Here is a 115,343-nt window from a genome sequence, read left to right on the forward strand (position 1 = left end):
TTTGAGCGAATACTACACGGATTCTGGTGTTCCGCCAGATGAGCTGAAAAAATTAGGTGTGCGTATAAATAGCAATATCCCAAGTAACTTTAACATTAACAATAAGGTTAGAAAAATACTCGATGGCAGAATAGACAGCATAAATTTTGGTAGTAATATAGACTGGGCAACTGCCGAAAGTCTTGCGTTTGCATCACTGCTCACAGAAAGAATAGGAGTGCGTTTATCAGGACAAGACTCTGGTCGTGGAACTTTCTCGCACCGTCATTCAAGGCTTGTTGATCAGGTAACAGAAGAAGCATTTATTCCGCTAAACAATATAAATGAAAAGCAAGCTCACTTTGAGGTCATAGATAGCGCACTATCTGAGTATGCTGTAATGGGCTTTGAATATGGATATAGTCTTGATTCTCCGTATTCACTGGTGCTCTGGGAAGGACAATTTGGTGATTTTGCAAACGGTGCGCAAATTATGATCGACCAGTTTATCGCATCTGCAGAAACAAAGTGGTTGCGATCAAGCGGTCTAGTTTTATTGCTGCCTCATGGTTATGAAGGACAGGGACCTGAGCATAGCTCCGCACGTATAGAGAGATTTTTGCAACTCTGCGCAGAGGATAATATGCAGGTAGTTAATTGTTCCACTCCGGCGAATTACTTCCATGTCTTACGCAGACAAATGCATAGAGACTTTCGTAAGCCTCTGGTAGTGTTTACACCTAAATCGCTACTGCGCCACAAAAGAGCAGTATCTAACCTATCTGATTTTGAAGGAAAATTCCTCACAGTAATTCCAGAATGTAGAACAGGTTTAGTTTCGAATGATAAAATACGTAAAGTTGTAATATGCAGTGGTAAAGTTTATTACGACATATGTGAAGCACAAAAAATAAACGATATAGCAGTAATACGTTTGGAGCAATTCTATCCTTTTCCTGCAGATAAACTAAGTAATGAACTTGAAAAGTACAAAAACGCTGAAATTATATGGTGTCAAGAAGAACCAAAAAATATGGGAGGATGGTTTTTTGTCAACCCATTGATAGAAGAAGTGTTATCTAATCTCGATATCCAAGCAAAAAGACCTAAGTGTATCGCAAGACCTGCTGCTGCATCTCCTGCATGTGGTTATGTTAGTGTTCACACTCAGCAGCAGGAGGAGATTTTAAAGCAGGTTATGCAGGGGATCTAGCACAATTGTGCAAATATTGAAGCGAAAGCTGGCAAGCGAACATTGTTCATCAGATCTTGACGCTGGGCACTGCAGCCAGGCGCGATAGAAAACGTATCACACCAATCAAACCCTTTTGGTACTCAAGCAAATATAAAAGATTTTTATTCTATTAAAAAAAATTTAATTTTTATTAAAATTTTCATTTATTTTTATTTAAAAAGTAAACATTATTAATATTTACTTTAATTAATATAGGATATATATGAATACAAAAATATTTGAGATGTTAATAAGGAGAACTGGTCTACGCAGAGATAGCAAAGCTGAGATCATACAGTTAAATAGAAATGAAAAAGCTTTTGTAGATGAGGATAAAGAATCTATCGAATTAGCTGAGGCCATTTTTGAAGAGAATAATATGTTTCATTTCCGCAAACCAGGTCCTGCTATGGATTACATTTTGCACAAATTAATAAATGATAGGAAGCTTTTCGAGGAAATGAAAGATAGAGGTACAAGTATAATACGTCTTTTTTCTTTGTTATCAATGTATCATGGTCGTCTCAATTGCTGTGTTATAAGAAAAGGAGGGTGTATTACTGAGTGTGGCATACTTGATTACGCTGGCACCTATCCAGAACTAGTGCCTTTAGAGGACTTTATACTTATTGAGCCTTCCTCGTACCTCGAGTACATTGTGTTTGACAATGAGAATATCAGAAATAGGTTAGCTGAAGACTTAACTGAAGATAAAACAAAATTAGATATCTTTTTGAATGGAATTTTAGCAACAAAGAATTCGGATTTAGTATTATCTTGTATTAACAAGATAGAGGTTCTTAATGAGGAAGATAGATATTTTGTTAATCGCTTACAGAAAAACAACATGCTAGACTACATCTTAAACAAAGATGATACAACACTTGAAAAATTAACTCTAAAGGAATTGTTGAAGCTTTCTATTTTGCAGGAAGAAAAAAGCACTGAGTTAGAATCTCCCCAAGCTTCAAGTGTAAATGTTAGCAAAGCTCAGCAACATTGTAGTATATAGCTGGTGATAAAGTTTAAAATAATTGCATATACTAAGGCTCATTTAAATATAGAGCCTCAGTGGTGCTTAATTTTTTCAATTGATGGTGACTAGTAGCCCTACTATGATGTGGATCTATGCTCGCTTATAACTAAAATTTCACTTCCACCAAGGGGATATTATTCCAGCTATTGCTTCCATAGTCATCAATAGAAGCGTTTAAGTAATCTGTATCAAAGCGCACGGGCACATCAAATTCAAAGCTCGCAGTGATTATCACATCTTTTACTGGTGGCTTCATAAATGTTATTTCTCCAGTTGAATAATTTACTGAATATTCACTCTCTTCTTTACCATTTAAATAAATCTTTACTGTCCCATGTACTGGCTTTTTGATCATACGTATATGCTTATCTTCCCCACTTACATAAGTTTTGATTAGCTGAAAAGTCGTTTTTTTGTTATCTCCTATACCAATCTCTTGATTAATGGCTATAAAATCCGACCAATCCTTAAAACGAAACCCTATTGCTTTACCTTTTCGTGCATGAAAAAATGTTATTAGTTCTAGTAGCTGCTCGTTTGATCTGACCCCGTAAGCTATGTTGTATCTAGTGCGTGCATGAGACCAATTGATGTTGCGCTGTTCACAACCATTGTGAGTTGTTACAACGTCAGTGGAAAATTCCGGTCCTCCAGTGGAACCATAAGATATATTTTCTGGAAATCTAATTTCTGTGAATGACATATACCCTCCTGTGAAAGTAAAATAGTTTGGTTGAAGAAAATGTTGTAATTTGAAAGCGTTTCACATAGTAAATGACGCTATGGAAAGTGGATGAGACTACTGAGTTAAACTGCTGTCACACCCACAGTTACTATACTCAGGTTCATTTGAGTTGTCAAGCAAAAAAATAAAATTTTATGGCAAACTGTAACTAGCCTTGCTTGTGACTTAATTCATCTACTTTTTTGCGTAATACATTCAAATCAGTTGCTCCTACAAACAGGCTATCTCCAATTATTAAAAAAGGTATACCACCTACTCCCAAATCTCTTACTAGAAGCCTACTGTTGTTTATCATTTGCTCAATTTTGTCCGCGTTATCTTTTATGGAATCATTAAAATCGTCCTCGTCAATCCCTATGTTTTTCACTATATCCAATATGCTTTCGTCTGAAAATTCTCCTTTGTGACTTAAAGCAGCATGGTGAAAATCGAAATATTTTTCTTTATCGAGAAAATAGACAGCTAAAGCACTTTTTGCTGCCTTTAAAGAAGCGTTACCAAGTATTGGAGCATCCCTAAAGATATACTTAATTTTGCCGTCGTTAATTAACTGCTTTATATCATTCTTTATAGCTTTGCAATGTCCACAAGAATAGTCAAGGAAGCCTACAGCTATAACACTACTATTTTCATTTCCGGAGTAAGGATAAGTAAGGTCAAATATTTGATCCTTGTATTGTGAAATTTTACTTTTGGTTACATTATCTCGAGCAGCGTAACTACTTTTAATCGACTCCTCTTTGAGAGTTTTTACGATCTTATCAAAATTTCTGCTTATATAATTATCTAATTTCTCACCTATATAATCATCGCTTAGCATTTGGCTGCGATTTGAAAGCCAATTGTTTATTATCGGCAAGCTTGCTATTGCTATTATTAAAATTAATAAAAACGATATTCTAGACATACAATTTATTTAAAAACCTACAACATAAAACTTTTAGTACACATTTATCTGTATATTAAAAGAAGCATCTAATGTTAATATATAAAAACATTTATATCAAGTGTATTTTATAGTCAGTTTTGCCTCGAATACAAACTTTACGTACAATGATTAGGTATATTGTCACAAAGTTCATCAGAAGACTTGATAATGTAGGTGACCAAACTACCCCCAGAATAGCCAATTATGAGATGCTCTATCTTTTACCGCCACGCTGTAAGTACGGCGGTAAAACAAAGTTGATAATTTTATTCCGCTGTGTATAATTTTCCGCGGAATAAACATATGAGTGAACCAATAATTGGCAGAGAAAAAGAAATAGCTATTCTACAAGACAAACTTCTTTCTCAATCAGCCGAATTTATTGCTGTTTATGGTCGGCGTCGTGTAAATGTTGTATTATCTGCATTTTATCAGCATAATATAGAAGTAATGTAATGCAGATATTATGCCGATGCCGAATTATACGATTACTTCTAAAATTGCTAGTTGTCTTATAAGGATTGAAGCAGCAAAAGAAAAAGTGTTACATTTGCCGCTCACTGTATCAATGCTTTTGTCTCTTCGTGAAACTGCACGGCTTTATACCACACACTATTCTACTATGATTGAAGGAAATCGACTTGAACCTAAACAGATTGAAGAGGTTTTAAGTGGTAAAAGCCACTTTCCAAAATATAGGAGAGATGAAAATGAGGTTAAAGGATATTATGCAGCTTTAACTCAAGTTGAACAATGGGCAGCAAGGAGAATACCCATTACTGAGAAAGCTGTTCAAACACTACATGCTCTAGTAATAGCAAGTGGAAAATCTAAAATAAAATCAACACCTTATCGTGATGGTCAAAATGTTATCCGCGATAGTCTTACACGTGCAATAATTTATATGCCACCTGAAGCAAAGGATGTACCAAAGCTCATGAGCAGTATGATTGATTGGATTCGTAACAGTGAGCAAGTGCCTTGCCCAATTATTGCAGGTATTGCGCATTATCAATTTGTAACAATTCACCCTTACTATGACGGTAATGGTCGTACTGCAAGATTGTTGACTACATTAATTTTACACCTTGGTGGGTATGACCTAAAAGGACTTTATTCATTGGAAGAATATTATGCTAAGAATCTAGGAGCGTATTATGAAGCAATCAGTATAGGTCCATCGCACAACTATTACATGGGACGAGCTGAAGCAGATATTACTAAGTGGGTGGAGTATTTCGTAGAAGGTATGGCAAATTCATTTGAGAACGTTTTACAACGTATAAATAAAGAAGAATACCACGCTGATCAGACTGATCTTATACGTAAGCTTGATCCTAAACAACGCAAAGCTCTTGAGCTCTTCCAGGAGTTTTCCGCTATTACAGCTAGTCAGGTTGGCGAACTATTTAATTTTAAGCCTCGTACCAGTGCGCAACTTTGTAAAAAGTGGGTGGAAATGGGGTTTATCAAGATTGTAGATTTTTCCAATAGAGGAAGGAAATACAAACTTAGTAAGCAATATGAGGATTTGATCTCAAATTAACTGAAAGCTCGCTAGGCAGGAAAGTAGTGCATAGGTCAAATTTCAATAAAGTGCTTGAAAACTAAATGTAAACTTAAAATTTTAAAAACTGGAATATGTACAACAACTTACGTGACTTCATCAAAGCCTTAGAAGAAAAAAAAGATCTGATTAGGATTAAGGAGGAAGTTTCAACAGTTCTTGAAATGACAGAAATTCATCGCAGAGTTTTGTCAAGCAAAGGGCCAGCGATCATTTTTGAAAATGTTATCACAGAAAATGGCAAAAATTCGATTCCAGTTTTGGTGAATTTATTTGGTACTATTAAGAGGATTGCATTGGGGTTGAACATAAACCCTGATGAACTAAGAGATCTTGGTAAACTTTTAGCATTTTTGCAATCACCTGAGCCGCCAAAAAACTTTAAGGATGCTATAAAAATGTTTCCTTTGTTGAAAGTCGTGTTATCGATGCGAAGTAAAGTCGTGAGCAAGGCTCCATGTCAAGAGGTAGTGCTAACCGGAGATGAAGTGGACCTAAGTCTACTGCCCATTCAAACATGCTGGCCAAATGAACCTGCACCACTTATCACCTGGCCAATTGTGGTAACGAAAGGACCCACGAAAGAAAAGCAAGATAATTTTAATCTTGGAATATATCGTATGCAGGTTATAGATAAAAAAACAACACTAATGCGTTGGCTTGCACACAGGGGTGGCGCAACTCACCATAAGCGTTGGAAGGAAGAAGGCAGAAATATGAAATTTCCTGCTGCTGCTGTGATCGGTAGTGATCCTGCAACGATTATTGCTGCGGTAACTCCAGTGCCAGAAACATTGTCAGAATACCAATTTGCTGGACTACTGCGAAAGAAGCCGCTTGAGCTGGTAAATTGTAAGACTATTCCACTTCAAGTACCAGCTCACGCGGAAATCGTTCTGGAAGGCTATGTGAGTTTGGATAGATATCAAGACGAAGGGCCATACGGAGATCACACCGGCTACTATAATTCTGTTGAGCAATTTCCTGAATTTAATATTACTGCAATTACTATGCGTAAAAACCCGATATATCTTAGCACTTTCACTGGCAAGCCACCTGATGAACCATCGATTCTTGGTGAAGCACTCAATGAAATTTTTGTGCCCATTCTTATCAATCAATTTCCAGAGATAGTGGACTTTTATCTGCCACCGGAAGGTTGCTCATATAGAATAGCGATAGTGTCGATAAAAAAATCCTATCCAGGGCAGGCAAAAAGAATTGTTATGGGCATACTTTCTTTTCTAAAGCAGTTTTTATACACGAAGTTTATTATCGTTGTTGATAATGATATAAATGTACGTGATTGGAAGGAAGTAATGTGGGCAATGTCAACGAGGATGGACCCTGTGCGTGATACAATCATGATAGAAAGTGTACCTATTGATTATTTAGACTTTGCTTCCCCTGAAAGTGGACTTGGAGGTAAAATGGGATTTGATGCGACAAATAAAATCCCGCCTGAAACCAAACGAGAGTGGGGAAAGAAAATTGAGATGAGTGAGGAAATAGTAAGGAAAGTCGCGGAGAAGTGGGAGGAATATATGGACTAGACTTCTTGCATAAAAGCAGAAAAAAGTTTGGCGTTTTTTATAATGCCGCGATTGGCATTAACTGATAATTGTGATTTAAGTCCGTCACAGTGCCCTTTTTTTTGTCATCCTATAGCTATACCGCCGCGGTATCTCTTAGCCGCTAACAAGTAGTGGGATGACGAGCTTATCGTCATCCTGCCGCGAACCGTCATACCGCGATTCATTCGCGGTATCTCAGCCGCTAACAAGCAGCGGGATACTTAGGGATGACGGTTGTTGTTTAGCTGTAAATATTAGGAAATTTACCAAATGAAAAAAAAGGCAAAAGAAGCCCTGGGGTTATTATCCGCTTTAAAATATTGGCGTTTTTTATGTTTTAAACGCTTGACAAGCGAGATTCAGCCGCTTTTAATTGCAACTAACTTACGCTGCAAATGTTTAAGAAATTTACTAAGCAGAAAAAAAGACAAAGAATCCCCGAGTTAGCTAGTCTTTTACTATCTCTGTCGAGTATTGGCATTTTTTGATGTCTTGTAACGCTTTATAAGCGCGTTCAGCTTATTTAGATAAAAATCTAGATGTAGATGAAGTTTTGTAAAGACATACAGTATCTATATACTGCAAAAAATTGAACATAAGACGCCGATACATTAAGTAATCCTTACCTTTTAATCTGCAGATTGGCGAAAGCAAATACAATAGCTTCAGTTTCATGATAAGAGGGCTGGCGGAGTTTGTCAAGCAAGTTTTTTTGTTTCTGCGGGCTACCTGAGTCTATTGATTTCATTAGAGCCGAAACTCTTGAGACCTAGGTGATAATTCTATCTAAAAGAATGCCGAAAAAGAGCAGCAACCCTACGTAGGAATTATTTTTAAATATGGACATGCATTGACTGGGATCGTCAGGATTGAAATTTTTGTATTGGCGGTGAAATATGAACCCTACAGCAAGTAGAGCAATATAAAAAATGTTATTTAATGATGATAAGATACCAGCATATAGCCACGTCATAAGAGATATTAAATAAAATCTTTTCAACCAAGATTTTGTTGTATCACCAAAATATAATGCGGTAGATTTCATCCCGAGTTTTTCATCATCTTTTTTATCTTGATGGGCGTATATGGTGTCATAGCTAAGTGTCCAAAAGACGCATCCTATATAAAACAGCAAGGATTCTATACTGATCTGGTTTGTTATTGCTGCTGAGCCCATGAGCGATCCCATATTGAAGGTAAACCCTAAGAACAATTGTGGCCACCAAACATACCGCTTTAATAAAGGGTAAGTAGCTATCATACACATTGAGATTATTCCAAGTATGAGTGTAGTTTTATTAGTTAATAATAAGATTACCAGGGCAATAAACAGTAGCAGTGAAAGTAAAGCTAAAGCCTGCTTTATGTTTAATGCACCACTTGCAAGTGGCCTATATTTTGTTCGTTCAACGTGCGCATCTATTTTTCTATCGAAGATATCATTGATTATGCACCCTGCGGGTCTCATTAAAAATGCACCTATAGTAAACAAAACAAGGAGAAAAAGAACCTGATACGATAGAGAAGTTGAGGCTAAAAGAATACCGCTCAAACTGGGAAATAGCACAAGCCACAAACCCGTTAAACTGTGCAACCTCATTAATGAAAAGTAACGATTGAAATGCATTAATTAAGTGTGATTATGTAATATTTTGCTTACATTAACAAAATTATCGAACGCTAAGTCAGGCTTGAAAACTAGTTCAGGTATAAATCGCAAATCAACATAACACAATATAGATTTACGTATTGACCATGCAGATTGGTTCATTTCATTAACAACAGTATTAATATCACAATTATTCTCAGAAGGATCTCCAGTGCGTCTTTTTTCTGGATCTAAGTAGTCAGCTACTTGAATATTCAATGAAGATAACACAATATATACATCTGCTTTTTTCAAATCTTTACTTAATTTTACGTCAGATACCGCTACATTTTTATTGAACACCTTACCTTCCATTAGAACTCTTGATATTGCTCTATGCAATACCGATGCTATCTTTAGGTTTCTAATTTCCTTTTTCATATCCAGCTACTATAACACCCTTTCTTCTTGCACTAATTGATAAGCTTCCAAAATATCTCCAACTTTAATATCGACATTACCCTCTAGTGATACTCCGCATTCAAAGTTTACACCTACTTCTTTAACATCATCTTTAAATCTACGTAGTGCTTTTAACTTTCCTTCATGCACCAATTTACTATTGCGCACTACCTTAATTAAAGAATCTTTTTTTATGACTCCATCACTTACATAACATCCAATGATATTACCAGCTTTAGATACATTAAATATTTGCCTTACAGATGCAGAACCAACACGAACCTCTCGTGTAACAGGCTTTAACATTTTAGTTAAATACATTCTCATGTCGTCAATGAGCTCGTATATTATGTTATAAGTATGTATTTCTATACCTTTTTGTTTTGCCAAGTCCCTTATTTTTGAGTCCACTTTTACATTAAAAGCTAAAATTACTGCACTTGATGCTTCTGCAAGCAGCACATCTGAATCTGTTATCCCTCCTACTGCTTTGTGTAGGATATTTAATTTCACTTGATCTTTACCGAGTTTATCAATTGAATTTGATATTGCTTCAATAGAACCAGTTACATCGCACTTTAAAACTACAGATAGTTCTTCTATTTCACTGTTATTACGGCTGAATATATCTAAATCATCCTCATCTAAATTTTCTTCTTTTTTCTTGATTAACTCTAACCTATGTTCAATAATTTCACGTGCCTGCTTTTCAGAATTTATAACAACAAATTTATCTCCAGCATTTGGCACACCATTTAGACCAGTAATTTCAATTGGAGCAGAGGGTAGTGCTGCTTTTTCTCTTTGACCAAGGTGATTAACCATACTACGTACTTTACTGTATGTTGTACCAACTACCAATATATCACCAACCTTTAACGTTCCTTCCTCAACTATCAATGTGGCTGATATTCCTTTCGCTTTATCTATTTTGGATTCTATTACCCATCCAAGTGCTCGACAATCTTCTATTGCTTCTAGCTTCATTAATTCAGCGATTAACAAAATCGTCTCTTCTAGTTTATCTAAATTAGTTTTCTTTTTTGCTGATACTGGCACAATCATAACATCACCACCAAGCTCTTCAGGAATGAGATCATATTGAGGTAAGCTACTCATTACTTTCTCCACATCACCAGGCTCAGATTTATCAATTTTATTAATAGCAACTATAATAGAAACATTTGCTGCTTTTGCATGATTTATTGCTTCAACTGTTTGTTTCATGATTCCATCGTCAGCTGCAACTACTATTACAACTATATTAGTAATATTGGCACCACGTGCACGCATCGCAGTGAACGCTTCATGTCCTGGTGTATCAATAAAGGTAATTTTTTGCTTATCTTTTGTCGTTATTTGATAAGCACCTATGTGTTGAGTTATGCCACCTGACTCTCTTTCTGCAACATTAGATTCACGAAATGCATCGAGCAATGAGGTTTTACCATGATCGACGTGTCCCATAAAAGTGACGATTGGTGGTTTAGGTTTTTTAGGCAGGCTTTCTCTGCCTTCTATAAAAAATAAATCTTTTTCTCTGTTGGTATCGCTCACTCGTTTAGCCGTATGATTAAATTTTTCCACTATTTCACATGCTATATCTGGATCCACCAGATCATCTACTCTATAACTCTCACCGACTTCTTCTTTGAACATTTTTAGCACACTCTTGCTATCTTCTGCCATGCGAATAGATAACTCCCTGATAGTTATTTTGTCTGGTATAATAACTTCTCTTGATATATTTTTACCCTTAGTAAACTTTGACTTTCTACCTCTTATACCAAACCTTTGCTTAAATACAGGGGGTTGTTCAGTTTTTTCATCTATTGCCTGTGCAATTACCAGTTTAGAATGCTTAGAATATATATCTTTGTTGACTTTAAAAGACTTTTTATCGTTGTCCTCATGGTCAATACTATCTTCTTTTGGTTCAACTAAGTGGGTATTACTTAAAACTTGCTTATTTATTTCCTTAGATAAAGCGTCCGCTTCATTTTTCTCGTCAATCTCTTTATTGCTGTCTTCTTTTGCTGTTTTCTCTTTTTCTTCTCTCTGATTTCTTTCTTTCAGCAAAGCAGCATTCTGCACAGCATTAATGCGAAAAATTTGTTCTTTCTCTGTTAAAGAACCTAATTTACTCTCTTCAAATAAATTATGTTCTTCTGCATCATGAGATTTTTTTCTTCTTTTTTTTACTACTGTAGCTCCAGTACTTGGGCTAGCTGAAGAGTTTAAATTGAGGTCTAATTTAAGCTTGCTTAAACCTTGGAGCGTTAATTTTTTATCACTGATATCTTCATTATTCATATTATTTTATTATATTAATCCAAGCTTTTTACGTGCTTCTATGATTATTGAATCTACTGTATCTTTTAGATCTTCTTTGCTATCGGATGAGGAAGAGAGTATGCTGCAAAACTCATAACTTGATAAATCTGCTATGTCCTCTAAAGTCTTAATATCATGCTTACTAAGAGCAATTTTATTGTCTATTGATAAAGTTAAATTGATTACATCATCCTCCATACCTAAACTTTTTAGCTCTTCTATTTTTCTATCATTTTCTGCTTTCAGGTACTTATTTGCTCTATTGTGAAGTTCGTTTGCAATATCTTCATTAAAGCCCTCTATTGAAGCAAGCTCTTTAATTGAAGCGCTAGATATGTCTTCTACACTTGAAAAACCTTCTGTTACCAATAGCTGACCCATAATCTCTTCTAAGTTTAAAGCTTCAGCAAATAAAGCTGAACATTGACTAAGTTCTTTACTTCGCCTTTCTGATTCTTGCTGAGTGCTTAATATCTCAATTTTCCATCCAACAAGCTCTGAAGCTAATCTTACATTCTGGCCCTTTTTTCCTATCGCTAAACTCAATTGATCTTCAGCAACTATTAACTCTATGCAATTTTCATTTTCATCAATAATAACCTTCGATACTTCTGCAGGAGTAATGGCTTTAATAACAAATTGACCCAAATCTGAGGAGTAATTTATAACGTCAATTTTTTCACCATTTAATTCGTGTATAATAGTTTTTATTCTATCTCCCTTAACTCCAACACAAGCACCTACTGGATCAATGTTCTTGTCGGGAGAGAAAACGGCAACCTTAGACCTTGAACCAGCATCTCTAGCTATACCTTTAATTGTCACTAATCCGTCAGCAATTTCTGGTATTTCTTGATTTAATAATGCCTCCAAAAAGCCTTCATGAGTCCTAGAAAGAATAATTTGACGTCCATCATCAGAGCGCTTAACAGTCTGTATGTAAGCTTTAACCTTATCACCTTCACGAAATGATTCACCACCAGTTAAATTTCGCAATGGAAGATATGCCCTAGTGCCATTTATGTCTATAATAAGATCTGAATATTCTACTTGTTTAACAATACCATACCTTATTTCTCCCACCTTATCTTTAAATTCCTCATATTGCTTTTTTGACTCTTCATCTTTAATTATTTGAGCAATCTTTTGCTGGGCAATTCTTGCTGAAGCAAGATCAGTGTTAAGAGAGAGTAATTCACTAACAGTATCTCCAACTTTTGCATCTCCTTTTATTAATTTAGCTTGTGTAAGCGTAATTGATTCACACTCGGTATTCTCTTTTTCATTTGATTCATCATCAATAACTTTTAGTTTTCTATATGAAGTAACTTTGCCTGTGTTTCTATCTATATCAACTACAATTTTACTTTTGCTACCATATTTTTGATGAGCCACTGCTTCTATAGCACTTTCTAGTGCCTTTATTACAACATCAAAATCTAAACCTTTTTGAAGTGAAAGCTCTCCTGCTGTTTTTATTACATCAAGGCTTCCAACTATGTTATTCTTGTTACTTTTCTGCTTAACACTGCTTTTACGATTAGCAATCATAATAAATAAATCCAATGTAATTAGTTATAATTATAGCTCCAACGGGCAAAGAACACTATCTTAAATGTTAAATGATTGCTAATTTAAGTCAAGTTTTTTCATGTCTTTGTATAACAAGCAACGCAGGAGTAAAGAATAAAGTTAAAACCGTTGCAGCCAATATTCCACTTGCTATGGTTGTTGAAATGTCAACCCACCACTGGCTTGATGGAGCATCATATGTGATTTGTAGCGTAAAAAAATTGATATTTAACCTGGTAATCATCGGTATTAAACCAAGAACTGTGGTTGCAACGGTAAGCAATATTGGCCTAACGCGAGAAATTGCAGCGTTTATTACACATCGCTTGATGTCATTTTTGTGTACCTTAATTTGGTGATGAAAGGCATCAAGTAATAGTATGTTATTATTCACTATAATTCCCGCCAAAGCAATTATCCCCACTCCACACATAACAACTACGAAAACTTGTTGGATAAGAAAGAAAACAAAAAACACACATGTTGTGGATAAAAACACTGCTGTCATTACGATAAATGTATGGTATACATTATTAAACTGTGTCACTAATACCAATATCATTAGTGTAATCGCTAATATAAAAGCCTTTAACAAAAATGCTCCTGATTTTTGTTGATCTTCTTTGTCGCCTTTAAAATCAATTTTTACTCCCTTGTCCCAATCCTGGGCAATAGAATTCTGAATGAACTTTACTCTTTCATCAACAAGATAGCCAGTATCAACGTCAGCAGAGATTGTCACTATGCGTAATCCATCAATCCTGTTTAGTTTGTTTACCTTTTTTTCGGGAGCATATTTTACTATATTGCTCATAGGATACGGGCCATTAACTGTATTGATAAAAAGATTGTCTATAGTCTTCATGTTGCGATCCTTTCCAGGGAAACGGAGTACAATATCGATTTCTTCATCCGTGTTATTTGGTCTATATTTTCCAATCAACACTCCATTTGTAACCATCTTTATAAAATCGCCAATGGTTGCAACACTTACTTCAGAGCTTGTAGCCTTATTCTTATCAACACTCATATTCCACTCTATTTCAGGTGCTGATCTGCTATCTTGAATATTTATAAACCCGGATGAAGGTTGGTTCATAATTTCTAGAATTTTCTCTGCTGCTAAATTCAAACTGGATACACTCCCGCTGAGGTTAATTTGTATTGGCTTGTCAGCCGACGGTCCTGGCTTTTCCTCTTGAACATTAATTATTATTCCTTTCATGTCTTGCACACTGCTCCTTATATCATTTAGTATGTGCTTAGCTTTGCGCCTGAAGCGCCAATCCATAAGTTCTAGTTGTATTCTGGCGATAACGTTGTCTGAAAATGCTCCTGATCTAGCATAAGAAACATGAATTTCTTTTTCAATGCTCAAAATGCGTTCTTCCACTTCTTTGAGTATCAGATCTCGTTCTTTGGCTGATAAGCTTTCTTTTGCTTTAACACTGATTAAAATATTATCTGAATCCACTTTCGGAAAAAACTTTACTCCAGGAGCAAAAGTAAAGTACAGCACACTAAATGAAAACAAAACGAATACAGTAGCACATACGAATTTTTTAGGATGATCCAAAACCTTCTCTAGCATGCGTACGTAAGCTCTTATTATAGGCCCAGCATTTTTTATTTCACCACTTTCTATAGCACTCATTTTTTTTATTTCTTTTTTTGAAGTTATCGAAGGCTTACCAAATATTGCACCAAGTGTTGGTATAAAAACCAAAGCCATAATGAGCGATCCAGTCAAAGTTAGAATTATTGTAATTGGTATGTACTGCATGAATTTACCAACAGTATCAGGCCAGAATAATAGAGGAAAAAACACTGCTAATTTAGTTAACGTTGATGATAGAACCGGATAAAACATATCACGAACTGAAGTGTAAAAAGCTTCTACTTTGTCCATTCCGCAGATCATCTTTCTATCGGCATATTCGCTGATCACAATTGCATCATCAACCAGCATGCCAACAGCCATAATTAAACTGAAGAGCACAACGATATTTAAGGTTATACCCATAAAGTAAAGAGCTATTATCCCAATGAGAAAGGAACCGGGTATCGAGAGTGCCACAAGAATAGCAATCCTTGTTCCCATAGAAAGCATCATTATGATCAATATTAACAACACAGCAAATATTATGCCGTTTTCCAAGTCATCAAGCACATCGCGGACGTTTTTTGACTGGTCGTTTAAGTACACCACTTTTAAATTTTCAGGTAATTGATCTTTTGCCTTATCCATTAAGTATTTTACTTGATTTACTGTGTCTATTATGTTTTTTCCGTTACGTTTTGAAATTTCTAGCACGACACTAGGTAATCCATTAATGCGAGCAAATCCTTGGTGATCCTCAAACCTAGGGTATACTTTTGCTATATCTTTGATTCTCAAAACTGCATCGCCTTGAGATCTAATAGGAATATTCATAATATCTTCTATATCTTTTAATAACCCTGATATTTTAATCGAATATTTACCGGCCAGTGACCCAGCTCCCACTAGTCTATTATTGCTTGATATAGCTTGGAATATTTCGTTTGATTGAATGTTATATTTTGTTAGAACTGTGGGCTCAATTATAACTTCCACTGTTTCTTTACGTATACCTGCCACTTCAACTTTGAGAACATTTGGCAGAGATTCTATTTCTTTCTTTAACTTGCGTGCTATTTCAGTTAAGGCTCTTTCTGGCAAATTACCAATTAAGCCGACATTGAGTATCGGAAATAAGCTTAAGTTTATTTCATTGATTATCGGAGATTCCGCTTCAACAGGTAACTTCGATTTTATGTTTGAAAGCTTTGAACGAACATTATCGAGCACTTCTTTATTATCATACTCTGTTCCAAATTCGAGTATCATGTGAGCACCATCATTAGTTGCAAAAGCTCTCAATTCTCTTATACCTTCGATGGATCTTAGTTCATTTTCTATAGGAAGCACTAATAGCTTTTCACTATCTTGAGCAGAAATCCCAGGAAGTCCAACAAACACGCTGATTATAGGAATCTGTATATCAGGATTGCTTTCCCTTGGCATTTTTACATAAACGTATGAACCGAAGATAAAAATTACTATAAGTAATAATACCACCGCCCTGTTTCGCTCTATGAGTAAGCTCTGCATGTTGAATGTTAGCTGAATATGTGTGTTTGTACAATATTATAGTCGAGATACATTGCATATTAATTAATCCTTGTGTAGCTTTAAAACTTTACGCAAATAATTAAAATTTTCGCAAAATTGCAAGTATAAGAAAATTCCTGTATAATAATTCTAGAACAGTATTTGAGAGGTTATTATGGTGGTAATTCTAAATGTAACAAAGGGCAAAAATAAAGTTATTGTGTCTGGATTAGCTGGAGCTTTATTAGCTTTAATATTTTTAACAGCAATCCACATTGCCGCAAAGATAGCCATTATCGTTTCTGCCGCTGCAGTTACTTACTTATTACTTTCGCTGGTTCATAAAATAAGAACTAAAGCTGAAATTACTCGTGTTTCAGGAGATAAAGTTTCAGAAGATGAAGGGTATAGCAGTGTTGATGAAGGTGAAGAAAAAGATACCGTAAAAGAACCAAAAAGAACTGAAACTGAGCTAGAAGAAGAAATAATAAGGAAAAGAGCACAAGAACGCATGGAGAAAGGATCACTTGGTGGTCCTATAAATGCGTTTGGCGAACCAATTCATGTGACTATAGATGCTGAAAATAGTAATCCTGTTGATTATACAAAAACTATGGTAGTGCCTGAGGAAATTATTCTTAGCATGCTAAATGATAAAACTCTTACACAAAATAACTCTAGCTCTATAAAGAATCAGATGAAACCTCTTCCTGAGCACATGGATGTGCCTGGTAATCCACTTCCTGGGCAAGTGTTAAGCAATCTAGAGCTTGAATCTAAAAGCACGCAGAAACTATCTGCTTTAGACTTGCTATTACAGTGCAAAAATGTAGATAATGATGTAAAAAAAATGCTAAAACAGCCAATTACCCAAAAGGGGTTTAACGGATTAGGATTTGATAGATAGTTGTTATATTAACCTCTCCATCTCATATTGAGGATCAGATGCAATGCCGTAGACCCTATTTGGCGGAGCAATTTTGTTCTCTATACCAAAAACCATACCTTCAATTATTGCTGTGAGTACTTTTTCAAGGTCACAATCTGCTCCGGGAACGCGGTGCTCTAGGCGGCATCTTTTGAAATCGTTGCCAAAATAGGGAATTCTTATCGCAGCAGTTCTGTTATTTACTCCCCAACTAATCGTAGTTGGAGTGTGAATATCCGGATACTGAAATCTTAAATATGAATCATCATTTGGAGCAAAAAACAACATATGTTTTTTCATCATTGCACATAATCCACCAATACTATGAATCAGATAGTCACTGTACTTTTGCTCATTGATATAAAATAAGTTACCGTTATTTGAATTCACGAGATTAACATGCACATTTAATGCACTGCCTGCTCTATCCAAATAAGGCTTTGCTTTAAAAGAAACATTCCCACCTAGTTTTTGTGCTGTTTCAGTAAGTGATTGTTTTGCTAACTCAAAATGCTTAATTAAATTGTAGGAGTTCGTATAACAACCACTTTTTATCTCATACTGATGTGTAGAATTCTCCTTCTCGCAAGAAAATTCAAGAGATGCTATTTTATTTTTGATGCTATTCAGAAATAAGTATTCTTTTTCTATTCCTTCAATGTAAAACTCTAGTTCAATACCGAATACAGCATAACAACTCAAATTACTTAATATAATCATAAATTTGCTTCAGTAAATCTATATTAGGTTAGCTATATTTATATGAATACTTTACTTATTTGCCAGTAAATTTAACATCTTATTTATACATAATGTATTACTGTTTTTAATAGCATGCTTCTAATCCTCGATACAAGCGACATTTACAAATTGATCATTTTTTTGAAATAAAAATGATCAATTTTAATGTTTTTATACCCTTTACAACCCATCAAAAAATCACCATAATTTTTAGTATGTATTAAGTAGTATTAGCTTTTCATTTTGCAGTAAGCTATTGATTATCTTATATTTTTCTAATTATTGCTTTTTTCTTGGTGTGGTATATGAACTTAACTAGCCCTAAGGTTTCTACTATGTTTTTTGATCAGATTATTACAGTAACGGATCACAATGTTACTTGGGAAAAAATCCAAAATTGTCTTTATAATCTTTATGGAGAAGCAACATATAATAGCTGGCTGAGTTCACTAAAATTTGTCAGTAGCAGAAATGGGGAAGTTCTTTTATCCGTGTCAACAAGGTTTATAAAAGAGTGGATTACAGTTCATTACATGAAAAAAATATTATCATTATGGCAAAGCGAAGATAAAAGTATACGTTCTATTGATATTCAAGTAATTGAGGAGAGGAATTCAAATTTTAATGTTATACTAAAAAACAGAGAGGAAAGTAATCATAATCTTGGTTCGCCGCTGGATCCAAGGTTCACCTTTGATAATTTTGTAGTGGGAAAGCCAAATGAATTAGCATTTACGGCGGCAAAGCGTGTGGCAGAATCTATAGATCCAATATTAGGCAGCAATCCTTTGTTTCTATATGGTGGAGTGGGACTTGGTAAAACACATCTAATGCATGCTATAGCTTGGCACATAGTCAATTCCCCATCAGCAAAAAGAAAAGTGGTGTATTTATCAGCAGAGAAATTCATGTACCAATATATTACAGCGCTGCGAAGCAAAGATATTATGTTATTTAAAGAGCAATTTAGATCAGTAGATGTATTGATGGTAGATGATGTGCAATTTATCAGTGGTAAAGATAGTACACAAGAAGAATTTTTTCACACTTTCAATGCATTGATAGACCAAAATAAACAATTGGTTATATCAGCTGATAGGTCTCCTAGTGATCTTGATGGAGTGGAAGAAAGAATAAAATCACGACTCGGTTGGGGGTTGGTGGCAGATATTAATGAAACAACTTTTGAATTAAGGCTTGGTATATTGCAGGCAAAAGTGGAGCAGATGAATATGTATGTTCCGAAAGATGTCCTAGAGTTTTTAGCAAGGAACATAAAATCTAATATAAGAGAATTAGAAGGAGCATTAAATAAGGTTACCCATACCTCATTAATTGGAAGAAGTATGACGGTAGAATCAGCTAGTGAAACCCTAATCGATCTTCTTAGGTCAAATCATAGGTCAGTCACAATAGAAGAAATACAAAAGAAAGTAGCTGAATTTTTCAATATAAAGGTTGCAGATATGCAATCCAATAGAAGGCTTCGCAGTCTTGCAAGGCCAAGACAAATAGCTATGTATTTTGCCAAAAAATTTACGCAAAAAAGCCTACCAGATATTGGGAGAAACTTTGGTGGCAGAGACCATGCTACTGTTATACATGCAGTAAAACAAGTAGAAAATTTTATAAAGACCGACTCAAAATTTGCTGATGAAATCAATCGATTAAAAAAAATGTTTAAGTAGCGTTTTTAAAATAGCTAATAACAAATCCTAAAATGAATCGACTATAGTTTTAATCCGTTTAAGTTTAAAATCTTCTGTTAGCTTCGCAGAATACATTTCCTTATTGTGTTGATTATAGAAGGTAAATTCGTGATCATCTAAATTTAGTATTGCAAAGCCAAAGCCAAAAAAGTTTCTAACCTCGTGTGCTAAGTAGTTTTTACCATTTAAATAGTCAAATTCTACATTTTGATAAACAGATTCTTGATCTTGAGCGTGTAATGATGCACCACCGTTTCCAACTATAATTTGGTCTGGAACATTATCCATTAATAAAATCTGGGCTATATGAATGTGGCCAGAAACTATGGTAGTAACATTGCTTGGAAATTTATCTCCAAAAGCTTCGATTTGTGTAAGATTACCATGGCTTTTTAATGTCAAAAATTCTTTTTTTGGAGATCTCCAAAGCGGTTTATGAGTTAAAAACCACATGGGCTTGTCAGAACTATTTTGTATCAATTTATCAAATTGCCTCTCAAAAGCATCAATTGTGCTTTGGGTTGTAAAAATATCCTCACCGGATGAAGAGTCGAAGATAAAAAATTTCATCGGTCCAGCATCTAAGGACCAACTAGAAACGAAGTTTCCACATTTTTCAGACGAAAAGGGGTATGAATCTAGATACCTGAACCATCCTTCATAAGCTCTATCACAACTCTCATGGTTTCCACGAACAAAAAGGAAAGGGGATTGTGATAAAATATCCTTTGCAGGCTCAAACCAATCAGCGTACCAAACTTCTTTATTATATCCATAAATATCGCCACACTTTTTTGTATTTCTACATTTTGTTTGTCTATAATGATAATCACCAACATGGATAATTAAATCTGGTTTATGAAGGGCGATTGAATCTAAATTTTTTTTTAAAGGCCAGCTATCTACCGAATTACATTCCTGCTGAAATAACATATTTATTCTACAGCCCGTGTCACCAATGAAAGCAATTTTATTAACCTTTTTTGGTAATATAGGAACCCGTAGATCCTCAATACTAATGTTTTTGGCACTTGTTTGTACTGTCAGTTCACAAACTGTTTCGTTATGATCACCATTGTTAATTGAGCTGCGATTCAGCATTTCTGTTTCCTCGCCATCAACATAAACAATGGGACACATGTCATTGTCCGTAATTGCGCGTATGCTTAGTTTATTTTCTGGGATAACTTGAGACCATGTGTATAATATTTGTGCATGGACGAAATGAAAGCTAGTTATAAGAGAGAGAGCTAAAAAAATAAAGATATTAGCTATATTCATTTGTATAAAAACCTAAGTTAAAAATTAGTAGTAAGGTTATCTTAAATGATTAAAATTTATAATCACAAAATTCATAATCAAATTATACAAACAATTTCTAAATTATTCTAGTATCAGATTGACACTCTAGATGAAAAATTCTAAAATGATTAAGTAATTTAAAATAATTATATAAAAACTAGAATATAGTGCGGCCGTGGTGGAATTGGTAGACACGCAGCGTTGAGGTCGCTGTGGCTCATAAGGCCTTGGAAGTTCAAGTCTTCTCGGCCGCACCAGTTTTTATCGCTGTTTAATATGGGTAAAAATGTTTATAGGAAATCAGAGTAGCAATAAGGTAGAAAGAGCTATCAGCGAAATCAGGCGCGGTCGGCCAATTGTAATATATGATGAAAGTAATTACCTATTGTTTGCTGCTGCTGAGGCTTTAGAAAGAGATTTATTTAATCAATACAAGCTTACATCAAGTAATGTATATGTTACTTTAACTTCAAGTAAGGTAAAATACATATCTCAGAATAAAGAACATAACAGCAAACGTCTGTTGGTGAATAATTTTGATGAACTGCTCTATTTAATAAACTGTTCAAAGGAAGATTGCATAAAAGAGTTGCGATGCTCAAAGACAATAGATGAATGTGCTATTGCCTTGCTTAAGTTCTCAGAATTATTGCCATACGCGTTAGTGGCTGATATGACTTTTGAGAATAACCATGAAATGCGAAATTGGTGCGAGAAAAATGACGTTATTGCACTGGACACGTCATTCATAAATAATTTTCAAGAAAATCAGGATGTATATGAAGTGTGCAAAACATCATTATTTTTAAAACAGACTCAAGAAGTAAATATCATATCTTATAGAACCGAAAGTGGTGGAAGAGAACATCATGCAATTATCATTGGCAATCCAGATAAAGATGACGAACCATTAGTGAGAATTCATTCTTCGTGCTATACGGGTGACTTGTTAGATAGCTTGTCATGCGATTGCAGAAGTCAGTTACATCAAGCAATTCAAATGATAGCTGACTCTGGAAGTGGTATTATATTGTATTTGATGCAAGATGGAAGAGGCATTGGTTTAACTAATAAGTTAAGAGCGTACAGTATGCAAAGAGGACATAATCTTGATACTGTTGATGCAAATAGAATATTGGGTTTTGAAGATGATGAAAGGAGTTTTGCTGTTGCAGCTAAAATGCTTAAGAAATTGAACATTAACAAAATCCAATTACTTACAAACAATGATAGGAAATTGTCAGAATTGGAAAGTAGTGGTATAGGAGTTACAAAGTGTCTACCACTTATTGTGGAACGTAATAAATATAACGATTCATATATGGAGACAAAGTTTGGTAAATTAGGCCATAGATTAAGAGTTTTTTAGCTTTTTTGCTGTAACTACTTTGTTAATTTGCTATGTTTATTAACATAAGTTAAGATTTTTAGGAATACTAAAATGCTAAGATTTTTTAAGCAAGAAAAAAATACTGAATCCTTAGATAAGGATATAAATTGGAATTCAAACCGCTACAGCACAGTTATTGCTCAAAGGAATATTCTACTTTTATTTGCATTAATATTATTAGCAACGATCTCTATCAGCATATTAGTCATATTTAAAATTAGCACAAGTAGCACTATTGAGCCATTTGTTATAGAAATTGACAAGAAATCAGGAATAGTGCAATTGGTTGATCCTGTCACAGTAAAACAGTATTCTGCAGATGAAGCGCTAAACGATTATTTTATTTCAGAGTATATAAAAGCAAGGGAGGTTTTTGATCCATATCATTATAATTATAACTATTATACAAAGGTGAGGTTGTTTTCCTCACCTAATGTGTATAATGAATTTAGAAATTATGTAGGATCGCAGAATATGGATGATCTTTTTAATTTATATTCAGATACCAAAAGTGAATTTAAAATTCGCTCAATTCAAAAGTTGGGTAACGATGCTCTTCAGGTGAGATTTTTTGTGGAATTTACACGGAAAGATGGAAGTTCTACGAGAAAAAATAAGATAGTTATTATGTCATATAGATATGCATCGCTTGAAATGGATGATCAGCAAAGATATATTAACCCATTAGGATTTCAAGTTATTTCATATAGAGTAGATGATGAATATGTATAGGATATTATTAGTTTTAGCTTTACTTGTAGGTGGCAATTTAAACGCATCCATTAATTATAATGAGCCTATTTCTATAGATAGTAGAATAAAGACTTTTGTGTATAGCCCTAATGAAGTATTTACGGTGGTTTTTAGTCAGGGTTACTATTCTTATATTGAATTTGCGGAAGGAGAAAAAGTTAAAAATATCGCTGTTGGTGATGCATCAAGTTGGAAAATTAATCCTTATGACAATAAATTGCTTATCATGCCATTTGAAGTTAGTAGTCGCACTAACATGATTATTACGACAACTAAAAAAAGAAATTACATTTTTGATTTAATCTCAAGGCCAAACTACGATAAATACCCGGATACTGATGCTAAGAAAGTAGATCACGATTATTCTGCTGAAAAGGATATATCTTACGTAGTACGTTTTTATTATCCTCAAGAAGAAGGTGAATTTGATGTTGATTTAGATGAGGTTTCTTTACCTACTCAAATGCAATATACTACAGACAAGCTAGAAAAAATAATACAAGAAAATGATACGAAGTACAATTATACATATATTGATGAAGGTGGTAATGCGGATATAGTTCCGATCGAGTTATTTGATGATGGTTATTTAACCTATTTAAAATTTAGAAATAATAATAAAATACCTCAGGTTTTTGTAGAAGGGGAGGATAAACCTTGTAAAAGGCTGTTATTTGATGATTATGTTATAATAAAAGGAGTACATAAAAAGCTATTTATGCGTTATGAAGATGGTGAAGTTGAAATTATAAATAGGTCACTTTAGCTGTGGTACATGCAATATGAATAAAGAAAGGCGTAACAATTCAGAAGATGAATCAGAAATAGAGAATAAGGTAGTAACAGTTGGCTCTAATCAAGGTCATAGGGCATTGATGGTCATTATTTTAGTGCTTCTGGCTGGTGGAGTGTATTATCTCTATTTTAGTCCTTCTCCTAAAGAGGGTTCAGAAGTTATTAAAAAAGAGGAAACAAAGCAAAACGTTCAAGAATTGAAAGGAAAGTTGGAACAAGTTCCAGATAATGTAATGGTTCCTGAAAGAATAATAACTGATCCCTTACCACCCTTACCTCCTCTTCCTACACCACTAATCATACCAGAAATAAAACAAATTAGAAAAGAAGAAGTGATGAAAAAAGAAGAAGAGAAACCAAAAGAAACTCCTGTGTCAAATATACCTATTTTGCCAAAGCAAAATTTTCCTTCTAGTAATGTTATGGGCAATTTACCTACCTCGTTTCCTACAATAGGGGGTGGCGGTTATCCTAGAGACAGACGTAGTGCACAGATGTTGACAATTTCAGGTGGTAGTGGAGAGAACAAGGCTGCTGATGCTATTTTATCCGACACTTCAGCACAATCGAGCAAAGCTACCAGAGTAGGAAAGCTTGGTTTAATGATTACTCAAGGTAAAATTATTGATGCTGTTCTTGAAACTGCAATAAACTCTGATCTGCAAGGAATGCTGCGTGCTATGGTGAGTAGAGATGTTTATGCAGAAACTGGTGATACAGTTTTAATACCTAAAGGCTCAAGATTGATAGGCAGTTATTCATTTGACTCGAATGTTGCTAAATCTCGTGTAAATATAAACTGGAATAGAGTGATTCTGCCACATGGAATAGATATTGCAATCTCATCGCTTAGTACTGACGAGCTTGGTAGAGCAGGAATAGCAGGAATAGTTGATAACAAAATAGTAAGTGCGTTATTCTCTTCAGTGACACTTGCTGGTGTTTCGATTGGTTCTGCTGTTATAGGGCAAAAGGCTTCTAATCTTGTTGATACGCTAACTATCAGAGATGCAGTAAAGTCTATCACTGCAACCGAAATAGATTTTTCTTCTCTCCAACTCATTATTGACCCAGAAAAGAAGATATCTAGTGACAAATGGAAATTAGGCCTTGGGGCTATCGGAAGAATTCGGAGTGCCAAAAGCAGACAAGATTTACTAAAAATAATGAAAGAGGAAATAGCAAAAGCACTAGGAATTGAAGAAGACGAGGTAAATATAAGCCTGGAAATTGTAAATCAACTGTTAGAACAAATTCAAAGAAAAAGCAAGTCTGTTTATGATGAAGCAATCGGGAAATCAATCGAGGATTTTTCTAAAGATATGCGGGATGTAGTGGGCAGATATACAGATAAAAAACCAACTATTTATGTTGATCAAGGCATTGCATTGAAAGTATTTGTTAACCAAGATATAGTATTTCCTCCACAGGCAATATTAAATCAATGAAATGAACTATGCTGCACTTGATACATATTTGGAGCCATTACAAGGCATATTTCAAGAAGAAGGCGTAAATGAAATATCAATAAATAAGCCAAAGGAAGTATGGATTGAAAATCGCGGTGAAATAAGGTGTGAAAAATTAGAAGTATTCGATCTTAACCATTTGAAATCTCTTGGCAGACTGATTGCTCAAGCTACAGAACAAAAACTTAGCGAAGAAGCGCCGTTACTTTCGGCAACATTACCAAATGGTTATCGTATACAGATAGTATTTCCGCCAGCATGTGAACCTGATAAAGTAGTCATGTCGATTCGTAAGCCTTCTAGCATGCAGTTAGCACTCGATGATTACGAAAAAATGGGGGCTTTTTCTGAAACTGTTACAGAAGCAACTGATAATCCAGTTGACCGTCATTTGGATTTATTGTTAAGGCAAAAAAAAATAAAAGAGTTTTTAGAATACGCTGTAATAAGTAAGAAAAATATTATAATTAGTGGTGGAACTTCCACTGGTAAGACTACTTTTACTAATGCTACTTTGCGTGCTATTCCAGCTGAGGAAAGAATTATTACTGTTGAGGATGCAAGGGAAATCGTTTTGAACGATCATCCCAATAAAGTCCATCTAATTGCCTCTAAAGGAGGGCAGGGCAGAGCAAAAGTAACCACTCAAGATTTGATAGAAGCGTGCTTACGTTTAAGGCCAGACAGAATAATAGTTGGTGAGCTCCGTGGAGCGGAAGCTTTTAGTTTTCTCAGGGCGATAAATACTGGTCACCCTGGATCAATATCAACCCTTCATGCAGATAGTCCAACAATGGCCCTTGAGCAAATAAAATTGATGGTTATGCAGGCAAATCTTGGCATTCCTCCAGACCAAATTATACCATACATTAGAAATGTGATTGATATTGTTATTCAGCTAAAAAGAACCGGTGGGGGCAAAAGAAGCATTTCTGAGATATTATTTACTAGATCTGCGAGCGAAAATGCTTAAATTTATACATAAGTTAAGGAAGAGTAGTTTATGAGTAATGGAAATCACCTACGTAATATTCTCATAGGAGGTGTAGTAGCTTTTAGCGTACTTGAGTTTTGCTTCTATCTATCTGGTATATTGTTTGTTCTGTTTGCTGATGGTCCGGATGCTGTGGATTTTAAGGCAATTAATCCTAGTTTGACGCCTTTCCCTCAAGCTCTTTGGCCAACGATTTTTGATCATATACAATATTGTTGGCATCATCCAGAGTTATATAGCCTTGAGCTCAAAATCACATTAATTATATCTTCTGCACTGCCTATCATTGTTTTAATGATTATCTTATGGAATTTAAGAGAAAGGATAATTGAGTGGCGACCATTTAAAAAGAAGGAATCACTTCATGGAGATTCGCAGTGGGCATCAGAGAAAGACATACGAAAAGCAGGATTAAGAAGCAAAAAGGGATTATTGCTTGGTAAAGATAAAAGAGGATACTTCATTTCTGATGGGTTTCAGCATGCATTGTTATTTGCACCTACAGGTTCTGGTAAGGGTGTTGGCTTTGTAATTCCTAATTTATTATTTTGGACTGACTCGGTAATTGTACACGACATAAAATTAGAAAACTATGAAATAACAAGTGGTTGGCGAGAACGACAAGGACAAAAAGTATACGTATGGAATCCAGCGCAGCCAGATGGAATAAGTCACTGTTACAATCCATTACAATGGATTAGTGAAAAACCTGGGCAGATGGTTGACGATGTGCAGAAAATAGCTAACCTAATCATGCCTGAACAAGACTTTTGGCAGAATGAAGCAAGAAGCTTATTTGTTGGAGTGGTATTATACTTACTTGCTGCACCAGAGAAAGTTAAATCTTTTGGTGAAGTTGTGCGTACGATGCGTAGTGATGACGTGGTTTATAATCTTGCTGTTGCTCTTGATACAATGGGTAAAATACTACACCCTGTAGCATATATGAATATTGCAGCTTTTTTACAAAAAGCTGATAAAGAAAGGTCAGGTGTTGTATCAACCATGAACTCATCACTTGAATTGTGGGCAAACCCATTGATTGATACTGCAACTGCGTCAAGTGATTTTAATATTCTAGATTTTAAAAAGAAGAAAATTACAGTTTATGTTGGTTTAACTCCTGACAACTTGACTAGGCTCAGGCCTTTAATGCAGGTTTTTTACCAACAGGCAACTGAGTTTTTATGTAGAAAATTGCCATCGGATGACGAGCCTTATGGCGTATTGTTTTTAATGGATGAGTTTCCTACACTTGGAAAAATGGAGCAATTTCAAACAGGTATTGCATATTTTCGTGGTTATCGAGTTAGGTTATTCTTAATTGTTCAAGATACTGAGCAGCTCAAAGGAATATACGAAGAAGCAGGGATGAACTCCTTTTTGTCAAACTCGACTTACAGAATAACTTTTGCAGCCAATAATATTGAAACAGCTAATTTAATATCGCAACTTATAGGAAACAAAACTGTACAACAAGAATCGTTGAATAAGCCTAAATTTTTAGATTTAAATCCTGCTTCAAGGTCATTACATATCTCTGAAATACAGAGAGCATTGCTACTGCCTCAAGAAGTTATTATGTTGCCACGTGACGATCAGATAATTTTAATAGAGTCGACTTACCCAATTAAATCAAAGAAAATTTTGTACTACAGTGATACCACCTTCACAAGAAGGCTGCTCAAACAAACTCGTGTGCCTACACAAGAACCATATGACCCAAACAAAGTTCTTTCTGCCGCTGCGAGCAAAGATAAGGTTAATAACGAGGGGAATAATGTTCTTGAGCGACCTAATTCAGTTGATTATCCTGCTGAAACTAAAACCGAAGATGCAGTATATGATGAATCAGATGAATTTGCAGACGAAGATATTGATGATGAAGATATCGACGATAAGTTTGAAGATGATGACGAGGAAGATGAGGATAGGAGCGATGATGGGTTTGATGACGAAGAAGAGGAGGATGAATTTGAAGATGAGGATAAATTAAAAAATGACGAGAAGTAAGGTTAACTTTGCCTATTTTTAGCTCAGAAAAGTGCAAGTTATGCAAATAATTAGGTTTTTCATATTAAGCCATTTTTAATTAATTAGTATTAGATTAGCTATTTTAACTAGGGGAGTAGTAATGATTAGTAAAAAAACATTAGCGGTTACAGCATTTGCTTTATTGTTGTCACAACAATCTTTTGCAAGTGAAACAGAAGGGTTTTACTTTGGTAGTGGGTATTACGGTCAATATTTAAATAACACAAGCGTACTAAAAACAAGCACTACAGGTATCAAAAATTTGTCTATAAATGACAGGGGTGCTCAGAACACAGAAGGTCAGTCACTAAGTGAGTATAAAGGAGATTATAATCCACCTTTTGCTGCAAATGTGGCATTTGGTTACACAGGAGAATTGGGTAACAACAGCTATAGGGCTGAATTGGAAGGGATGTATTCTTCTGTAAAAGTGGATAATATTGGTTTAACAAGTAGCCAAATAACTGTTTCATACCTAAAGGAGACTGGTGAGGATCCTAATAAAGAAACTTATCTCTATAGTGCTGCAGTTAGTCATGACCAAATTGAGAACATATCTGTAATGGCAAATGTTTATCATAATTGGAAAAGTGACCGTTTCTCTTTTTCTCCTTACGTTGGTATTGGGATCGGTGCAACAAGAATGACGATGTTTGAAAAACCGTCAATAAGACCCGCAGGTCAATTAAAAGCTGGCTTTGACTATCGCATAAACGAAGATGTAAATATGCATATCGGATATAGAGGTTTTGGTGCTATTGGTAGCGATATTAAGCTTACAGCAAAAAGGTTAGGACAAGTGGTAGACGACCCTAATAATGATAAAAAAAAGAAGCTTAATCCTAGCTCAGGTAGCAAAGTAACTGAGGAAATAAATATAGGTAATCAACTATTTCACACACACGGTATAGAGGCTGGTCTTACTTTCCATTTTGCCAGCAAAGCTTAAACATGTTGCCCTTTAAAAAATGCATAAAACCGTTCCTGTCGTCCTATGGCTTGACCATAGGATCTAGTTAAATATAGATCCAAGTAGTCACGCTACTTGGATGACTAGGTAGAGGGTACTGGGATGATATAGGATAATATGGGATGAAGGCAAAAAAACATTAGCTATGTTCTTTTCACAACAATGCATCTCTTCATTCCCGCTAAGTCATATACATATTCCTGAAAAGCTAATTCGTATGAGGGGATTATTTTGTCAATATTGCTTTGATCTTCACCTATCTCCAATATCGCAAACCCATTTTTTTTAAGGCACCTCCTTAATATTGGAAAAATGCTCAAGTAACAACTCAAACCATCAATACCACCATCAAGGGCAATTCTTGGTTCCTTTTGCACTTCAGCTTGCAAGTCTTTCAATTTGCTTCTTTTAATATATGGAGGATTACTGATTATAAGATCGAATGAACCTCTGCACTCTGTCCACGAACTTGGAAATATTTTGGCTCTGCTGAGAAGATCATGTTTTTTTGTGTTCTGATAGGCAACTTTATATGCTTCCAAGCTTTTTTCAAAACCGACGCCAACAGCATATTCATACTCACTAAGTACGGATATCAATAAACAACCTGTGCCTGTACCAAAATCTGCAATTTTTAGTTTCTGTTTTTTGTTTGGGTAATATTTTAACACTGCTAGGATTATTGTTTCACTATCTGGCCTTGGATCTAAAACATGCTGGTTAACTATAAAATTTTTACTCCAGAATTCATGATTACCTATTATTTGCGATATTGGATATCTTTCCGCTCTTTTTTTTGTTAATTTCCAAAATAAAAGTTCTTTCTCCATTGGCACTTGATCAGCATGGTTCACAATTATAAATGATCTTTCCACTCCAAGTACGTGCTGCATGATGATTTCACAATCTAAATGTGGTGATTCAACTTTATGTGACGATAATAACTCCGATCCTTCTTGAATTAAAGAGCTGATTGTTTTCATTATTCTAAAAATATGTTTCTTTCAGCCAAAAATAGCAAGATGAGCTTCCAGTTTAGGGTAGCTGCACTAAATCCCAGTGTCAAGCACGCAGCTGTACGAACATTGCAATTTGCAGATCCAAGTAGCTTGACTACTTGGATCCAGCTAAGTTGGTGAGCATAAAAGTATAGCTAATGCGAGCTTTACGTCATACCGTCACGGTATCTCTAGATTCCGCTAACACGTAGCGGGACGACGAGGTCAGGGTGTCATCCTAGTACCTTCTCCTGTCATCCCAGTGCCCAGACACTGAGATCCAGAAAAGTTTGCTTGTAAGCAAGCAAACTAGCACAGAAAGTGGTTACAACATTTTCGATGAGATTATATGGAAAACTGGATTCCAGTGTCAAGCACTGGAATGACACCTTCCTGCTCAGTTCATGTTGCCATAAATATTAAGAAATTTACCAAGCAAAAAAAAGGCAAAAGAAGCCCTAGTCATTGTCTATTTTCAGTATTGGCGTTTTTTAAGTCTTAAACACTGCAATTTAGCTGCTTTTAAATGCAACTCACCTTAGTTTAAATGTTTAAGAAATTTACTAAGCAGAAAAAAAGGCAAAAGATATCCCGTATTAGCTAGTTGTCACTCTCTAATCCTGCAAATTGGCGTACTATACTGTCTTAAACGCTTTATAAGCGCGTTTCAGCTTATATAGGTAAAAACCCAGAAATGTTGTGAAGACGTAAAGTGTGCATAGTGCAAAAAATTAAAAATAAGACGCCAATTACGTAATACTGTTGTCATTTAATCTGCACAGATTGAAGATAAATGAATACCTTCAGTACCATGATAATGGGGCTGGCGAAGGGTGTCAAGTAAGTTTTTTCGTTTCTACTGAATGACAGTTGTGGCTTGGGAGGTAGTGCAAGAAGTCTACTGATGGCTTTCAAGGCAGTTGAGCTTAATTATTAGAGTAGTAATGTTTATTTTTATATTGACTATTGAGGTTTATTATTTTATAACTAAAAACTTAGTTATTTTAATGAGCTTGAGTTTATAACATATGCCTACGATAAATCAATTAATACGTAAGGGTAGATTAGGATTGACCCATAAGAAAAAGGTACCAGCTTTGGGAGAAAGCAACCCTCAAAGGAGAGGTGTTTGCACTAAGGTGTATACTACAACTCCTAGAAAGCCTAACTCAGCACTCCGTAAAGTAGCCAGAGTAAAAATTAGTGGGTATGGTGAAGTGACGGCTTATATACCTGGTGAAGGTCATAATTTACAAGAACACTCTGTTGTTTTGATACGTGGTGGACGGGTTAAAGATTTGCCAGGTGTGCGTTATCACATAATAAGAGGTGCCCTTGATCTGCGTGGTGTGCAAAATCGAAAGAAAGCTCGTTCAAAATATGGTGTAAAGAAATCTGGTTAAAGTTTATGGCTCGTCGGAATAAAGCAAAAAAAAGAGAAATAAGTCCTGATTCGCGTTACGGCAGTGTTTTGCTGATGCGTTTCATTAATACAATCATGAAATGTGGTAAAAAATCTACTGTAGAAAAGATTATCTATGACGCTTTGTCTTTAGCTGAAAAGAAAATAGGCGAAGGTGGGTTATCAATTTTTGAGACAGCAGTAGGAAATGTTACTCCTTCTATAGAAGTGCGTTCTCGACGCATTGGTGGTGCAACTTATCAAGTACCTGTTGAAGTTCGACAAGATAGAGCGGTTTCTTTAGCGTTAAGGTGGATTGCTAAAGCAACTTCTGCTGCTCGAAAAAAGAGTGGAAAAACCACTGTTGATTGTTTGCAATCTGAAATACTGGATGCTTATAATAAACGCGGTGGTGCGTTTAAGATGTGCGAAGAAAAATATAAAATGGCTGAAGCTAATAAGGCATTTTCTCATCTTCGTTTTTAATGTTAGCTAATTAATTGTGATATGGAAATTGGAATATCTAAATACAGAAATATAGGGATAATGGCTCACATAGATGCTGGTAAGACTACCACAACAGAGCGTATTTTATTTTATACTGGTAAGCAAAATAGAATTGGTGAAGTGCACGATGGTGCAGCTTCTATGGATTGGATGGAGCAGGAAAAAGAGCGTGGTATTACAATCACATCTGCTGCAACAACATGTTTTTGGAATGATCATAGGGTCAATATAATAGACACTCCTGGTCACGTTGATTTCACTATTGAAGTTGAGAGATCTTTAAGGGTTTTGGATGGTGCAGTTGCTGTATTTGATGGAGTTGCTGGAGTTGAACCTCAATCTGAGACAGTGTGGCGTCAAGCTGATAAATATAGCGTTCCTCGTATCTGCTTTGTTAATAAGATGGATAGAATAGGGGCAAATTTTTATCGATGTGTTGATATGATAAAGACGAAGCTTGGTGCAGCACCTTTAGTTATTCATTTACCAATAGGGAGTGAGAAAGATTTCAAAGGTATAATTGACCTTATTTCTATGAAAGCCATTATATGGCAAGAAGAAACGTTGGGCGCTAAATTTTCTTATGAAGATATTCCTTCTGATTTGCTTGATAAGGCTCAAGAATATCGAAATCTTTTATTAGATGCTGCAGCTGAGATGGATGATGAAGCGATGAATACTTACTTTGAGTCTAATGATCTGCCAGTGGATTTACTGAAAAAATGCGTGAGAAATGGGACCATTAAAGGAAAATTTGTTCCTGTGTTATGTGGATCAGCTTTTAAAAATAAAGGCGTACAACCACTTTTAGATGGTGTGGTTGACTTTTTACCTTCTCCTATTGATGTTGATGTAATTGTTGGAATTGATCCTAAAGATTCAGAAAAGAAAATTGAGGTCAAACCTTCAGAAAAAGAGAAATTTGTTGCTCTTGCATTTAAAGTGATGACGGATAAATTTGTAGGCAGCTTGACGTTTATCCGTATTTATTCTGGTAAATTAAAGTCTAAATCTACCGTTTCAAATGCGTTAAAAAACGAAACTGAAGGGATTGGCAGAATGTTACTTATGCATGCAAATAACCGAGAAGATATAACTGAGGCTAGGGCTGGAGATATAGTTGCTTTAGTTGGGCTAAAGAAAACAACCACCGGAGATACTTTATGTTCTGTTGATTTTCCTATATTATTGGAGCGTATGGAATTTCCTGAGCCTGTTATTGAAATTGCTGTGGAACCTAAAACCACTTCAGATCAGGAAAAATTAGGTATTGCTCTAAATAGGTTGGTTGCAGAAGATCCTTCTTTGAGAATGTCAGTAAATGCGGAAAGTGGCCAGACTATATTGAAAGGCATGGGTGAGCTCCATCTTGAGATTATTGTTGATAGAATGAAGCGCGAATTTAACGTTGAGGCTAACGTCGGTGCTCCTCAGGTTGCATATCGTGAAACTATCACTAAATCTGTTGAAATTGATTACACTCATAAAAAACAATCTGGTGGAGCTGGTCAGTTTGCTAAGGTTAAAATAAAATTTGAACCTCTTGAGCCTGGTTCTGGGTTTCAATTTGAAAGTAAAATTGTAGGTGGTGCTATTCCAAAAGAGTATATTCCTGGGGTAGAAAATGGCTTGGAGTTGATAAAAGAAGGTGGTATAATTTCGGGATTTCCGTTGATTGATTTTAAGGCTACCCTTCTTGATGGTGCTTTTCATGAGGTTGATTCTAGTCCTTTAGCTTTTGAACTTGCTGCTAAAGGTGCTTTTAAAGAGATGGCAAATAAAGCTGGTCCAAAAATGCTGGAGCCTATAATGAAAGTTGAAATCATTACTCCTGAAGAATATATGGGTGATGTTATGGGTGATATAAATAGTAGAAGAGGAAATGTTGCTGATATGCTCGATTTAGGTAATAATAGTAAAATAATTACTGCTTCGGTACCTCTTGCAAATATGTTTGGTTATATCAACGTTTTGCGTTCTATGTCTCAGGGAAGGGCGCAGTATAGTATGCATTTTTCTTGTTATGAGCAAGTGCCACAATATGTGGTTGATGAGTTAAAGTTAGAGTATAATTAAGGGTAATAATTATGACAGCAGTAGTGGAAGCATTTGGAAAGCCGCATGTAAATGTGGGAACAATAGGACATGTGGATCATGGGAAGACGACGTTAACAGCGGCGATAACGAAGCATTATGGAAATTTTGTAGCGTACGATCAGATAGATAAAGCGCCAGAAGAAAGGAAGAGGGGGATAACGATAGCAACAGCGCATGTTGAGTATCAGACGGAAAAAAGGCATTATGCACACGTTGATTGTCCTGGACACGCTGACTATGTAAAGAACATGATAGTAGGTGCAGCACAGATGGATGCGGCGATATTGGTAGTGTCGGGGGTTGATGGGCCAATGCCACAAACGAGAGAGCATATATTGCTGGCGAAGCAGGTAGGTGTTGGATATATCGTGGTGTATATAAATAAAGCTGATGTTGCTGATGCTGATATGATAGATTTAGTAGAAATGGAAGTGAGGGAATTACTGAGTAAATACGGATTTCCAGGGGATGAAGTGCCTGTGGTGGTTGGTTCAGCGCTCAAGGCGCTGGAGGATGACAGCAGCGAATATGGAAAGAAATCAATAGACAAATTGATGGAAAAGTTAGATGAATATGTAGCGGTTCCACCAAGGCCTGTGGATTTACCATTTTTATTGCCAATCGAAGATGTATTTTCGATATCGGGGCGAGGAACAGTGGTAACAGGAAGAATAGAGAAGGGAGAGATAAAGACGGGAGAAGAGATAGAGATAATAGGTCTGAAAGCGACGCAAAAGACGATATGCACAGGTGTAGAAATGTTTAAGAAGTTGCTGGATAAGGGAAGTGCAGGACTCAATGTAGGAATATTGTTAAGAGGAACAAAAAGAGAAGAAGTGGAGAGAGGGCAAGTATTGGCAAAACCGGGGACGATAACGCCGCATAGAAAATTTAAGGCGGAGGTTTATATATTAAAGAAAGAGGAAGGAGGAAGGCATACACCATTTTTTGCGAATTACCAGCCACAGTTTTATTTAAGGACAACGGATGTAACTGGGAGCATAAAATTGCTAGATGGGAAGGAGATGGTAATGCCAGGAGATAATGTGAGTGTAGAAGTAGAATTGCAAGTACCGATAGCAATGGATAAGGGATTGCGTTTTGCGATAAGAGAAGGCGGTAGAACTGTTGGTTCTGGTGTTGTTTCTGAAATTTTGGAGTGAGAGTTTGAGTTATAGGAGTGTAGCTCAATTGGTAGAGCGCTGGTCTCCAAAACCAGAGGTTGTAGGTTCAATTCCTATCGCTCCTGCATTAATGTTGTGGTGGAAATGTTAAAAAGTTTGTGTGGTTTTTTCTGTGATATAAAGCAAGAAATACGAAGAATTGCTTGGGTAAAGAAACAGGAGGTGTTGTCATCTCTATTTGTTGTAATGATTGTTATATTATGCTTTTCGATTTTCTTCTGTTTTGTGGATTTTATGTCTCTTTACGTAATTAAGGCTTTATTTGGAATTATTTATGGAATGTGAATATAAATGGTATATCATTAAAGTTGATTATGGATATGAGCAAAACATACGCGAATTGGTAAGTAATGCTGTTTATTTTAAGGAAGTGTTTATTCCTTATCAAACGGTATGTAATTCAAAGTCTGATATAAAAGAATTATGTGAAGTGTATGTATATATGCATCTGTGTGATGAAAGCAAAAATATTTTGAATCAAACGCCTGGATTCTGCAGTGGCGAATCTGGTGATTTTGAGATGATTTCAGATGATGAGATAAGTTTAAAGTGTAAAGAATTTAATAGATATAAATGGTATATCTTGAGAGTTGCTTCCAATTGTGAAGAGAAAGTGCGCCAACATATATTGGAAAATTCTATGAGATTGGGTGTTAATGATTACTTTAAGGAAGTTTTTATTCCATATGAAGAGCTAAGTGAAGTAGAGTTGAAATCTAAGAAAATTGCTACACGAAGGAAATGCTTTCCTGGTTATGTCTTTTTATACGTGAATTTATGCGATGAAGTATTGAATTTTATCAATAATATACCAAAATCTCTTAAGGTTTATGGATTTTTGAAAAACGGTAATATTCCAAAGGTGATTTTGGATGATGAGATTCACTCAATGTGTAATGCACTTTATAATGCTCAAGAGACAAAGAAGTTAGGTTATGGTTATGAAAAAGGTGAAAAAGTGAAAATTAATGATGGTCTTTTTCAAAATTTTACTGGTAAGGTAAATATGGTAAACGATGAGAAAAAAATTATTAATGTGGAAGTATCGATTTTAGGTAAGCCGACAATAATAGAGCTTGATCTGGCTCAAGTAGAGAAAATAGAGGATTAATTATGAGTGTTATAGTTGCTAAGATTAACTTACTTATGGAAGCTGGGAAAGCAGTTCCAGGACCGAAAATTGCTTCAGTACTTGGTCCACGTGGTATACCTGTTCCTAAGTTTTGTGAAGCTTTTAATAAAGTTACTAGTGCTGCTAACGCTAATTATAAAGTAGGCGATTTAGTAACAGTGCGAATTTCCATAAAGGATGATCGCTCTCATGATTTTACTGTCAGCGGTCCGCCTGTGGCTTATTTACTTAAGCAGGAGGCTAAATTAAGTAAAAGTTCTGGTAATCCTGGTAAAGAATTAGTGGCTAAATTACCTATGTCTGCTATAATTAAAGTAGCAAAGTGCAAGATGGTTGATATGAAAGTGGATAATGAAGATTCAGCAGTGAAAATGGTTGTAGGCACTGCAAAATCTATGGGTATAGAAGTTGTGGAAGGTTAGGTAAATGAATACATATAATGATAATCCTAAGCAGTGTTTGAAGAAGATTGTTGAGTCTGCTTCAGCAAAATTTAATGAATCAGTTGATATTGCGGTCAATTTAGGCGTAGATTCACGTAAATCTGAAGAGCAGGTGCGTGGTACAGTAGTTTTGCCTAAAGGTATCGGGAAGAATATTAAAGTAGCTGTTTTCGCTCAAGATAAACATTTATTAGAAGCTGAAAAAGCTGGTGCTGATATTGCAGGAGGAGAGGATTTAGTTGAAGAAATAAAAAAAGGTAGAAAGTTAGATGTTGATTGGTGCATTACTACTCCTGATTTTATGGCAAAAATCACTCCTATTGCAAAAGTATTGGGTGCTAAAGGGCTGATGCCTAACCCTAAATTTGGTACTGTGACTTCTAACATTGCAGAAGCTATTAAAACCATTAAGTCTGGTCAGGTAAAATTTAGAACAGATAAAAATGGTGTTATTCATGGTAAATTAGGAAATATTAAATTTGATATTGATGACTTGCTAGAAAATTTAAAAGCCTTTCTTAAAGTAATTAAAGATAATAAACCTATTTCTGCGAAAGGAATTTACTTTAAGGGTGTTTTTTTAAATTCAACTATGGGTAAAGCTTATAAGATAGGCAAAGTGGAAGATATAATTTAAGGGAGTGATACCGTGAAGCGTAAAGATAAGGATGAATTTATACAGAGCACAATAAACGTATTTGTAAATAATGATTTCTTGATATTAGTAAATTTTAAATCTATAAATGCTAATGATTCATTAACTCTGAGGAATAGTCTGAAGTCTATAGCAGGTGGGGTATTAGTAGTTAAAAACACTCTAGCGCGCTTGGCTTTGGAAAGGACTGGTAAATTCTCTTATTTATCAGGCAAATTTTCCGGTCCTGTTGCTATTATATACTCTAGTGGCATAGTAGAAGCTGCAAAATTAATAGTTGATTTTACTAATGCTAACAAAGAAAAAATGTCTGTGATTTGCGCAGCTCATTTAAATGAATTGTTAACAGTGGAAGATGTTAATAAAATGGCTAAGTTGCCTTCTCTGGATGAATTGCGTGTTAAAATTATGTGTTTAATATCTTATGATATTCCTGCTCGGTTAGCGTTGTCTATTAATTCATCTTCTATGAGGCTTATGAGAGTTTTGGATTATTATAGTTCTAAAAAATAAATTTGTTGTTAACTAAGGTGGTAATTATGAGTAATGTAACAAGTGATTTGGTTGATAAAATATTATCTTTAAACCTATTAGAGGCTTCTGAACTTGTAAAAGTTTTAGAAGAGAAAATAGGGTTGCCTGCTGGTTCTTTTCTTGGTGGAGCTGTTGGTGCTGGGGCGCCTATTGGTGATAATGCTGCTGCTCCTGCTGCTCAAGAAAAAGCTGAGTATAAAGTTGTGATTAAAGAAATTGATGCGAGTAAAAAAATAGGAGTTATTAAAGCTGTGAGAGAGGTTAATTCTACATTGGGTTTAAAAGAAGCAAAAGAGTTGGTTGAATCTTTACCTAAAGATTTGACTGCTAATGTTCCTAAAGACGAAGCAGAAAAAATCAAGCAAAAACTTATTGAAGCAGGAGCAACTAAAGTGGAGCTTGAATAATATTTAATGTATTAATTTTATATTGATATAGCTCTTTTAATTAGTTTGGGGTATTTTAATGGTTGATTCTTCTTATATGTACGCTTCTGGTGCTTTTGTTCCTAGAGTTTCTTATTCTAGGTCGATTGATTTAAAAGATTCTTTATTGGATTTGGTTAAGGTTCAAAAAGAATCATATGATTCTTTTACTCCTAAGAATAAGGGTAATGAAAGACTTGAAGTTATCTTTCATACAATCTTTCCAATAAATGATCCTTTGCGTAGGGCTACTATTGAGTTTATAAGTTGTAGGGTAGATGATCCTAAGTATGATGAATCTGAGTGTATAAAGCGTGGTGTAACTTTTTCTGCTCAGGTTATTGCTTCTATACGTCTTGTTGTTATGCAGGATGGTATTTCTCTTGATGAATATAAATCGATTAAAGAGAGTGGAGATCATTCTAAACTTGCAACCGTTGTAAAATCTATAGAAGAGCAGAAAGTCCACTTTTGTGGGTTGCCTATGATGACTGATAAGGGCACTTTCATCATTAATGGTGTGGAAAAAGTTATCGTCTCACAAATGCATAGGTCTCCTGGTGTATTTTTTGATAGCGATAAGGGAAAAACTTACAATTCTGGTAAATTGATCTATTCTGCTAGAATTATTCCTTATAGGGGTTCTTGGCTTGATATTGAATTTGATGTTAAAGACCATTTGTATTTTCGTGTTGATAGAAAAAGAAAATTGCCAATTTCAGTTTTATTAAAGGCGTTGGGTCTATCAAATAATGATATACTCGATAGATTTTATGAGAAAATAAAGTATGTAAAACATAAAGATGGTTGGAAAGTGCCTTTTGTTCCTGATAAATTTAAAGGAGTGAGGCTGCCTTTCGACTTAATGGATATTGAAGGTAATGTGCTGCTTAAGGCTAACGTTTGTATTACCTCAAGACTAGCTAAAAAGCTATATGATAATGAATTGAAAGAGTATCTGGTTCCTTTTAATTCTATATGTGGTTTATTCCTCGCAGAAGATTTAATGGATAGTGCTAGCTCTACGAAAATTTTATCTGCTGGTGAATCTATAAAGCTGGAAGACATAAAGAAGCTTGAGTTATTATCTGTAGATGAAATATCAGTGTTGAACATAGATAATTTGTTTGTTGGACCTTATATATTAAATACGCTTTTCTTAGATGAAAACATGTCTTATCAGGATGCACTATATGAAATATATAGAGTTTTGCGTCCTGGTGAAGTTCCTGTTTTAGAGATAGTAGAAGAGTTTTTCCGTAATCTTTTCTTCAGTCCGGAATATTATGATTTGTCTAACATTGGTAGGTTGAAGCTTAACTCTTACCTTGGATTAAATTATGATGAGGATTTAACTGTTTTAACGCATGAAGATATTATTGAAATTGTGAAAAAAATAGTATTGTTACGTGACGGTCAAGGATCTGTAGATGATATTGATCATTTAGGAAACAGAAGAGTAAGATCAGTTGGAGAGTTTATAGAAAATCAATTTAGAACTGGGTTGTTGAAATTGGAACGCGCAATAGTTGATTCTATGTCCACTTCTAGTTTAGATAAAGTTTCTCCATCTGATTTTATTAATCCAAAAGTGTTAACTAATGTCTTAAGAGATTTCTTCAATTCTTCTCAATTATCTCAATTTATGGATCAGACTAATCCGTTATCTGAAATAACACATAAAAGAAGGTTATCCGCGTTAGGTCCTGGCGGTTTAACAAGAGAACGGGCAGGATTTGAGGTGCGTGATGTTCATCCAACTCATTATGGAAGAATTTGCCCTATTGAGACTCCTGAAGGGCAAAATATAGGGTTAATCAACAGCTTAGCTATATACGCGCGTATTAATAAATATGGTTTCATTGAAAGCCCTTATAGAAAAGTAGTCAATAGGGTTGTTACTGATCAAATTGAGTATCTTTCTGCTATAGACGAAGGCTCACATCATATAGCTGACACTAGCGTAAAGCTTGATGAAAATAATTGCTTTGTTGATGACATGCTATACTGTAGATATGCTGGTAGCTTCGTCATGGTAAGTAGCGACCAAGTTAGTTACATTGACGTATCTCCTAAGCAGGTAATATCAGTTGCAGCTTCCTTGATTCCATTTTTAGAAAATGATGATGCTAATAGAGCATTAATGGGCTCAAATATGCAACGTCAGGCCGTACCTTTATTGAAGCCTACCGCTCCTCTAGTTGCTACTGGTATGGAGTCTTTTGTAGCTTCTGGCTCTGGTGCTGTAGTTTTAGCAAAACGCGATGGCATAGTTGATAGTTCTGATAGTAACTCTATAGTTATACGTGCTTTTGATAAAGAAAGGGTTAACTACTTGGACGTAGATATTTATCATCTAAGGAAATTTCAGCGTTCTAACCATAATACTTGTATTAATCAAAGACCGCTAGTGTGCGTAGGTGATTATGTTAAAAAGGGTGATGTAATAGCTGATGGTCCTGCAATTAACAGTGGTGAGTTGGCGCTTGGTAAAAATTTGCTAGTCGCTTTTATGTCTTGGCAAGGTTATAATTTTGAAGACTCTATTATTATTTCTAGTGAAGTTGTTAAAAAAGATCTCTTTACTTCTATTCATATAGAAGAATTTGACTGTGTTGTACATGATACCCCTTTAGGATCAGAAAAAATAACTCGTGCTATACCTGGTGTTAATGAAGAAAATCTATATCACTTGGATGATAGTGGTATAGTGAAAATTGGTACAAGAGTTGGTCCAGGCTATATTCTGGTAGGTAAAGTTACACCTAAACCTTCTCTTTCATTGCCTCCTGAAACGAAGTTATTAATGACAATTTTTGGTGAAAAGTCATTCGATTGTGCGGATTCCTCTTTATATACATCTCCAGATGTTGAAGGGACAGTAATTGATGTACAAGTCTTTACACGCAGGGGGGTTGAAGAAAATGAAAGGGCATTACTCATCAAACAAAAAGAGATAAATGACTTTGAGGAAGAGCGAGATTATATAATCAATGTTACTAGTGAATATTTCTATGATGAACTGAAGAAACTTCTTATTAATTCTGGTTCTCAAGATCGAGAAAAATTTGACTCTATTGAACGTGAGCAATGGTGGGGTATAGGATTAAAAAACCAATCCATTTCTGAGCAAGTTAAGAGCTTAAAAAAAGATTTTGATGAAAAAGTATCACATGCAATAGCACAGTTTAAGCGAAAAGTAGAAAAATTACATGAAGGTTATGACCTGCCTCAAGGTGTGTCGATGTCAGTAAAAGTTTTCATTGCTGTGAAACATAGTCTGCAACCAGGGGATAAAATGGCTGGTAGACATGGAAATAAAGGTGTGATTTCTCGAGTTGTGCCAGTGGAAGATATGCCTTATTTGGAAGATGGTACTCCTGTTGATATTATTCTTAACCCTCTTGGTGTTCCTTCACGAATGAATGTAGGGCAAATACTGGAAACGCATGTAGGTTGGGCTTGTAGAAAATTAGGGGAAAAGGTAAGTAATATTCTCGATGAGATCAATAAGATCAAAAGTGCTTTTTGCAAGGGAATTAGGTCCCTTAACGATGATAATTTTACACAATTTGCAGTAGCATACCTTGATAATAAAAAAATTGAAAATATTGATGATGATGAAATAACGGCTTCTGTTTTAAATACACCTAATAAGAATGCACTAAATGACGAGTTGAATGAGTTAGTAGAGAACTATTTGAACTCTTGTAAAAGTTCATACAGCAATTTACGTAACTTCCTGATTGAGGTTTATAGCTATGGCAGTAACGTATCTATCTGTAATGATATTCGTAATATTAGTGATAATAATCTCATTGAATTTGCACGCAAATTACGTGATGGCGTTCCTGTTGCTGCACCTGTATTTGAGGGTCCAAAAGATGAACAAATAGCAAAATTATTTGAACTTGCTGGTTTAGATAACTCTGGACAAGCTGTATTATATGACGGTTGCAGTGGTGAAAAATTCGACCGCAAGGTTACAGTTGGTTACATGTACATGCTTAAGTTGCACCACTTGGTTGATGGTAAAATTCATGCGCGTTCAGTAGGGCCTTATAGTTTGGTTACTCAACAACCTCTTGGAGGAAAATCTCATTTTGGTGGTCAGCGTTTTGGTGAAATGGAATGTTGGGCATTACAAGCCTATGGTGCTGCTTATACTTTGCAGGAAATGTTAACTGTGAAGTCTGATGATATTAATGGTAGAGTTAAGATTTATGAATCGATAATAAAAGGTGACAGTAATTTTGAATGTGGAATTCCTGAATCCTTTAATGTGATGATAAAAGAACTACGTTCTTTATGTTTAAATGTAGATTTAAAGCAAAATGATGTAGTGATTGAAGATATATCTCACACTAACATTGCACAACCTTTTAATGAGGTTAGCATATCGATTGCTAGCCCTGAAAGTATTAAGCGTATATCTTGTGGTGAGATAGAAGATGTTTCAACTGCAAATTATCGTACGTTCAAAGTTGAGAAAGGTGGATTATTTTGCCCTAAGGTTTTTGGCCCTGTCAATGACGATGAATGTTTATGTGGAAAATACAAAAAAAGAAGACACAGAGGTCGCATATGCGAAAAATGCGGAGTAGAAGTTACATCTTCTAAAGTAAGAAGAGAAAGGATGGGTCATATAGAGCTTGCATCTCCTGTTGCTCATATATGGTTTTTGAAATCGCTTCCTTCAAGAATTGGAGCATTATTGGATATGTCTCTCAGAGATATTGAGAATATTTTATATAGCGATAATTATATCGTAATAGATCCTCTTGTTTCGCCTTTTGAAAAAGGTGAGATTATTAGTGAAAAAGCTTATAATGAAGCTAAAGATAGCTATGGGATCGATAGTTTTGTAGCTATGCAAGGTGTTGAAGCTATAAGAGAGTTGCTAACGCGCCTTGATTTACATGAAATTAGGAAGGATTTAAGACTAGAATTAGAATCTGTTGCTTCTGAGATAAGAAGAAAGAAAATTATAAAGAGATTGCGTATTGTTGAAAACTTCATTAAATCTGGAAATAGGCCTGAGTGGATGATACTTACAACTATACCTATTTTACCACCTGATTTGCGTCCTTTGGTATCGCTTGAGAGTGGTCGTCCTGCAGTTTCTGATCTGAATCATCATTATAGGACTATTATTAATAGAAATAACAGGTTGAGGAAATTGTTGAGCTTAAATCCTCCTGAGATTATGATTCGTAATGAAAAAAGGATGTTACAAGAAGCAGTTGATTCTCTTTTTGATAATAGTCGTCGTAATACTTTGGTAAATAAAGCTGGTGCTGTTGGATATAAAAAGTCCATTAGTGATATGTTAAAAGGAAAACAGGGTCGTTTTCGCCAGAACCTCTTAGGAAAAAGGGTAGACTACTCTGGACGTTCTGTAATAGTTGTTGGTCCAACTTTGAAACTAAATCAGTGTGGATTACCAAAAAGAATGGCTCTTGAACTATTCAAACCTTTTGTTTACTCAAAGCTTAAGATGTATGGTATGGCTCCAACTATTAAGTTTGCTAGTAAGTTGATAAGAGCAGAAAAACCAGAAGTTTGGGATATGCTTGAAGAGGTAATAAAAGAGCATCCTGTTTTGTTGAATAGAGCGCCTACGCTACATAGACTTGGTATTCAGGCTTTTGAGCCAATCCTTATTGAAGGCAAAGCAATACAGCTTCATCCGCTTGTCTGTACGGCGTTTAATGCTGATTTTGATGGTGATCAAATGGCAGTGCATGTGCCAATTTCATTGGAAGCTCAGCTTGAAGCTAGGGTGTTGATGATGTCCACTAATAACGTTTTAAGTCCTTCTAATGGCAGACCGATTATAGTTCCTAGTAAAGATATAGTACTTGGTATATATTATCTGACTTTACAAGAACCTAAGGAAGATAATTTACCATCTTTTGGTGCTTTTTGTGAAGTTGAGCATTCCTTGAGTGATGGTACTTTACATATTCATTCTAGTATAAAGTATAGGATGGAGTATATTAATAGCAGCGGTGAAACTCACTATAAAACTGTTTGTACAACTCCTGGCCGTTTAATATTATGGCAAATTTTTCCTAAGCATGAGAATCTAGGCTTCGATCTAATAAATCAGATATTAACAGTCAAGGAAATAACTGGTATAGTTGATTTGGTATATCGTAACTGTGGTCAAAGTGCTACAGTGGCATTTTCTGATAAATTAATGGTACTTGGCTTTGAGTATGCCACATTTTCTGGTGTCTCTTTTGGTCGTTGTGATATGGTTATACCTGAAACTAAAGCTACACATGTTGATCACGCGAGGGGTGAAATTAAGAAATTCTCTATGCAATATCAAGATGGGCTAATAACTAGAAGTGAGAGGTATAACAAGGTTATAGATGAATGGTCTAAGTGTACGGATATGATAGCTAATGATATGTTAAAAGCAATATCTATATATGATGGAAATAGTAAGTACAACTCAGTGTATATGATGGTTAACTCTGGTGCAAGGGGTTCTACTTCACAGATGAAACAGCTAGCAGGAATGCGAGGGCTCATGACCAAACCTTCTGGTGAGATTATAGAAACACCTATAATTTCTAATTTCCGTGAAGGATTGAACGTATTTGAATACTTTAATTCTACTCACGGTGCGCGTAAAGGTTTAGCTGACACTGCACTTAAAACTGCAAACTCTGGATACTTAACTCGTCGTTTAGTTGATGTATCTCAAAATTGCATAGTTACAAAGCATGACTGTAAAACAAAAAATGGTCTTGTTGTGAGAGCTACAGTTGAAGGAAGTACTATAGTTGCATCTCTAGAGAGTGTTGTGCTGGGTAGAACAGCTGCAAATGATATATATAACCCAGTGACAAAAGAATTATTAGTAAAAGCAGGGGAATTAATTGATGAGGATAAAGTAAAGCAAATCAGCATTGCAGGTCTTGATGTTGTAAAAATTAGATCGCCTTTAACTTGTGAAATAAGTCCTGGTGTATGTTCTTTATGTTATGGAAGAGACCTTGCAACTGGTAAAATTGTTTCAATAGGTGAAGCAGTTGGTGTTATAGCTGCTCAATCTGTTGGAGAGCCAGGTACTCAGTTAACGATGCGTACTTTTCATATAGGTGGAGTAATGACTAGAGGCGTTGAATCCTCGAATATTATAGCTTCTATTAATGCTAAAATAAAGTTAAACAATAGTAATATAATTATAGATAGAAACGGAAATAAAATTGTGATAAGCCGTTCCTGTGAAGTCGTGTTGATTGATAGCCTTGGTAGTGAGAAGTTGAAGCACAGTGTACCTTACGGCGCTAAGCTTTATATAGATGAGAGTGGGTCAGTAAAAATTGGCGATAAAGTTGCGGAATGGGATCCTTATACATTGCCTATTATCACGGAGAAGACTGGTACAGTGTCTTATCAGGACTTAAAAGATGGAATTTCGATCACTGAAGTGATGGATGAATCTACAGGAATATCAAGCAAAGTAGTAAAAGACTGGAAATTGCATTCTGGTGGAGCTAATTTACGTCCTCGTATTGTGCTGCTTGACGATAATGGTAAAGTAATGACACTCGCAAGTGGCGTTGAAGCATGTTATTTTATACCAATCGGTGCAGTGCTCAATGTACAAGATGGCCAGAAGGTTCATGCAGGTGATGTTATTACAAGAACACCAAGAGAGTCAGTTAAAACTCGTGATATTACTGGTGGTTTACCGAGGGTTATAGAGTTATTTGAAGCACGTCGTCCTAAAGAGCATGCTATTGTTAGTGAGATAGATGGCTATGTAGCGTTTTCTGAAAAAGACCGTAGAGGAAAACGCAGTATATTAATTAAACCTGTAGATGAACAAATTTCTCCAGTTGAATATTTGGTATCAAGAAGTAAGCATGTAATAGTCAATGAAGGTGATTTTGTACGTAAAGGTGATCTATTGATGGATGGTGACCCTGATCTCCATGATATTTTACGTGTGCTTGGGTTAGAAGCTTTAGCGCACTATATGATTTCTGAAATACAGCAAGTTTATAGATTGCAGGGTGTTCGTATAGACAATAAGCATTTAGAGGTGATCTTAAAACAAATGCTACAAAAAGTGGAAATTACTGATCCTGGTGATACTATGTACTTGGTTGGCGAAAGCATTGACAAGCTGGAAGTTGATAGGGAAAATGATGCTATGAGTAACTCTGGCAAACGGCCTACTCATTATCTTCCTATTCTGCAGGGGATTACTAGGGCAAGTCTTGAAACTAGCTCCTTTATTTCTGCTGCCTCTTTCCAAGAGACAACAAAAGTACTTACAGAAGCAGCATTCTGCGGGAAGAGTGATCCTTTAAGTGGATTAAAAGAAAATGTTATAGTAGGAAGATTAATTCCTGCTGGTACAGGTTTGATTATGAATAAGATCAGAGCACTTTCACTTTGTGATAATGTGGATAAATATGAAAAATATTTTGATATTGAAACTTATGACGAGGAATGGTTGATGGATAATGGTTGTCATTTACACTCTGGTGAGGAAGAGAGCGTAGTGGCATACGATCAGTCGAATTGAGTACAGCTAGTGTGTCTCTTGACCAAAAAAGCCAATAATATTTTCTTTCACTTCTGTGCTATCTGTCATGTTATTTACTCTCACACGAAATTCAGATGAGCCTTGAAGCCCGCTACTGTACCAACCTATGTGTTTGCGGGCCATCTTTATTCCTGTGTCATTTCCATAGTACTCAAGAATATTGTCGTAATGCTCGAGTATGATGCTTAATCTCTCTGAAGCTGTTGGCTCAGAAGTTTCACTTCCACTGAGAAAGTTCATTGCTTGATTAATCAGCCAAGGTTTACCGTAGGCACCACGACCTATCATCACTCCGTCTGCTCCAGATTCTTTGAGAGCATTCTGAATATCATTTAAATTTTTAATATCGCCATTTACTATAACTGGAATTTTCACTTGCTCTTTAACATTTCTAACGAATTTCCAATCTGCTTGACCATTATAAAGCTGCGCTCTTGTTCTTCCATGCACAGTGATCATTTTTGCTCCTAAGTCTTCGGCAATTTTCGCAAGTCTCGGGGCATTGCGATTTTCATCGTTCCATCCAGTGCGCATTTTCACCGTAACTGGCATATTCACTGCTTTGACCACAGCTTCAATTATCTCAGCGGCTTTTTTCTCATCACGCATTAGCGCTGATCCTGCATAACCGTTTACAACTTTTTTAACAGGGCAACCAAAGTTTATGTCTATAATTTTTGCTCCCATATCCTCATTCAATTTTGCAGCTTCTGCCATAACATTCGGTTCGCATCCAGCAAGCTGAACAGCAGTTAATGCATCGACTTTTGCTTTTTGCAAACTCTGGCGAGTTTGCATAATCATAGCTCTGCTTGCAATCATCTCTGAAACTAACAAACTTGCACCAAGTTTCTTCACAATACTTCTAAACGGATAATCAGTCACTCCAGACATTGGAGCTAAAATAACTGGAGAATCAATTGTCAAATTTCCTATTTGGAGGGGCATAAGGTCAATGGTAATTTTTCATTGATTACATAATGCAACACAAACTTGCATTCTCCCTTGAAATAGAAGACTGAGATGTTTTCGTCCTTGGCGGATGCTTACGATTTCTTAGATCTTCCTTACATTTCTCATCTTCCATAAGCGCTCTTGTAAATTCTTCTCTTTTCTCATTCAAATCAAATTTATATTCTGATAACTTTTTGTCAATTTCGTCAAATGATTTGTCTTCGTTAAGCATTTGTGTAATTTTATGAGCATTTTCTAACGCAAATATTCCACAGTTATACCCGTCACTTTGCTGCTTAGTTGGGGAAATTCTTATGTCTAATACCCATTCCTCTTTTTGCAGTTCTCTTTTAACAATATTTAGCACATTATCTGGCAATTGATTACCAAATGAGTCACAGTAATAAGCTCTAAATTTTTTATCACCTGCATCAGGTTTAATAACCAAAGTTACCCAATGATTATTGTTAATATGAAGAACCGAAGTAAATATCAATTTAGAATTTTGTTTGAATTCACCTCTATAATTCTGAAGAAATTCTTTTGTGAGTTCGTCCCAACCATTAGAATAGCTAGGGGCAAGAAAATAGACATTATTATTACTATATTCACTTTGTGAGTACCCATATACAACTCTTGCAATATGTGTAATGTCATTATCATCTAACCAGTAACTATAGTTTTTTCTGTTTGTCTGATGCACAAGAGTGTCCAAATCTTCGTGAAACTCTTTACCACCCAAACCACTATCCAAAGAGCTTCTACGACTACTGTTCCTTGAATTGGGTTCACTTCCTGGTACAATACCACTATCTCCATCTTGAGTTTTTTGCTCACCTTGACTTGCTCTTTTTCCATTAATATAGTTCTTCGCTAAGTAAAATAAAGGTTCAACAACCATTTTGTATGCTACTGTAAGAATTATTCCCATTAAAACCCAAACTACGGGGTTAGAGATGAGCATAGCAAGTGGAAAGGTCAATAGAGGGGATCCTATTACCGCCCCTAAACAGCCAGCAGCGAATGTGGCTGCTAGGCATACACAAGTAGCGTAGATAACGAATTTCCAATCAGCAAAGTAAGTGCTCTTTTTTAATTGATTACATTTTCCTGTGATGCCCAACATACCACATCCTATGAACGCTAAGTTAATTAATTTTAACAAATTCTAACAAAAAAATCAACCATAATAATTTTAGTAGTATGAGAATATATTGAATATTAAGAGCTTTTGGAGTACAGTAACAATGTTAGTAATAGCACAATATATGCACGATATAGAATATATACGCAAAAACCCTGAAGGATTTGAAAAGGCAATGAAAAGCAGGGGAATTAGAGAATCTACTGCGGAAGAGATATTAGAAATCGATCACGAGAAAAGATCATTAACCACTAAACTGCAGGATTTGAATAGGCAGCGCAATGAAATCACAGAGGAAATAAAAAAGCTTAAAATGAGCAAGAGCCCCTGTGAAGAGCAAATAGAGTTGTCAAAAAGCATCACAAATGAGATAGAGGCAATCAGCTTAAAAGAACAAGCAGAAAAGGATAAGTTAGTGAATGTTTTATCTAACTTGCCGAATATTCCTGCGCAAGATGTGCCAATAGGCGCAGATGAGAACTCTAATTTAGAGGTGAGAAGATATGGAGGAAAAAGACAGTTTGATTTTGTACCAGAATCTCATTATGAACTCGGAGAAAAATTAGGTTTAATGGACTTCGAACAAGCGGCGAGAATTTCCGGATCAAGATTTACGATATTAAAAGGACAGTTAGCTAAGCTTGGACGAGCGCTAATAAATTTTATGCTTGAAATGCATGTTAATGAATTTGGCTATACTGAGGTGTACCACCCGACTTTGGTGAAAAACGAGGCTATGTATAATGTTGGTCAGCTACCGAAATTTTCTGACGATTCGTATTTAACTACCGACGAATTGAGGTTGATTCCCACAAGTGAAGTGTTTTTAACAAATTTAGTTGCTGACAAAATAATGGAAGAAAAAGAACTGCCTATTCGCTTTACTGCATATTCGGAGTGCTTTCGTAAAGAAGCAGGTAGTGCAGGTCGCGATACCAGGGGCATGATAAGGCAACACCAATTTGGTAAAGTGGAGTTGGTAAGCATCACAACTGAAGACCAATCAAATGATCAGCTTGAGGGTATGACGAGTGTTGCTGAAGAGATATTAAAAAAATTAGAATTGCCATACAGAGTAATGCTGCTTTGCAGTGGCGATATGGGTTTTGCTGCACAAAGGACTTATGACATAGAGGTATGGTTACCTGGGCAAAATAAATATAGAGAAATATCAAGCTGCTCAAATTGTGGTGCATTTCAAGCAAGAAGGATGAACGCTAAATACTCTTCAGAAACTAATAAAAAGATAAAAAAATATGTTCACACTTTAAACGGCTCAGCTTTAGCTATAGGAAGAACGATTATTGCCATAATGGAGAATTATCAAAATTCTGACGGGTCGATTGCAATACCAAACGTGTTGCAAAAATACATGAGTAATGATACTGTTATAAGCAAATAATAATTTTGACATATAGAAAAGCGAGGAAATAAAGATGAAGGTTCTGGTTATAGGTTCTGGTGGGCGTGAGCACGCTCTACTTTGGGCTCTAAAAAAATCTCCTATCTTGACTGAGTTATATGTAACTCCTGGTCGCCAAGCTATGAAAGATCTTGGGGCTCTTGTGGATGTAAATATTCAAAATTCAGTGGATGTTACACAATTTTGCAAGAGAGAAAATATAGAGTTGGTTGTTATTGGTCCAGAACAACCAATAATTGATGGGCTTGCTGATGATTTAGTTGCAGAGGGAATAAATGTTTTTGCTCCAAGTCAAGCAACTGCAAAACTTGAGGGATCGAAGTCTTTCACCAAGGGACTATGTAAACGATATGGTATACCAACTGCCAAGTACGAGTGTTTTGTTGATGAAGGGTTAGCTAAAGATTTTGTACGTAGCAATAAAATAAAGTTTCCACTTGTAGTGAAAGCAAATGGAATTGCAGCAGGAAAAGGGGTGGTTATATGTAATACAGAAAGCGAAGCTTTTTCAGCAATAAATTCAATGCTAGTGGAGAAAAAATTTGGTGAATCAGGTGAAGAAATAATCATAGAAGAGTTTTTAGTTGGAGAAGAAGTAAGTTTTTTTGCTCTTATTGATGGGTTGAAAGTAGTAACTCTTGGGTGTGCAAAAGATTATAAGAGAGTTGATGAAAGTAATGAAAGCCAAAATACTGGAGGTATGGGGTCGTACTCATCACCTTCAATTATAAGTAAGGACATGGAGCAAAAAATTATCCAAAAAATAATATACCCTACAGCTCAAGCATTGGTTAACATGGGTACGTCTTATAAAGGAGTACTCTTTGCTGGTTTAATGATTTGCAAAGATAGCCCAAAACTTCTCGAGTATAACGTTAGATTCGGTGATCCAGAAACGCAATCTATATTACCTAGATTTGATTCAAATTGCGATTTGTTAAAATTGATGTTGTCAGTTGCAGAAGGAAAGTTAAATGTCAAAATGGTGGAACTTAACAACAAATCTACAGTTTGTGTAGTTGTTGCAAGTAAAGGCTATCCGGGTGATTATCAAAAGGGAGAAGTAATTAAAGGATTAGATAAGATTGAAAGCATTCCTGGTGTGTTGGTGTTTCATGCTGGTACTAAATTCGATGAAAGTGGTAACTTAGTTTCCGATGGCGGAAGAGTGCTAAATATAGTAGCAGAAGGGAGCACTATAGAGGAAGCCAAAAGTAAGGTGTACTCAGCATTAAATTTTTTAGAATGGCCAGGGGGCTTCTTCAGATACGATATCGGTAGTTAATGTTAGCTGTCGGTTAGCAGGTGGTTCACAGAAACGAAAAACTTCCTTGACAAACTCCGCCAGCCCTCTTATCATGAAACTGAAGCTATTGTATTTGCTTTCGCCAATCTGCAGATTAAAAGGTAAGGATTACTTAATGTATCGGCGTCTTATGTTCAATTTTTTGCAGTATATAGATACTGTATGTCTTTACAAAACTTCATCTACATCTAGATTTTTATCTAAATAAGCTGAACGCGCTTATAAAGCGTTACAAGACATCAAAAAATGCCAATACTCGACAGAGATAGTAAAAGACTAGCTAACTCGGGGATTCTTTGTCTTTTTTTCTGCTTAGTAAATTTCTTAAACATTTGCAGCATAGGTTAGTTGCAATTAAAAGCAGCTAAATCTTGCTTGTCAAGCGTTTAAAACATAAAAAACGCCAATATTTTAAAGCAGATAATAACCCCAGGGCTTCTTTTGCCTTTTTTTTCATTTGGTAAATTTCTTAAATATTTATGGCTAAACGACAATCGTCATCCCGCTACTTGTTAGCGGGATCTAGAGATACCGCGGCGGTATGACGTAGGGAAACCTTTCTTGGGTTAGCTATAAAACTAATCAGCATCTTGTTTAGCACATATAAATTAAGTTTCACAAATATAGTGCTAAACCTTGAAAATATGTTATAGCTACTTCTTCCAATTTAGTGGTGGGTTTTGACAGTACACATGTTATTTTACTAGCTACCAACTCAAGTGTCACAGAAGTTGCAATCATTTTAAATGTCACAGAAGTTGCAATCACTGCATTTATATTCTGTACTTTAACATTTACTCTACTTTCTATTAGAGGCTTTACCCCCCTTACATCATTACGTACAGCAGTATGATTTATTTCATTTTCAATTCCACTACTATGCTGCAACAAGATATCCCCATTAACTTTTATTTCAACATTTTTGTCACTACTACCATTGTTAAAATTTAATCCCTCATCTCTTCTACTTTGTCTTTTTTTTTTTAATTTTAATTCAGTTTCTCTTTTATCAAGGGTAGGAAATGGGATGTGAGTTTTTTCCTGACCATCTTGATTTATAGCTCTTGTTGTATTAAAAGCTTCGTTGCTTTTACATGATATTGTATAAGTAAGTGGTGTGTAGATTTTTTCTTCACTATCTGGATATTTTATAGTTATTGTTGCATTAAGAATGTCTTTCAGAATATCATTTTCTCTAGCTATGTCTAAAATTTTTTGAATAACTTTGCGATCATGTAATGCGGCAAGTAACTTATCAGTTACTTTTTGATTATTTTTATGTTTTATGGTTATTGTTGTGTTAAGAATGTCTTTCAGAATACCGTTTTCTTTAGCTACTCTTAACATTTTCTCAACAGCCATACTATCTTTACGTAGTATAGCATAAGCAAGTGGTGTGCAAGTTTCTTCCTGACCATCTGGATATTTTATAGTTGTTGTTGCGTCAAGAATGTCTTTCAGAATACCGTTTTCTTTAGCTACTCTTAACATTTTCTCAACAGCCATACTATCTTTACGTAGTATAGCATAAGCAAGTGGTGTAACAGTTACTCTCCGACCATCTAGACATTTTATAGTTATTGTTGCGTTAAGAATATCTTTCAGAATACTGTTCTCCTTAGAGATTTTTAAAATTTCTTCAATAGCTATACTATTTTCACGCAGTATAGCATAAGCAAGTAGTGTGTAAGTTACTTCCCGGCTATCTGAATGTTTTATAGTTGTTGTTGCGTCAAGAATGTCTTTCAGAATATCGTTTTCTTTAGCTACTCTTAACATTTTCTCAACAGCTATACTATCTTTACGTAGTATAGCATAAGTAAGCGGTGCGCAAGTTTCTTCATGACCATCTGGACATTTTATAGTTGTTGTTGCATCAAGAATATCTTTCAGAATACCGTTTTCTTTAGAGATTTTTAAAATTTCTTCAATAGTTTTGCTATTTTTACATGATATAGCGTAAGTAAGCGGTGTGTAAATTTCTTTCTGACCATCTAGATATTTTATAGTTGTTGTTGCGTCAAGAATGTCTTTCAGAATATCGTTTTCTTTAGAGACTTTTAAAATTTCTTCAATAGTTTTGCTATTTTTACATGATATGGCGTAAGTAAGCGGTGTGTAAATTTCTTCTTGACCATCTAGATATTTTATAGTTGTTGTTGCGTCAAGAATATCTTTCAGAATACTGTTCTCTTCAGCTGCTACTAGAATTTCTTTAATAATTTTGCCATCCTCCCAGAACATAGCATGAGCAAGTGGTGTGTAAGTCACTTCCCGGCTATCTAAATGTTTTATAGTTATTGTTGTGTCAAGAATATCTCTCAGAATACCGTTTTCTTTAGCTACTCTTAACACTTTCTCAACAGCTATACTATCTCTACGTAGTATAACATAAGCAAGTGGTGTGTAAGTCACTTCCCGGTCTAGATATTTCATGGTTGTTGTTGTGTTAAGAATATCTTTCAGAATACTGTTCTCTTCAGCTGCTACTAGAATTTCTTTAATAGCTTTGCTATCCTTCCAGAACATAGCATAAGCAAGTGGCGCGTAAGTCACTTCCTTGTTATCTGGATATCTTATAGTTGCTGTTGTGTTAAGAATATCTTTCAGAATACCGTTCTCCTTAGAGACTTTTAAAATTTCTTCAATAGCTATACTATCTTCATATAGTATAGCATAAGCAAGTGGTGTAACAGTTGCTCTCCGACCATCTGGATATTTTATAGTTGTTGTTGCGTTAAGAATATCTTTCAGAATACCGTTTTCTTTAGAGACTTTTAAAGTTTCTTCAATAGTTTTGCTATTTTTACATAATATGGCATAAGTAAGTGGTGTGCAAGTTTCTTCCTGACCACCTGGATATTTTATAGTTGTTGTTGCGTCAAGAATGTCTTTCAGAATACCGTTTTCTTTAGCTACTCTTAACATTTTCTCAACAGCTATACTATCTTTACGTAGTATAGCATAAGCAAGTGATATAATAGTTGGTTCTTTACCCCGATGTTTGCTTACTTCCGTAGTAAGAATCCTTTGTTTTTCCTTTTCAGATATTTTTTCTAGTTCTTCAGCAATGCTACTTTTTTTGCCTTCTATTTTTGATGCTAATTTTAAAATACTTTTTTCATCTTTCTCTTTCAATTTCGAATCGTTTACCTGATGAGTCATTTTTTTTCTCAAGGTCTTTCTTATTAAACTAAGCATAACATTTTCTCTCTTCGTGGTTATAATATTTGCTTTTATGAATCAGTTGTGTTGACAATGTATTAATTGCATAGCTCAGACATTGTTTTATAAAGTAAAATTTTAGTAGACCACCTTACAAGAACGTTTCTTGCTAATTCTGAATCCGAAAAAAGGACGCAGTAAAGTTATTTGTAAGGGAAGAATGAAACTTGTAGCTATAGCTAAACTGACTTACGATAATTTAAAAAACCGTCATCCCGCTGCTTGTTAGCGCTTACTATTACCCACAAATATAAATGTTTGTTGCATAGCTCTTAATGGCATAACTTTTGCTTGAAATAACTGTTTATATGGTGCAATTTACAGCTTTTAGTTGCTAAAATTATAACTCTTAGTTTAATAATTTTAATCTAATAAGCTTTCAGGTTAATAAAATTAAATTATTTGAGTAAATACAATATTATGTTTTTATTTGTGGGTAATAGTAAGTTGTTAGCGGGATCTAGAGATACCGCGGCGGGATGACGGTTCGCAGTGGTATGACGGTTCGCGGCGGGATGACGATAAGCTCGTCATCCCGCTACATTAATATTGTATTAATAAAAACTTAATAATAATCCTTAATAATATATGAACTAACATGTTCGCAATTTCGTATGACAGAGGAAACAAAAGATGGATATGCTTCCTTATACGTTGCAATTCAGGAAGGTAATATTGAAGCTGCAGAACTACTAATAAAGTGTGGCACAAACGTCAATGATCATTATGAACGCAATCGTACGCCACTGCATATTGCCATCGGACGCAAACAATTAGAAATAGCAAAATTGCTGATAAAAAATGGAGCAAACGTTAATGCAAAAACTCAAAATCATGGTAAAGATGATCTAACACCAATGCACTTTGCAGTTTTTGCAAATACGCCAGAATTTATAGAATTACTAGCTAGCCATGGTGCATTGATTAATGAAAGAGAAAGCACCGAAGGGTATACTCCTCTTCACTTTGCTGCTTTATATGGGAACAAAAATATAATACAAGCCTTAATTGATAAGGGACAAGATATTGAAGATGTGGACAATAATGGGCGAACAGCTCTGTTTTTAGCTGCTAGGCAGTGCACTGAAGCAGAAGATGATAGCAGAATAGAAATTATCAAGTATTTGATAGACAAGCTCAAAGCAGATGTAACAAAGAAAGACAATAATAACAATGCAGTACTCTTTCCTGCCGCTAATAATTGCCCTGGAAAAGTGGTAGAATTCATCATTGAGCAATATATAAAAATCTTTGAGTTAGAGAATTTTATCAACCACAAAAATAATGATGGAATGGATGCTTTGGATATTGCGCTGAATAGTGGAAACGAGAAAGCTATTGAAGTATTAAGATCATATGGAGCAGATATCAAGAATAAGGTAGATGGTAGCATTCAAAAAATTACTGCAGAAAAACCAAGTAGTACCCTAGACAGAGCAGAAAGTGCAGAGGTAGCGCCTCCAATTAAGCAAAGAGTATAAAACTTTTTATAAAGCGATTATAAATTTCAGTAAGTTGCAGAGGCTCTACAATGGGAAGTGTAGTATGTTAGCAGATACAAATGACTAGATAAATTATATTTCATTAAAGTCATTTATCTTGAAACATAAGCAGGATTTTGTATAGTTGTTTCAATTTGGGTCTGTATATTGAAACAACGCGTGAAAATGACAGGTCATTGTACAAGAGGTACCTAATTCACCGACAAGAATGCTAGATAAAGACACTTACATTTCAATTATTTTACAATTTCTGTATAATCTTAAAAACTCAATTAGTGCGTTATGAAGATAGTAATAGGTAATGCTAGTAAGGAATTAGGGGAATCAGTAGTTAACCGGCTAGATGTTCAACCATCCTCTGCTTGGATATCAAAGTTTACCGATGGCGAGGTAAATGTAGAAGTAGCAAATGATCTATATAATCAAGAAGTATATATAATACAATCTCTTTCTCCCCCTGTGAATGATAACCTTATGGAGCTTCTGCTCATAATTGATGCAGTAAATAGATTAGGAGCCAAAAGGATAGTAGTAATTATTCCTTATTATGGATATAGCAGGCAAGATAGAATTATCAAGAACAATAATGTGCAGTCTGCTTTAAGTGCCAAATTAGTTGCAAATCTTATTCAAACTGCAGGTGCAAGTAGCGTTGCAGTTATTGATTTGCACTCAAGTCAAATTGAAGGATTCTTTGATGTACCGATAACTAATTTGAACTGCTTTGAAGCATTTGTTGACTCTATACACACGGAAAATTTGGCAATTGTTGCACCTGATGTTGGAGCAATTGGTAGAGCACGTGCTTTTGCAAAGACTTTAGAGGAAAAGTACAAGATAGGGTTAAGTGATAAGATTATTGTAGTAGATAAATATAGGGAGAAAGCAGGCACATCTCAAGTAATGAACATAATAGGAGAAGTTGCAAACAAAAATTGTGTCATTGTTGATGATATAGTTGACTCTGGTGGAACATTGTGTAATGCAGCTCTTGCTTTAAAAAGTTACGGAGCAAAGTCCGTAACTTCATGCATCACACACGGTGTGCTTTCAGGAAGTGCAGTTGAGAAAATCTCTTCCTCTTCTTTAGATAAATTAGTGATTACGGATACCATACTTCACAAACTTGAAAAAACTGGTAAAATAGAAGTTGTTTCGGTTGTAAATATTTTAACTCACTTCATCCAAGGAGGTAGAAATGCCAGCTAAGTCAACAGAAGACGTTATTACTTCACTAATAGAATTTGCAAATAAGAGAAAAATAACAATTACCAAGGAAGAAATGCTTAAAATTGCACAGCTTGTAAGGATTAAGTTATCAAATGACGAGATTGATCACTACTCCAAAGAACTGACAATGCTGGATTGGATACATGATACTTTATTGCAAGTTAATACTGAAGGTGTTTCTCCTATGCGTTATGGCAGCATAGACAAGGACATTCATGTACGCGATGATGTTATAAATTCTCAAAATATTAAAGAAGAGATATTGTCCAATACAAAACCTGAGCATGGGTATTTTGTAGTGCCAAAGGTTATAAACGATTAAGGTAAAACAAGCTTATATCAAATCCACAATAGATCTACTTTCAAAAATAAGACCAATCCGGTAAAGAAGCATTTGTAGGAGTGGAAACCATTTTTTGATTTTTCTTTACTAAGTCTACTAAATATAGTTTAGAGTTGCTTGGTGATTCTGTTCTTGTAAAAATGATTTCTCTGCCATTTGGTAGCCATGCCGGGGATTCAATTTTATGCCCCTCTGAAAGCAGACGTTCTTCTTTGCCATCTGGCTTCATAACTCCTATGTAAAATTTTCCTGACTGAATCTTTGTAAAAGCTATCAGATCTCCTTTTGGCGACCAAACAGGCGTAGCATATCTTCCACTCCCAAAACTAATTCTTTTAGGTTTTTTACTTTTGTTAGTAAAATCGATAACGTACAGTTGCTGACTCCCACTTATATCAGAACTAAAAGCCATATACTTTTGATCTGGAGAAAAAGAGGGAGAAGTGCTTATAGCTGAACCTTTAGTAATTTTTTTTGTTCGTTTACTACTTAAATCCAAAGATAATATATTCGTTTCACCACCCAATGAGTGGGAAATTAAAAGAGATTTACCATCGGGAGAAAATCTTGGTGCAGAAACAACTCCTTCAAATGCGCTGATTATTGATTCAGTGTTATCTTTTAAATTTTTTAATATTATATAACTTTTACCATTTGCGTACGAGATATAAACAATACCCTTTCCATTTGGTGAGAATCTCGGTGTTGACACAAATCTATCGCCATTTGTTAAGTATTTTATATTACTTCCATCTTGATTCATCACAGCAATTTTACGCACAGATTTGTAGTTGCTATCTTTTTCTTCAGCGATATACGTGATTTTTGTGTTGAAGTGCCCTTTCTCACCAATTAATCTATCATGTATCACATCCGAAACGAGGTGACCAATTTTTCTCCAGTCTTTTGCTGGAAAAACAACTGACTGAGTAAGTAATTCTCTTTTTGTAAAAGCGTCAAATAAACGAAATGATAGCTCTAATGCACTACCAGATATTTCGCTTAAACTTACTGTGACTACAGTATCGCTTTTCCAAGATTTAGATTCAGCTTCCGCGCCACGTTTTACATTAAATAAGCCACAATTAGATAAATTTGTTCCTATTACCTTTGCAATATTTTCGCTTAATTCGCTTTCCAACGCTGTTTTACATGTACATTTAGATACAACAAGACCAATGTTACCAACACTGCTTTTTTTTATATCAACATATAAAGCAGCTTTTGTAAAATAAGGAATAAATAACGAAATAAATAACACCAGATGAACGAATAGCTTCATTCATTTCATACCTGTTCTATCTGAACCTCAATTATAGGCCTTTTTAGTAAATATTCCTTTAAGATACTCAATATTGAACTTTCAATCTTATTTTTAATTTTTTTTGTTGGCTGCAAACTAAACAACGACTCAACTTTCTTGACAATTTTCTGTATGGTAGCTGCATCTTCTAGCACTTCAAAAACACCAGGTACAAATACTTTTGGTTTAGCAAGCAATTTATTTTTCTTGTTTACAACTGCTGTTACCACAATAACTCCGGCATCTCTCATTCTTTTACGCATTTTTATAACACTGCTCTCCGGATGACGTAGCAACATACCATCAATACCAAAGTAGTCAACATCAATTGAATCAACCTTTTCTCCGTTCTCCAAATTAACAATATCACCTGGTGCAATCATTATTGCTTTTGCCACACCGCACTCTTTAGCAAATTTTACATGTGCATGCGTGTGAATATATTCGCCGTGAACTGGAATAGACATCTTCGGTTTTATTAAAGAATACATTTCCTTTAGCTCTTCTCTTGTTGGATGCCCAGAAGCATGAACATGCTCTGTTTTTTCAGTAATAACTTCTACCCCCATCTCAATAAAGGCATTGAGCATGTTGTGCGCACGAGTTTCATTTCCAGGAATGATTTTTGACGAAAAGATCATGGTATCACCTTGCTGCATTTTAAATGCTTGATGACTCTTAGCAGCAAGTCTTGCGGTAGCTGCCAGTGGCTCACCTTGACAACCTGTGCAAAGTAGCACCAGTTCTTCCCTTGGAAAATTTACTGCTTCCTTTGCTTCAAGAAACTGAGGAGAATCAGTTAAATAACCACTATCTTGCGCAACTTTCACTATTCTCCATAAAGATCTACCAAGTAAAACTACTTTTCTATTTAGTGCTTTTGCAGCTTGGCTTATCGTTTCAATTCGTGCCACATTTGAAGCGAATAGCGAAACAGCAACTAATTTTTTAGACCGCTTTATTATGTTATAAATATTATTATAAATTTCACCTTCTGACTCAGGGTGATGCTTGCTTAATATATTGGTTGAATCGCAAATTGCTGCAAGCAGGTCACCTTTATCGCCAATTTCTTTTAGACGCTCCATATTAGAAGTTAATCCAACAACAGGTTTTGGATCAAATTTCCAGTCTCCGGTATGGAGTGCACTACCCATTTCAGTGCTAATTAATATTGAATTTGCCTCAGGAATTGAATGAGTTACATTTATAAACTCGACGGTAAAAGGACCCAAATTTATGCTGCCATTTATGTCTACCTCTTTCACAGGCACTATACCTTCCAATCGAAATTCTTTTAGTTTCTCTTTAAGAAAATTAACCGTAAACTTTGTTGTATATATGGAGCACTGCAACTCTTCCCACAAGTGGGGCACTGCACCGCAGTGGTCCTCATGTGCATGTGTAATTATTATTCCAAGTAAATCTTTTTTTCTTTGAGCAATAAAATCTATATCAGCAATGAGCAGCTCAACACCTGGCATAGTTTCATCTGCAAAACCAACACCAAGGTCGATCATAATCCACTTACCTTGGTAATGATATAGGCTAACATTCATCCCGATTCTTCCTACTCCCCCAAGCGGAAGAAATAAAAACTCATTTTTGTTTATATTCATTAAATTTAAATTATTAAAACCTGAGAATAGCAAAACTTCGACCTTAAATAAAGAAATTTATTGCTTTTACATAGTTTTAAGGAACTAAGAAGTTTCTGTTGGCTAATAATAACACTATTGTTAAGTTTTCCATTAATAAGGTCAAAGAATTGCAGGATTAAATGGAAACCCGTAAACAGTTACCCCTTTATGTCATTTAGCAGATTTCTTATTTTTTTTTTACTTTACTAAAAAACCCTTCAGATTGCTGTTGTACACTTGCATTTTCCTCTTCTTCAAGCGCTTTTAATAGTTCAATTTGCTTTTTAGTTAAATTTTTTGGATTTAAAGTCTCAACTATTACCTGTACGTATAAATCACCACGAGCATGTGAGTTCATATATGGCATACCCTTTTCCCTACAACGTAGTTTGGTACCAGTTTGAGTGCCTTCAGGGACCTTTACTTTTATTTTAGCTCCATCAATTGATTGAATATCGATTTCACCACCAAGCACTGCTAGTGTCATTCTTATAGGCACTTTACAGTGTAAATCTGCTTTATTTCTAGCAAAGATTTTATGGAAAATTATTTTCACGTATACGTATAAATCTCCACTTTTTCCACCTTTTGTTCCAGCTTCTCCTTTACCACTTATCCTTACCTTAGCTCCTTCTTCTATGCCTTTTGGAATTGAAACGGATATATTTACTTCATCTCTTCTACGTCCACTTCCACCACATTTCTTACATTTGTTTTGTATTATTTCTCCTTCCCCATAGCATGTAGTACATGTTCTTTCGATGGTAAAAAAGCCTTGTTGAGTTCTAATCCTACCGCTTCCCTGGCATGTGTGGCACTGAACTGGTTTAATTGCTCCTTCGCCACCTGTGCCTTGGCATGTATCACATTTTACATTTGTCACATAATGTATAGGCGCTTGTATTCCTTTAAATGCATCTTCTAAGGTAATTTCAAGATCATAACGTAGGTCTGCTCCAGATACTCCTGTTGTACTTCTTTTTGCTCTCGATCTACTTGCACCACCACCGAATCCTCCACCAAAGAAGTCATTGAATATGTCGCTAAAATCTCCTGCAGAGCTAAAGCCTTGAAATCCACCAGAAGCACCTTCGTGGCCATAACGGTCATAGCCTGCCCTTTTCTCAGAGTCAGACAGAACTTCATATGCAGCTGTTACTTCTTTAAATTTTTCCTCTGCTTCTTGATTGCCAGGATTTCTATCAGGATGATATTTTAACGCTAATTTTTTATACGCTTTTTTTATCTCATCAATACTGGCATTTCTGCCTACTTCCAGTAGCTCATAGTAGTCTTTTTTGCTCATATATAATAGTTTAGTGCTTAACCTTTAAAGATAGGTATTGCATATATTAATTTCAAGTGTGACTTCTGCTTCCTATAAAATGTGGTGCACCCTGAGCGACTTGAACGCCCGACCTTTTGATCCGTAGTCAAATGCTCTAATCCAACTGAGCTAAGGGTGCTTTCATAAAGTTAACTTTAGCAGATTTTGTGGCTTGATTCAATTAATTTGGCTAAAAATAAAACTATTGATTTCTATCATACGTGAACCCCTCACAATTCTCAAACTGCCGTTTCGCATTAGAATTATCAAATTCACTACAAGGAGGAGCAGTTGGAGTAGTATTAGGATCTTGAGAAAAGTAAGGAGGTGGTGCATCATAACGAGAAGAATCTCCATAACCATGCCCTTGTCTAAGACAGCTATCTACCGCTCCTTTAGCTTTCTCGATATTTTCTGATTCTTCCTCATGCTTCATATGAAAAGCTAAACCACCAGTAAAACACACAAGAGAATTAACGCCAAGGATAACTAAACCCCACACTGGTAAGACTGGGTAAACAGCACAAGCTACCAAAGCTGCCAAAGAAACAGCGCCAACCGCAAATTCTATATTTCTGAACGTTTTAAATTTACTATCCAGGTAATCTATTTTTTCTTCTTTTCTAGCCACTTTTCTGCTGCTGTTGTACCAAAAACACATACCAGCATGGAAAGCAACACACACAACTGCAGCTACCATACCTAAAGCTAATAACTTTCTATTGTCTTCTGAGTCTTTTTTCTTATCTTCTCTGCTTTGATGGCTACCACTACTGAAACCAGGGTTATTTATAACTGTAGTATGACCACCAAACCATACGCGTCAAGTTAAGGAAATAAAGGTATGAAAGAGATAGAATAATAAGGTATAAGTTCTCCCAGATATACTTTTAGTGAGAGAACCAATGAATAAAATAACTTGCTTATCAAAAAAGCTCAAAGAATTTTTTAATGAAAAAGCAGAGAAAATCTCAATTACAACAAGGTTTATAAAAAGAAAGAGAAAGCTAAAAGGTTCATCATTCGTAAAAGCCATGGTCTTGGGTAATATAGGAGTTGATAATTGTAGCGTAGAAACAATGTGTCAATTACTAAACGAGGACTCGATAGATATAACAAAACAAGGTTTGGATTTTAGATTTACTGAAGAAGCAGTGGAATTTATGAAAAGGATGTATAATGAATCTGTGATTCTCTTTAAAAATATCTTGCAAGTTGATTGCAAAATCTTACAGCAATTTAATAGTGTTAAATTATTGGACAGTAGCTATATTACTCTACCTAACAGTATGGAAGAGATGTATAAAGGTTATGGTACTAGCTACAGTGGCTATGAAAGCAATACTAAGTCTGGAATAAAGTTACAATTAGTTTTCGACTACATGAATCAGATAATAGACCAACTTAATTTAACGGAGGGGGTAAGATCAGACCAGGGATATAGGAAACATTTAAGTAATATATTAAGCAATGATTTGCTAATATCTGATCTCGGTTATTTTGTGCCAAGTTCTTTTAAACAAATCAATGAAATAGGAGCTTATTTCATAAGTCGTTATAAATCCGATACCAACATATATGATGTAGAAACAAATCAAAAAATGGAGTTATTAGAATGTTTAGAGGATAAGTTATTTTTAGAAAACGAGGTATTGTTAGGAAAAGAAGCAAAAATTAGAGTAAGAATTATATGTCAGAAACTAACTGAAGAACAGTCTATGGCCAGAAGAAGGAAAGCTAATAGATTAGCAAGATCGCAGGGATATACATCCTCTAAAAGAAATCAAAAATTGTTGAACTGGTCAATATTTATAACTAATGTTCCAGAAAATAAAATTAGTGCTGAGCAAGTATTAACGATTTACAGAGTAAGGTGGCAAATTGAGTTATTATTTAAATTGTATAAAAGCCATATCAGGCTTGATAAGCTAAAAGGAAAGCCATGCAGAGTATTATGTGAACTATATGCTAAATTGTGCGCAATTCTTATATTTCACGGCATAGTTGGTTGCACAGAAGTGAAAAAGAATACAGAACTTAGCTTAACAAAGGCATTTATTGAGCTAAAAAGGCGGGTTAGAGAGTTATTTTTAGTATTAACCAAAATTAATAGTTTAAAAGCATTTCTTAAAAAACTCACTATAACTTGGTCGCGATTTTCATTAAAAGACAAACGTAGAAGGGCTAGAGTATCCACTTTAACCTCTCTAAATTTGCTCACAATCTCTTAACTTGACGCGTATGCTTTTTTGAACATTCCCAACGAAAAAAGAAAAACAAGGTTTAATTTTCTTTTTTATTTGCGATTTATCTATTAATTAACCGTGAAAGGTTACGTGTAATGCTTCTTCACATAATTATCAATAATTGCCTTAAATTCTTCAGAGACATTATCACCTTGTAAAGTTTTGAAATATTTGCCGTTTTTGTAGACTGCTGAAACAGGTTTTTCTCCATATCCAGGTAAGCTGATTCCCAAATTTGCGTGTTTGCTTTCTCCAGGACCATTTACTATGCATCCCATAACAGCAATGTTCATATGCTCTACACCTGGATTTTTTTTCTTCCACATCGGCATATGAGTTTTTATATAGCCATTCACCTCTTCAGTTAATATACGAAAACGATCGCTACTCGTGCGCCCACAACCAGGACATGAATTAACCTGAGGGTTAAAGTGTCGCAAGCCTATAGACTGCAATATTTCCTGACACACCACCACTTCATTAGTACGCGATTCACCAGGACGTTGAGTCAAAGAAGCCCGTATTGTATCTCCAATGCCATTTTGCAATAAATAAGTAAGCCCTGCTGCGGTATTTACCACACCTTTATTGCCCATACCAGCCTCAGTTAAACCCAAATGCAGCGCATAATTGGAAGATTTTGCAAGTGCCATATAAACTAAAATTAAATCTTGTACTTTGCTAACTTTACATGAAATGATTATTTTGTTTGAATTTAGACCAATTTCTTCAGCTTTTTTTGCACTATCAAGAGCAGACATTACAAGTGCTTTGCGCAGTATAACGTCAGAAGGCCTTGAATTACTAAGCGAAGAGTTTTCATCCATCAATTTTTGCAAAAGGTATTTATCAAGACTACCCCAATTTACCCCAATTCTAACCGGAAGATCGTGCATTATTGCATACTCTATAACCCTTTCAAACTTCTCATCACGTTTGTTGCCAAAACCTATATTGCCTGGGTTTATCCTAATTTTACCCAGCATTTTGATGTTGTCTGGATAATCTTGAACTAATTTATCTAGCTCATACTGACCACAGCCTACCAATATTTTACCGTCAAAACCTTCTTTATTTATCTCTTCTACTATATAAGGTATGGCTCTTGCTACCTCCTCTGAGTTCAAGGCAATTCGCACCAATTCTGAACCTGTACGCGCTAGTTCTGTTATTTCTTTTGCATAATGTTTTGCGCTACTTTTTATATTATCAGAATCTATATGCACACCAAGCGCCATAGATTGTACAACTACAGGATTATTTCCGCCTATCTTTACTTTTCCAACTTCTACAACATGAGTTTTGTGCCTGGAAATCTGCGATAATTCATATGTATTATCATTCAATATCAGGTCTTTATCTAGCATATTATTAATGGCCAATATTGTGATACTATTTTACTGTGTCAGCTACACTGCCAAATGAACTTGAACCATTCAAACTATAAGCATCTACGTTATCCAAATTAGCAATAGAATCATGTGAGCACGTTCTTCTTGATGGAGTTTCTTTTATAGTGACATTTATAGGAGAAACTTTCTTTTCTCGTGTTGAAGTAACTTTCTTCTCTTCTTGTTGTTCACTTTCATGCTGCTTATTTTCATACTGGAAAACTGACTCTTGATCTATAAATACAGCACCCCTTAAACGTGCGATATTAATACCATGCTGATTTATCATAGTGCTCTCTTCATCGTCGACTATGCAAGCTTCCATGTCATTTGGCTCATTATCAAGACTAGCAATTTTTTTCTCTTTTAATTTTTTGATTAGATCTTCTTTATTTATAGCTCGATCTTGTAATTTTTTTTTCTTGAGCAATTCCCTACGCTTCTCATACAGTTTATATGACTCAGCAAAATCCTCATCTGTATGAAAGTTTGCACCACCAGGGTTACCAGGAGGTATGTATCTCTTACTGAGCTTAGATTTAGCTTCAGCACTATGCACAGTAAAAAAGCTAGAAACCAAAAACATTAATATAAATAAAATTTTAGAAAAAACCCTAAGCATATGGTGCTATAGTAAATATCGTGTTTTAAAAGATAGCAATTAACAAACTTTAAGTAAACCAGAATCTTTACTAACTTTACAATACAAATATTTTTCTAAAAAGTGATATGTTTGCTATCAAAAAAACCTACGCAGACTAAGAGAAGAGTAAGGTGTTACAAGTTGCGTAACACCTTTTCAAGAAAAGTGTTATGCAGCTATATGTTTGCAACTTTTAAGTTATTCTGTAGTTTTTCAGTACCATCGGTAGTATCTACATTACTAAGTTTTGCGTCTGGCGTATCTTTAGATAAGTCGTTTTTCTTCTCTTTATCAAGCTTAACTCCCTGATAGATACAGAATGCAACAAAACTAGTTATTGCTATTGCGGCAACAGCACTGACTATGATACAAATTGCCATTATTTTTTGTTGATCTGCTACTGCCTCTGCAAGTGTTTCCACTTTTTCTTGCAGGCCGTTTAAGTGCTCTTGCATAGCTTGAAACTGCTTAGTACCAATCTTGTCTTCTAATGCACTAAAAACTTTTTCAAACTGCTCAACATCTATCTTTTGAGCTTCTTGCCATTCTTTTAATGCACTAAATACCTTTTCAAACTGTTTAGCATCTATCTTTTGAGCTTCTTGCCATTCTTTTAATGCACCAAAAACTTTTTCAAACTGCTCAGCATCAATTTTTTGACTTTCTTGCAATTCTGTTACACCTAACCAATTGCACAAAATTCCTTTTACCATTTTAACCCCCTAGTTAATTAATATATTATAATTTTACATTCCCAATGTTTAAATTATTATTAAATTAACTGTCATTATGTATTGACCTTTTAATAATTTTGTTTGACTTGCTTTTTGAAAGTGCGGAAACTTAAATTAAGGTATTACAAGATTGTTATTCAACCAATATCTCTCTTTTCCCTGAGTAATTTGGAGCGCTGACAATACCTTCCTTTTCCATTCTTTCAACGATGTTTGCTGCTCTGTTATAGCCTATTCTAAGCTGCCTTTGAATGTAACTGGTTGAAACTTTTTGATCTCTTTGAATGATGGCCACTGCTTGGTTATAGAGGTCATTTTCTTCATCCTCCGTTTCATCGTGTGACTCTGTAGAAGAATTTTCATCTTCTTTAGTGATTTCCTCCATGTAGTTTGGCTCACCTTGCATTTTCAGATGATCAACTATATCTTGCACCTCATTATCACTTACAAATGGGCCGTGAACTCGAATGATCTTACCACCAGAGGCCATATAGAGCATGTCACCCATGCCGAGCAATTGTTCAGCCCCTTGTTCGCCAAGTATTGTACGGCTATCTATCTTAGAAGTAACAGCAAAACTGATTCTCGTTGGAAAGTTCGCCTTTATCACACCTGTGATCACATCCACAGATGGGCGTTGTGTTGCCATTATGATGTGTATTCCTGCAGCACGAGCCATCTGAGCTAAGCGTTGAATAGAGCACTCTATTTCTTTGCCGGCAACAAGCATCAAATCTGCCATTTCATCCACGATCACTACAATATACGGAAATGTTTCCATCTTGATTGGTATTTTTTCAAACAGAGGTTTGCCTGTTGTTGAGTTAAAGCCAATCTGCACAACGCGCTCCAATTCTATTCCACTCTTCATCGCTTCTGTGATTTTTTGATTATAGTTTATAACATTGCGTACATTCAAATACGACATCATGCGATAGCGGTTTTCCATTTCTTTCACTATCCACTTAAGAGCGACTACAGCCTTTTTTGGCTCTGTTACTACTGGCGTTATTAGATGTGGTATTGCATCATATATTGAAAGCTCAAGCATTTTGGGGTCGATCATTATCATCTTGCATTCGTCAGGACTTAATCGATAAACGAGTGAAAGAATCATAGTGTTAATCGCAACTGATTTACCAGACCCTGTGGTTCCAGCAACGAGCAAGTGAGGCATTTTAGTTAGATCTGCAATAACTGGTTTTCCACTTATTTCTTTGCCAAGCGCAATTGGAAGATTTAAGTTTGCATTTTGGTATTCTGGTGATTCAAGCAAATCACGCAGCATTACAATTTCCCGTTCCTTGTTCGGCAACTCTATTCCCATAGCATTTTGCCCACGAATTATTGAAATACGTGCAGAGAGTGCACTCATCGAACGTGCAATGTCATCTGCAAGGCCAATTACTCTTGCAGATTTCGTACCAGCTTGTGGTTCAAGTTTGTATAAAGTCACAACCGGCCCATAGCATACACTGATAATTTTTCCTTGCACGCCAAAATCACTCAGGACTTGTTCCAGCAGAGATAAATTTTTATTGCTCTCCATTTCATTCAGCTGTTTTCTCTGCAAAGACTCCTCTGCTTTGGAAAGTAAATGAATGCTTGGAAATTCGAACTCACTGAAAATTTCTTTGGTGGCTTTTTTCTGTCTTTCTTTTGGTTGTTGTTTAGTAGTGATTTTAGTTTTATGTTTTTCTTCTACTACTAATGGTGCAACTGAATATTCAGCAGTTTTATGTGATCTGAAGAATGGAACATTTACAAATAAGCAAGCTATTTTTTTACATAAGAAGAATAGAGAGTAAATTGTTCTCTTCCAACCAACAGATCCTACAAGACCTATTAATGTTACTATCACAAATACATAAAACGGGCAGTTATTAACGAGTGCATTCCCTATTATTCCACTGTGTCTGTACCTTGCTGTGATGCCTAGCGAAAGTTGTGGTAATATAGCACATACCCCTAAATTGATTAATATTAAATAGAGAATTTTCAGCAGTATTTTTGCTGGCCTGAAGATCAACAAGTAAACTATGGTTGTAGCTATTGTAACACTAGTTAATCCAAGAAATTGAACCAATATATCAGCTAAATATGAACCTACTATTCCACCTAAATTTGTCACTTCCTCATTTGTAGCCGTGTTTAAGGAAGGATCTTTATAGTTATAGCTAAAAACTGATATATATATATATATTAAAAGGGATAGATATATTGCTGATTTTAGATATTTTTTTAACATCTACCTAAAGTAGTAAGCTACTGTATATTTTACAAAGTGAATTGTTATTAGCAATATCATTATAGATAAATCTAATCCGTTGAACGGTGGTATATATCTTCTAATAATCTTTAGTGGTGGATATGTCAATTGGTTCAAGATGTGCATTATGCTACTGACAGTTTCATTATATATGTTCACCATATTAAGTTTAACCAGCCAGTTTAGGACAACCCAACATATTAGAATGAAGCTATAAAGATCAAGTAACGTATTGAGTAGATATATGATTGGATGCATACATATCTATTACACGAAAGTTATATAAAAGACAAGTATTTAGCCTTTTCAAACTCAAAATGTTGTTTTTGCTGAACCAAAAAAAACTTCATTTTTTGAGCTGCGCAAAGCCACCTAAAGTAGAGAATGGACAAGGAAGGAGGGGTGTATAATATATATTAATGTTGATATTTATTTCTTATAAATATCATCTCTATGTCCTATCTCTGTGATAGTTACTATATGATCTAATTGATTTACTCTGTAAATTACACGATAGTCACCAACTCTTAGCCTTCTACGTCCTTTTAAGTTATGATGTAGTGGTTCACCAAAATTTATTGGGTCAACTGTAAGACGTTCTTTTATAGCCTTTTGAACTTTTAGCCTTATTGTCTTTGGAAGGTTTGGTAAATCTTTTTCAACAACACTCTTTAGAGACTTAACCTTGTAACACTCTAATCCCACTTAATATCTTCAAAATCAACTGTTTCTGCACCTTCAACATCACGCTCATCAGAAATTTTAGATACTAAAAAATCCTCCATTTCAAGCTCAACTGCTTCTCTAAATAGTTTTCCTGCTAATTCTTGAACGGGCTGTTTAGTAAATTCAGATAATTCAGCAAGATGCTTCAAAGTTTCTTCGCTAAGAGCTATGTTAATGCCTGAATTTGCCATATGTTTTACCAAAGTCCACTAATAATTATACAACATTTTTTTTAATTTTTCAATAAAGAAAGGAGTGGTGTATAAAAATATATTTAATGTTTCAGTAGGTCCAATATTGCCTGCTTGTAAATATTGTCCCTGTGTCCTATTGAAACAATAATTACTATACGTTTTACAATATTTACACGGTAGACAATACGATAATCATCAGCAACTTTTATTCTTCTATGTTCCTTTAATCTCTTGCGTAGCAACACACCGTTACCAATAGGATCAGTCTCAAGATACTCTTTTATTGCATCTTTAATACTTGGCTTTACATCTTCCGGCAAGGAAGGCAAATTTCTTTTAAGAACATGCTTTAGATATTTAATGGTGTATTGCTTATTTCCAGATGTCTTCACTATCCTCTACTTCTTCTGCATCATCAGAATTTAACTCCCTAATAATTTTGGAAAATGCAATATCTTCCGCTTCAAGTTCGATTGCTTCCTTGACTAGCTTTTCTGTTAATTTTTGAACAGACTGCTTGGTGGCTCTAGCTAGTTCAACAAGATGCTGCGAAGTTTCTGGGTTGAAAGTTACACTAACTTTTGAATTTACCATAAGCTTTACCAAAGTCTACTACTATAGCTATTTTACAACATTTTTTTTAATTTTTCAATAAAGAAAGGAAGGAGGGCTGTATAAAAATATATTTAATGTTTATCAAGTAGCCTTCTCATAAATGGTGTCTCTATGTCCTGCTGTAGCAACAAACACCTTATGTTTTGCAATATTTACAGTATAAATAATTCGATAATCACTAACCCTTATTCTTCTATACCCTTTTAGCCTGCCACGTAATGGTTTACCAAATTTAATTGGATCAGTTGTAAGCCGCTCGTTTATCGCTTTTGTAATCCTTGATCTTATTGTTTTTGGAAGATTTAGAAAATCTCTTTCAGTAAAGTTTTTTGAGTAGACAATATCGTATTTCAGTTTATGTCCTCTCCCTTTCAGATAGTACTGTGTTCCAGTCTACATCCTCACATTCCTTAATAGTTTTATATAACGCAATATCTTCTACTTCGCACTCGATTCCTTCGATGACTAACCTTTTTGCTAGTTCTTGAACGGATTCCTTGGTGATTTCAGCTAACTTAGTAAGGTTATGTGAAGTTTTTGGGTCAAAAGTTATACTAATTCCTGAATCTGTCATATGTTTTACCAAAGTCTACTAATAATTATACAACATTTTTCTGAATTTTTCAATAAAGGAAGTTGATGATATGTAAGAAAAATTTTGCCACCTGCGTTAATAAATAATTAAAGATTTAGCATACTTATCTACCCTCTATTCTATTACTTAAGTTAGACCACTTTTTTCTATTAATATTTTTTGTTTATAAAGATGAGCAGTTACTCATCACGCAGTTGATCTATGGATATAATACTACCGTTTGATAGTTTTTCAGTACATTTTTCACTTTTGTATTCTTTATCAGAGTCGATACTGATTTTGTCAAATATTAAAACATCTCCTGAAATTTTATCACGAAACTCACTAATAGCAAAAAACGGTATAGTAATTCGCTCTTGTTTTCCTTGAAAACTCAAACTGACGCTAAATTTATCCTCAGAAACTTTTAAATCATAGAATTGATGCTGTAATATAATAAGCATTTGAGTAGGGTATGACTTTTTCAAACGATCTGGCATGGTCACACCATTAAAATATGTGAAAAATAATATTTCTAAGTGAGGGATAAAACCATTACCTGATATAACATCTAAAGTCTTTTTGATAACTTGAAACTTAGCAGAATTAAGCAGTTTTTTGTAATCTGTTTGCTCCATATAACTTTCACATACGTAAATTTTGGGGGAACTTCTGTTACCCGGCGTTCCCTAAACCGTGCTTTAGTAATAAACCGGTTGTGCTAAATTAAGCAGCAACACGATATTCTTCAGCAGCAAAATTATCGTTTGCATTTAAATTATGAACTCTTAGCGGTGGTGTCTAACCGAGCAAAGCTACCATCTTTACTATGCATGTCGATCCTTAATCGCCCCCGTATAATTAAAAAACATGGTGGAGGCGCCGAGTACTGCCCTCGGGTCCAATACACCTATTACAAGGTAATTTTATTGCTATAGTACACAAAATGTACATAGCTATTATATAGCAACATTAAATAAATGTCAAGATATTATGACCTTAAGTTGATTTATTGCTAAAACAAAATTAATATTTCCAGTAAAAAATTCTGTGCTCTTAACCTGACACATATGGCTTTTTGAATACTCCCAATGAAAATATTTATAAATAAATATTTACTCTTCTTTTTTATTGTTTTTAGGTTTTTCTTGATCAACCATTTCTCCACCGATCTCTTTTATTTTTAGTATCAACGACTCTGGTACATACATGTCAATTACTTCTTCTGCTGTCACAAATAAAGCCTGATAAGAGTGTGAATTTATTATCCAATTAGGCAATATGTCTTCTGCTTCTATTTTATACTCTCCCTCTTTTTTGTCATATACTGTGTAGCAATATAAGTGCACAGCAAAAAATAATACATAAGAGAGCAATATTCCTTTAAGCACTCCGAGAAAGATTCCAGTAACTCTATCGATAAACCCCAACCTTATGGGTAATAATATGTACATTAGCCAGTTATTTATTATCATGAATATAAGATTAAGTATAATAAATACAGAGATTGTAGAAAGTATGTTTAGTGTAACTTTAGAATCAAAATATTTACTATAATTTGGAGTGAAAAAATCATAGTGATTAGCTGTCAGAAAGACCGATAAAAATAGAAACATTAGTGCGCATAGCTCTTTTATAAAGCCTCTAGTTACCGAGATTATTACGCATAGAACAACAATGAAGATAATTAGGCTATCGAAAAGCATGTTTTATATCTATATGGTTTTCAAGATATAATAGTTGTAAATAACAAGGTTGTAAAATTAATTGTATTTATGCTGCATCAATTGATCTAAATACCTAGCGATCATGTCAATTTCTAAATTCAAATAATCATTTACTTTGTTGTACTGAAAAGTTGTATTTTCCCATGTATAGGGAGTGATATTTACTGTAAATTCCTGATTAATAACTGAATTCACTGTGAGGGAAACCCCATCTAGTGTAACGGAGCTTTTTTTTGCAACAAATTTAATTAATTCTTGTGGGCACGATAGTTTGATTTCATGAGAATCTAAATTTTGATTAATTGTTAAAAATTTTACTATCCCATCAACATGACCCTGAACCAGGTGGCCATCGATCTTATCGCTTAATCTCATTGCTTGTTCGAGATTTATTTTTTTTCCTATTCTCCACGTATTTAAGTTAGCAACCTTCATAGTTTCTTGAGATGCTTGGACTGTAAATATATCGCTCATTATATCAACAACAGTTAAACACACACCAGAGCAAGCTATTGAATCTCCTTTATTTATAGAGGATAAATTTTGTGTCTTGATATGGAAAATTTGATCAGAGTTGGAGTGAGTGGTAGTATCAGTTATAGTCCCGATATCCGTGATAATTCCTTTAAACATATGGTGAAAATAAATAATTTTACCATGAAAGATCTCTTAGGACAACTTGTTTACATTTTGGGTAAGTTTAAATGCGAGAAGGAGATTTGTTCTGTTCAATAGATTCTATAGAATATTCAGAATATATAAAGCGAGCTAAATTCAAAATACACAGCGCGATTAATATTGGCAACCCTATGTTCAATGCTAACCCAATACTTTCCCTTTTTTCTGGTGGCACTAATCCTTTTAACATTGACACTTTTCCTAATGGAAAATGCCATAAGCAAAGTGTTGATGCAGATGCTACTATTATAAATAGACAAAAATAAGCCTTTTTTGAGGAAAATACAGTTTTTAACGGTGATTTGAGTGTAATGTTAGTAGGTGGTAGAGTTTTAGCTTCATTTGTTGCTGGTGAAAGATCTTTAATTGGTAAAGGGTTTGTAGATTTATGAGGAGTATTTTCATGTTGTGGAGAAGGTTGTTGTATATAAACACCTGAAACTAATTTAAGCAATTGCTCTTTTTTTCTATATACTTGTTTTTGTAAATATTCTTTACCTAAAAGTGAGTTACTAAGAGGTTGTGGCCTTTCGAGTATCTGTAATACTTCTGATATTTCGCCTGGCTCTAATATTGCATGTAATTGTTTATCTTGAAAGTAAACAATATTGAATACTGAGCTGAAAATATTGCAAAATGTTTCTGGATCTTGATTTTTGTATCCACTCATCACTTCAATAAATATTTTATCGAGTTTTTTCCCCCTGTGCTCAATTTGGTTATCTATCATAGCTACTCTAGCATCATTTTGTGCTTGTTTTATGGCTAATGGTTTTTCTTTCTCTGATAGTTCTTTGGTCTGCTTTTTTGACTTCTTTTTTCTGTTAGCCTTAAAATACTCTGTGTGCGAAGTAGTTTGACCGAAATCAGAAATAAGCATTGTGACGTCTTCTATTCTTCTTTCTTCGATTCCATCTTTTTGTGTTACCTTGTCCTGTTTTGTCTCTTGAAGTGTTGGATGGTAAGTCAAAGCCCTCTGGTTTCGTATGGACAGTTTTGGTGGCTGTTGAAAGAAGAATTGTATTGTATTAAAAAAATTGGATAGCCGAAAAGAAGATCCAAACCAAAAAAAATTGTCACGCATTGCAGCAACAACTATTGGAACCCGCATCACTTGCTTTTTACTACTTGTTAAATTATAGCCAAACAGGCCTGTAACTGGTACGATTTGTTTATTTTGTGCATTTTTTTGGTTAGTTTCACTCTGTTCTTTTTTGTCTTCATTTTCAGTTTTTTCTGCATGTTGTAGCTTTTCATTTAGAAATAACTCGATTTGGTACAAGTTGTCCAGGTTAATGTTTTCAACGTCTGTTTGTAGCGTTATCGTTGTGCCCTGCAGAAGGATTTGAGGCGGAGCACTATTTACGAATTCTTCTACAGTTTTATAACTGTTAGTTTTACAGTAGTTATTATATAGTTCACTGCTTTCTTTGGGCACTTTTATGTTGGCTGTAAATTTTTTTTCCCGGGAAAGGCAGATTTTGAAAAAATCAATTAAAGGGTTTATTCGAAATAATCTTATATTAAAGGTGTCTTTATCTGTTGCTGTTAGCTCAAATGAAAATTTTTGTATATTGCTTTCAATACTTCTCGAGCGAATAGCACTGATCTTAATTGTTTCGCTAGAAAATGCTTTACTTATGTTTCTGGATTTTTCCTTAAAGAGCTTAGGTAAATCCTCTATTTTATACTTATTCTTAGTTTCAGTGTTACTGTTGTGCATAGTTGATACAGCAAATTCATCAACGCAAAGGTAAATAAAAAAGATTAATTAGTCAATAAATTAATAATCAGAATAGGGCAATTTTTCGGATTGTTGATGATATTTAAAATTTCACTATAATGAAAGTTTAAGCCAGCGTTTTTAAGATGAATAAAGAGTTATTAGATGACATACTTTCACTTGAAGATAAAGCAGTTTCCGAAATTGAGAATGCTTCTTCTTTGCAAGATTTAGAAAAAGTTAGGCTATTATATTTGGGAAAAAAGGGTGTAGTTAGAGCGTATTTTGATAACTTAAAAAAGATAGAAAATGCAGAGAAAAAGCGTGATTTAGGTGCAGTGATTAACGCTTTACGTGATAAGATAGATCATCTTATCATGAATAGGGAAAATGTGCTAAAAACAGAAGAAGTTAACTTTAAATTGCAGAACGAGGCAGTTGATATCACGTTGCCCGTTAGACCAGAAAAAATGGGCAAGGTCCATCCACTCAGTAAGGTTATAAATGAAGTAAAGCTTATTTTTGCACATATGGGTTTTAAAGCAGTTGATGGCCCTGATATTGAAGATGAATTTCATGTATTTGATGCACTGAATACTCCAAGTCATCATCCTGCACGAGAGGAGCAAGATACCTTCTACTTAAAGAATAAAATAAACGATAAAAGAATGGTACTGCGCACTCACACTTCATCTGTACAGATTAGAACCATGGAAAAAACAAAAAAATTCCCAATTAAAATAGTAGCCGCAGGTAGAGTATACAGAAACGACTTTGATGCAACTCACACCCCTATGTTCCATCAAATAGAGGGGTTATATGTCGATGAGAATGTCAATATGGGCCAGTTAAAATTTACTATTCATCACTTCCTTAATAAGTTCTTTGGCGATAAAGGGCTGAAGATACGTTTTCGTAATAGTTTTTTCTCTTTTACCGAGCCTTCTGCGGAAGTGGACATAAGTTATAAAGGTAGTAAATGGATAGAAGTACTGGGATGCGGTATGACGCATCCAAATGTATTTCAAAATGTTGGAATAGACCATACTAAATACAACGGTTTTGCGTTTGGCATTGGTATAGAAAGGCTTGCAATGCTAAAATATCAAATTAGCGACTTGAGGAGCTTTTATGACAACAAAATCAGCTGGCTTGATCATTACGGTTTTCATTTTTCATCTTTAAGATAAGTGATAAGTAAAACTCATACGTTCGTTATACTTGCTGCAGGGCATGGCAGGCGGATGAATTCAGATTTGCCTAAGGTCCTACACAAAATAGGCAGTTTTTCCATGCTCCAGCATGTCATTTACAATGCAAAACAGTTAAATCCTGAAAATATTGCTGTTGTAGTTGATCAGCCTTTAATTGAAAGACTAAAGTGTTTTAAGGATATACAGTTAATTACACAAGAATTAACACTTGGCACGGGAGATGCGGTCAAAACTGCGATGAGAAACCTAAGAGAATTGCCAGATTCAAGCATAGTTGTTGTGCAGTATGGGGATACTCCGCTCATAAAAAGCAGCACAATAACTAAAATGATTAGTTATTTAGAAGGCAAGGCTCTAGTTTGCCTAGGTTTTAGGACAAGCAATAAAGAATACGGTAGGTTAATTATTGAGAATGGTTCCTTAAGAGAAATCGTAGAAGCAAAGAGTGATAAAAATAATCATGAAGAATTTCTTGCAAATGCTGGAATAATGGTTGCATGTGCAAAGAATTTACGTGAATTGGTGGAGAAAATAGAGTGCAATAGCTCAACTCATGAATATTACTTGACCGATATAGTTTCCATTGCAGTGAAGAGTAATTTAAATGTCGGTTACGTTATTACCGGTGGAGAAGAAGCAACGGGAATAAATAACAGAAATGACCTTATAAAAGCTGAGTTTTACTTTCAAGAAAATAAAAGAAAAATTTTTACCGACTCCGGAGTAACGCTTGTTGCACCAGAGACTGTTTTCTTTTCTCTTGATACGCAAATTGCCAGAGATTCAGTTATTTACCCATATGTTTTTTTCGGTACTGGAGTGAAAATAGAGTCTGGTGGGAAAATACTGCCATTTTCGCATTTAGAAAACTGCTTAATTAAAAGTAATGCTGAGGTCGGTCCATTTACCAGAATACGCGGAAACACAACAATTGGTAATAAGGCAAAAATAGGAAATTTTGTGGAAGTGAAAACAAGTGAAGTTGGTCAAAACACTAGAATAAAACACTTAAGTTATATAGGAAATGCTAAAGTAGGGCAGGAGAGTAATATAGGAGCAGGCACTATTGTTTGTAATTATGATGGGAAAAATAAACATGAAACGAATATAGGGAGCAATTGCTTTGTTGGCGCCAATAGCTCACTAATTGCGCCGCTTAATATTCATGATGAATCTGTAATTGCAGCAGGTAGTGTTATAGTTGAGGATGTACCAGAAAAAAGCCTTGCAATAGCAAGAGAAAAGCAAGTAACTAAGAGAATAAAGTAGTCTAATTTAATTATGTTGTTGTGTCATTTTTAATATTAGACTTCTTGCATAACCATATAACAAACTTTTATTGGGAATAGAAACAAAAAAACTTCCTTGACAAACTCCGCCAGCCCCCTTATCATAACCTTACTATTACCCACAAATAAAAACATAATATTGTATTTACTCAAATAATTTAATTTTATTAACCTGAAAGCTTATTAGATTAAAATTATTAAACTAAGAGTTATAATTTTAGCAACTAAAAGCTGTAAATTGCACCATATAAACAGTTATTTCAAGCAAAAGTTATGCCATTAAGAGCTATGCAACAAACATTTATATTTGTGGGTAATAGTAAGCTTATCATAACCATACGCGTCAAGTTAAGAGATTGTGAGCAAATTTAGAGAGGTTAAAGTGGATACTCTAGCCCTTCTACGTTTGTCTTTTAATGAAAATCGCGACCAAGTTATAGTGAGTTTTTTAAGAAATGCTTTTAAACTATTAATTTTGGTTAATACTAAAAATAACTCTCTAACCCGCCTTTTTAGCTCAATAAATGCCTTTGTTAAGCTAAGTTCTGTATTCTTTTTCACTTCTGTGCAACCAACTATGCCGTGAAATATAAGAATTGCGCACAATTTAGCATATAGTTCACATAATACTCTGCATGGCTTTCCTTTTAGCTTATCAAGCCTGATATGGCTTTTATACAATTTAAATAATAACTCAATTTGCCACCTTACTCTGTAAATCGTTAATACTTGCTCAGCACTAATTTTATTTTCTGGAACATTAGTTATAAATATTGACCAGTTCAACAATTTTTGATTTCTTTTAGAGGATGTATATCCCTGCGATCTTGCTAATCTATTAGCTTTCCTTCTTCTGGCCATAGACTGTTCTTCAGTTAGTTTCTGACATATAATTCTTACTCTAATTTTTGCTTCTTTTCCTAACAATACCTCGTTTTCTAAAAATAACTTATCCTCTAAACATTCTAATAACTCCATTTTTTGATTTGTTTCTACATCATATATGTTGGTATCGGATTTATAACGACTTATGAAATAAGCTCCTATTTCATTGATTTGTTTAAAAGAACTTGGCACAAAATAACCGAGATCAGATATTAGCAAATCATTGCTTAATATATTACTTAAATGTTTCCTATATCCCTGGTCTGATCTTACCCCCTCCGTTAAATTAAGTTGGTCTATTATCTGATTCATGTAGTCGAAAACTAATTGTAACTTTATTCCAGACTTAGTATTGCTTTCATAGCCACTGTAGCTAGTACCATAACCTTTATACATCTCTTCCATACTGTTAGGTAGAGTAATATAGCTACTGTCCAATAATTTAACACTATTAAATTGCTGTAAGATTTTGCAATCAACTTGCAAGATATTTTTAAAGAGAATCACAGATTCATTATACATCCTTTTCATAAATTCCACTGCTTCTTCAGTAAATCTAAAATCCAAACCTTGTTTTGTTATATCTATCGAGTCCTCGTTTAGTAATTGACACATTGTTTCTACGCTACAATTATCAACTCCTATATTACCCAAGACCATGGCTTTTACGAATGATGAACCTTTTAGCTTTCTCTTTCTTTTTATAAACCTTGTTGTAATTGAGATTTTCTCTGCTTTTTCATTAAAAAATTCTTTGAGCTTTTTTGATAAGCAAGTTATTTTATTCATTGGTTCTCTCACTAAAAGTATATCTGGGAGAACTTATACCTTATTATTCTATCTCTTTCATACCTTTATTTCCTTAACTTGACGCGTATGCTTATCATAACAGTGAAGCTATTGTATTTGCTTTCGCCAATCTGCAGATTAAAAGGTAAGGATTACTTAATGTATCGGCGTCTTATGTTTAATTTTTTGCAGTATATAGATACTGTATGTCTTTACAAAACTTCATCTACATCTAGATTTTTATCTAAATAAGCTGAACGCGCTTATAAAGCGTTACAAGACATCAAAAAATGCCAATACTCGACAGAGATAGTAAAAGACTAGCTAACTCGGGGGTTCTTTGTCTTTTTTTCTGCTTAGTAAATTTCTTAAACATTTGCAGCGTAGGTTAGTTGCAATTAAAAGCAGCTAAATTGCAGTGTTTAAGACTTAAAAAACGCCAATACTGAAAATAGACAATGACTAGGGTTTCTTTTGCCTTTTTTTTCATTTGGTAAATTCCTTAATGTTTATGGCTAAACGACAATCGTCATCCCGCTGCTTGTTAGCGGGATCTATTGCTGAGATACCGCGAATGAATCGCGGTATGACGGTTCGCGGCGGTATGACGTAGGACTGCTGTCATCCCAGTGCGTGACACTGGAATGGCTTTGTTGCATAGCAACTGAAAAAATCTGGTGGCTACTGACAAAATTCATTATAAAATAGCCATTTAACCTTGAAAGAAAAAATATGCCACAAAAAATGAGGGTCAGTAACCATAGCGAATATAACAAATTTCTAGAAAAAAGAGGAAATATTTTTCATTATATCAACGAAGCCATAGAAAAGTGGTACGAGAATGGTCCAAAAATACCAGGTGGCAACAATATTTATAGCGATAAAGTTGTAATTTTGGTGCACATAATAACTTGTTTATTTAGAATAGGCCTGAGGCAAACAGTTGGGTTTATAGCAGGATACCTTGAGCAAATTGGGAAAAATTTGCAAGTTATCAGCTATTCACAATCATCAAGAAGGTTTAAGAAACTCAATATTAAGATCAATGATTGCAGAAAATAATATGGAAGATATCGAAATTGCTATAGACAGTACAGGAATTAGTATATACAACAACACTCCTGGTCATAGCAAAGAAAATAGCGAAGATAGAAAGTATCGCAGCTATGAACAGACAAGAAAATTGCATGTAATGTTGAATACAAACAGCAAAAAAGCCATAGCTGTAAAATACAGTAACGGCTGATCACTATGGAGCTTGTGATTTGCTAAAAGAAGTCGATTTTCAGTATGTCATAAAAGTACTATATGCAGATAGGGCATATGACAGAGAAAAGCTCTATAAGCTGTGTAATCAATATGGTATAAAAACGAAAATTCCTCCGAAAAACAACGCAGCAGAGCATCCAAAGTTAGACTATATGGCTGAGAGAAATGCTGCAATTAGACTAATAAAATCATGCAGCGAAGATGGAATGAAGAGGTGGAAAAGGCAAACAAACTACGGAAAAAGATCTTATATAGAAAGTTTTTTCTCGCGACTGAAACAAACATTCGGGTTTAGTTTTAGGAATAAATCTGAGACAAATAGAGAGAAGGAACTACTTGTTAAATGCTATTTGCTCAATAAGTTCACTGATATTGGTATGGCTAAATTTGAGATAGCTTCATAAATTTATTGTGCGTTACCTACTATCCGAAGAGCGATGCAACAAAGCCCACTGGAATCCCAAAAAAGGATGATGTCATCCTAGTGCTCCTTTTTTTGTCATCCGAGTAGCTGACACTTGGATGACATCGTCATAAAGGAACCAGTGTCAGCTACTCGAATGACAGGAGAAGGGGCTACTTGCATGACGGTGTCGGTAAACTTAGAGCTATAATAACTATTTGCCTTTTTTCTGCTTAGGTTATGCAAGAAGTCTACTGTCTGAGAAAAGGTAGATAAAAGATGAAAACAGATAGAAGTATTTTAGTAGCTCAAAAAGAACGTTAAGTCATGCTTTTTATTTATATTGACAGCGTATATGACATCGTTTACGATTAAAGTTAATAACAATAATTTATATTTATCATGTTTGCAGTAATTGAGACTGGTGGAAAGCAATATTTAGTAAAAGAAGGTAGTATAATAAAGGTAGAGAAGTTAGAAGCTGAAGAAAAAAAAGAGGTGGAAATCAATAAGGTGATTTGTATTTCAAATAATGGCTTATCTTATTCATCTAATGCTACTGTTAAAGCTGAAGTGTTGGAGCAGTGCAGGGGGGAAAAAATTATAATCTTTAAGAAGAAAAGAAGAAAAAATTACCGTAGGAAAACTGGTCATAGGCAGTATATAACTGTTCTTCGTATAAATGAAATTAGTCTTCAAAAGTAAGAGGTAAGATATGGCAACTAAAAAATCAGGTGGTAGTTCCTGTAATGGTAGAGATTCAGCAGGTCGTAGGTTAGGAATAAAGAAGAATGGGAAGGTTATTCCTGGTAACATAATTGTGCGCCAAAGAGGCACAAAATTCCATCCTGGGAAGAATGTTGGTATAGGTAAAGATCATACGATTTTTGCTAAAATAGAAGGCTGGGTCAGCTTTAGAAGGTCAGCAAATAAAAAGACTTTTATTGATATCGTGCCTACAGATAATATGAAAGCTTCAGCTTGAATAAATCATGGGTCTGTAGCTCAGGTGGTTAGAGCGCACGCCTGATAAGCGTGAGGTCGGAGGTTCAACTCTTCCCAGACCCACCATTTAGTAGTTACTAACTGTGTTTTCTATAGCGGTTTTGATATTGTATAAGCAAAAACATGAGTTTATATAAAAATTTAGTAACCAGTGAATCAGTGGCGGCTGGTCATCCAGATAAAGTAGCAGATCAAATTTCAGATGCAATACTTGATGAGTACCTTTTTACTGATCCTTTTGCGCGAGCTGCAATAGAGACTTTAGTCACCAAAGATAACGTTATTATAGCTGGGGAAGTGTTTGGGCCTAACATCAAAAATAGCAGGATTGAAAGTATTGTACGGAATACAATAAAAGATATTGGTTACAAGCACGATGGGTTCCACTGGAGAAAAGTGAAAGTAAATATATTGCTGCATGAGCAATCAAATGACATTGCAATAGGGTTGGATCAAGGTGCTGGAGATCAGGGCATAATGTATGGCTATGCAACAACAGAGACAGAAAACCTTATGCCGGCACCCATTTTTTATGCACACTCGATTCTGAAAAATATCATGAGCGCAGTTAAAGAAGCAAAACTTGGTCCAGATGCAAAGTCACAAATCACTTTGGCATATGAGAATAACCTCCCGGTACGTGCTGAAAGTATTATTGTCTCAATACAGCACCCTGAGGATTTGGATCAATCAAAAGTAAAAGAAATAATTTACCCTTACATAGTTTCATCTTTACCTGAAGGATGGATGTGTCCTGAGGAAAATCTCTTAGTCAATCCAACTGGTAGATTTGTTATTGGTGGACCGGTTAGTGATTGTGGATTAACCGGACGAAAAATTATGGTTGATACTTATGGAGGTTATATTCCACACGGTGGAGGAGCGTTTTCCGGAAAAGATGCAACCAAAGTTGATAGATCTGCGGCTTATATGGCAAGATATCTTGCTAAAAATATTGTCTTTGCAGGTTTGGCTGAACGTTGTCTTGTGCAGCTTTCTTATGCAATTGGTGTATCAAAACCTACTTCATTCTATATTGATACATTTGGTGCGAATAAGGTAGAGGAAAGAGTAATTAAAAAGTTTATCGAGAATAATATAGATTTATCAACAAAAGGCATAATCAAGCATTTATCGCTTAATCATCCTATATATAAACGTACAGCCTGTTATGGACATTTTGGTAAACAGTCGGAAAGGGACGGTGGATTTTCTTGGGAAAACATGGACTTATCTGCTGATCTTTGTAGAGAATTCAATATAGAAGGTAATACTCAACCACTATCGGCTGAGAGCCGAAAGGTTGGATATAGCGCTGGAAGCGCGGTGAGAAGCTAAAGCTACTCCAATCTTATACTAGATATAGAATGAGGCTGATGTGCATCTGTATGTTTATTGATGTACTCATTAATGACTTCATCTGTGATATGTCCGCTGGTAGCACTAAAGTATCCTCTTCCCCAAAAACGCTTTCCCCAGTACATTTTATTTAGCTCTGGAAATTCTTGTTGAACTTTGCGTGAAGACCTGCCTTTGGCTCTTTGAACAAAATCACTCACAGCTATATGAGGAGGTATTACTACGAATAAATGTAAATGATCTGATGATATTACTCCGTTTTCTATCTTAATCCCCATTTCTTCAGATACTTCTGCTATGATTGTTCGTATTCTCTCCTTCATAGCCTTAGTTAATACTCTGTACCGATATTTTGTAATCCAGACTATATGGTACCTATGATAAAATACAGTGTGTTTTCCTTTGTCATATTCCGTCATAACTATACTTTATAAAGTATAGTTATGACATTGACAAACTAAAGTTTCTCCACCTAGAAGGTGGAGGCTTGTACCATCTTATGGAAAGTAAAATTTCTTTAGATTGCTAAAATTTTTGATTTACAGCCCCATATTTATATACTAGCTTATTGTTAAAGCATAGCACGCTTTTTCATAATAATTATACCACATTAGTAATAATTTTTATATTCAATTTTTATTGTGAGGCTTATAAAGTGTATAACGAAATAGAAGGAGAACTGTACAACGTAATTGTAAAAGAGTTTTCTGATCTTATTGATAAAATAAAAGAACACCCTTTTAATGTTGAATTGATAAATAATACATTAGATTATGAAAAATTCAAATTCTACCTTCAGCAGGATTTTCTGTATTGTATAGATTGCGCTCGTGCTTTTTTAATTGTTGCAGCTAGAGTTGATGATATTGAAATGATGAGTAGTTTAATCAATTTGGCACAAGGAGCATTTTATGTTCGAGAACAGTATAAAAAATATTTTGAAGATTGTGATCTATCTGATGATCACAAAAAGTCAAGAGCTTGTTCTGCCTTTACTGACTTTTTCATGAGTGCCGCATATCACAATTCTGTTAATGAAGCTTTAGTAGCATCTTATTCTTGCTTTAACATATACCAAATCGTTATACGCCATATGGTAAATGAGATAACAACTAAAGGGGTTAAAAATAACAAATACAAAGAGTGGATCAACATTTATAGTAGCGAAACAGTAAATGCTGTAATTGATGAGGTTACTGATATTACAAATAAGCTATATAAAAAAGCTAGTGACTGTGAAAAAAAGAGGATGTATGAGTTTTTTAAGAAAGGGCTGGAATTAGAAATAATGTTTTGGGATGAGGCATATTACTCTAATATATCTAGCAAAGAATATTAGCAGCGGATTATTTACGTTAACTTGATCTTTTATCGGTAACTACAGTGTTCAGTGGCATAATTAGGAGCTGTTACGGGTCAAATCTTTTAAAGGATATAATTGAGCATCCTTTTAATGTTGAGTTAGCGAATAACACCCTAAATATAGAGAACTTCAAATTCTATGCTCAACAAAAGACGTTGTTCTTAGGTGATTATATTCGTACCACCTTAATTACTGCATCCAAAATGGAAGATTATAGTAGTATTATCTCGCTTGCTGAAGTAGCCCAAAGAGTAGTGACTGTTAATAGAATGCTATATGACTACTACTTTACTATGTACGGTATAAGTCGCGAAAAGAAATCTCTTGAGTGTTTTAATTTCACTAATTTTCTTTTATCCATCTCGCATAGTAATACCTATGAGGCTATGACGGTTTTGTATTCTTGCATGTTTATATACGAGACTGTCGTTGATAGCATGAAAAATAGATTCAAGAAAAATAATAGATATAGGGATTGGTTTAATTTTTGTTACAGTGATTCAGTAAAGTCTGGATGCATTATTTTGGAAAATATTGTTGATGGATATTGCAGCAGAGCAAGAGAAAACGAAAAGAGCAGAATGCTTGAGTTGTTTAGAATAACTGCACAATTTGTGTTAGATTTTTTGAACGGTGCATATAATTTTTCAAGATTCAATCCAATTTCCTAAGGAACATTGACAATTTTAAGCTAATTTGTATCCTTAATAAGTATTTTTTAAAAAGCTATGAAAAGTAAAGAACATGATTTTCATTTAGTGGATCCAAGCCCTTGGCCAATTGCTGTATCAGCAGCAATTCTTATTCTTGCACTTGGATTAGTTGGCGCGCTTCATAAACAAATTGTCGGAATGTTTTGTTTAGTTTTGGGAATCTCCGCAGTATCAGGGGTGCTGTTTTATTGGTGGAGAGATGTAATAAGGGAGGCCATTTATGACAAATGTCACACTGCCATTGTAAAACATGGACTCAAATTTGCAATGTACTTGTTTATTCTCTCGGAGGTCGTATTTTTTATAGTGTTCTTTTGTTCATTCTTTAAAGCCTGGCTTGATCCAGTTTTTTTATTTGAGGCGTTTTCTCCTGCAAAAAAAGTTGAATGGCCCCCTGAGGGAATTTTGCCACCTGATCCGTGGTCACTACCATTCATGAATACATTAATATTATTGCTTTCTGGTACAACAATTACTTGGGCAAATCACTCTTTACTTAAAAATGATAAAAAGAGCATGATTAAAATGCTGTCCATAACTATATTGCTTGGAGTTTTTTTTATAATAGTGCAAGCAATAGAGTATCATGAAGCGAGTTTTTCTCTACAAGAAACAGGAGAAAAGCTTATTTATACATCCAATTTTTATATGATTACCGGTTTTCACTGCGCACACGTTATAATAGGAATAATATTTTTATCAGTGTGTTTATTTAGAGCACGGAAAGGCCAATTTACACTTCAGGACCATTTGTGCTTTGAGTTTGCCTCCTGGTATTGGCACTTTGTAGATGTAGTCTGGATATTTTTATTTTTGTTTGTCTATTGGTTAAGCGTTTATTAAGTGGTTAAAATAATAGGTCTAGATCCAGGAATAAGCAAGACTGGGTGGGCCATTATCAGCCTGAACGAAAAAAATAATATTGAATTTTTGGGCGGCGGTACCATATCAACTGATGGTAAATTGGGTACAGGTGAACGCCTACATATAATTTTTGAACAATTAAAGAAAGTAATTTCCCTATACTCCCCGAATGAAGCTGCGGTGGAGAAAATTTTTGTTAATAAAAATCCTAAATCTTCACTAACTTTAGGATATGCAAGAGGGGTTGTAATTTTAGCGTTAAAAATAACAAAGCTAACTATGAATGAATATGATGCAAACTATGTAAAAAAAAGCATTACCGGAAATGGCCATGCTGATAAGGATCAGATTATATTTATGGTGAAGCAAATAGTTAAAAATTTGAGTATAAAATGCCACCATGCTGCTGACGCTCTTGCTGTAGCAATTTGTCATGCTTATACGAAAGGTTCTTGTTTTGTTGAGTAACTTTTATATGGGATTCAGTTTGAAGATTTCCAGATCTGGAAAAACTATTTGATTGTATTTATCTTGTCTAACGTTCGTTGCAAAATAATACATGCGGAGATTTTATCATCTATTTTTTTCGATTTTGTGATTGATATTCCAGTAATTTTTAGTGTATGAGTTGCGATAGATGTTGAGAAGCTTTCGTCTTGTAAGTATATATTTACTTTATATTTTTTTATTATTTTATTTGCGAATTGGATTATAGTTTTACACCATTTAGTTTCTTGCTCGTCCATTTTTAATGGTAGTCCTATTACCATTGATCCAGATTCATTTTCTTTGAATATTCTATGCAGATAACCTAAATCTTTGCTCATATTTCTTCTGTGATATATGCTATGAGCTGTGGCTATGAGCTGTGTTTTATCGCTAAATGCTATGCCTATTTGCTTTTCTCCCATGTCAAGGCACATTATGCGCTTATCTTTTGGAATAGACTTTAGAAACTCATCTGGATTTCTATGTAGCATCTATTAGACTTCCTTTAAAGTGACCTTACCAAAAAAGTGGAGAGAAAGTTAAGAAAATTTTTTACAAAAAGAATAATGAATCAAATTGCTCAGGAATGCAATAGACTTCTTGCATAACCCAAACTAAGTAGAAAAAAGGTATCATCTAAGTAGCTGACACTGGTTTCCATCCAAAAGGGCAGTGCCCCTATGATGTCATTCCAGTGCTTGACACTGGAATCCAGACTTCAATTGTTATACTTGTAAATAAGTCTGGAACGTTCATCTCAAAATGTAGTATTTTTGTTGAAATAGCTCAACTGGATTCCAGCGTCACGCGCTGGAATGACACCTTTGTGTTTGCATAGCTGTACGAACCATACGCGTCAAGTTAAGAGATTGTGAGCAAATTTAGAGAGGTTAAAGTGGATACTCTAGCCCTTCTACGTTTGTCTTTTAATGAAAATCGCGACCAAGTTATAGTGAGTTTTTTAAGAAATGCTTTTAAACTATTAATTTTGGTTAATACTAAAAATAACTCTCTAACCCGCCTTTTTAGCTCAATAAATGCCTTTGTTAAGCTAAGTTCTGTATTCTTTTTCACTTCTGTGCAACCAACTATGCCGTGAAATATAAGAATTGCGCACAATTTAGCATATAGTTCACATAATACTCTGCATGGCTTTCCTTTTAGCTTATCAAGCCTGATATGGCTTTTATACAATTTAAATAATAACTCAATTTGCCACCTTACTCTGTAAATCGTTAATACTTGCTCAGCACTAATTTTATTTTCTGGAACATTAGTTATAAATATTGACCAGTTCAACAATTTTTGATTTCTTTTAGAGGATGTATATCCCTGCGATCTTGCTAATCTATTAGCTTTCCTTCTTCTGGCCATAGACTGTTCTTCAGTTAGTTTCTGACATATAATTCTTACTCTAATTTTTGCTTCTTTTCCTAACAATACCTCGTTTTCTAAAAATAACTTATCCTCTAAACATTCTAATAACTCCATTTTTTGATTTGTTTCTACATCATATATGTTGGTATCGGATTTATAACGACTTATGAAATAAGCTCCTATTTCATTGATTTGTTTAAAAGAACTTGGCACAAAATAACCGAGATCAGATATTAGCAAATCATTGCTTAATATATTACTTAAATGTTTCCTATATCCCTGGTCTGATCTTACCCCCTCCGTTAAATTAAGTTGGTCTATTATCTGATTCATGTAGTCGAAAACTAATTGTAACTTTATTCCAGACTTAGTATTGCTTTCATAGCCACTGTAGCTAGTACCATAACCTTTATACATCTCTTCCATACTGTTAGGTAGAGTAATATAGCTACTGTCCAATAATTTAACACTATTAAATTGCTGTAAGATTTTGCAATCAACTTGCAAGATATTTTTAAAGAGAATCACAGATTCATTATACATCCTTTTCATAAATTCCACTGCTTCTTCAGTAAATCTAAAATCCAAACCTTGTTTTGTTATATCTATCGAGTCCTCGTTTAGTAATTGACACATTGTTTCTACGCTACAATTATCAACTCCTATATTACCCAAGACCATGGCTTTTACGAATGATGAACCTTTTAGCTTTCTCTTTCTTTTTATAAACCTTGTTGTAATTGAGATTTTCTCTGCTTTTTCATTAAAAAATTCTTTGAGCTTTTTTGATAAGCAAGTTATTTTATTCATTGGTTCTCTCACTAAAAGTATATCTGGGAGAACTTATACCTTATTATTCTATCTCTTTCATACCTTTATTTCCTTAACTTGACGCGTATGGCTGTACGAACATTGTGATTTGAGAGCAATCTCCACAAGGGAGGATGTCATTCCAGTGCCCAGACACTGGAATCCAGGAAAAAGAATGGTGTCATCCAAGTAGCTGACACTGGGATCCAGAAGACTTAATTTCAACCAAATAATAAAGGCTGGATCCCAGTGCTTGGCACTGGAATGACAGCAATCCTACGTCATACCGCGATTCATTCGCGGTATCTCGGCCGCTAACAAGTAGCGGGATGACGGTTATCGTTTAGCTACAAACATTAAGAAATTTACCAAACGAAAAAAAAGGCAAAAGAAGCCCCGTGGTTGGCTAATTACTTACATTATACTTTCAAGTATGGCGTTTTTTTATTCTAAACACTTAATAACCGCGATTCAGTTGCTTTTAAACCGCAACTAATCTAAATCATAAACGTTAAGAAATTTACTAAACAGAAAAAAAGGCAAAAGAAACCCTAGGGTAGCTAGTTATTCACTATCCATTTTTTAAGTTGGCGTTTTTTTATGTTTTAAACGCTTTATAAGCGCGTTTCAGCTTATGTAGGTAGAAGTTTTATAAAGACATAAGGTGCACATAGTGCAAAAAATTAAACATGAGACGCCAGATACGTGAGTTTTTTTGTCATTTAATCTGTACAGAGAAGATAAATAAATAGCTTCAATTTTATGATAAGAGGGCTGGCGAAGCTTGTCAAGTAATCTTTTGCATTTAACCCGTTTCTATGGGTAAAACAATCTGCATACCACTTAGCTAACATGAGTTTTGTTTTGACTTTTTGTGCTAATTTTGCAGAATATTAAGATTATCATTTAAATAAAATACATGACGAAAGAGGATTGGGAAGCAGTAATTGGGCTTGAGGTGCACGCTCAAGTTTCTTCTAATACGAAGCTATTTTCTAGCTCATCAACGGAGTTTGGTGCTGAGCATAACACTCAAGTTTCTCTAGTTGATGCGGCAATGCCAGGTACGCTGCCAATACTAAATTATTACTGCATAGAGCAAGCAATACGCACCGGTCTTGCACTTTCTGCAGAAATTAATAAGTATTCTTACTTTGATCGGAAAAATTATTTTTATCCTGATTTACCGCAAGGGTACCAGATAACCCAGTTTTTTGAGCCAATAGTTAAAAATGGTAGAATATTTATCAACGATAATGAAAAAGAAATAAGAATCGCGAGAATTCATTTAGAGCAAGATGCAGGAAAGAGCGTTCATGAGGAAAGCAAAACTTATGTGGATTTAAATCGTGCAGGGGTTGCTTTAATGGAAATTGTTTCAGAACCAGATCTCCGTTCATCTGCGGAAGCTGCAGAATGCATGAAAAAATTGAGGCAGATTTTGCGTTATATTGGTTCGTGTGATGGTGATATGGAAAAGGGATCACTTCGTTGTGATGCAAATGTTTCTGTCCGCCTAAAAGGCAGTAGCACATTTGGCACTCGTTGTGAGATAAAAAATCTGAACTCGATACGTTATATTGTGCAAGCTATAGACTATGAAATACAAAGACAAATTGAAATTTTAGAAAGTGGAGAAGAAATAAGTCAAGATACCTTATTGTTTGACGTTGCTTCGGGAAAAACAAAAGTGATGCGAAACAAAGAGGATGCAAGCGACTATAGATACTTCCCTGAGCCTGATTTATTACCTGTTGAGGTAAGCCAGGAGAAAATTGATTTAATTCAATCATCTTTGCCCGAGTTGCCAGATCAAAAAAAGCTGCGATACATTGAGGAATTGGGTATCAACGAATACGATGCAAACGTCATTACCTCCGATAAAGCAATTGCTGATTATTTTGAGGAATTGATAAAAAAACATGATTCAAAGCTCGCGGTCACCTGGTTAACTGTAGAGCTTTTCGGTCGTTTAAATAAAGCAAATATTGATATTGTGAGCTCTCCAATCAAAGCCAATGCCCTGTCCGAGCTCTTAGATTTTATCGTTGATGGAACGATCTCTGCTAAACTTGGTAAACAAGTTTTTGATATTATGTTTGAAACTGGCAAACCTGCATCTTTAATTATAGAAGAGCAAGACCTAAAACAAATAACCGATAGAGGTCAAATATCAGGAGTTATCGACACAATCGTCAATAACAACCAAGATAAAGTTCAAGAATACAAAAGCGGTAAAACAAAGTTATACGGATTCTTTGTCGGCGAAGTTATGAAACTTACCAAAGGAAAAGCCAGCCCTGATGTGGTGAATTCAATTTTGAGTGAGAGATTAGAGTGAGGTGCCTGTAAGATTATCCTGCTCGGCGGTTAAGCGCACCTTTCATGGTATTATGTATCAAGCGAGATGGCTAATGCTGTTTCCTAAACATGCAGTAGATAGAGAGTATTCTTTCCGCCTATTCACAGAGAAAAAATCAGCTAAGGATTTTGATGATATTGTTCTTCGGTATGAACAAGATGGGAAAATAGTACATAGATTCATACAAGTCAAGCACAGGCAGGGTAGGCACAAAAAGATCAGTATAGGTGACTTATTAACACCGGGAAAGAATGGTGCGTTTGGCTTAATAAAATATCTCATTGCTTATTTAAAGATCAAAAGTAGTGGAGAGTTTGAGGGTGAAATAGAGGATTTTGTCATTATTACAAATGATGATTTTGATTCCGCGGATTCGACATCGCATCCAGTAAGAAAGCTGAGAATGATGCCGAGTGGGAAGAATAAAGGAAAGGAAATTTCAGTCATAAGAATAGACACACAAGATGAGTTTCTGGATGTAGGTGATGGTGTAAGATATAAATTTGATGATAGCATTATCTCATATTTGCAGGAGAATAAGAATTTTATAAAGCGTGAGGTAGGTAGAGAAGTCAGCGATAAAGAAATAGAAGACTTTTTAAATAAATTAGTATTTGCAGTCAATTTGCCAAGCGGAACTGAACTTAGTGAAATTATTAAGAGTGAATTGGGCAAGGAATTCAGCAATACTGATGCAAAGCACTTTTACAGCCGTTACCAGGAAGAAGTGCTGATTTTGCTGGAGAAAGAAGAAGAGGAGTTTCTATCATATGAGAAAGCAAAAGCTCTTCTTGAAGAAATAAGAGAGGAAATTTTAGGGGCGGTTTGGTTTGGCATAATAGAGCCAGTGGCATCTTTTACTGGTAGAGGCAGAGTGTTAACAGCTCTGCATAATATGCTACAAAGAAGTGCAAAAAAACAAGCGGTGATATCGCAGGTTGCCTCTATTAGCGGTCTTGGAGGAGTAGGTAAAAGTGAGTTGGCTAGGAAATATACTTACAAATATGGAAAGGATTATTATGTTAATGCTATCTGGATAGATGCTGAAAGCACTGAAACTATGAAAAATTCTTTCCTGGATTTAGCTAATAATAGATTAGGCATTCCTACCAAAGATAGGCACGAAAGGGACAAGACGATAGAAAACATTGTTAGAGAAGTATATGCTTTTTTTGCAAGAAGGGGAAGGAGAAGCCTGTTCATTTTTGATAATGCTGAGGGATATGAAGACATTAAAAGGTTTTTACCTTCATCTTTACACCCTAGACATAAAAAACCTTACATTTTAATTACTTCTCGTAATAAAGATTGGAGAATAGCAGAAGACGAGGAAAAAATAAAAACAATACAGCTAGGTGTATTCAAAAAAACGGAGGCTATAAGGTTTGTCAAGAGGGCTTTAAATATAAAAGATAATTTACAAGATGAAGAAATAAAAAAACTAACAGAGGAGTTACAATATTTCCCACTAGCTTTGGGGCAAGCAATTGCATATATAAATGAAAGCAACATTGTATTAAGTCGCAGAGGTGAAGAAAGAGTTGGGGTTAGTGACTACCTAAAAAGGTATGAAAAAGAAGCAGAGAAACTGCTCGACTTTGAGTCTAAATATAAAAGTGACCGTTATACTAAAACAACATTCATAGCTTGGAAAATTACGATTGATGCTATAGCAAAAAGAGAATGTGGGCCAGAAGCATTGAAGATTCTAGAAGTAATGGCTTATCTTGCTCCTGACAAGATTCATATAGAAGAAGTCTTTTCAAAGTTAATAGCAGAGGATAAGGAAAAGTTATGGAAGGCTGTTGAGCTACTCGATAGATATTCAATAATTGACTTAAAAAAAGGAGTGGCAAACATTCACAGACTAGTGCAGAAAGTAACTGAGTTGAATTTACAAAAGGCAGTCCGGGAAGAAGAAGTTCTTAGAAAAGCTCTGGAATTGATAAATAGTGGTGATATAGCAATCAGTCACATTGTGTCTATTTGGGAATATGCAAGTAAATATGGTAAGTTGATTGATGATTTTTACTTTAACTCATCTTGTATACATAGGAAACCATTTTTTATAAAGAAAAGTACTCCTTTGCACTTGCTTGCTGCAAGTGGTGATTTTAAAGCAATTAAGGCTATACTCACACATATATCAACACATTTCCCAGGTAAATTGATAATGGCTGTTAATGTTGAAAATAATTCTGGTCACGCTCCATTACACTTTGCTGTTTATAATGGAAGATTAGATGTAGTAAAGTACCTTGTTAGTAAAGGTGCTGACATTAGTGCTAAGAGCAAAGACGGCAGTACTCTGTTGCACTATGCTGCTCAGGGTGGAAGCTTGAATGTAGTAGAATACTTGATAGATGAAAAGGGTACAGACATTAACATAAAAGATAATGACGGTACAACTCCTCTACACTCGGTTGCTTATCTAGGCTACTTAGCTGTAGTGAAAAAGTTTATAGAGAAAGGAGCTGATATTAATTCTAGGGATATTTATTATAAAACACCTCTGCATTTAGCTGCTAGTAATAGTGATTTAGATGTAGTAGAACATCTTGTAAACAAAGGCGCTAATGTCAATGCTATGGATAAAGATGGCTTGACTCCATTACACTGTGCTGTTTTTCGTGAAAATTTGGAAATAGTAGAATACCTTGCCGAAAAAGGTGTTAATACCAAGAACAAAGATGACGATACGCCACTACACTTTGCTGCCGTAATGGGAAAAGTTGCTGTGGCAAAAATACTGCTAAAACACAACGCCGATGTTAACGCTAAAAATAATGAAGGAAAAACAGCATTGTATTATGCAGCTAATAATAATCACCAAGAGCTTGTGGAATTGCTTTTAGCTCATGGTGCATCCTATGACTACTGAATTTTGCATTTAATTTATAGCTCCGCTTCTATCAAGGCATAGAATGACGGAAGTGGGCTTTAATAGCTGTAATACTATAGCTGTTATACTCCAAAAGTAAGTATTAGATATAATAAATAGAAGAAATTAGATAGAATGATTAAAGGGGCAAGGATATAAAGGTTTAACTTGAAATAACCTGATAAAATTTGAATCACACTTCCAAGTGCTGGCACCCACGAAAGTAATAAAGTTGCAAAAATTAGCAAATTTTTTGTAACTTTTGGCGTTGTATATTCGTTTTCTAATTTGTGGTATGATTTTCGTATAGAGATTGTTATTCTACCTAAGTACCAGTTAACTATTCCACCAAGGCTTGATCCTAGTACTCCAAAAAATAACATAAGTAGTGGAGTGTGATACGACCTGAAATAAAGCATGGTATTGAACACAAAACCTTGATGTATGGGTAAGACTAATGATGATACTAGACTATCTGTGAATAACAGGAAGTAGTTTTCCATATCAATTTACCAGGTTGTTGTACCATCTTCATTGTCAGAAATTGTAATCCCCATTTGTTTCAACTGATTTCTTATTTTGTCTGCAGTATCGTAATTTTTATTTTTTTTTGCAATTTTTCTTAAGTCTATCAACCTTTCTATTTCTTGATGATTTACATCCACAGCAAACCACTTTTCATAACTTGACTCAAGAAGACCAATAAATCTGGCACTCTTAACAAAACTCTCAGTTAATTTAAGCTTTTCACTTTCATTACTCATTTTGTTGATTTTTGCAGCCATTTCATGTAATATAGCTAGAGCTTCAGGAATGTTTAAGTCGTTTTTTAAAGCGTCTATAAAATCTTTAGAAATCTCTGCGTTACTTTCATCAATATTTGTTGTATCTAAACCACGTGATAATCGATTAAATTTATTTAAGGTTTCCTGTGCATCAGAAATAACGTTTTCTGTCCAATCAAGTGGTTTTCTGTAGTGAGTTTTGAGCAGTGCATAGCGTATTACTTCACCCTTTATTCCACTATCTAGCAAATCCCTTACTTTGACTATATTAAATAAGGACTTGCTCATTTTCTCTTCATTTACTGTAAGAAAACCGTTATGTATCCAGTATTTTGCAAACATTGATCCAGCAAATGCAGACTTACTCTGTGCAATTTCATTTTCATGGTGAGGAAATTGTAAATCTATGCCGCCACCATGAATATCAAAATCTTTGCCAAGGTAAGCATATGACATTGCTGAGCATTCTATATGCCATCCAGGTCTGCCCTCTCCCCATGGGCTATTCCAATAACTTGAAAGTTTGTAGTCAATATCATTTGCAGGCTTCCACAGCACAAAATCTCCCGGGTGCTTTTTATTTTCATTAACTTCAACTCTGCTACCTGGAACCAATTCATCAGTTTTTTTTCCTGATAAAGCACCATATTCATGGTAAGATTCTATATTAAAATACACATGTTTGTCATATTCATAAGCGTGGCCTGATTGCAGCAAATGTTCAATTAATTTTATAATATAATCTACGTTTTTCGTTGCTTTTGGCTCGTGTGTTGGCTCTGCACAATTTATGCTTCTCATATCTTCATGAAAAGCCTTGGTGTAATATGTGCTGATACTTTCTATGTTGCTATTTTTTTCACTTGCTGCATTAATTATCTTATCATCAATGTCGGTTATGTTACGCACATAGGTAACTTTGCCATAACAAAACTTAAGTAGCTGAAATAACACATCATACACAACAACAGACCGTGCATTGCCTATATGTGCTGTGTCATATACTGTTGGTCCGCAAACATACATTTTCACATGATCTTTATCGATTGGTGTAAAAAGTTCCTTTTTTTTTGTTAAGGTGTTGTAAAGCCTAACCATATACGAAGCTTTTGAGAAAAGAAAATGCCCCAATTATAAGTTGTGGCCCTTTGACTACTACAACAAGAGTAAGCAATAGCCCACACAATGATATTAGAACTCCCAATATGGATAGAAACCCATCTTTACTCATGATACCAAGCGAAATAAGAGTCGTACCAATTGCAGGAATGAAGTTAGTAAGAGGTAGTGGAAGAGCTATTGATAACGCACAAAGCAGCATTATAAAAGCTAAAATTTTTTCACCGGGCCCATAGAAAATAAAAGACATTCTTGGTCTCATGAACTTTTCTATTTTTTTTAATGCTGGAGAAGTTTTTTCCACCACAAGAGCTAGTGTTGAACGCTGAAAAGATTTTCTTTCTAGCCAACTGGGCATCCAAGGAGAATCAAATCCAAATAAAAGCTGCAGTGAGAATAAGATTAAAGGTATAGAAAGAATAGTTGTATAACCAGGTGGAACCGGTATAGGCACCGATAGCGGCAAGGAGAAGATGATTATTAAAATACCAAAACCACGCTCATGCAAAGCTGTTTTAATGTCAAACAAAGTTACTTTATCGCTATCATTGTTATTGGTATCTGCAACTTCTTTTAGAATATCAGAAGCTAATTTATCACTTTTAGTCAACTTATCATTTTTTGACACGAAAAACCTTTGATAAAAATAATTCTTAACACAATTATTGTTTTATTTCAATATGCATTATTCATTTTGCGCTAGTAATTCGTTCTTTTGTTAAAGTGTTGTAAAGCTTTTAAGAAGAGAAAGTGCTCCGGTTATAAGTTGTGGTCCTTTGACTATTACAACAAGAGTAAGCAACAACGCGCACAATGATACTAAAACTCCCAATATGGATAGAAACCCGTCTTTACTCATAATGCTAAGTGAAATAAGAGTTGTGCCAATTGCAGGAAGGAAGTGAGTAAAAGGTAATGGAAGAGCTATTATTATTGCACAAAGCAACATCATAAAAGCCAGAATCTTCTCACCAGGCCCATAGAAAATGAAAGACAGTCTTGGCTTCATGAATTTTTCTATTTTTTCTAATACAGGGGAAGTTTTCTCTACCACAAGAGCTAGTGTTGAACGCTGAAAAGATCTTCTTTCTAGCCAACTGGGCATCCAAGGAGAATCAAATCCAAATAGAAGCTGCAGTGAGAATAAGATTAAAGGTATAGAAAGAATAGTTGTATAACCAGGTGGAACCGTTATAGGCACCGATAGCGGCAAGGAGAAGATGATTATTAAAATACCAAAACCGCGCTCATGCAAAGCTGTTTTAATGTCAAACAAAGTTACTTTATTGCTATCATTGTTATTGGTATCTGCAACCTCTTTTAGAATATCAGAAGCTAGTTTTTTATCTTTAGTTAGTTTCTCACTTTTTTGCACAATTATCCTTTAATAAAATATTCCTCTTAAGCTAACATAGTTGTTGCTGTATTTCAATATTTGTTATTTATTTCATACCAACACTTCATCTCTTTCATTCTTTAACCTGACTAAGTTTTTAAACAGATGACATGCACTAAGGTGCATGTCACGAAGTATGAGGACGCTAACGATCTGGTTCATTAGACGATAATTTTTCTGAGTCCTTAAGCTCCTGTTTAAGGTTTTTGATGCCTTTTCCTAAATCACCCATAACTTGCGGTAATCTGCCTGCACCAAACAGAACTAAAATTATTATTAAGACTAGAAACAATTGCCATGGTCCTAAACTCATTTTCACCTCCATTTAAAATATTGACCTTTAAATATTAAAACTTGACTGAAGTCAAGTAACACATAGATTATATCACCTTTATTTAATTATAAATCAAGGTTTTTTAATTATTTTATAACAATCCCAAACTAGATTATTTTCTTGCAGCGAATAAGTGGAAACTTTTCGCTTAACTGTAGAGTAGAAGAGAGCTCACTAAAAAACTTTGCTAGCGTATCATCTTTAGGCTTATGGTATATATCGCTAGAAACTCCTGATTGAATAATTTTACCATTTTTCATTACGTAGATAAAATCTGCAACTTTCAATGCTTCTTGCGGGTCATGAGTTACCATTAGCACAGGGATATTTTTACTTCTGAAAAGGGACAATATATGTTGTCTTATTCGGCACTTGAGCAGTATATCTAAATTAGAAAATGGTTCATCTAACAACACAACATCAGGGTTTTGTGCCATCACTCTTGCTATTGCAACTAATTGTTGCTGTCCTCCAGATAAGGCGTTAGGGTACATATTTTCATATTTTTCTATATTGAGTAACTTCAAGATTTCCAATGCAATTAGGTGCTTTTCTCTCTTGGAAGAGCTGCGGATAGCAAAGGTTATATTTTCTACTACTGTTTTATGAGGAAATAATGCAGAATGCTGAAAAATCAATCCGATATTTCTATGCTCTATAGCGACTGATGCCTTATTACTTGCAACTAACCTATCATTTATAAAAATAGTTCCAGATTTTGGATTTTCTATCCCCGCAATTAATTTCAAAATTGTTGACTTGCCACAGCCAGAATGCCCCAATAAACATGCAACATTTCCTTTCTTTACTTTAATGTTTATATTGCTTAAAGCAAAGTCGTTTTGATTGTTATAGAAATAACCAATATTGTTAACTAGCATTAATCTTACTTAAACCATGTTATTAAATATAATAGCATTATACTCAAGAAGTACAGAAATGTTTTTTGTCGTCATAAATTGGTTATGCAAGAAATCTAGAAAAGAAAGGATTTTTTGCTATAACTTTACATGAATGGTAGGAAACATGGGACTATAGCTCAGCAGGATAGAGCGTTGGACTCCTAATCCGAAGGTCGTGCGTTCGAATCGCACTAGTCCCACCACATTGCTTCACAAATTTTATGGAGATTTTTTTTCACAAATACGCACACCTTTTTTTGCGGTTTTAAGATATAAATTCCCTAATAATAAAACGGGTTTTGTGTCATTCCAGTACTCCTCTCTTATAATTTACGTGTTTAAGAATAACTTCTGCTAAACCTTTACTAATTCCAGGTATGTTTTGAATTTCAGCCAGAGAAGCTTTGCTTATATTTTTCACTGAACCAAAATAAGACATCAACGCTTTTTTTCTTTTGTTGCCAATGCCGGGTATTTTGCTTAATTGTGAAACTATAAACTGTTTATCGCGTTTTTTTCTATGTGAAGTTATCGCAAAACGGTGGGCTTCATTACGCAGCGATTGTAAGTAAAGCATGACTTTGCTGTCATTTGCCAGACTGAATTCTTCCCTGCCCAGCATATAAAATCTTTCATTTCCTGCGTTACGATCAGGACCTTTTGCCATACAAGCAAAAGGAACGTTTATATTCAATACTTCCAGTACATTCTGTACTATGGAAACATGTCCTGGTCCACCATCAATCAGTAAAAAATCAGGTATTATGCCTTTTATATTGCCGGAGAAACGTCTGGTTAGCACTTCCCTCATCATTTTATAGTCATCGCCTGAAAATTTTTCCTTTATAGTAAATTTTCTGTACTCACTTTTTAAAAAACCCTCCTGCCCTGCAACAACCATTACACCAATTTGTTGGTTTCCAAATATATGGCTATTGTCATAAACCTCAATACGCTTTGGAATATTTGGTAACAAGAAGATTTTGCTAAGCTCTTCAAGCTTTTCTAGGTTATTTCTATAATCGATAAGCTTCTGCTCTAAGCTATGCTGAGAGTTATCATAAACAAATTTCAATAAATCACGCTCTTTTTTATTCTTTGCATGCAGAACTTTTACTGGCTTTTGAGCAACCTTATATAGTGCTTGTTCTATAATTTCCTTATCCACAATAGAATCTGGAACGTAAATTTGTATTGGAGGTATGTTAGCTGAATTATAAAAATTGACCAAAAAGGTGGATAAAATTTCATCATTTGAGTGATCACCACAGTTCTCGGCAAAGTAAGGAGTGCTGCCGTAGTTGTCTTTATTTCTAAACGATAACACACTAATACATGCTAGATCCTCTTCACGTACAATACTGAAGAAATCTGCATCTTTTTCAAAAGAAAAATCCGTGTGCTGTATTTGAATTTGCTCAAGAAACTTTACCCGATCTCTATATATAGCAGCAAGCTCATAGTTTTCTTCACTGCTGCACTTTCTCATTGTGAAAAGTAACTGTTCTTTCACTTCCTTATTTCTTCCAAGCAATGTATTTCGTGCCTGTTTTACTGATTGGCAGTAGTCGTCTTTTGTGATTTTGTTTATGCATGGTGCTGAGCAGCGCTTAATTTGATATTCAATACATGGTCTTTTTGTTGAGGAAAAGTATTGATCTGAACATACTCTTAGGAGAAAAGCTTTTTGCAATGACAATATAGTTTGCTTAACAGCAGCGGCAGATGTAAAGGGACCATAATAATAAAACTCATTCTTCTTAAATTTGCCTCTATATTTTGCTATTCTTGGATAATCGTGCTTGGAAATTGTTATATAAGGATAAGATTTTCCATCCTTAAGCACAATATTATAAAGTGGTTTCAATGATTTTATTAGCTGTGCTTCAAGAAGCAGTGCTTCGATTTCATTCTCAGTGATGAATATTTCAACCTTAATAACCTGTGAGAGCATAACTCTAATTCGTTCAGAAAGGTTTTCGAATTGAAGGTAGTCGGATAACCTTGACTTTAAGTTTTTTGCTTTTCCAACATATAAAACTTTATTCTTATCTCCGACCATCTTATACACGCCACAGGACTGTGGAGATGATTTGATTTGTTCTTTATATTGCCTGAGCATTTATCCATTGCTTAACCTGTATGAGGTTAAAATCTGCTACTAAATGAAAGATGGAAACTACATTTTCAAGCAAAGATAATCTGTTTCTTCTCAGCTTATCAGAATCACAGTTAATCTTTATACTGTCCATAAACTGATTGATAAACGGAGCAAAACCAGCAAGTTCATCAAGTGCTACATTAAAGTGGTTATTTTTTATCGCTTGTTTTATGTTTTTACAAGCAGTTATAGCACAATTTGATAGCGCAATTTCTTCACTTTCAATCAAAAACCTCTTACCGTAAGATGCACTATAAGTAGTGCCATCACTTTTCCTTGCTTTGCTCATCATGTTACTGACTCTTTTGTAAGTGCTTAGAATTTGTTCACCTTCTGGAGTACTAAGATAACGATCCAATATAACAGTTTGCTTTTCTGCTGTCAGCAGATCATTAATATCGATTTTATATAGTATTGAATCTACAACATCTTGCCTTATATCTCTATTTTTTAAAATAACCTTGAATCTTTCTAAGCAAAATCTAAATACTAGTTCTGAAATTTGTTTTCTATTCGGCTTATCAACTGACGCTGTATTTTTATTAAATAGAAGCCTTGAATATAAAGATGCTGACTTGTCTATCATTAGCCTAATTGGAACATGCAAATTATTTTCAAGTATTGTCCTAATTATACCAATTGTCATTCTCCGCAAACCAAATTGATCATACGAACCAGAGATTTTCTCACCTGCTGCAATTAAACCAACTAAGCTATCCACTTTGTCTGCAATTGACACAGCAATTGCAGAAGGAGATTTAGGACACTCCTGCTCTGGCCCGATTGGCTTATAATGCTCAGTTATAGCTTCCACTATTTCTCTATCTTCTTGAAAATAAGAAGCATAATATCCACCCATTACTCCTTGTAATTCTGGAAACTCTCTTACTATCGATGTTGCCAAATCAGTTTTTGCCAAATATGCAGCACGTTCAACTTTTATCAGCGAAGCATGTGGAATAAATATAGCTATATACTTTGACAGAGCCGTAATACGCTTCACCTTTTCCCCCACGCTGCCAAGTGAAGCATGAAATAATATCGAACCTAATTTTTTGACATAATGATCCAGATCTTCCTTTTTGTCCTGAGATATCAAAAATTGTGCATCAGCAAGACGTGCTTCTAATATTCTTTCGTGCCCTTTAACAACTTCACCATTGTTGACGTTGACAACAGTGACAAAGTGTGAAATTCTCTTTCCATTACTTAAAGCAAGGTATTTTTGTTGTGTATTAACTATACTAAGTATTACTTCCTTCGGTAATCCAAATGACTTTTCTTGATTCACTTCACCAAACAGTACGATTGGCCACTCTATAAGCCCTGTCAATTCATTTAGTAAATAATCATTTTTCTCAAGTTGTAAATTCTGCTCTTTTGTGAATTTATTAATCTGATCTAGTATAAATTGCTTTCTTTTGTCCATTTGGAGAATTACACTGTTTTTTTCTAGCAATTCAAAATAGTCTTTAGGTGCTTTAACAGTTAACGCTGTACCACTTGAGAGAAATCGATGGCCATATGTTGTGTTAGATGCTGTGATCCCTGCAAAAGACACAGGTATTATTTCGTCATTTAAAATGCATAAAATGTTTTTGATTGGCCTAACCCACCTTTCTTTTCCTTTGCCCCATCTCATGCTCTTCAACCAAGAAAAGTTTTTGAGCATTTCCTCCAGTTGATTTTTGAGGAATTCTCTGATGTTAAATGAGCAGCTTTCTCTTTTAATGAAGTAAAAATCCTCATTATTTACTTTTCGAACGAGCAAATCTTCTTCATTTTTCTGATATTTTCTTAAAAAACCTTCGATAGCACTTTTTGGTGCGTTAATGTTTGGTCCCTTAACTTCGTTATTGGAATCCTTTAGCTCCAAAGCATTTATGTTGTCAACAAATAGAGTAATGCGACGTGCCGTTATAAAAACCTCCATTGATGTAAATTTTACATTATTTTTGTTAAAAACATTGGCAATACAGCTTTTAACTTGAGTTGCAACTACATTCTGCATTCTCGGTGGTATTTCTTCTGAAAGGCACTCAAATAATAACTGCAACGACATACGCTATTTACTCATGTACAATTCACAACATTTTTTTGTTAGCTCTCTAACTTTACCAATATAAGCTGTACGTTCATTCACACCAAGCACACCTCTTGCATCAAGCAGATTAAGTAGGTGACTAGTTTTAATACATTGGTCATAGGCTGCCATTGGTAGCTCCTTTTCAATAAGGAACTTACACAATTTTTCCGTATCTTCGAATTGCTGCTGTACCACTTTAGTATCATAATAATCTAACGCTAGATAAGAAAATTCATATTCTCTTTGTTTAAAAATATCTCCGTAAGTTACACCGTTATCGTTCCAAATTATATCGTAAACATTATCTACACCTTGTATGCACATTGCTAAACGTTCCAACCCATATGCCACCTCACCAGGAATCATCTTGCAGTCAATCCCTCCAACTTGCTGTATATAAGTAAGCTGTGTTACTTCCATTCCATTGCATGTAACTTCCCATCCAAGTCCTGATGCACCAACACTTGGATTTTCCCAATCATCTTCAACAAACTTAATATCATATTTTTCTGTAGATATGCCAAGAACTTTTAAGCTATCTAAATAGACGTCTTGTAAATTATTACCAGATGGCTTTATTATAACTTGATATTGGTGATGTTGATACAAGCGATTAGGATTATCACTATAGCGTCCATCTGCTGGCCTAATTACTGGTTGTAGATATGCAATTTTTGTCGGTTTTGTATCAATTGCAGACATAATTGTTGCAGGATGTAATGTGCCAGCACCAACTTCAGATGTGTATGGGTGAAGTATAACACATCCTTCACTAGCCCAAAAATCTTGTAACTCTTTTATTATACTTTGTAAGTTCACACAAATTGCACACTTTTTATACTAAATATATAAATAAATAAGTACTATTCAATACCTATTTTTTTAACAGTATCATGTAAATAATCACCTAAGACTGCTGAACTTTCTCTCACATACTGAATTATGCTTTTATTTAGGACAATTGCATCATGCATAGTTAAATCGCAGAATATAAATGCTGTTAAATACAGTAAAATCACCGCATAAAATGTGTGAAAAATCCCCTCAAATGTAATTGACATTGCATTATTATAGCTGAGCTGTATTGAACTTATTGGCCATGGTTTTATCACTTCTACGACATTAAAAAATACGTAAGGTATCATAAGAAAAAAGAAAAAGTGCATAAAATCATTAAACCAAAATGGGCATTGAAACATCTGCTTACATATATTCCCATAGAGTTTACTTACAGCATAATAAATTGACATTATTGCTGGCATTGAAAGTGCTACAGTCAGTACTTGCCCTGACGCTATTTGTATTACTATTTCTTCACCACTGTTTGCTGAAGGGTCTTGAGCATGAAAAATAAATATTCCAATTAATTGCATTACTAACATAACTATTGCCAATTTTGTAAAAACAGCAGCTACGACTATTCCTGAGTCTGGCATTTTATATAGTAAGTATTCGCCTCCATATGTAAGAATTAATATAACATCGACAATAAATAATATTAAAAAAGAAGACCAATAGTTCTGCCAACTTGGTAAATATCCTATTCCTAAAAGAGAGCTTACTGTTTTAGCAGGAAAAACCTTGCCTAGCATCTTCCCCAAAAATTTAAAAAAAATCCCCATGTTCTAAGTAACACTTGGTTTATATTATTTATAATACTGTATTGTAACGGACTTATCAATAACTTAAAACATGTATTGGAAGATTTTAGGTAATATGCAGCAACAGTAGAAGAACGTGCGCCAAAAATTTAATAATTTTATAGGGCTTATGCACTTAAATTTTTTGCAATATCAAGTGCAGCGTAAGTGAATATTGCACTTGCACCCGCACGTTTGAAACCAATCAAAGACTCATAAATCACCTTGTCATAATCTAGCCAGCCATTATTTGCAGCAGCTTTTATCATTGCGTACTCACCGCTTACTTGGTAAGCAAAAATCGGAAAATTAAACTTATCACTTGCTGTTTTGATAATATCTAAATATGGCATACCTGGTTTAATCATAATAAAGTCTGCACCTTCATTTATATCCATTTCAATTTCGCACATTGCTTCGCGCGCATTTTTATAATCCATTTGATAACCACTTTTGTCTATAGAATGTGATAGCCCACATGAACCAACGACTTGCCTGAATGGAGCATAGAAGCTAGAGCAGTATTTCACTGCATAAGATAATATTAATACGTCTTGAAAGTTGTTATCATCTAATGATTTTCTGATTCTTCCTATTCTACCATCCATCATATCAGAAGGAGCAACTATATCACATCCTGCTTTCGCTAAAGCAAACGCTTGCTTACACAGCACTGATATAGTTTCATCGTTTTCTACATCCATCTGATTATCTTTTAAAATGCCGTCATGGCCATGAATAGTGTATGGATCCAGTGCAACGTCTGCAATAATACCAATTTCAGGTACCTTTAATTTTACAGCACGGATTGCTTTGCAGATTAAGTTGTCAGAATTATATGCTCCCTCAGCGTTTTCAGATTTTAGTTTACTATCAACTACAGGAAAAATTGCAACAGCATTAATTCCTAAATCTTTAGCTTCCTTAACTATAGACACTAATCCATCTATTGAATAACACTTTACGCCTGGTAAGCCAGAAATTGGTTCAGTTGTTTCTTCTCTGTCATGAACAAACAGAGGAAGAACCAGATCATTTACTGATAAACTATTTTCACTTGTTAAATTGCGAACCCATTTGCTCGAGCGCCTGCGTCTTAATCTTGTATTTGGGAAATTAAACATTGGATCCAGGCAAATTCCCAGTAAAGAGCAACACCCCTGAAATGAGTATCACCCAAAACACTGATATTGGCAAAAATACTTTCCAACCAAGGCGCATTAGCTGATCATATCGATAACGAGGTATTGTTGCTCTAATCCAAATAAATACGAATAAAAGTATAATTATCTTCAAAACGAACCAAATTAAACCTGGAATTTTATAAAGCAAACCAAGTTCTAACGGAGGATACCACCCTCCTAGAAAGAATATCGTCATCATAGCACTTGCTAAAATCATATTTGCATATTCTCCAAGAAAAAAGAGGGCAAAAGGCATGGATGAATATTCAACGTTATATCCAGAGACAAGCTCTGCTTCAGCTTCTGGTAAATCAAATGGGTGACGATTAGTTTCTGCAAGCAAAGAAATAAAAAATATTATTCCTATAGGCATTAGTAGCAAATCAACCCAAAATGGCATATTGTGTTTCGCTACCACCATCTCTCCAAGATTTAATGTTCCAGTGGTAATAACGACTGCAGCAACTATTAAGCCTATTGAAACTTCATATGAAATCATCTGAGCAGCCGACCGTATAGCGCCAAGGAATGCATAATTGGAGTTGCTTGACCAGCCTGCAATAATCACGCCGTATACTCCCAGCGACGATATAGCTAGCACGTAAAGCACTCCAACATTAATATTTGCTATAACCTTAGGAATAACTACTTGCTGGCCATTTTCTACAATTACTTCAGCACCAAACGGTATAACTGCCCAGGCAATTAATGCCAAGATAAAGGTAAGCATTGGAGCCATAATGAACAGTATGGTGCTCGCTCTAAATGGTATTATCGGCTCTTTAATCAGTAGTTTAATAGCATCTGCAAATGGCTGCAATAGCCCAAAAGGTCCAACTACACTTGGGCCGTGCCTCAGTTGAATTGCAGCAAGGACCTTACGCTCAAAGTATGTCAAATATGCAACTGAAAGTAGTAGCGGTACTAAAATAAATAAAATATTAACTAGCGTGTTCATAAAAAGCTTTAGTACAATCTGCCATTATTTTTGAAGCGCGACTTATTGAATCCGTCATATAAAAATTACACTCCTTTAAAGTAAAAGGTGTATTACTTAAATTTATTTTACCATTGCTAATTGGCACCCATGTGTTTTTTATCACTTGATCAGCATTTCTAAACTGTGGACCGATAGTATCTAATTTTTTTCTCACGTCAAATAAACTATCATATGGTAAGGAGAGATCCAAATATTGCGAGAGATTTTTAATAATTAACCAGTCCTCCTTTGCTTCACCTGGAGGAAATACAGCTAAATTTGTTCTTTGCACTCGACCTTCAGTGTTTACATAAGTTGCATATTTTTCTGTATATGCAGCACCAGGCAAGATAACATCTGCCACATGTGCACCCTTATCACCGTGATGACCTTGATAAATTACAAATGTGTTTTCTAACTTTGATGTGTCAAATTCATCTGCACCAAGAAGATAAACAACTTCTATTTCACCACTTTCTGCATGTTCCAATATTTGATTAATATCCCTTTCGCCTTTTTTAGGAACAAACCCAATATCTAGCCCACCAACTCTTGCTGCAGCTTTATGCAGCACATTAAAGCCATTCCAGTCATCTCTGATCATGTTAAATTTTTCTGCAATTTTGCCAGCCAGAACTAGAACTAATTCATAATCATCTCTTACTAATGCATCTTGACCGATAATCAGCATAGGGTTTTGAGCAGCTACCAGCAGCTCACAGAATTTATGACTTCCATTTGCTATTTCACTCAAAATATCAGGATTATCGCCCAATTTCTCAACATGATACAAATATTCAATGTTAGGACCAACACTTGCAACAGGAAAGTTGCCCTGTAAATATCTCTTTCTCAATCTTACGTTAATGATCGGTGCTTCTATCCTTGGGTTTGTATTTATAAGCAGACACAAATCCGCATTCTCTATACCTTCAATAGTGGTATTGAACACATACGATCCACGATTATTTGGTATAAGTTTTGCACCATCTTGCCTACAGTCTATATTCCCCGAGCCGAGCTTCTGCATCATTTCTTTAAGTAGAAGCATAGACTCACAATCTGCTAAATCACCTGCAATTGCAGCTATTTTATTTGATTTTGTATTCTTTAATTTCTTTGCAGCAACAGTTAATGCCTCATTCCAATCAACTGGGGCTAATTTACCATCTTTTTTTACATAAGGTCGATCAAGACGCTGAACTTTTAGTCCATCATAGGCAAAGCGGGTTTTATCTGATATCCATTCTTCATTTACCTCTTCGCTCAGCCTTGGCAATATCCTCATAACTTCCGGGCCACGATAATCAACTCTAATACTACTTCCCACAGCATCTAGTACATCTATAGTTTCGCAATGTGATAGCTCCCATGGACGCGCTGTAAAGGAGTAAGGCTTTGAAGTTAAAGCCCCTACCGGGCAGAGATCTATGATATTTCCGGATAATTCAGAACTAATATGCCTTTTTATGTAAGTGCTAATCTCTACATTTTCTCCCCTTCCGATTCCTCCAAGTTCATTTGTACCTGCAACATCAGACAAAAATCTAACACACCGAGTGCAATGAATGCATCGATTCATCGCAGTCTCAATCAATGGTCCAAAGTGTTTTTTTGGCACAGCCCTCTTATGCTCATCAAGTCTGCTGGTTCCTTTCCCATAAGCCATCGTGATATCTTGCAAATCGCATTCACCACCCTGATCGCAAATTGGGCAATCAAGCGGGTGGTTAATTAGCAAAAACTCAAGCACACCTTCACGTGCTTTTTTAACCTTAGGGGTATCAGTGTGAATAACCATCCCTTCTGCAACTGGCATTGCACAAGAGGCTACTGGTTTTGGAGGTCCACCCTCCACTTCAACCAAACACATTCTGCAATTACCAGCAATTGCTAAACGCTCATGATAACAAAAACGTGGAATTTCAACGCCCACGACTTCACAAGCTTGAATTATAGTGAGCCCATGCTCTACTTCACATTCCTTAGAATTAATAGTAACTTTAACCACAACTATTATACAGCTTCCCACTTTATAGGATTGCCGCTTACCTCATCTTCAACCAGATTGCCGTTGTCATATTGAGCAGACATATAATTCATGCGCGAGTCACGATCTATATATCTAACAGGTTTTACTGGTTTATCTTTATACATTTTTTGCTCGGCCTTCTTACGCTGAGTAGGGTTATTTTTACTAGCTGTCTTTGCTTTCCCACCTGCTGCCATATAAACTCCTAAAAACTTTTCATTCTATTTTAACACTTAAGTATACAGCGTCAATATTTAATAACTTTAAAATTTCAATAGATCTCTTATTATAATCATTTTACAATCATTGTTTAAATAAAAAGTTACCCCTTGATGCCATTCCAGCGCATGACGCACAGCTGTACGAACATTGCAATTTGCAGGCAATTTGCGTGGCAGATTCAAGTAGCTGACACTGGTTTCCATCCAAAACAGCAGTAGCCCTTTTGGTGTCATTTCAGTGCTTGACACTGAAATCCAGGATTTTGATTGGATACTGAGTTGGTAAGCATAAAAGTATAGCTAACGCGAGCTCTACGTCATACCGCGATTTATTCGCGGTATCTCAAAGCATAGATCCCGCTGCGGGATGACGATTGTCGTTTAGCTATAAACATTAAGAAATTTACCAAATAAAAAAAAGGCAAAAGAAGCCCTGGGGTTATTATCTGCTTTAAAATATTGGCGTTTTTTATGTTTTAAACGCTTGACAAGCGAAATTTAGCTGCTTTTAATTGCAACTAACCTACGCTGCAAATGTTTAAGAAATTTACTAAGCAGAAAAAAAGACAAAGAACCCCCGAGTTAGCTAGTCTTTTACTATCTCTGTCGAGTATTGGCATTTTTTGATGTCTTGTAACGCTTTATAAGCGCGTTCAGCTTATTTAGATAAAAATCTAGATGTAGATGAAGTTTTGTAAAGACATACAGTATCTATATACTGCAAAAAATTGAACATAAGACGCCGATACATTAAGTAATCCTTACCTTTTAATCTGCAGATTGGCGAAAGCAAATACAATAGCTTCAGTTTCATGATAAGGGGGCTGGCGGAGTTTGTCAAGGAAGTTTTTTCGTTTCTGCAGGCTACTTTCCGACACCAGTGGTGTTAAGTATTCGTACAGTTATTGGTGTTATCAAGATACTCCCTAATCTTCTTCAAATCCTCCCAGGCTAAACGTTTTTGTGCCGGTTGGCGAAGTAGGTAAGCTGGATGAAATATAGCGGCTGTGGTGATTGAATTGGACAAATATTGGTTAGTGTACGTATGAAATCTGCCACGCAAATTCGATATAGTTTTTGTGCTGTCAAGAAGGCTATAACATGCGATTCCCCCGACCAAAATTAAAATTTGTGGTGAAACTAGTGCAACGTGTTTTTCGACAAATGGTCTGCACATATCAAGCTCTAGGTCGGTTGGCTTTCTATTGCCAGGTGGACGCCAAAATACAGCATTGCTTATGTATACCTTAGTGCGATCAAGATTGATTGCATTTAACATTTTATCGAGCAACATTCCACTTGCACCACAAAATGGTATGCCTTGAAGGTCTTCATTTGCTCCTGGAGCTTCACCAACGAGCATAATTTTTGCATTTGGATTACCATCGGAAAAGACAGTATTAGTTGCAGTTTTTTTTATCTCACAACCTTCAAATGATTCAACTGCACTTCTTAATTCATCCACACTACCACATTTACCTGCAAGTTTCCTTGCTTCAATTATCCAATCACTTGGAAACATGTCTTTTCCATCTTTAGTGTCATTCCAGCGCATATCTGCATCTTTCTTCTTGGTCCCAGTTTGGATAACAGAGGGTTGTACACTCTCTTTGCTCTCCAATTTTTTTTCCTCTTCACCCTCCATTAGTGTGCAATCAACGCCCACTTCATGGTAAAATTTTAATAATTCTAGGTCTTTATTGCTCATAATGCTTTTTAACCTTTTGTGCTTTTTTCATGGCCATATCATACTTTAATTTAGATAAATGTCTAATATATAATATGCCGTTTAAGTGATCTAATTCATGCTGAATACACCTTGCAAGCCAACCACTAGCTTTTAGCCTCTGTTCTTCGTTATTTAAGTCTCTGTATTTCACAGTTAAATACTTTGGACGCTTAATTTCATAGCTTTGCTCTGGAATTGAAAGGCACCCTTCCTTGAGAGTCACTTGTTCATCGGATAATTCTGTAATCTCAGGATTAATCATGTAAAATTTGCCAGTTGAGCCATATCCTGCTGGCTCATTTTCAATCGTTTCTAGCTGAATATCCATAACAAAAATTCTCTTTAACACTCCAACTTGCACTGCAGCAAGGCCCAGACCTTCTGCATCATACATAGTTTCGAACATGTCGTTTACTAATTCTTTAATTTTATCGTTTATATCTGTTACTTCACTGGCACGTGTGATTAGTCTTTCATCAGGGGCAATTACAATTGGTAATATGGACATAAAAATTATAATTCTATGTTTTGCTTTTCCTTTTGTCCAGAATTTAGTGTATATTAAAATGTTGCTATATCTATAATAGAAATATAAATTATTAAAGAAAGCTACAATTTAAATGAAATTGCGTAATAAGGTTAACTAATGTACTCTGCAGTAATAGCAAAACCAAAGAGAAATGTTTTTGCTGTTTTAGACATAGGTACAACAAAGATTATTTGTCTAATCGTTAAAATAAATGGCAACTTCAGCTATAAAGTAACAGGAACGGGCTATAAGATTGCAGAAGGTGTAAACGGTGGGTCGATAACTAATGTAAAACACGCAAATTACTCCATCTCATCAACTATAGGTTTAGCTGAGCAAGTGTCAGAGGAAACTATAGACCAGATATATGTGAGCATTGCTGGATGTGGCATCTCATCTTTCAATGTACATAATGAAATTATTGCAGCTAATCATGAAATTTCTGACCGGGATATAAAACGTGTAGTTTTTCAGACGTTTGAGAAATATATTGAAGAAAATGTTATCATTCACAATATACCACTGAAATATCACTTAGATGACATGACTGACATAAAAGAAGTTGGTGGATTGTACGGAAAAAGACTATCTGCTGATGTTAATGTTGTCACTGCTTCGCGTCCAGCGCTTACCAATATTGAAAACTGTATTACCAATAATGGTGGATTAAATATGGCAGGTTGTATTGCTTCTGCATATTCTGCAGGTCTTGCGTGTCTCAGTGAAGATGAAAAAGAGCTCGGGACTGCTATTGTTGATATAGGCGGTGGGTGCACTGCAATTGGAATTTTCAAAAGAGGGAAACTTGTGTATGCAAGCAGCGTTCCAATTGGTGGCGTTCATATCACTCGAGATATTGCTTACGGGCTATGCACAAGCATAGAACGTGCAGAGTATATAAAAATACTGTATGGTAGCACTATCGTAACTTCAATAGATGAGAATGAGTACATTACAATGCAAAACAACGAAAATGATGAACCTACTCAAGTATTCAAATCTGAGCTTATTAACATCATAAGACCAAGAGTTGAAGAAATACTTGAAATGGTAAGAGAGCAATTTCAAGAGCAGAAAGATCCAATTAATAAAGTAGTGATTACAGGCGGAACTAGTCAACTCACAAGCATGAAGGAAATTGCAGGCTATATATTCAATAAGCAAGTTCGAATTGGGTGCCCTGAGTCTTGTAGCGGTCTTGATGGCGAATATGATAAAAATCCTGTATTTTCTGCTGCTATAGGCTCTATAAAGCTAATAGTTGACACTTTTTATAAAAATAATTCTGGTATTTTAGGTCAGGATGGTAAAATGAGTAAATTGTATAATTGGGTTAAATCAAAAGTTACAGTCTAGATTTCTGTTTTACCACCTTTCATACAAATGACTTGACACTAGGATCCATAGGACTTATTTTTATAATATGTAAAATTATTATGTTTATGTACTTGCGAGTAAGCGTACCAATTACAATAAGACATGGAAAATATGAACATAACTATACACTCACAAGAAGATTTTGAATTTATGCGCAAGGCTGGCAGGCTTGCTGCTGAAACTCTTGATTTCATTGCACCGTACGTAAAGGTAGGGGTGACAACTAATGAGTTAAATGATCTATGTCATGATTTTATAATTAATGCAGGTGCAATTCCAGCACCACTAAACTATAGGGGGTATCCAAAATCGATTTGCACTTCAAAAAATGCAGTTGTGTGCCATGGTGTTCCCGATAATAAACCACTTAAAGATGGAGATATTTTAAATATTGATGTCACGGTGATTTTAAATGGCTGGCATGGTGATACAAGTCGCATGTTTTGGGTTGGCAAGCCATCAATAAAAGCAAAACGCTTGTGTGACGCTACTTATCATGCATTGATGGAAGCAATCAAACAAGTTAAGCCCGGCAATAAGTTAAATGAAATAGGGCTTGCTATAGAGAAATATATTAGAGATTTTGGATATTCTATCGTACGCAGCTACTGCGGACATGGTATAGGAAAAGTCTTTCATGCTCCACCAAATGTAGTGCATTTCTATGATCAAGATGAAAATCTCGTCTTGAAGGAAGGTATGTTTTTTACAATAGAGCCAATGATTAATGCTGGAAAACATGAGACTCTGCTCAGTAAACTCGATGACTGGACAGTAACAACACGCGATCTTTCACTTTCTGCTCAATTTGAGCATACGATTGGAGTAACAAAAGATGGTGCTGAAATATTCACATTATCACCTAAGAATTGGCATTTCCCACCTTATAATTAGATTTTTTTAAATTCTGCTATACTGCAACTATACTTGGTTTACTTTGGGTAATTTTGAAGAAAGCTCACCCTTAATTTGCGATATAGCAACTAGCCCAATTAATGCACAGAAAATCATGTAAAAACTAGCTGAAGTCTCTTGTCCTGTAACCTTGATAATTGTTGTGCATATAAATGGTGCAAGGCCGCCAAAAAATCCAGCAGCTATATTTCTTGATAAACCAAATCCACTGTACCGAACCTTTGTTGGAAATAATTCGCACATAAGTGCACTGAGAGGACCAAGCGATGCAGCTATTGGAATTATAAAAAGAATGTGTGCCAGCAAGTAATTGCCACTACATAACATTGAAAAAACTGGATAACTCACTATTACAAAAGCTATAAATGCAAACTTCATAACTTTTTCTCTTCCTACCTTATCAGAAAGTATTGCAAACAATATTGTCAATCCTCCAAGTGCAATTTGACTCAGTATTTCCACTATATGATTAAAATGAGTATTTACTGTTAATATTTTATTCGTAAGCACATTGAAAAAGACCAAATATATATAGAGAGACGCATTTTCAACCAAGTCAATACCTATTGATATTAGAACAGGCTTTTTGTAATTGTTTAATAACTCTTTTAATGGCAATTTAGACGGATTTTTTTGTCTTTTATACTCTGGGCTTTCATCAAGTATATATCTCATATATATGCTGATTAATCCCATTGCTAAACTGAAAATGAAAGGTAATCTCCACCCCCAAGATTCAAAATCAGATACTTTTTTGCATATGAGTACCGCCATCA

101 protein-coding genes, 5 tRNA genes, 1 other RNA gene and 1 pseudogene (2 of these 108 only partly in view) are annotated in these 115,343 nt (G+C 35.0%); 50 read left to right on the forward strand and 58 right to left on the reverse strand.

The window, feature by feature from the left end:
- Both OM961_RS01610 and OM961_RS01615 read left to right on the forward strand, forming a co-directional pair.
- On the forward strand, nt 1–1,192 hold the 3' end of the coding sequence (locus tag OM961_RS01610) for a 2-oxoglutarate dehydrogenase E1 component (protein ID WP_264339223.1). Its footprint begins 1,463 nt before the window's first position; 1,192 of the gene's 2,655 nt are visible here — the last part of the coding sequence; its start codon lies off the left edge, out of view; it ends in the stop codon at nt 1,190–1,192.
- A gap of 244 nt (nt 1,193–1,436) precedes the next feature.
- Nucleotides 1,437–2,225, forward strand: coding sequence for a hypothetical protein (locus OM961_RS01615; protein WP_264339224.1), 789 nt, complete (start codon nt 1,437–1,439; stop codon nt 2,223–2,225).
- Nucleotides 2,226–2,355: 130 nt separating this feature from the next.
- Here the strand turns inward: OM961_RS01615 and OM961_RS01620 are convergent, their stop codons facing one another.
- Both OM961_RS01620 and OM961_RS01625 read right to left on the reverse strand, forming a co-directional pair.
- Entirely contained in the window at nt 2,356–2,952 is a 597-nt protein-coding gene (locus tag OM961_RS01620) for a TIGR02217 family protein (RefSeq protein WP_264329612.1), read from the reverse strand.
- Nucleotides 2,953–3,142: 190 nt separating this feature from the next.
- Nucleotides 3,143–3,901 (reverse strand): DsbA family protein, encoded by a 759-nt coding sequence (locus OM961_RS01625; protein ID WP_264339225.1) that lies wholly within the window; start codon nt 3,899–3,901, stop codon nt 3,143–3,145.
- A gap of 324 nt (nt 3,902–4,225) precedes the next feature.
- Between OM961_RS01625 and OM961_RS01630 the strand changes: the two genes are divergently transcribed.
- From OM961_RS01630 to OM961_RS01640, 3 genes are all read left to right on the forward strand, one after another.
- Nucleotides 4,226–4,378 (forward strand): hypothetical protein, encoded by a 153-nt coding sequence (locus OM961_RS01630; protein ID WP_007548541.1) that lies wholly within the window; start codon nt 4,226–4,228, stop codon nt 4,376–4,378.
- A 10-nt stretch (nt 4,379–4,388) separates the two neighbouring features.
- Entirely contained in the window at nt 4,389–5,468 is a 1,080-nt protein-coding gene (locus OM961_RS01635; protein ID WP_182319894.1) for a Fic family protein, read from the forward strand.
- Nucleotides 5,469–5,563: 95 nt separating this feature from the next.
- A complete protein-coding gene (locus OM961_RS01640) occupies nt 5,564–7,042 on the forward strand; it encodes a UbiD family decarboxylase (protein WP_264329614.1) in 1,479 nt (492 codons plus the stop codon).
- A gap of 790 nt (nt 7,043–7,832) precedes the next feature.
- Here the strand turns inward: OM961_RS01640 and ubiA are convergent.
- From ubiA to OM961_RS01665, 5 genes are all read right to left on the reverse strand, one after another.
- Nucleotides 7,833–8,690 (reverse strand): 4-hydroxybenzoate octaprenyltransferase, encoded by an 858-nt coding sequence (ubiA, locus tag OM961_RS01645; protein WP_264339226.1) that lies wholly within the window; start codon nt 8,688–8,690, stop codon nt 7,833–7,835.
- A gap of 3 nt (nt 8,691–8,693) precedes the next feature.
- Nucleotides 8,694–9,092 (reverse strand): ribosome-binding factor A, encoded by a 399-nt coding sequence (locus OM961_RS01650; RefSeq protein ID WP_006279769.1) that lies wholly within the window; start codon nt 9,090–9,092, stop codon nt 8,694–8,696.
- 9 nt (nt 9,093–9,101) lie between these two features.
- Entirely contained in the window at nt 9,102–11,426 is a 2,325-nt protein-coding gene (gene infB / locus OM961_RS01655; protein ID WP_264339227.1) for a translation initiation factor IF-2, read from the reverse strand.
- A 9-nt stretch (nt 11,427–11,435) separates the two neighbouring features.
- A complete protein-coding gene (gene nusA / locus OM961_RS01660; protein WP_015589511.1) occupies nt 11,436–12,998 on the reverse strand; it encodes a transcription termination factor NusA in 1,563 nt (520 codons plus the stop codon).
- Nucleotides 12,999–13,086: 88 nt separating this feature from the next.
- The gene (locus OM961_RS01665; protein ID WP_264339228.1) at nt 13,087–16,152 is read right to left on the reverse strand and encodes an efflux RND transporter permease subunit; all 3,066 of its coding nucleotides are present in this window, start codon (nt 16,150–16,152) and stop codon (nt 13,087–13,089) included.
- A 175-nt stretch (nt 16,153–16,327) separates the two neighbouring features.
- Between OM961_RS01665 and OM961_RS01670 the strand changes: the two genes are divergently transcribed.
- Entirely contained in the window at nt 16,328–17,059 is a 732-nt protein-coding gene (locus tag OM961_RS01670) for a hypothetical protein (RefSeq protein ID WP_264339229.1), read from the forward strand.
- A gap of 3 nt (nt 17,060–17,062) precedes the next feature.
- On the opposite strand, the gene OM961_RS01675 is transcribed toward OM961_RS01670, so the two are convergent.
- Entirely contained in the window at nt 17,063–17,800 is a 738-nt protein-coding gene (locus OM961_RS01675; RefSeq protein ID WP_006280263.1) for a type I glutamate--ammonia ligase, read from the reverse strand.
- A 326-nt stretch (nt 17,801–18,126) separates the two neighbouring features.
- Here OM961_RS01675 and dnaA point away from each other — a divergent pair, with 326 nt between their 5' ends.
- On the forward strand, nt 18,127–19,509 hold the full coding sequence (dnaA, locus tag OM961_RS01680) for a chromosomal replication initiator protein DnaA (protein WP_010962298.1): 1,383 nt from the start codon (nt 18,127–18,129) through the stop codon (nt 19,507–19,509).
- Nucleotides 19,510–19,536: 27 nt separating this feature from the next.
- Here the strand turns inward: dnaA and OM961_RS01685 are convergent, their stop codons facing one another.
- A complete protein-coding gene (locus OM961_RS01685) occupies nt 19,537–20,811 on the reverse strand; it encodes a metallophosphoesterase (RefSeq protein WP_006279778.1) in 1,275 nt (424 codons plus the stop codon).
- A gap of 190 nt (nt 20,812–21,001) precedes the next feature.
- Between OM961_RS01685 and OM961_RS01690 the strand changes: the two genes are divergently transcribed.
- The 8 genes from OM961_RS01690 (at nt 21,002) to OM961_RS01725 (ending at nt 29,216) form a co-directional block, all read left to right on the forward strand.
- Nucleotides 21,002–21,089 (forward strand) — tRNA-Leu (locus OM961_RS01690).
- A 29-nt stretch (nt 21,090–21,118) separates the two neighbouring features.
- A complete protein-coding gene (locus OM961_RS01695) occupies nt 21,119–22,201 on the forward strand; it encodes a GTP cyclohydrolase II (RefSeq protein ID WP_264339230.1) in 1,083 nt (360 codons plus the stop codon).
- 72 nt (nt 22,202–22,273) lie between these two features.
- Nucleotides 22,274–22,954 carry a VirB8 family type IV secretion system protein gene (locus tag OM961_RS01700; RefSeq protein WP_155968235.1) on the forward strand — a complete coding sequence of 227 codons (681 nt, stop codon included), beginning with the start codon at nt 22,274–22,276 and terminating at the stop codon, nt 22,952–22,954.
- Complete coding sequence (gene virB9 / locus OM961_RS01705; protein ID WP_264339231.1) at nt 22,941–23,741, forward strand: P-type conjugative transfer protein VirB9; 801 nt, start codon at nt 22,941–22,943, stop codon at nt 23,739–23,741. Before OM961_RS01700 ends, virB9 begins: the two co-directional genes overlap by 14 nt.
- 16 nt (nt 23,742–23,757) lie before the next feature.
- On the forward strand, nt 23,758–25,218 hold the full coding sequence (locus OM961_RS01710; protein WP_264339232.1) for a TrbI/VirB10 family protein: 1,461 nt from the start codon (nt 23,758–23,760) through the stop codon (nt 25,216–25,218).
- A 1-nt stretch (nt 25,219) separates the two neighbouring features.
- The gene (gene virB11, locus OM961_RS01715) at nt 25,220–26,212 is read left to right on the forward strand and encodes a P-type DNA transfer ATPase VirB11 (protein ID WP_065094644.1); all 993 of its coding nucleotides are present in this window, start codon (nt 25,220–25,222) and stop codon (nt 26,210–26,212) included.
- Nucleotides 26,213–26,242: 30 nt separating this feature from the next.
- A complete protein-coding gene (locus tag OM961_RS01720) occupies nt 26,243–28,246 on the forward strand; it encodes a type IV secretory system conjugative DNA transfer family protein (RefSeq protein ID WP_264339233.1) in 2,004 nt (667 codons plus the stop codon).
- A 121-nt stretch (nt 28,247–28,367) separates the two neighbouring features.
- The gene (locus OM961_RS01725; protein WP_264339234.1) at nt 28,368–29,216 is read left to right on the forward strand and encodes a P44/Msp2 family outer membrane protein; all 849 of its coding nucleotides are present in this window, start codon (nt 28,368–28,370) and stop codon (nt 29,214–29,216) included.
- Between the two features lie 164 nt (nt 29,217–29,380).
- Here the strand turns inward: OM961_RS01725 and prmC are convergent, their stop codons facing one another.
- On the reverse strand, nt 29,381–30,220 hold the full coding sequence (gene prmC / locus OM961_RS01730) for a peptide chain release factor N(5)-glutamine methyltransferase (protein WP_264339235.1): 840 nt from the start codon (nt 30,218–30,220) through the stop codon (nt 29,381–29,383).
- A 364-nt stretch (nt 30,221–30,584) separates the two neighbouring features.
- On the opposite strand from prmC, the gene OM961_RS01735 reads away from it, so the two are divergent.
- From OM961_RS01735 to OM961_RS01795, 13 genes are all read left to right on the forward strand, one after another.
- The gene (locus OM961_RS01735) at nt 30,585–30,737 is read left to right on the forward strand and encodes a hypothetical protein (protein WP_182309269.1); all 153 of its coding nucleotides are present in this window, start codon (nt 30,585–30,587) and stop codon (nt 30,735–30,737) included.
- A gap of 526 nt (nt 30,738–31,263) precedes the next feature.
- Nucleotides 31,264–31,638, forward strand: a complete 375-nt coding sequence (gene rpsL, locus OM961_RS01740) for a 30S ribosomal protein S12 (protein WP_006279787.1) — start codon at nt 31,264–31,266, stop codon at nt 31,636–31,638.
- Between the two features lie 5 nt (nt 31,639–31,643).
- Nucleotides 31,644–32,123, forward strand: a complete 480-nt coding sequence (gene rpsG / locus OM961_RS01745) for a 30S ribosomal protein S7 (RefSeq protein ID WP_264339236.1) — start codon at nt 31,644–31,646, stop codon at nt 32,121–32,123.
- A 21-nt stretch (nt 32,124–32,144) separates the two neighbouring features.
- Nucleotides 32,145–34,220, forward strand: a complete 2,076-nt coding sequence (fusA, locus tag OM961_RS01750; RefSeq protein ID WP_010962308.1) for an elongation factor G — start codon at nt 32,145–32,147, stop codon at nt 34,218–34,220.
- A gap of 11 nt (nt 34,221–34,231) precedes the next feature.
- On the forward strand, nt 34,232–35,404 hold the full coding sequence (gene tuf / locus OM961_RS01755) for an elongation factor Tu (RefSeq protein ID WP_010962309.1): 1,173 nt from the start codon (nt 34,232–34,234) through the stop codon (nt 35,402–35,404).
- A 13-nt stretch (nt 35,405–35,417) separates the two neighbouring features.
- Nucleotides 35,418–35,490, forward strand: a tRNA-Trp gene (locus OM961_RS01760).
- A gap of 19 nt (nt 35,491–35,509) precedes the next feature.
- On the forward strand, nt 35,510–35,710 hold the full coding sequence (gene secE, locus OM961_RS01765; protein ID WP_022626186.1) for a preprotein translocase subunit SecE: 201 nt from the start codon (nt 35,510–35,512) through the stop codon (nt 35,708–35,710).
- The gene (gene nusG, locus OM961_RS01770; protein WP_070356705.1) at nt 35,700–36,536 is read left to right on the forward strand and encodes a transcription termination/antitermination protein NusG; all 837 of its coding nucleotides are present in this window, start codon (nt 35,700–35,702) and stop codon (nt 36,534–36,536) included. Before secE ends, nusG begins: the two co-directional genes overlap by 11 nt.
- Before the next feature lie 2 nt (nt 36,537–36,538).
- Nucleotides 36,539–36,979, forward strand: coding sequence for a 50S ribosomal protein L11 (locus OM961_RS01775; protein WP_006279541.1), 441 nt, complete (start codon nt 36,539–36,541; stop codon nt 36,977–36,979).
- Nucleotides 36,980–36,983: 4 nt separating this feature from the next.
- Entirely contained in the window at nt 36,984–37,637 is a 654-nt protein-coding gene (gene rplA / locus OM961_RS01780) for a 50S ribosomal protein L1 (protein WP_065094732.1), read from the forward strand.
- A 12-nt stretch (nt 37,638–37,649) separates the two neighbouring features.
- Nucleotides 37,650–38,168 carry a 50S ribosomal protein L10 gene (rplJ, locus tag OM961_RS01785; RefSeq protein ID WP_264339237.1) on the forward strand — a complete coding sequence of 173 codons (519 nt, stop codon included), beginning with the start codon at nt 37,650–37,652 and terminating at the stop codon, nt 38,166–38,168.
- A gap of 26 nt (nt 38,169–38,194) precedes the next feature.
- Entirely contained in the window at nt 38,195–38,596 is a 402-nt protein-coding gene (gene rplL / locus OM961_RS01790; RefSeq protein WP_007551887.1) for a 50S ribosomal protein L7/L12, read from the forward strand.
- Between the two features lie 58 nt (nt 38,597–38,654).
- Nucleotides 38,655–47,168, forward strand: coding sequence for a DNA-directed RNA polymerase subunit beta/beta' (locus OM961_RS01795; RefSeq protein ID WP_264339238.1), 8,514 nt, complete (start codon nt 38,655–38,657; stop codon nt 47,166–47,168).
- Nucleotides 47,169–47,174: 6 nt separating this feature from the next.
- On the opposite strand, the gene dusB is transcribed toward OM961_RS01795, so the two are convergent.
- Both dusB and OM961_RS01805 read right to left on the reverse strand, forming a co-directional pair.
- Nucleotides 47,175–48,137, reverse strand: a complete 963-nt coding sequence (dusB, locus tag OM961_RS01800) for a tRNA dihydrouridine synthase DusB (protein WP_264339239.1) — start codon at nt 48,135–48,137, stop codon at nt 47,175–47,177.
- A gap of 25 nt (nt 48,138–48,162) precedes the next feature.
- Entirely contained in the window at nt 48,163–49,269 is a 1,107-nt protein-coding gene (locus tag OM961_RS01805; protein ID WP_264339240.1) for a C48 family peptidase, read from the reverse strand.
- Between the two features lie 142 nt (nt 49,270–49,411).
- Here OM961_RS01805 and serS point away from each other — a divergent pair, with 142 nt between their 5' ends.
- Together serS and purD are read left to right on the forward strand one after the other, a co-directional pair.
- Complete coding sequence (serS, locus tag OM961_RS01810) at nt 49,412–50,689, forward strand: serine--tRNA ligase (protein WP_264339583.1); 1,278 nt, start codon at nt 49,412–49,414, stop codon at nt 50,687–50,689.
- A 34-nt stretch (nt 50,690–50,723) separates the two neighbouring features.
- On the forward strand, nt 50,724–51,995 hold the full coding sequence (purD, locus tag OM961_RS01815) for a phosphoribosylamine--glycine ligase (protein ID WP_138264878.1): 1,272 nt from the start codon (nt 50,724–50,726) through the stop codon (nt 51,993–51,995).
- 636 nt (nt 51,996–52,631) lie between these two features.
- On the opposite strand, the gene OM961_RS01820 is transcribed toward purD, so the two are convergent.
- Nucleotides 52,632–55,181: a WD_0033/WD_0034 family tandem repeat-containing protein gene (locus OM961_RS01820; protein WP_264339241.1), complete on the reverse strand. Its 2,550-nt coding sequence runs from the start codon at nt 55,179–55,181 to the stop codon at nt 52,632–52,634.
- 674 nt (nt 55,182–55,855) lie between these two features.
- Here OM961_RS01820 and OM961_RS01825 point away from each other — a divergent pair.
- The 3 genes from OM961_RS01825 (at nt 55,856) to gatC (ending at nt 58,295) form a co-directional block, all read left to right on the forward strand.
- On the forward strand, nt 55,856–56,722 hold the full coding sequence (locus OM961_RS01825) for an ankyrin repeat domain-containing protein (protein ID WP_006280296.1): 867 nt from the start codon (nt 55,856–55,858) through the stop codon (nt 56,720–56,722).
- Between the two features lie 303 nt (nt 56,723–57,025).
- Nucleotides 57,026–57,952, forward strand: coding sequence for a ribose-phosphate diphosphokinase (locus tag OM961_RS01830; RefSeq protein WP_182309371.1), 927 nt, complete (start codon nt 57,026–57,028; stop codon nt 57,950–57,952).
- Nucleotides 57,942–58,295: an Asp-tRNA(Asn)/Glu-tRNA(Gln) amidotransferase subunit GatC gene (gatC, locus tag OM961_RS01835; protein ID WP_065094978.1), complete on the forward strand. Its 354-nt coding sequence runs from the start codon at nt 57,942–57,944 to the stop codon at nt 58,293–58,295. Before OM961_RS01830 ends, gatC begins: the two co-directional genes overlap by 11 nt.
- 40 nt (nt 58,296–58,335) lie before the next feature.
- Here the strand turns inward: gatC and OM961_RS01840 are convergent, their stop codons facing one another.
- The 5 genes from OM961_RS01840 to OM961_RS01860 all read right to left on the reverse strand — a co-directional run bounded on the left by OM961_RS01840 (nt 58,336) and on the right by OM961_RS01860 (nt 63,286).
- Complete coding sequence (locus tag OM961_RS01840; protein ID WP_006279726.1) at nt 58,336–59,598, reverse strand: Tol-Pal system protein TolB; 1,263 nt, start codon at nt 59,596–59,598, stop codon at nt 58,336–58,338.
- 5 nt (nt 59,599–59,603) lie between these two features.
- Complete coding sequence (locus OM961_RS01845) at nt 59,604–61,238, reverse strand: ribonuclease J (RefSeq protein WP_012673044.1); 1,635 nt, start codon at nt 61,236–61,238, stop codon at nt 59,604–59,606.
- Nucleotides 61,239–61,446: 208 nt separating this feature from the next.
- Nucleotides 61,447–62,565 carry a molecular chaperone DnaJ gene (gene dnaJ, locus OM961_RS01850; RefSeq protein ID WP_174515787.1) on the reverse strand — a complete coding sequence of 373 codons (1,119 nt, stop codon included), beginning with the start codon at nt 62,563–62,565 and terminating at the stop codon, nt 61,447–61,449.
- A gap of 82 nt (nt 62,566–62,647) precedes the next feature.
- Nucleotides 62,648–62,725: transfer RNA gene (locus OM961_RS01855), tRNA-Arg, on the reverse strand.
- Between the two features lie 63 nt (nt 62,726–62,788).
- Nucleotides 62,789–63,286 carry a hypothetical protein gene (locus OM961_RS01860; RefSeq protein ID WP_264339242.1) on the reverse strand — a complete coding sequence of 166 codons (498 nt, stop codon included), beginning with the start codon at nt 63,284–63,286 and terminating at the stop codon, nt 62,789–62,791.
- 205 nt (nt 63,287–63,491) lie between these two features.
- On the opposite strand from OM961_RS01860, the gene OM961_RS01865 reads away from it, so the two are divergent.
- A complete protein-coding gene (locus OM961_RS01865) occupies nt 63,492–64,817 on the forward strand; it encodes an IS4 family transposase (protein ID WP_264339118.1) in 1,326 nt (441 codons plus the stop codon).
- Between the two features lie 101 nt (nt 64,818–64,918).
- On the opposite strand, the gene ispG is transcribed toward OM961_RS01865, so the two are convergent.
- The 16 genes from ispG to OM961_RS01945 form a co-directional block, all read right to left on the reverse strand.
- Nucleotides 64,919–66,199 (reverse strand): flavodoxin-dependent (E)-4-hydroxy-3-methylbut-2-enyl-diphosphate synthase, encoded by a 1,281-nt coding sequence (gene ispG, locus OM961_RS01870; protein WP_264339243.1) that lies wholly within the window; start codon nt 66,197–66,199, stop codon nt 64,919–64,921.
- Nucleotides 66,200–66,224: 25 nt separating this feature from the next.
- The gene (locus OM961_RS01875) at nt 66,225–66,845 is read right to left on the reverse strand and encodes a TRP75-related protein (protein ID WP_070356736.1); all 621 of its coding nucleotides are present in this window, start codon (nt 66,843–66,845) and stop codon (nt 66,225–66,227) included.
- A gap of 197 nt (nt 66,846–67,042) precedes the next feature.
- A complete protein-coding gene (locus OM961_RS01880) occupies nt 67,043–67,579 on the reverse strand; it encodes a hypothetical protein (protein WP_264339244.1) in 537 nt (178 codons plus the stop codon).
- A gap of 154 nt (nt 67,580–67,733) precedes the next feature.
- Entirely contained in the window at nt 67,734–69,848 is a 2,115-nt protein-coding gene (locus OM961_RS01885) for an FtsK/SpoIIIE family DNA translocase (RefSeq protein ID WP_264339245.1), read from the reverse strand.
- Complete coding sequence (locus OM961_RS01890; RefSeq protein ID WP_006279515.1) at nt 69,849–70,127, reverse strand: YggT family protein; 279 nt, start codon at nt 70,125–70,127, stop codon at nt 69,849–69,851.
- Between the two features lie 171 nt (nt 70,128–70,298).
- A complete protein-coding gene (locus OM961_RS01895) occupies nt 70,299–70,574 on the reverse strand; it encodes a type II toxin-antitoxin system RelE family toxin (protein WP_264339246.1) in 276 nt (91 codons plus the stop codon).
- Nucleotides 70,565–70,786, reverse strand: a complete 222-nt coding sequence (locus OM961_RS01900; protein ID WP_006279415.1) for a hypothetical protein — start codon at nt 70,784–70,786, stop codon at nt 70,565–70,567. The genes OM961_RS01895 and OM961_RS01900 overlap by 10 nt, the downstream gene beginning before the upstream one ends.
- 83 nt (nt 70,787–70,869) lie before the next feature.
- On the reverse strand, nt 70,870–71,181 hold the full coding sequence (locus OM961_RS01905) for a type II toxin-antitoxin system RelE family toxin (RefSeq protein WP_253303024.1): 312 nt from the start codon (nt 71,179–71,181) through the stop codon (nt 70,870–70,872).
- Complete coding sequence (locus OM961_RS01910; protein ID WP_370273913.1) at nt 71,162–71,395, reverse strand: hypothetical protein; 234 nt, start codon at nt 71,393–71,395, stop codon at nt 71,162–71,164. Before OM961_RS01910 ends, OM961_RS01905 begins: the two co-directional genes overlap by 20 nt.
- 90 nt (nt 71,396–71,485) lie before the next feature.
- Nucleotides 71,486–71,779, reverse strand: coding sequence for a type II toxin-antitoxin system RelE family toxin (locus tag OM961_RS01915; protein ID WP_306700832.1), 294 nt, complete (start codon nt 71,777–71,779; stop codon nt 71,486–71,488).
- Nucleotides 71,760–71,990, reverse strand: a complete 231-nt coding sequence (locus OM961_RS01920) for a hypothetical protein (protein WP_264339247.1) — start codon at nt 71,988–71,990, stop codon at nt 71,760–71,762. Before OM961_RS01920 ends, OM961_RS01915 begins: the two co-directional genes overlap by 20 nt.
- A gap of 188 nt (nt 71,991–72,178) precedes the next feature.
- A complete protein-coding gene (locus tag OM961_RS01925; protein WP_006279412.1) occupies nt 72,179–72,616 on the reverse strand; it encodes a ClpXP protease specificity-enhancing factor SspB in 438 nt (145 codons plus the stop codon).
- Nucleotides 72,617–72,639: 23 nt separating this feature from the next.
- Nucleotides 72,640–72,969, reverse strand: a transfer-messenger RNA (tmRNA) gene (gene ssrA, locus OM961_RS01930).
- Between the two features lie 124 nt (nt 72,970–73,093).
- Nucleotides 73,094–73,684, reverse strand: coding sequence for a CvpA family protein (locus tag OM961_RS01935; protein ID WP_015588828.1), 591 nt, complete (start codon nt 73,682–73,684; stop codon nt 73,094–73,096).
- Nucleotides 73,685–73,741: 57 nt separating this feature from the next.
- Nucleotides 73,742–74,338 (reverse strand): riboflavin synthase, encoded by a 597-nt coding sequence (locus OM961_RS01940; RefSeq protein WP_151808045.1) that lies wholly within the window; start codon nt 74,336–74,338, stop codon nt 73,742–73,744.
- Between the two features lie 67 nt (nt 74,339–74,405).
- Entirely contained in the window at nt 74,406–76,106 is a 1,701-nt protein-coding gene (locus OM961_RS01945) for a hypothetical protein (protein ID WP_264339248.1), read from the reverse strand.
- Nucleotides 76,107–76,252: 146 nt separating this feature from the next.
- On the opposite strand from OM961_RS01945, the gene pheS reads away from it, so the two are divergent.
- Entirely contained in the window at nt 76,253–77,296 is a 1,044-nt protein-coding gene (pheS, locus tag OM961_RS01950) for a phenylalanine--tRNA ligase subunit alpha (RefSeq protein WP_264339249.1), read from the forward strand.
- Entirely contained in the window at nt 77,297–78,589 is a 1,293-nt protein-coding gene (gene glmU, locus OM961_RS01955; protein WP_264339250.1) for a bifunctional UDP-N-acetylglucosamine diphosphorylase/glucosamine-1-phosphate N-acetyltransferase GlmU, read from the forward strand.
- A gap of 368 nt (nt 78,590–78,957) precedes the next feature.
- On the opposite strand, the gene OM961_RS01960 is transcribed toward glmU, so the two are convergent.
- Nucleotides 78,958–80,283, reverse strand: coding sequence for an IS4 family transposase (locus tag OM961_RS01960; protein WP_264339118.1), 1,326 nt, complete (start codon nt 80,281–80,283; stop codon nt 78,958–78,960).
- Between the two features lie 544 nt (nt 80,284–80,827).
- Nucleotides 80,828–80,974 (reverse strand): hypothetical protein, encoded by a 147-nt coding sequence (locus OM961_RS01965; RefSeq protein WP_264339251.1) that lies wholly within the window; start codon nt 80,972–80,974, stop codon nt 80,828–80,830.
- 41 nt (nt 80,975–81,015) lie between these two features.
- Here OM961_RS01965 and OM961_RS07535 point away from each other — a divergent pair.
- From OM961_RS07535 to metK, 5 genes and pseudogenes are all read left to right on the forward strand, one after another.
- Nucleotides 81,016–81,956: pseudogene (locus OM961_RS07535) on the forward strand (IS5 family transposase).
- 401 nt (nt 81,957–82,357) lie between these two features.
- Entirely contained in the window at nt 82,358–82,660 is a 303-nt protein-coding gene (gene rplU, locus OM961_RS01985; protein WP_006279565.1) for a 50S ribosomal protein L21, read from the forward strand.
- A gap of 10 nt (nt 82,661–82,670) precedes the next feature.
- Nucleotides 82,671–82,940 carry a 50S ribosomal protein L27 gene (gene rpmA, locus OM961_RS01990; RefSeq protein ID WP_006279564.1) on the forward strand — a complete coding sequence of 90 codons (270 nt, stop codon included), beginning with the start codon at nt 82,671–82,673 and terminating at the stop codon, nt 82,938–82,940.
- A gap of 9 nt (nt 82,941–82,949) precedes the next feature.
- A tRNA-Ile gene (locus OM961_RS01995) sits at nt 82,950–83,026 on the forward strand.
- Nucleotides 83,027–83,083: 57 nt separating this feature from the next.
- On the forward strand, nt 83,084–84,298 hold the full coding sequence (metK, locus tag OM961_RS02000; RefSeq protein WP_264339252.1) for a methionine adenosyltransferase: 1,215 nt from the start codon (nt 83,084–83,086) through the stop codon (nt 84,296–84,298).
- Nucleotides 84,299–84,300: 2 nt separating this feature from the next.
- Here metK and tnpA read toward each other — a convergent pair whose 3' ends face one another.
- Nucleotides 84,301–84,738: an IS200/IS605 family transposase gene (tnpA, locus tag OM961_RS02005; RefSeq protein WP_006279552.1), complete on the reverse strand. Its 438-nt coding sequence runs from the start codon at nt 84,736–84,738 to the stop codon at nt 84,301–84,303.
- 236 nt (nt 84,739–84,974) lie between these two features.
- Between tnpA and OM961_RS02010 the strand changes: the two genes are divergently transcribed.
- The 4 genes from OM961_RS02010 to ruvC are packed head-to-tail and all read left to right on the forward strand — an operon-like array spanning nt 84,975 to nt 87,727.
- Nucleotides 84,975–85,658: a TenA family protein gene (locus OM961_RS02010; protein WP_038249063.1), complete on the forward strand. Its 684-nt coding sequence runs from the start codon at nt 84,975–84,977 to the stop codon at nt 85,656–85,658.
- Between the two features lie 44 nt (nt 85,659–85,702).
- A complete protein-coding gene (locus tag OM961_RS02015; protein ID WP_264339253.1) occupies nt 85,703–86,353 on the forward strand; it encodes a TenA family protein in 651 nt (216 codons plus the stop codon).
- Nucleotides 86,354–86,410: 57 nt separating this feature from the next.
- Nucleotides 86,411–87,238: a cytochrome c oxidase subunit 3 gene (locus OM961_RS02020; protein WP_006279354.1), complete on the forward strand. Its 828-nt coding sequence runs from the start codon at nt 86,411–86,413 to the stop codon at nt 87,236–87,238.
- Complete coding sequence (gene ruvC / locus OM961_RS02025; RefSeq protein ID WP_038199503.1) at nt 87,239–87,727, forward strand: crossover junction endodeoxyribonuclease RuvC; 489 nt, start codon at nt 87,239–87,241, stop codon at nt 87,725–87,727. It abuts the gene before it with no gap.
- A gap of 44 nt (nt 87,728–87,771) precedes the next feature.
- Here ruvC and ruvX read toward each other — a convergent pair whose 3' ends face one another.
- From ruvX to OM961_RS02040, 3 genes are all read right to left on the reverse strand, one after another.
- Complete coding sequence (ruvX, locus tag OM961_RS02030) at nt 87,772–88,239, reverse strand: Holliday junction resolvase RuvX (protein WP_264339254.1); 468 nt, start codon at nt 88,237–88,239, stop codon at nt 87,772–87,774.
- Nucleotides 88,240–88,609: 370 nt separating this feature from the next.
- Nucleotides 88,610–89,935, reverse strand: coding sequence for an IS4 family transposase (locus OM961_RS02035; protein WP_264339118.1), 1,326 nt, complete (start codon nt 89,933–89,935; stop codon nt 88,610–88,612).
- Nucleotides 89,936–89,992: 57 nt separating this feature from the next.
- The gene (locus OM961_RS02040; RefSeq protein ID WP_264339255.1) at nt 89,993–90,160 is read right to left on the reverse strand and encodes a hypothetical protein; all 168 of its coding nucleotides are present in this window, start codon (nt 90,158–90,160) and stop codon (nt 89,993–89,995) included.
- Between the two features lie 694 nt (nt 90,161–90,854).
- Here OM961_RS02040 and gatB point away from each other — a divergent pair.
- Together gatB and OM961_RS02050 are read left to right on the forward strand one after the other, a co-directional pair.
- Nucleotides 90,855–92,276 (forward strand): Asp-tRNA(Asn)/Glu-tRNA(Gln) amidotransferase subunit GatB, encoded by a 1,422-nt coding sequence (gatB, locus tag OM961_RS02045; RefSeq protein ID WP_264339256.1) that lies wholly within the window; start codon nt 90,855–90,857, stop codon nt 92,274–92,276.
- Nucleotides 92,277–92,328: 52 nt separating this feature from the next.
- Nucleotides 92,329–95,178, forward strand: a complete 2,850-nt coding sequence (locus OM961_RS02050; RefSeq protein ID WP_264339257.1) for an ankyrin repeat domain-containing protein — start codon at nt 92,329–92,331, stop codon at nt 95,176–95,178.
- An 83-nt stretch (nt 95,179–95,261) separates the two neighbouring features.
- Here OM961_RS02050 and OM961_RS02055 read toward each other — a convergent pair whose 3' ends face one another.
- The 6 genes from OM961_RS02055 to OM961_RS02080 all read right to left on the reverse strand — a co-directional run bounded on the left by OM961_RS02055 (nt 95,262) and on the right by OM961_RS02080 (nt 99,693).
- Nucleotides 95,262–95,681 carry a YqaA family protein gene (locus tag OM961_RS02055; protein ID WP_155968794.1) on the reverse strand — a complete coding sequence of 140 codons (420 nt, stop codon included), beginning with the start codon at nt 95,679–95,681 and terminating at the stop codon, nt 95,262–95,264.
- Nucleotides 95,682–95,687: 6 nt separating this feature from the next.
- Nucleotides 95,688–97,061, reverse strand: coding sequence for a cysteine--tRNA ligase (cysS, locus tag OM961_RS02060; RefSeq protein ID WP_264339258.1), 1,374 nt, complete (start codon nt 97,059–97,061; stop codon nt 95,688–95,690).
- Entirely contained in the window at nt 97,054–97,710 is a 657-nt protein-coding gene (locus OM961_RS02065; protein ID WP_007549323.1) for an exopolysaccharide biosynthesis protein, read from the reverse strand. The genes cysS and OM961_RS02065 overlap by 8 nt, the downstream gene beginning before the upstream one ends.
- Before the next feature lie 90 nt (nt 97,711–97,800).
- Nucleotides 97,801–98,457, reverse strand: coding sequence for an exopolysaccharide biosynthesis protein (locus tag OM961_RS02070; RefSeq protein WP_264339259.1), 657 nt, complete (start codon nt 98,455–98,457; stop codon nt 97,801–97,803).
- Nucleotides 98,458–98,623: 166 nt separating this feature from the next.
- The gene (tatA, locus tag OM961_RS02075; RefSeq protein ID WP_006013840.1) at nt 98,624–98,791 is read right to left on the reverse strand and encodes a twin-arginine translocase TatA; all 168 of its coding nucleotides are present in this window, start codon (nt 98,789–98,791) and stop codon (nt 98,624–98,626) included.
- Nucleotides 98,792–98,919: 128 nt separating this feature from the next.
- Nucleotides 98,920–99,693, reverse strand: coding sequence for an ABC transporter ATP-binding protein (locus OM961_RS02080; protein ID WP_006280146.1), 774 nt, complete (start codon nt 99,691–99,693; stop codon nt 98,920–98,922).
- A 147-nt stretch (nt 99,694–99,840) separates the two neighbouring features.
- Between OM961_RS02080 and OM961_RS02085 the strand changes: the two genes are divergently transcribed.
- Nucleotides 99,841–99,917, forward strand: a tRNA-Arg gene (locus OM961_RS02085).
- Nucleotides 99,918–100,018: 101 nt separating this feature from the next.
- Here OM961_RS02085 and uvrC read toward each other — a convergent pair.
- The 11 genes from uvrC to def form a co-directional block, all read right to left on the reverse strand.
- The gene (gene uvrC, locus OM961_RS02090; RefSeq protein WP_264339260.1) at nt 100,019–101,836 is read right to left on the reverse strand and encodes an excinuclease ABC subunit UvrC; all 1,818 of its coding nucleotides are present in this window, start codon (nt 101,834–101,836) and stop codon (nt 100,019–100,021) included.
- Nucleotides 101,820–103,937 (reverse strand): glycine--tRNA ligase subunit beta, encoded by a 2,118-nt coding sequence (gene glyS / locus OM961_RS02095; RefSeq protein ID WP_264339261.1) that lies wholly within the window; start codon nt 103,935–103,937, stop codon nt 101,820–101,822. The genes uvrC and glyS overlap by 17 nt, the downstream gene beginning before the upstream one ends.
- Before the next feature lie 3 nt (nt 103,938–103,940).
- Nucleotides 103,941–104,780, reverse strand: coding sequence for a glycine--tRNA ligase subunit alpha (locus OM961_RS02100; protein ID WP_264339262.1), 840 nt, complete (start codon nt 104,778–104,780; stop codon nt 103,941–103,943).
- A gap of 44 nt (nt 104,781–104,824) precedes the next feature.
- The gene (locus OM961_RS02105; RefSeq protein ID WP_182364786.1) at nt 104,825–105,583 is read right to left on the reverse strand and encodes a phosphatidylglycerophosphatase; all 759 of its coding nucleotides are present in this window, start codon (nt 105,581–105,583) and stop codon (nt 104,825–104,827) included.
- Nucleotides 105,584–105,729: 146 nt separating this feature from the next.
- The gene (hemB, locus tag OM961_RS02110) at nt 105,730–106,725 is read right to left on the reverse strand and encodes a porphobilinogen synthase (RefSeq protein WP_264339263.1); all 996 of its coding nucleotides are present in this window, start codon (nt 106,723–106,725) and stop codon (nt 105,730–105,732) included.
- Nucleotides 106,718–107,743 (reverse strand): NADH-quinone oxidoreductase subunit NuoH, encoded by a 1,026-nt coding sequence (gene nuoH, locus OM961_RS02115; RefSeq protein ID WP_264339264.1) that lies wholly within the window; start codon nt 107,741–107,743, stop codon nt 106,718–106,720. The genes hemB and nuoH overlap by 8 nt, the downstream gene beginning before the upstream one ends.
- Nucleotides 107,727–109,775: an NADH-quinone oxidoreductase subunit NuoG gene (gene nuoG, locus OM961_RS02120; RefSeq protein ID WP_264339265.1), complete on the reverse strand. Its 2,049-nt coding sequence runs from the start codon at nt 109,773–109,775 to the stop codon at nt 107,727–107,729. Before nuoG ends, nuoH begins: the two co-directional genes overlap by 17 nt.
- Before the next feature lie 5 nt (nt 109,776–109,780).
- The gene (locus tag OM961_RS02125; protein ID WP_006279675.1) at nt 109,781–109,993 is read right to left on the reverse strand and encodes a hypothetical protein; all 213 of its coding nucleotides are present in this window, start codon (nt 109,991–109,993) and stop codon (nt 109,781–109,783) included.
- A gap of 66 nt (nt 109,994–110,059) precedes the next feature.
- Nucleotides 110,060–110,266 (reverse strand): hypothetical protein, encoded by a 207-nt coding sequence (locus tag OM961_RS02130; RefSeq protein WP_038250894.1) that lies wholly within the window; start codon nt 110,264–110,266, stop codon nt 110,060–110,062.
- A gap of 637 nt (nt 110,267–110,903) precedes the next feature.
- A complete protein-coding gene (locus OM961_RS02135) occupies nt 110,904–111,725 on the reverse strand; it encodes a uracil-DNA glycosylase (protein WP_182309146.1) in 822 nt (273 codons plus the stop codon).
- Nucleotides 111,715–112,254, reverse strand: coding sequence for a peptide deformylase (gene def / locus OM961_RS02140; protein WP_264339266.1), 540 nt, complete (start codon nt 112,252–112,254; stop codon nt 111,715–111,717). The genes OM961_RS02135 and def overlap by 11 nt, the downstream gene beginning before the upstream one ends.
- 138 nt (nt 112,255–112,392) lie before the next feature.
- Between def and ftsA the strand changes: the two genes are divergently transcribed.
- Together ftsA and map are read left to right on the forward strand one after the other, a co-directional pair.
- Complete coding sequence (gene ftsA / locus OM961_RS02145) at nt 112,393–113,631, forward strand: cell division protein FtsA (RefSeq protein ID WP_155968818.1); 1,239 nt, start codon at nt 112,393–112,395, stop codon at nt 113,629–113,631.
- A gap of 132 nt (nt 113,632–113,763) precedes the next feature.
- The gene (map, locus tag OM961_RS02150; RefSeq protein ID WP_155968820.1) at nt 113,764–114,546 is read left to right on the forward strand and encodes a type I methionyl aminopeptidase; all 783 of its coding nucleotides are present in this window, start codon (nt 113,764–113,766) and stop codon (nt 114,544–114,546) included.
- 27 nt (nt 114,547–114,573) lie between these two features.
- Here the strand turns inward: map and OM961_RS02155 are convergent, their stop codons facing one another.
- Nucleotides 114,574–115,343 carry the 3' portion of an MFS transporter gene (locus OM961_RS02155; RefSeq protein ID WP_264339267.1) on the reverse strand. Its footprint extends 478 nt past the window's final position, so the window shows 770 of its 1,248 coding nt (coding positions 479–1,248); its start codon lies off the right edge, out of view; it ends in the stop codon at nt 114,574–114,576.

Source organism: Wolbachia endosymbiont (group A) of Cydia splendana, from assembly GCF_947179475.1.
Classification (GTDB): domain Bacteria; phylum Pseudomonadota; class Alphaproteobacteria; order Rickettsiales; family Anaplasmataceae; genus Wolbachia; species Wolbachia pipientis.

What these genes read in the sequence shown, in the direction of transcription:
- OM961_RS01615 (WP_264339224.1), top strand. Translation starts at nt 1,437, where the DNA reads ATGAATACAAAAATATTTGAGATGTTAATAAGGAGAACTGGTCTACGC.
- OM961_RS01620 (WP_264329612.1), bottom strand. Translation starts at nt 2,952, where the DNA reads ATGTCATTCACAGAAATTAGATTTCCAGAAAATATATCTTATGGTTCC.
- OM961_RS01625 (WP_264339225.1), bottom strand. Translation starts at nt 3,901, where the DNA reads ATGTCTAGAATATCGTTTTTATTAATTTTAATAATAGCAATAGCAAGC.
- OM961_RS01630 (WP_007548541.1), top strand. Translation starts at nt 4,226, where the DNA reads ATGAGTGAACCAATAATTGGCAGAGAAAAAGAAATAGCTATTCTACAA.
- OM961_RS01635 (WP_182319894.1), top strand. Translation starts at nt 4,389, where the DNA reads ATGCCGATGCCGAATTATACGATTACTTCTAAAATTGCTAGTTGTCTT.
- OM961_RS01640 (WP_264329614.1), top strand. Translation starts at nt 5,564, where the DNA reads ATGTACAACAACTTACGTGACTTCATCAAAGCCTTAGAAGAAAAAAAA.
- ubiA (WP_264339226.1), bottom strand. Translation starts at nt 8,690, where the DNA reads ATGCATTTCAATCGTTACTTTTCATTAATGAGGTTGCACAGTTTAACG.
- OM961_RS01650 (WP_006279769.1), bottom strand. Translation starts at nt 9,092, where the DNA reads ATGAAAAAGGAAATTAGAAACCTAAAGATAGCATCGGTATTGCATAGA.
- infB (WP_264339227.1), bottom strand. Translation starts at nt 11,426, where the DNA reads ATGAATAATGAAGATATCAGTGATAAAAAATTAACGCTCCAAGGTTTA.
- nusA (WP_015589511.1), bottom strand. Translation starts at nt 12,998, where the DNA reads ATGATTGCTAATCGTAAAAGCAGTGTTAAGCAGAAAAGTAACAAGAAT.
- OM961_RS01665 (WP_264339228.1), bottom strand. Translation starts at nt 16,152, where the DNA reads ATGCAGAGCTTACTCATAGAGCGAAACAGGGCGGTGGTATTATTACTT.
- OM961_RS01670 (WP_264339229.1), top strand. Translation starts at nt 16,328, where the DNA reads ATGGTGGTAATTCTAAATGTAACAAAGGGCAAAAATAAAGTTATTGTG.
- OM961_RS01675 (WP_006280263.1), bottom strand. Translation starts at nt 17,800, where the DNA reads ATGATTATATTAAGTAATTTGAGTTGTTATGCTGTATTCGGTATTGAA.
- dnaA (WP_010962298.1), top strand. Translation starts at nt 18,127, where the DNA reads ATGAACTTAACTAGCCCTAAGGTTTCTACTATGTTTTTTGATCAGATT.
- OM961_RS01685 (WP_006279778.1), bottom strand. Translation starts at nt 20,811, where the DNA reads ATGAATATAGCTAATATCTTTATTTTTTTAGCTCTCTCTCTTATAACT.
- OM961_RS01695 (WP_264339230.1), top strand. Translation starts at nt 21,119, where the DNA reads ATGTTTATAGGAAATCAGAGTAGCAATAAGGTAGAAAGAGCTATCAGC.
- OM961_RS01700 (WP_155968235.1), top strand. Translation starts at nt 22,274, where the DNA reads ATGCTAAGATTTTTTAAGCAAGAAAAAAATACTGAATCCTTAGATAAG.
- virB9 (WP_264339231.1), top strand. Translation starts at nt 22,941, where the DNA reads ATGAATATGTATAGGATATTATTAGTTTTAGCTTTACTTGTAGGTGGC.
- OM961_RS01710 (WP_264339232.1), top strand. Translation starts at nt 23,758, where the DNA reads ATGAATAAAGAAAGGCGTAACAATTCAGAAGATGAATCAGAAATAGAG.
- virB11 (WP_065094644.1), top strand. Translation starts at nt 25,220, where the DNA reads ATGAACTATGCTGCACTTGATACATATTTGGAGCCATTACAAGGCATA.
- OM961_RS01720 (WP_264339233.1), top strand. Translation starts at nt 26,243, where the DNA reads ATGAGTAATGGAAATCACCTACGTAATATTCTCATAGGAGGTGTAGTA.
- OM961_RS01725 (WP_264339234.1), top strand. Translation starts at nt 28,368, where the DNA reads ATGATTAGTAAAAAAACATTAGCGGTTACAGCATTTGCTTTATTGTTG.
- prmC (WP_264339235.1), bottom strand. Translation starts at nt 30,220, where the DNA reads ATGAAAACAATCAGCTCTTTAATTCAAGAAGGATCGGAGTTATTATCG.
- OM961_RS01735 (WP_182309269.1), top strand. Translation starts at nt 30,585, where the DNA reads ATGGAAAACTGGATTCCAGTGTCAAGCACTGGAATGACACCTTCCTGC.
- rpsL (WP_006279787.1), top strand. Translation starts at nt 31,264, where the DNA reads ATGCCTACGATAAATCAATTAATACGTAAGGGTAGATTAGGATTGACC.
- rpsG (WP_264339236.1), top strand. Translation starts at nt 31,644, where the DNA reads ATGGCTCGTCGGAATAAAGCAAAAAAAAGAGAAATAAGTCCTGATTCG.
- fusA (WP_010962308.1), top strand. Translation starts at nt 32,145, where the DNA reads ATGGAAATTGGAATATCTAAATACAGAAATATAGGGATAATGGCTCAC.
- tuf (WP_010962309.1), top strand. Translation starts at nt 34,232, where the DNA reads ATGACAGCAGTAGTGGAAGCATTTGGAAAGCCGCATGTAAATGTGGGA.
- secE (WP_022626186.1), top strand. Translation starts at nt 35,510, where the DNA reads ATGTTAAAAAGTTTGTGTGGTTTTTTCTGTGATATAAAGCAAGAAATA.
- nusG (WP_070356705.1), top strand. Translation starts at nt 35,700, where the DNA reads ATGGAATGTGAATATAAATGGTATATCATTAAAGTTGATTATGGATAT.
- OM961_RS01775 (WP_006279541.1), top strand. Translation starts at nt 36,539, where the DNA reads ATGAGTGTTATAGTTGCTAAGATTAACTTACTTATGGAAGCTGGGAAA.
- rplA (WP_065094732.1), top strand. Translation starts at nt 36,984, where the DNA reads ATGAATACATATAATGATAATCCTAAGCAGTGTTTGAAGAAGATTGTT.
- rplL (WP_007551887.1), top strand. Translation starts at nt 38,195, where the DNA reads ATGAGTAATGTAACAAGTGATTTGGTTGATAAAATATTATCTTTAAAC.
- OM961_RS01795 (WP_264339238.1), top strand. Translation starts at nt 38,655, where the DNA reads ATGGTTGATTCTTCTTATATGTACGCTTCTGGTGCTTTTGTTCCTAGA.
- dusB (WP_264339239.1), bottom strand. Translation starts at nt 48,137, where the DNA reads ATGCCCCTCCAAATAGGAAATTTGACAATTGATTCTCCAGTTATTTTA.
- OM961_RS01805 (WP_264339240.1), bottom strand. Translation starts at nt 49,269, where the DNA reads ATGTTGGGCATCACAGGAAAATGTAATCAATTAAAAAAGAGCACTTAC.
- serS (WP_264339583.1), top strand. Translation starts at nt 49,412, where the DNA reads ATGCACGATATAGAATATATACGCAAAAACCCTGAAGGATTTGAAAAG.
- purD (WP_138264878.1), top strand. Translation starts at nt 50,724, where the DNA reads ATGAAGGTTCTGGTTATAGGTTCTGGTGGGCGTGAGCACGCTCTACTT.
- OM961_RS01820 (WP_264339241.1), bottom strand. Translation starts at nt 55,181, where the DNA reads ATGACTCATCAGGTAAACGATTCGAAATTGAAAGAGAAAGATGAAAAA.
- OM961_RS01825 (WP_006280296.1), top strand. Translation starts at nt 55,856, where the DNA reads ATGACAGAGGAAACAAAAGATGGATATGCTTCCTTATACGTTGCAATT.
- OM961_RS01830 (WP_182309371.1), top strand. Translation starts at nt 57,026, where the DNA reads ATGAAGATAGTAATAGGTAATGCTAGTAAGGAATTAGGGGAATCAGTA.
- gatC (WP_065094978.1), top strand. Translation starts at nt 57,942, where the DNA reads ATGCCAGCTAAGTCAACAGAAGACGTTATTACTTCACTAATAGAATTT.
- OM961_RS01840 (WP_006279726.1), bottom strand. Translation starts at nt 59,598, where the DNA reads ATGAAGCTATTCGTTCATCTGGTGTTATTTATTTCGTTATTTATTCCT.
- OM961_RS01845 (WP_012673044.1), bottom strand. Translation starts at nt 61,238, where the DNA reads ATGAATATAAACAAAAATGAGTTTTTATTTCTTCCGCTTGGGGGAGTA.
- dnaJ (WP_174515787.1), bottom strand. Translation starts at nt 62,565, where the DNA reads ATGAGCAAAAAAGACTACTATGAGCTACTGGAAGTAGGCAGAAATGCC.
- OM961_RS01860 (WP_264339242.1), bottom strand. Translation starts at nt 63,286, where the DNA reads ATGGTAGCTGCAGTTGTGTGTGTTGCTTTCCATGCTGGTATGTGTTTT.
- OM961_RS01865 (WP_264339118.1), top strand. Translation starts at nt 63,492, where the DNA reads ATGAATAAAATAACTTGCTTATCAAAAAAGCTCAAAGAATTTTTTAAT.
- ispG (WP_264339243.1), bottom strand. Translation starts at nt 66,199, where the DNA reads ATGCTAGATAAAGACCTGATATTGAATGATAATACATATGAATTATCG.
- OM961_RS01875 (WP_070356736.1), bottom strand. Translation starts at nt 66,845, where the DNA reads ATGCTTAGGGTTTTTTCTAAAATTTTATTTATATTAATGTTTTTGGTT.
- OM961_RS01880 (WP_264339244.1), bottom strand. Translation starts at nt 67,579, where the DNA reads ATGGTAAAAGGAATTTTGTGCAATTGGTTAGGTGTAACAGAATTGCAA.
- OM961_RS01885 (WP_264339245.1), bottom strand. Translation starts at nt 69,848, where the DNA reads ATGTTAAAAAAATATCTAAAATCAGCAATATATCTATCCCTTTTAATA.
- OM961_RS01890 (WP_006279515.1), bottom strand. Translation starts at nt 70,127, where the DNA reads ATGCATCCAATCATATATCTACTCAATACGTTACTTGATCTTTATAGC.
- OM961_RS01900 (WP_006279415.1), bottom strand. Translation starts at nt 70,786, where the DNA reads ATGGCAAATTCAGGCATTAACATAGCTCTTAGCGAAGAAACTTTGAAG.
- OM961_RS01925 (WP_006279412.1), bottom strand. Translation starts at nt 72,616, where the DNA reads ATGGAGCAAACAGATTACAAAAAACTGCTTAATTCTGCTAAGTTTCAA.
- OM961_RS01935 (WP_015588828.1), bottom strand. Translation starts at nt 73,684, where the DNA reads ATGCTTTTCGATAGCCTAATTATCTTCATTGTTGTTCTATGCGTAATA.
- OM961_RS01940 (WP_151808045.1), bottom strand. Translation starts at nt 74,338, where the DNA reads ATGTTTAAAGGAATTATCACGGATATCGGGACTATAACTGATACTACC.
- OM961_RS01945 (WP_264339248.1), bottom strand. Translation starts at nt 76,106, where the DNA reads ATGCACAACAGTAACACTGAAACTAAGAATAAGTATAAAATAGAGGAT.
- pheS (WP_264339249.1), top strand. Translation starts at nt 76,253, where the DNA reads ATGAATAAAGAGTTATTAGATGACATACTTTCACTTGAAGATAAAGCA.
- OM961_RS01960 (WP_264339118.1), bottom strand. Translation starts at nt 80,283, where the DNA reads ATGAATAAAATAACTTGCTTATCAAAAAAGCTCAAAGAATTTTTTAAT.
- rplU (WP_006279565.1), top strand. Translation starts at nt 82,358, where the DNA reads ATGTTTGCAGTAATTGAGACTGGTGGAAAGCAATATTTAGTAAAAGAA.
- rpmA (WP_006279564.1), top strand. Translation starts at nt 82,671, where the DNA reads ATGGCAACTAAAAAATCAGGTGGTAGTTCCTGTAATGGTAGAGATTCA.
- metK (WP_264339252.1), top strand. Translation starts at nt 83,084, where the DNA reads ATGAGTTTATATAAAAATTTAGTAACCAGTGAATCAGTGGCGGCTGGT.
- tnpA (WP_006279552.1), bottom strand. Translation starts at nt 84,738, where the DNA reads ATGACGGAATATGACAAAGGAAAACACACTGTATTTTATCATAGGTAC.
- OM961_RS02020 (WP_006279354.1), top strand. Translation starts at nt 86,411, where the DNA reads ATGAAAAGTAAAGAACATGATTTTCATTTAGTGGATCCAAGCCCTTGG.
- ruvX (WP_264339254.1), bottom strand. Translation starts at nt 88,239, where the DNA reads ATGCTACATAGAAATCCAGATGAGTTTCTAAAGTCTATTCCAAAAGAT.
- OM961_RS02035 (WP_264339118.1), bottom strand. Translation starts at nt 89,935, where the DNA reads ATGAATAAAATAACTTGCTTATCAAAAAAGCTCAAAGAATTTTTTAAT.
- gatB (WP_264339256.1), top strand. Translation starts at nt 90,855, where the DNA reads ATGACGAAAGAGGATTGGGAAGCAGTAATTGGGCTTGAGGTGCACGCT.
- OM961_RS02050 (WP_264339257.1), top strand. Translation starts at nt 92,329, where the DNA reads ATGTATCAAGCGAGATGGCTAATGCTGTTTCCTAAACATGCAGTAGAT.
- OM961_RS02055 (WP_155968794.1), bottom strand. Translation starts at nt 95,681, where the DNA reads ATGGAAAACTACTTCCTGTTATTCACAGATAGTCTAGTATCATCATTA.
- cysS (WP_264339258.1), bottom strand. Translation starts at nt 97,061, where the DNA reads ATGGTTAGGCTTTACAACACCTTAACAAAAAAAAAGGAACTTTTTACA.
- tatA (WP_006013840.1), bottom strand. Translation starts at nt 98,791, where the DNA reads ATGAGTTTAGGACCATGGCAATTGTTTCTAGTCTTAATAATAATTTTA.
- OM961_RS02080 (WP_006280146.1), bottom strand. Translation starts at nt 99,693, where the DNA reads ATGCTAGTTAACAATATTGGTTATTTCTATAACAATCAAAACGACTTT.
- uvrC (WP_264339260.1), bottom strand. Translation starts at nt 101,836, where the DNA reads ATGCTCAGGCAATATAAAGAACAAATCAAATCATCTCCACAGTCCTGT.
- glyS (WP_264339261.1), bottom strand. Translation starts at nt 103,937, where the DNA reads ATGTCGTTGCAGTTATTATTTGAGTGCCTTTCAGAAGAAATACCACCG.
- OM961_RS02105 (WP_182364786.1), bottom strand. Translation starts at nt 105,583, where the DNA reads ATGGGGATTTTTTTTAAATTTTTGGGGAAGATGCTAGGCAAGGTTTTT.
- hemB (WP_264339263.1), bottom strand. Translation starts at nt 106,725, where the DNA reads ATGTTTAATTTCCCAAATACAAGATTAAGACGCAGGCGCTCGAGCAAA.
- nuoH (WP_264339264.1), bottom strand. Translation starts at nt 107,743, where the DNA reads ATGAACACGCTAGTTAATATTTTATTTATTTTAGTACCGCTACTACTT.
- OM961_RS02125 (WP_006279675.1), bottom strand. Translation starts at nt 109,993, where the DNA reads ATGGCAGCAGGTGGGAAAGCAAAGACAGCTAGTAAAAATAACCCTACT.
- OM961_RS02135 (WP_182309146.1), bottom strand. Translation starts at nt 111,725, where the DNA reads ATGAGCAATAAAGACCTAGAATTATTAAAATTTTACCATGAAGTGGGC.
- def (WP_264339266.1), bottom strand. Translation starts at nt 112,254, where the DNA reads ATGTCCATATTACCAATTGTAATTGCCCCTGATGAAAGACTAATCACA.
- ftsA (WP_155968818.1), top strand. Translation starts at nt 112,393, where the DNA reads ATGTACTCTGCAGTAATAGCAAAACCAAAGAGAAATGTTTTTGCTGTT.
- map (WP_155968820.1), top strand. Translation starts at nt 113,764, where the DNA reads ATGAACATAACTATACACTCACAAGAAGATTTTGAATTTATGCGCAAG.